Annotated in this window: 106 protein-coding genes, 2 pseudogenes and 1 riboswitch (1 of these 109 running past the window's edge); of the genes and pseudogenes, 55 read left to right on the forward strand and 53 right to left on the reverse strand. The window is 74.6% G+C overall.

Annotation, left to right across the window (positions count from 1 at the left end; translation table 11 throughout):
* Window positions 1–209 (forward strand): fasciclin domain-containing protein (locus ACFW6A_RS24895; RefSeq protein ID WP_386643054.1); only part of this gene is annotated, 209 nt, incomplete at its 5' end.
* Window positions 210–489: 280 nt separating this feature from the next.
* Here ACFW6A_RS24895 and ACFW6A_RS24900 read toward each other — a convergent pair.
* Both ACFW6A_RS24900 and ACFW6A_RS24905 read right to left on the reverse strand, forming a co-directional pair.
* Window positions 490–1794 (reverse strand): MFS transporter, encoded by a 1305-nt coding sequence (locus ACFW6A_RS24900; RefSeq protein ID WP_386643057.1) that lies wholly within the window; start codon window positions 1792–1794, stop codon window positions 490–492.
* Window positions 1779–3176, reverse strand: coding sequence for an NAD(P)-binding domain-containing protein (locus ACFW6A_RS24905; RefSeq protein WP_386643060.1), 1398 nt, complete (start codon window positions 3174–3176; stop codon window positions 1779–1781). The genes ACFW6A_RS24900 and ACFW6A_RS24905 overlap by 16 nt, the downstream gene beginning before the upstream one ends.
* Window positions 3177–3801: 625 nt before the next feature.
* On the opposite strand from ACFW6A_RS24905, the gene ACFW6A_RS24910 reads away from it, so the two are divergent.
* Window positions 3802–4170, forward strand: coding sequence for a metalloregulator ArsR/SmtB family transcription factor (locus ACFW6A_RS24910; protein ID WP_351849518.1), 369 nt, complete (start codon window positions 3802–3804; stop codon window positions 4168–4170).
* A gap of 401 nt (window positions 4171–4571) precedes the next feature.
* On the opposite strand, the gene ACFW6A_RS24915 is transcribed toward ACFW6A_RS24910, so the two are convergent.
* Both ACFW6A_RS24915 and ACFW6A_RS24920 read right to left on the reverse strand, forming a co-directional pair.
* A complete protein-coding gene (locus ACFW6A_RS24915) occupies window positions 4572–5777 on the reverse strand; it encodes a pyridoxal phosphate-dependent aminotransferase (RefSeq protein WP_386643063.1) in 1206 nt (401 codons plus the stop codon).
* Window positions 5778–5793: 16 nt separating this feature from the next.
* On the reverse strand, window positions 5794–5967 hold the full coding sequence (locus ACFW6A_RS24920) for a hypothetical protein (RefSeq protein ID WP_351849514.1): 174 nt from the start codon (window positions 5965–5967) through the stop codon (window positions 5794–5796).
* 141 nt (window positions 5968–6108) lie between these two features.
* On the opposite strand from ACFW6A_RS24920, the gene ACFW6A_RS24925 reads away from it, so the two are divergent.
* Window positions 6109–6474, forward strand: a complete 366-nt coding sequence (locus ACFW6A_RS24925; protein WP_386643066.1) for an ArsR/SmtB family transcription factor — start codon at window positions 6109–6111, stop codon at window positions 6472–6474.
* A 108-nt stretch (window positions 6475–6582) separates the two neighbouring features.
* Here the strand turns inward: ACFW6A_RS24925 and ACFW6A_RS24930 are convergent, their stop codons facing one another.
* The gene (locus ACFW6A_RS24930; protein ID WP_386643069.1) at window positions 6583–7641 is read right to left on the reverse strand and encodes a permease; all 1059 of its coding nucleotides are present in this window, start codon (window positions 7639–7641) and stop codon (window positions 6583–6585) included.
* Window positions 7642–7735: 94 nt separating this feature from the next.
* Here ACFW6A_RS24930 and ACFW6A_RS24935 point away from each other — a divergent pair, with 94 nt between their 5' ends.
* The 3 genes from ACFW6A_RS24935 (at window position 7736) to ACFW6A_RS24945 (ending at window position 10384) form a co-directional block, all read left to right on the forward strand.
* Window positions 7736–8110 (forward strand): helix-turn-helix transcriptional regulator, encoded by a 375-nt coding sequence (locus tag ACFW6A_RS24935; RefSeq protein WP_250736043.1) that lies wholly within the window; start codon window positions 7736–7738, stop codon window positions 8108–8110.
* A gap of 271 nt (window positions 8111–8381) precedes the next feature.
* Window positions 8382–8711 (forward strand): hypothetical protein, encoded by a 330-nt coding sequence (locus ACFW6A_RS24940; RefSeq protein ID WP_386643072.1) that lies wholly within the window; start codon window positions 8382–8384, stop codon window positions 8709–8711.
* Between the two features lie 77 nt (window positions 8712–8788).
* Window positions 8789–10384: a GNAT family N-acetyltransferase gene (locus ACFW6A_RS24945; RefSeq protein WP_351849508.1), complete on the forward strand. Its 1596-nt coding sequence runs from the start codon at window positions 8789–8791 to the stop codon at window positions 10382–10384.
* Between the two features lie 137 nt (window positions 10385–10521).
* On the opposite strand, the gene ACFW6A_RS24950 is transcribed toward ACFW6A_RS24945, so the two are convergent.
* The gene (locus ACFW6A_RS24950; protein ID WP_307866634.1) at window positions 10522–11493 is read right to left on the reverse strand and encodes a helix-turn-helix transcriptional regulator; all 972 of its coding nucleotides are present in this window, start codon (window positions 11491–11493) and stop codon (window positions 10522–10524) included.
* Between the two features lie 351 nt (window positions 11494–11844).
* Here ACFW6A_RS24950 and ACFW6A_RS24955 point away from each other — a divergent pair, with 351 nt between their 5' ends.
* From ACFW6A_RS24955 to ACFW6A_RS24975, 5 genes are read left to right on the forward strand one after another with little or no spacing between them, the layout of a single operon-like run.
* Window positions 11845–12354 (forward strand): hypothetical protein, encoded by a 510-nt coding sequence (locus ACFW6A_RS24955; RefSeq protein WP_351849506.1) that lies wholly within the window; start codon window positions 11845–11847, stop codon window positions 12352–12354.
* Between the two features lie 34 nt (window positions 12355–12388).
* On the forward strand, window positions 12389–13690 hold the full coding sequence (gene aroA, locus ACFW6A_RS24960) for a 3-phosphoshikimate 1-carboxyvinyltransferase (RefSeq protein ID WP_351849504.1): 1302 nt from the start codon (window positions 12389–12391) through the stop codon (window positions 13688–13690).
* Entirely contained in the window at window positions 13687–15219 is a 1533-nt protein-coding gene (gpmI, locus tag ACFW6A_RS24965; RefSeq protein ID WP_386643076.1) for a 2,3-bisphosphoglycerate-independent phosphoglycerate mutase, read from the forward strand. The genes aroA and gpmI overlap by 4 nt, the downstream gene beginning before the upstream one ends.
* Window positions 15216–15569 carry a hypothetical protein gene (locus tag ACFW6A_RS24970; protein WP_386643079.1) on the forward strand — a complete coding sequence of 118 codons (354 nt, stop codon included), beginning with the start codon at window positions 15216–15218 and terminating at the stop codon, window positions 15567–15569. The genes gpmI and ACFW6A_RS24970 overlap by 4 nt, the downstream gene beginning before the upstream one ends.
* On the forward strand, window positions 15566–16273 hold the full coding sequence (locus ACFW6A_RS24975; RefSeq protein WP_351849498.1) for a hypothetical protein: 708 nt from the start codon (window positions 15566–15568) through the stop codon (window positions 16271–16273). Before ACFW6A_RS24970 ends, ACFW6A_RS24975 begins: the two co-directional genes overlap by 4 nt.
* Window positions 16274–16297: 24 nt before the next feature.
* On the opposite strand, the gene ACFW6A_RS24980 is transcribed toward ACFW6A_RS24975, so the two are convergent.
* Entirely contained in the window at window positions 16298–16687 is a 390-nt protein-coding gene (locus ACFW6A_RS24980) for a metalloregulator ArsR/SmtB family transcription factor (protein WP_351849496.1), read from the reverse strand.
* 142 nt (window positions 16688–16829) lie between these two features.
* Here ACFW6A_RS24980 and ACFW6A_RS24985 point away from each other — a divergent pair, with 142 nt between their 5' ends.
* From ACFW6A_RS24985 to ACFW6A_RS24995, 3 genes are read left to right on the forward strand one after another with little or no spacing between them, the layout of a single operon-like run.
* On the forward strand, window positions 16830–17747 hold the full coding sequence (locus ACFW6A_RS24985; protein ID WP_351849494.1) for a phosphate ABC transporter substrate-binding protein: 918 nt from the start codon (window positions 16830–16832) through the stop codon (window positions 17745–17747).
* A 3-nt stretch (window positions 17748–17750) separates the two neighbouring features.
* Window positions 17751–19583, forward strand: a complete 1833-nt coding sequence (pstC, locus tag ACFW6A_RS24990) for a phosphate ABC transporter permease subunit PstC (protein WP_351849492.1) — start codon at window positions 17751–17753, stop codon at window positions 19581–19583.
* Window positions 19571–20281, forward strand: a complete 711-nt coding sequence (locus ACFW6A_RS24995; protein WP_351849490.1) for an ATP-binding cassette domain-containing protein — start codon at window positions 19571–19573, stop codon at window positions 20279–20281. The genes pstC and ACFW6A_RS24995 overlap by 13 nt, the downstream gene beginning before the upstream one ends.
* A 69-nt stretch (window positions 20282–20350) precedes the next feature.
* Here ACFW6A_RS24995 and trxB read toward each other — a convergent pair whose 3' ends face one another.
* Window positions 20351–21352 carry a thioredoxin-disulfide reductase gene (gene trxB, locus ACFW6A_RS25000; protein WP_386643084.1) on the reverse strand — a complete coding sequence of 334 codons (1002 nt, stop codon included), beginning with the start codon at window positions 21350–21352 and terminating at the stop codon, window positions 20351–20353.
* Window positions 21353–21359: 7 nt separating this feature from the next.
* Window positions 21360–21791, reverse strand: a complete 432-nt coding sequence (locus ACFW6A_RS25005; RefSeq protein ID WP_351849486.1) for an arsenate reductase ArsC — start codon at window positions 21789–21791, stop codon at window positions 21360–21362.
* 74 nt (window positions 21792–21865) lie between these two features.
* Here ACFW6A_RS25005 and ACFW6A_RS25010 point away from each other — a divergent pair, with 74 nt between their 5' ends.
* From ACFW6A_RS25010 to ACFW6A_RS25020, 3 genes are all read left to right on the forward strand, one after another.
* A complete protein-coding gene (locus ACFW6A_RS25010; protein ID WP_200423935.1) occupies window positions 21866–22174 on the forward strand; it encodes a helix-turn-helix transcriptional regulator in 309 nt (102 codons plus the stop codon).
* A complete protein-coding gene (gene arsB, locus ACFW6A_RS25015; protein WP_386484479.1) occupies window positions 22171–23256 on the forward strand; it encodes an ACR3 family arsenite efflux transporter in 1086 nt (361 codons plus the stop codon). The genes ACFW6A_RS25010 and arsB overlap by 4 nt, the downstream gene beginning before the upstream one ends.
* Window positions 23257–23339: 83 nt before the next feature.
* Window positions 23340–24401 carry an ArsO family NAD(P)H-dependent flavin-containing monooxygenase gene (locus tag ACFW6A_RS25020; RefSeq protein ID WP_351849482.1) on the forward strand — a complete coding sequence of 354 codons (1062 nt, stop codon included), beginning with the start codon at window positions 23340–23342 and terminating at the stop codon, window positions 24399–24401.
* On the opposite strand, the gene ACFW6A_RS25025 is transcribed toward ACFW6A_RS25020, so the two are convergent.
* Window positions 24398–24898: an N-acetyltransferase family protein gene (locus ACFW6A_RS25025; protein WP_351849480.1), complete on the reverse strand. Its 501-nt coding sequence runs from the start codon at window positions 24896–24898 to the stop codon at window positions 24398–24400. The two genes, ACFW6A_RS25020 and ACFW6A_RS25025, sit on opposite strands and share 4 nt — an antisense overlap.
* On the reverse strand, window positions 24888–25211 hold the full coding sequence (locus tag ACFW6A_RS25030) for a metalloregulator ArsR/SmtB family transcription factor (RefSeq protein ID WP_351849478.1): 324 nt from the start codon (window positions 25209–25211) through the stop codon (window positions 24888–24890). The genes ACFW6A_RS25025 and ACFW6A_RS25030 overlap by 11 nt, the downstream gene beginning before the upstream one ends.
* Before the next feature lie 68 nt (window positions 25212–25279).
* Here ACFW6A_RS25030 and ACFW6A_RS25035 point away from each other — a divergent pair, with 68 nt between their 5' ends.
* Entirely contained in the window at window positions 25280–25789 is a 510-nt protein-coding gene (locus ACFW6A_RS25035; RefSeq protein WP_351849476.1) for an N-acetyltransferase, read from the forward strand.
* Between the two features lie 104 nt (window positions 25790–25893).
* Here the strand turns inward: ACFW6A_RS25035 and ACFW6A_RS25040 are convergent, their stop codons facing one another.
* From ACFW6A_RS25040 to ACFW6A_RS25055, 4 genes are all read right to left on the reverse strand, one after another.
* Window positions 25894–26976, reverse strand: a complete 1083-nt coding sequence (locus tag ACFW6A_RS25040) for a ThiF family adenylyltransferase (protein ID WP_351849474.1) — start codon at window positions 26974–26976, stop codon at window positions 25894–25896.
* Window positions 26973–28274, reverse strand: coding sequence for an MFS transporter (locus tag ACFW6A_RS25045; protein WP_386484485.1), 1302 nt, complete (start codon window positions 28272–28274; stop codon window positions 26973–26975). The genes ACFW6A_RS25040 and ACFW6A_RS25045 overlap by 4 nt, the downstream gene beginning before the upstream one ends.
* Window positions 28275–28697: 423 nt before the next feature.
* Window positions 28698–29546: a hypothetical protein gene (locus ACFW6A_RS25050; RefSeq protein ID WP_386643089.1), complete on the reverse strand. Its 849-nt coding sequence runs from the start codon at window positions 29544–29546 to the stop codon at window positions 28698–28700.
* Window positions 29536–30159: a hypothetical protein gene (locus ACFW6A_RS25055; RefSeq protein WP_386643091.1), complete on the reverse strand. Its 624-nt coding sequence runs from the start codon at window positions 30157–30159 to the stop codon at window positions 29536–29538. The genes ACFW6A_RS25050 and ACFW6A_RS25055 overlap by 11 nt, the downstream gene beginning before the upstream one ends.
* 530 nt (window positions 30160–30689) lie before the next feature.
* Here ACFW6A_RS25055 and ACFW6A_RS25060 point away from each other — a divergent pair.
* A complete protein-coding gene (locus ACFW6A_RS25060) occupies window positions 30690–32645 on the forward strand; it encodes an amino acid transporter (RefSeq protein ID WP_386643094.1) in 1956 nt (651 codons plus the stop codon).
* Between the two features lie 6 nt (window positions 32646–32651).
* On the opposite strand, the pseudogene ACFW6A_RS25065 reads toward ACFW6A_RS25060, so the two are convergent.
* Window positions 32652–33069, reverse strand: a pseudogene (locus ACFW6A_RS25065) (amino acid permease); the annotation flags it as partial.
* A 201-nt stretch (window positions 33070–33270) separates the two neighbouring features.
* On the opposite strand from ACFW6A_RS25065, the gene ACFW6A_RS25070 reads away from it, so the two are divergent.
* Together ACFW6A_RS25070 and ACFW6A_RS25075 are read left to right on the forward strand one after the other, a co-directional pair.
* Entirely contained in the window at window positions 33271–33453 is a 183-nt protein-coding gene (locus tag ACFW6A_RS25070) for a hypothetical protein (protein WP_351849468.1), read from the forward strand.
* A gap of 281 nt (window positions 33454–33734) precedes the next feature.
* A complete protein-coding gene (locus tag ACFW6A_RS25075; protein WP_386643097.1) occupies window positions 33735–34145 on the forward strand; it encodes a BlaI/MecI/CopY family transcriptional regulator in 411 nt (136 codons plus the stop codon).
* 306 nt (window positions 34146–34451) lie between these two features.
* On the opposite strand, the gene ACFW6A_RS25080 is transcribed toward ACFW6A_RS25075, so the two are convergent.
* The 8 genes and pseudogenes from ACFW6A_RS25080 to ACFW6A_RS25115 all read right to left on the reverse strand — a co-directional run.
* Window positions 34452–34715, reverse strand: a complete 264-nt coding sequence (locus tag ACFW6A_RS25080) for a GlsB/YeaQ/YmgE family stress response membrane protein (RefSeq protein ID WP_351849464.1) — start codon at window positions 34713–34715, stop codon at window positions 34452–34454.
* Window positions 34716–34760: 45 nt separating this feature from the next.
* Window positions 34761–35216 carry a TerB family tellurite resistance protein gene (locus ACFW6A_RS25085; protein WP_351849461.1) on the reverse strand — a complete coding sequence of 152 codons (456 nt, stop codon included), beginning with the start codon at window positions 35214–35216 and terminating at the stop codon, window positions 34761–34763.
* A gap of 210 nt (window positions 35217–35426) precedes the next feature.
* Window positions 35427–36467 carry a sporulation protein gene (locus tag ACFW6A_RS25090; RefSeq protein ID WP_386643100.1) on the reverse strand — a complete coding sequence of 347 codons (1041 nt, stop codon included), beginning with the start codon at window positions 36465–36467 and terminating at the stop codon, window positions 35427–35429.
* 308 nt (window positions 36468–36775) lie between these two features.
* The gene (locus ACFW6A_RS25095) at window positions 36776–37000 is read right to left on the reverse strand and encodes a hypothetical protein (protein ID WP_386486400.1); all 225 of its coding nucleotides are present in this window, start codon (window positions 36998–37000) and stop codon (window positions 36776–36778) included.
* Between the two features lie 104 nt (window positions 37001–37104).
* Window positions 37105–37323 carry a hypothetical protein gene (locus ACFW6A_RS25100; protein WP_386486403.1) on the reverse strand — a complete coding sequence of 73 codons (219 nt, stop codon included), beginning with the start codon at window positions 37321–37323 and terminating at the stop codon, window positions 37105–37107.
* 213 nt (window positions 37324–37536) lie between these two features.
* Complete coding sequence (locus ACFW6A_RS25105) at window positions 37537–38556, reverse strand: hemolysin family protein (protein ID WP_386643103.1); 1020 nt, start codon at window positions 38554–38556, stop codon at window positions 37537–37539.
* A complete protein-coding gene (locus ACFW6A_RS25110) occupies window positions 38553–39872 on the reverse strand; it encodes a hemolysin family protein (protein ID WP_351849453.1) in 1320 nt (439 codons plus the stop codon). The genes ACFW6A_RS25105 and ACFW6A_RS25110 overlap by 4 nt, the downstream gene beginning before the upstream one ends.
* A 157-nt stretch (window positions 39873–40029) precedes the next feature.
* Window positions 40030–40320: pseudogene (locus ACFW6A_RS25115) on the reverse strand (hypothetical protein); the annotation flags it as partial.
* 589 nt (window positions 40321–40909) lie between these two features.
* Between ACFW6A_RS25115 and dhaK the strand changes: the two are divergent.
* The 7 genes from dhaK to ACFW6A_RS25150 all read left to right on the forward strand — a co-directional run bounded on the left by dhaK (window position 40910) and on the right by ACFW6A_RS25150 (window position 46101).
* Window positions 40910–41902 carry a dihydroxyacetone kinase subunit DhaK gene (gene dhaK, locus ACFW6A_RS25120; protein WP_351849452.1) on the forward strand — a complete coding sequence of 331 codons (993 nt, stop codon included), beginning with the start codon at window positions 40910–40912 and terminating at the stop codon, window positions 41900–41902.
* A gap of 7 nt (window positions 41903–41909) precedes the next feature.
* Window positions 41910–42521, forward strand: a complete 612-nt coding sequence (gene dhaL, locus ACFW6A_RS25125) for a dihydroxyacetone kinase subunit DhaL (protein ID WP_386643107.1) — start codon at window positions 41910–41912, stop codon at window positions 42519–42521.
* Entirely contained in the window at window positions 42518–42925 is a 408-nt protein-coding gene (locus ACFW6A_RS25130; protein ID WP_351849447.1) for a PTS fructose transporter subunit IIA, read from the forward strand. The genes dhaL and ACFW6A_RS25130 overlap by 4 nt, the downstream gene beginning before the upstream one ends.
* A gap of 275 nt (window positions 42926–43200) precedes the next feature.
* Window positions 43201–43423: riboswitch (cobalamin riboswitch) on the forward strand.
* Window positions 43424–43451: 28 nt separating this feature from the next.
* A complete protein-coding gene (locus ACFW6A_RS25135; RefSeq protein ID WP_351849444.1) occupies window positions 43452–44150 on the forward strand; it encodes an energy-coupling factor ABC transporter permease in 699 nt (232 codons plus the stop codon).
* Window positions 44147–44506, forward strand: a complete 360-nt coding sequence (locus ACFW6A_RS25140; RefSeq protein WP_351849441.1) for an energy-coupling factor ABC transporter substrate-binding protein — start codon at window positions 44147–44149, stop codon at window positions 44504–44506. Before ACFW6A_RS25135 ends, ACFW6A_RS25140 begins: the two co-directional genes overlap by 4 nt.
* Before the next feature lie 6 nt (window positions 44507–44512).
* Window positions 44513–45262, forward strand: a complete 750-nt coding sequence (gene cbiQ / locus ACFW6A_RS25145; protein ID WP_386643112.1) for a cobalt ECF transporter T component CbiQ — start codon at window positions 44513–44515, stop codon at window positions 45260–45262.
* Window positions 45259–46101: an ATP-binding cassette domain-containing protein gene (locus ACFW6A_RS25150; RefSeq protein ID WP_351849435.1), complete on the forward strand. Its 843-nt coding sequence runs from the start codon at window positions 45259–45261 to the stop codon at window positions 46099–46101. The genes cbiQ and ACFW6A_RS25150 overlap by 4 nt, the downstream gene beginning before the upstream one ends.
* Before the next feature lie 144 nt (window positions 46102–46245).
* On the opposite strand, the gene ACFW6A_RS25155 is transcribed toward ACFW6A_RS25150, so the two are convergent.
* A complete protein-coding gene (locus tag ACFW6A_RS25155; RefSeq protein ID WP_386643115.1) occupies window positions 46246–46386 on the reverse strand; it encodes a hypothetical protein in 141 nt (46 codons plus the stop codon).
* Between the two features lie 140 nt (window positions 46387–46526).
* Between ACFW6A_RS25155 and ACFW6A_RS25160 the strand changes: the two genes are divergently transcribed.
* From ACFW6A_RS25160 to ACFW6A_RS25175, 4 genes are all read left to right on the forward strand, one after another.
* Window positions 46527–48551 (forward strand): NADPH-dependent 2,4-dienoyl-CoA reductase, encoded by a 2025-nt coding sequence (locus ACFW6A_RS25160; RefSeq protein ID WP_351849431.1) that lies wholly within the window; start codon window positions 46527–46529, stop codon window positions 48549–48551.
* A gap of 29 nt (window positions 48552–48580) precedes the next feature.
* A complete protein-coding gene (locus ACFW6A_RS25165) occupies window positions 48581–49120 on the forward strand; it encodes a PadR family transcriptional regulator (RefSeq protein WP_351849428.1) in 540 nt (179 codons plus the stop codon).
* A gap of 126 nt (window positions 49121–49246) precedes the next feature.
* Window positions 49247–50638 carry an FAD-dependent monooxygenase gene (locus ACFW6A_RS25170; protein ID WP_351849424.1) on the forward strand — a complete coding sequence of 464 codons (1392 nt, stop codon included), beginning with the start codon at window positions 49247–49249 and terminating at the stop codon, window positions 50636–50638.
* Between the two features lie 83 nt (window positions 50639–50721).
* Window positions 50722–51543, forward strand: a complete 822-nt coding sequence (locus tag ACFW6A_RS25175) for an alpha/beta hydrolase-fold protein (RefSeq protein ID WP_351849421.1) — start codon at window positions 50722–50724, stop codon at window positions 51541–51543.
* Window positions 51544–51597: 54 nt separating this feature from the next.
* On the opposite strand, the gene ACFW6A_RS25180 is transcribed toward ACFW6A_RS25175, so the two are convergent.
* Complete coding sequence (locus ACFW6A_RS25180; protein ID WP_351849418.1) at window positions 51598–52938, reverse strand: DUF2252 domain-containing protein; 1341 nt, start codon at window positions 52936–52938, stop codon at window positions 51598–51600.
* Between the two features lie 182 nt (window positions 52939–53120).
* Here ACFW6A_RS25180 and ACFW6A_RS25185 point away from each other — a divergent pair, with 182 nt between their 5' ends.
* Window positions 53121–53921: a GntR family transcriptional regulator gene (locus tag ACFW6A_RS25185; protein ID WP_351849415.1), complete on the forward strand. Its 801-nt coding sequence runs from the start codon at window positions 53121–53123 to the stop codon at window positions 53919–53921.
* Between the two features lie 16 nt (window positions 53922–53937).
* On the opposite strand, the gene ACFW6A_RS25190 is transcribed toward ACFW6A_RS25185, so the two are convergent.
* Window positions 53938–55482 (reverse strand): amino acid permease, encoded by a 1545-nt coding sequence (locus tag ACFW6A_RS25190; protein ID WP_351849412.1) that lies wholly within the window; start codon window positions 55480–55482, stop codon window positions 53938–53940.
* A gap of 89 nt (window positions 55483–55571) precedes the next feature.
* Window positions 55572–56585 (reverse strand): hypothetical protein, encoded by a 1014-nt coding sequence (locus tag ACFW6A_RS25195; RefSeq protein ID WP_386643179.1) that lies wholly within the window; start codon window positions 56583–56585, stop codon window positions 55572–55574.
* Window positions 56586–57170: 585 nt separating this feature from the next.
* On the opposite strand from ACFW6A_RS25195, the gene ACFW6A_RS25200 reads away from it, so the two are divergent.
* The 4 genes from ACFW6A_RS25200 to ACFW6A_RS25215 all read left to right on the forward strand — a co-directional run bounded on the left by ACFW6A_RS25200 (window position 57171) and on the right by ACFW6A_RS25215 (window position 61684).
* Window positions 57171–58640: an FGGY family carbohydrate kinase gene (locus tag ACFW6A_RS25200; RefSeq protein ID WP_386643120.1), complete on the forward strand. Its 1470-nt coding sequence runs from the start codon at window positions 57171–57173 to the stop codon at window positions 58638–58640.
* Window positions 58637–60106, forward strand: coding sequence for an NAD(P)/FAD-dependent oxidoreductase (locus tag ACFW6A_RS25205; protein WP_351849408.1), 1470 nt, complete (start codon window positions 58637–58639; stop codon window positions 60104–60106). Before ACFW6A_RS25200 ends, ACFW6A_RS25205 begins: the two co-directional genes overlap by 4 nt.
* Window positions 60103–61110, forward strand: coding sequence for an FAD-dependent oxidoreductase (locus ACFW6A_RS25210; protein ID WP_351849404.1), 1008 nt, complete (start codon window positions 60103–60105; stop codon window positions 61108–61110). Before ACFW6A_RS25205 ends, ACFW6A_RS25210 begins: the two co-directional genes overlap by 4 nt.
* Window positions 61111–61411: 301 nt before the next feature.
* The gene (locus ACFW6A_RS25215; RefSeq protein WP_386486126.1) at window positions 61412–61684 is read left to right on the forward strand and encodes a hypothetical protein; all 273 of its coding nucleotides are present in this window, start codon (window positions 61412–61414) and stop codon (window positions 61682–61684) included.
* Between the two features lie 21 nt (window positions 61685–61705).
* Here ACFW6A_RS25215 and ACFW6A_RS25220 read toward each other — a convergent pair whose 3' ends face one another.
* The gene (locus ACFW6A_RS25220) at window positions 61706–62977 is read right to left on the reverse strand and encodes a cytochrome P450 (RefSeq protein WP_386486123.1); all 1272 of its coding nucleotides are present in this window, start codon (window positions 62975–62977) and stop codon (window positions 61706–61708) included.
* 257 nt (window positions 62978–63234) lie between these two features.
* Between ACFW6A_RS25220 and ACFW6A_RS25225 the strand changes: the two genes are divergently transcribed.
* The gene (locus tag ACFW6A_RS25225; protein ID WP_351849395.1) at window positions 63235–64488 is read left to right on the forward strand and encodes a serine hydrolase; all 1254 of its coding nucleotides are present in this window, start codon (window positions 63235–63237) and stop codon (window positions 64486–64488) included.
* Window positions 64489–64542: 54 nt separating this feature from the next.
* On the opposite strand, the gene ACFW6A_RS25230 is transcribed toward ACFW6A_RS25225, so the two are convergent.
* A complete protein-coding gene (locus ACFW6A_RS25230; RefSeq protein ID WP_351852523.1) occupies window positions 64543–64752 on the reverse strand; it encodes a DUF5133 domain-containing protein in 210 nt (69 codons plus the stop codon).
* Window positions 64753–64894: 142 nt separating this feature from the next.
* On the opposite strand from ACFW6A_RS25230, the gene ACFW6A_RS25235 reads away from it, so the two are divergent.
* Window positions 64895–65932 carry an NAD-dependent epimerase/dehydratase family protein gene (locus ACFW6A_RS25235; protein WP_351852520.1) on the forward strand — a complete coding sequence of 346 codons (1038 nt, stop codon included), beginning with the start codon at window positions 64895–64897 and terminating at the stop codon, window positions 65930–65932.
* Window positions 65933–65944: 12 nt separating this feature from the next.
* Here ACFW6A_RS25235 and ACFW6A_RS25240 read toward each other — a convergent pair whose 3' ends face one another.
* Complete coding sequence (locus tag ACFW6A_RS25240; protein ID WP_351852517.1) at window positions 65945–66829, reverse strand: glutathione S-transferase C-terminal domain-containing protein; 885 nt, start codon at window positions 66827–66829, stop codon at window positions 65945–65947.
* A gap of 537 nt (window positions 66830–67366) precedes the next feature.
* On the opposite strand from ACFW6A_RS25240, the gene ACFW6A_RS25245 reads away from it, so the two are divergent.
* The 4 genes from ACFW6A_RS25245 to ACFW6A_RS25260 all read left to right on the forward strand — a co-directional run bounded on the left by ACFW6A_RS25245 (window position 67367) and on the right by ACFW6A_RS25260 (window position 71350).
* Window positions 67367–67822 carry an Rrf2 family transcriptional regulator gene (locus ACFW6A_RS25245; RefSeq protein ID WP_351852514.1) on the forward strand — a complete coding sequence of 152 codons (456 nt, stop codon included), beginning with the start codon at window positions 67367–67369 and terminating at the stop codon, window positions 67820–67822.
* A gap of 182 nt (window positions 67823–68004) precedes the next feature.
* Window positions 68005–69279 (forward strand): acyl-CoA dehydrogenase family protein, encoded by a 1275-nt coding sequence (locus ACFW6A_RS25250; RefSeq protein WP_351852512.1) that lies wholly within the window; start codon window positions 68005–68007, stop codon window positions 69277–69279.
* Window positions 69280–69412: 133 nt separating this feature from the next.
* Complete coding sequence (locus ACFW6A_RS25255) at window positions 69413–70312, forward strand: universal stress protein (protein WP_351852509.1); 900 nt, start codon at window positions 69413–69415, stop codon at window positions 70310–70312.
* Window positions 70313–70621: 309 nt separating this feature from the next.
* On the forward strand, window positions 70622–71350 hold the full coding sequence (locus tag ACFW6A_RS25260) for a CAP domain-containing protein (RefSeq protein WP_351852506.1): 729 nt from the start codon (window positions 70622–70624) through the stop codon (window positions 71348–71350).
* Window positions 71351–71374: 24 nt separating this feature from the next.
* Here ACFW6A_RS25260 and ACFW6A_RS25265 read toward each other — a convergent pair whose 3' ends face one another.
* The 8 genes from ACFW6A_RS25265 to ACFW6A_RS25300 form a co-directional block, all read right to left on the reverse strand.
* Complete coding sequence (locus ACFW6A_RS25265) at window positions 71375–73042, reverse strand: sigma-70 family RNA polymerase sigma factor (protein ID WP_351852503.1); 1668 nt, start codon at window positions 73040–73042, stop codon at window positions 71375–71377.
* A 253-nt stretch (window positions 73043–73295) separates the two neighbouring features.
* Window positions 73296–73586: a hypothetical protein gene (locus ACFW6A_RS25270; protein ID WP_351852500.1), complete on the reverse strand. Its 291-nt coding sequence runs from the start codon at window positions 73584–73586 to the stop codon at window positions 73296–73298.
* Window positions 73587–73682: 96 nt separating this feature from the next.
* On the reverse strand, window positions 73683–75902 hold the full coding sequence (locus ACFW6A_RS25275) for an NADP-dependent isocitrate dehydrogenase (protein ID WP_351852498.1): 2220 nt from the start codon (window positions 75900–75902) through the stop codon (window positions 73683–73685).
* Between the two features lie 43 nt (window positions 75903–75945).
* Entirely contained in the window at window positions 75946–77016 is a 1071-nt protein-coding gene (locus ACFW6A_RS25280) for a phosphatase PAP2 family protein (RefSeq protein ID WP_351852496.1), read from the reverse strand.
* A 70-nt stretch (window positions 77017–77086) separates the two neighbouring features.
* Window positions 77087–77374, reverse strand: coding sequence for a hypothetical protein (locus ACFW6A_RS25285; RefSeq protein ID WP_351852494.1), 288 nt, complete (start codon window positions 77372–77374; stop codon window positions 77087–77089).
* A 108-nt stretch (window positions 77375–77482) separates the two neighbouring features.
* Window positions 77483–78517 carry a LacI family DNA-binding transcriptional regulator gene (locus ACFW6A_RS25290; protein WP_351852491.1) on the reverse strand — a complete coding sequence of 345 codons (1035 nt, stop codon included), beginning with the start codon at window positions 78515–78517 and terminating at the stop codon, window positions 77483–77485.
* A gap of 86 nt (window positions 78518–78603) precedes the next feature.
* Entirely contained in the window at window positions 78604–78933 is a 330-nt protein-coding gene (locus ACFW6A_RS25295; RefSeq protein ID WP_351852489.1) for a putative quinol monooxygenase, read from the reverse strand.
* 46 nt (window positions 78934–78979) lie between these two features.
* The gene (locus ACFW6A_RS25300) at window positions 78980–79783 is read right to left on the reverse strand and encodes an IclR family transcriptional regulator C-terminal domain-containing protein (protein ID WP_351852485.1); all 804 of its coding nucleotides are present in this window, start codon (window positions 79781–79783) and stop codon (window positions 78980–78982) included.
* 240 nt (window positions 79784–80023) lie between these two features.
* On the opposite strand from ACFW6A_RS25300, the gene ACFW6A_RS25305 reads away from it, so the two are divergent.
* The 3 genes from ACFW6A_RS25305 to ACFW6A_RS25315 all read left to right on the forward strand — a co-directional run bounded on the left by ACFW6A_RS25305 (window position 80024) and on the right by ACFW6A_RS25315 (window position 83355).
* A complete protein-coding gene (locus tag ACFW6A_RS25305; RefSeq protein WP_351852482.1) occupies window positions 80024–81763 on the forward strand; it encodes a VanW family protein in 1740 nt (579 codons plus the stop codon).
* A 108-nt stretch (window positions 81764–81871) separates the two neighbouring features.
* Complete coding sequence (locus ACFW6A_RS25310) at window positions 81872–82909, forward strand: serine hydrolase domain-containing protein (RefSeq protein ID WP_351852479.1); 1038 nt, start codon at window positions 81872–81874, stop codon at window positions 82907–82909.
* 38 nt (window positions 82910–82947) lie between these two features.
* Window positions 82948–83355, forward strand: a complete 408-nt coding sequence (locus tag ACFW6A_RS25315; RefSeq protein ID WP_351852477.1) for a hypothetical protein — start codon at window positions 82948–82950, stop codon at window positions 83353–83355.
* Here ACFW6A_RS25315 and ACFW6A_RS25320 read toward each other — a convergent pair.
* A complete protein-coding gene (locus ACFW6A_RS25320) occupies window positions 83300–84535 on the reverse strand; it encodes a cytochrome P450 (RefSeq protein ID WP_351852474.1) in 1236 nt (411 codons plus the stop codon). The two genes, ACFW6A_RS25315 and ACFW6A_RS25320, sit on opposite strands and share 56 nt — an antisense overlap.
* Window positions 84536–84762: 227 nt before the next feature.
* Here ACFW6A_RS25320 and ACFW6A_RS25325 point away from each other — a divergent pair, with 227 nt between their 5' ends.
* Entirely contained in the window at window positions 84763–86208 is a 1446-nt protein-coding gene (locus ACFW6A_RS25325) for a glyceraldehyde-3-phosphate dehydrogenase (protein WP_351852471.1), read from the forward strand.
* 75 nt (window positions 86209–86283) lie between these two features.
* Here the strand turns inward: ACFW6A_RS25325 and ACFW6A_RS25330 are convergent, their stop codons facing one another.
* The 10 genes from ACFW6A_RS25330 to ACFW6A_RS25375 form a co-directional block, all read right to left on the reverse strand.
* Window positions 86284–87000: a GntR family transcriptional regulator gene (locus ACFW6A_RS25330; RefSeq protein WP_351852468.1), complete on the reverse strand. Its 717-nt coding sequence runs from the start codon at window positions 86998–87000 to the stop codon at window positions 86284–86286.
* 50 nt (window positions 87001–87050) lie between these two features.
* Window positions 87051–87995, reverse strand: a complete 945-nt coding sequence (locus ACFW6A_RS25335) for an ornithine cyclodeaminase family protein (RefSeq protein ID WP_351852466.1) — start codon at window positions 87993–87995, stop codon at window positions 87051–87053.
* Entirely contained in the window at window positions 87992–89062 is a 1071-nt protein-coding gene (locus ACFW6A_RS25340; protein ID WP_351852526.1) for a proline racemase family protein, read from the reverse strand. The genes ACFW6A_RS25335 and ACFW6A_RS25340 overlap by 4 nt, the downstream gene beginning before the upstream one ends.
* Window positions 89050–90054: a proline racemase family protein gene (locus ACFW6A_RS25345; protein WP_351852464.1), complete on the reverse strand. Its 1005-nt coding sequence runs from the start codon at window positions 90052–90054 to the stop codon at window positions 89050–89052. The genes ACFW6A_RS25340 and ACFW6A_RS25345 overlap by 13 nt, the downstream gene beginning before the upstream one ends.
* A gap of 22 nt (window positions 90055–90076) precedes the next feature.
* Window positions 90077–90976 carry a dihydrodipicolinate synthase family protein gene (locus tag ACFW6A_RS25350; RefSeq protein WP_351852461.1) on the reverse strand — a complete coding sequence of 300 codons (900 nt, stop codon included), beginning with the start codon at window positions 90974–90976 and terminating at the stop codon, window positions 90077–90079.
* Window positions 90977–91057: 81 nt separating this feature from the next.
* Complete coding sequence (locus tag ACFW6A_RS25355; RefSeq protein ID WP_386643135.1) at window positions 91058–92455, reverse strand: NAD(P)/FAD-dependent oxidoreductase; 1398 nt, start codon at window positions 92453–92455, stop codon at window positions 91058–91060.
* Window positions 92436–92753: a (2Fe-2S)-binding protein gene (locus tag ACFW6A_RS25360; protein ID WP_351852456.1), complete on the reverse strand. Its 318-nt coding sequence runs from the start codon at window positions 92751–92753 to the stop codon at window positions 92436–92438. The genes ACFW6A_RS25355 and ACFW6A_RS25360 overlap by 20 nt, the downstream gene beginning before the upstream one ends.
* Entirely contained in the window at window positions 92750–93925 is a 1176-nt protein-coding gene (locus tag ACFW6A_RS25365; RefSeq protein ID WP_386643138.1) for an NAD(P)/FAD-dependent oxidoreductase, read from the reverse strand. The genes ACFW6A_RS25360 and ACFW6A_RS25365 overlap by 4 nt, the downstream gene beginning before the upstream one ends.
* Before the next feature lie 88 nt (window positions 93926–94013).
* Window positions 94014–96395, reverse strand: a complete 2382-nt coding sequence (locus tag ACFW6A_RS25370) for a collagenase (protein ID WP_386643141.1) — start codon at window positions 96393–96395, stop codon at window positions 94014–94016.
* 241 nt (window positions 96396–96636) lie between these two features.
* The gene (locus ACFW6A_RS25375) at window positions 96637–98097 is read right to left on the reverse strand and encodes a tetratricopeptide repeat protein (RefSeq protein WP_386484814.1); all 1461 of its coding nucleotides are present in this window, start codon (window positions 98095–98097) and stop codon (window positions 96637–96639) included.
* A gap of 280 nt (window positions 98098–98377) precedes the next feature.
* Here ACFW6A_RS25375 and ACFW6A_RS25380 point away from each other — a divergent pair, with 280 nt between their 5' ends.
* On the forward strand, window positions 98378–98848 hold the full coding sequence (locus tag ACFW6A_RS25380) for a GNAT family N-acetyltransferase (RefSeq protein ID WP_351852445.1): 471 nt from the start codon (window positions 98378–98380) through the stop codon (window positions 98846–98848).
* A 12-nt stretch (window positions 98849–98860) separates the two neighbouring features.
* Here the strand turns inward: ACFW6A_RS25380 and bla are convergent, their stop codons facing one another.
* Window positions 98861–99796 carry a class A beta-lactamase gene (gene bla, locus ACFW6A_RS25385; RefSeq protein WP_351852442.1) on the reverse strand — a complete coding sequence of 312 codons (936 nt, stop codon included), beginning with the start codon at window positions 99794–99796 and terminating at the stop codon, window positions 98861–98863.
* Between the two features lie 157 nt (window positions 99797–99953).
* On the opposite strand from bla, the gene ACFW6A_RS25390 reads away from it, so the two are divergent.
* The 6 genes from ACFW6A_RS25390 (at window position 99954) to ACFW6A_RS25415 (ending at window position 105015) form a co-directional block, all read left to right on the forward strand.
* Complete coding sequence (locus ACFW6A_RS25390) at window positions 99954–100742, forward strand: IclR family transcriptional regulator (RefSeq protein WP_386643144.1); 789 nt, start codon at window positions 99954–99956, stop codon at window positions 100740–100742.
* Window positions 100743–100997: 255 nt separating this feature from the next.
* Window positions 100998–102389, forward strand: a complete 1392-nt coding sequence (locus ACFW6A_RS25395; protein WP_386643147.1) for a rhodanese-like domain-containing protein — start codon at window positions 100998–101000, stop codon at window positions 102387–102389.
* A gap of 97 nt (window positions 102390–102486) precedes the next feature.
* Complete coding sequence (locus tag ACFW6A_RS25400; RefSeq protein WP_386484808.1) at window positions 102487–103062, forward strand: rhodanese-like domain-containing protein; 576 nt, start codon at window positions 102487–102489, stop codon at window positions 103060–103062.
* Entirely contained in the window at window positions 103059–103922 is an 864-nt protein-coding gene (locus ACFW6A_RS25405) for a sulfite exporter TauE/SafE family protein (protein WP_386643149.1), read from the forward strand. Before ACFW6A_RS25400 ends, ACFW6A_RS25405 begins: the two co-directional genes overlap by 4 nt.
* 98 nt (window positions 103923–104020) lie before the next feature.
* Window positions 104021–104266 (forward strand): metal-sensitive transcriptional regulator, encoded by a 246-nt coding sequence (locus ACFW6A_RS25410; RefSeq protein WP_351855548.1) that lies wholly within the window; start codon window positions 104021–104023, stop codon window positions 104264–104266.
* Between the two features lie 158 nt (window positions 104267–104424).
* The gene (locus tag ACFW6A_RS25415) at window positions 104425–105015 is read left to right on the forward strand and encodes a TetR/AcrR family transcriptional regulator (protein WP_351855503.1); all 591 of its coding nucleotides are present in this window, start codon (window positions 104425–104427) and stop codon (window positions 105013–105015) included.
* A gap of 13 nt (window positions 105016–105028) precedes the next feature.
* Here the strand turns inward: ACFW6A_RS25415 and ACFW6A_RS25420 are convergent, their stop codons facing one another.
* Complete coding sequence (locus tag ACFW6A_RS25420) at window positions 105029–106822, reverse strand: BCCT family transporter (RefSeq protein ID WP_386643151.1); 1794 nt, start codon at window positions 106820–106822, stop codon at window positions 105029–105031.
* 201 nt (window positions 106823–107023) lie between these two features.
* Window positions 107024–110650 (reverse strand): WGR and DUF4132 domain-containing protein, encoded by a 3627-nt coding sequence (locus ACFW6A_RS25425; RefSeq protein ID WP_386643154.1) that lies wholly within the window; start codon window positions 110648–110650, stop codon window positions 107024–107026.
* 156 nt (window positions 110651–110806) lie between these two features.
* On the opposite strand from ACFW6A_RS25425, the gene ACFW6A_RS25430 reads away from it, so the two are divergent.
* Window positions 110807–110852, forward strand: partial view of a DUF2470 domain-containing protein gene (locus ACFW6A_RS25430; RefSeq protein ID WP_386482894.1) — the start only. The gene runs 659 nt beyond the window's last position; the window shows 46 of its 705 coding nt (coding positions 1–46); its start codon is at window positions 110807–110809; its stop codon lies beyond the right edge, outside the window.

Here is a 110852-nt window from a genome sequence, read left to right on the forward strand (position 1 = left end):
AGGTCCTCACCTACCACGTCGTCGGCGAGAAGCTCACCCCGAAGCAGCTGGAGAACGGCACCTTCGAAACCCTCCAGAAGGGCACGATCACCACCCAGGGCTCCGGCGAGGACTACACCGTCAACGACACCTCCAAGGTCGTCTGCGGCAACGTCAAGACCTCCAACGCCAACGTCTACATCATCGACACCGTCCTCATGCCCAAGTAGGGCTGTCCGGCCCCGGGAGAAACATCCTCCTGCGCCGCATGATCCAGCGGCCCCCGCAGCCCGCTGGATCATGCGGCCCGAGAACTCGACCGCCTCGACGGCGTCCTCGTGAGATCCCCGGAACCGGCGAAGCCGAAGGGCGGCGCCTCAGGGACGAGGAACAGGCGCTCGCCGATGACTCCGCCTCCGAAGAGTTCCGGGCCGCCGGTGTTCGCTTCCACGACCCCGAAGCGGCCGCGACCGGACTCGTCGGGCCGGTGCGTTCCTCCGCCCTCCGGTGTCACCGGGCCCTGGTCCGGTTCACGACCCACGCTGACACGCTGGAGTACGACCGCCTGTGCGGAATCGTCGGCTCGTCTGCCGGGACCGACGCGCCGATGGCGACGACGGCGGCAACACCGGCCAGGGCCGCCAGGACCAGGAACAGCGCGGGGTGGCCCCCGAGGGAGGGGGCGAGGACGGCCGCCGCGAAGGGGGCCAGGGCGGAGGCGGTCATCACGGGGGCGCCCAGGAGGCCGGAGAGGCGACCGTAGTGGCGGGCGCCCCAGCGGTCGGTGACGGCGGTGGCCTGGAGGAGGGTGAGGTTGCCCCGGACCATGCCGGCAGCGACGGAGAGGGCGACCAGCAGGCCGTACGGGCCCGGGGCGAGGGCGAGAGCCGCGGTGGTCAGGCCGCCGAGGGCGATGAGGGTGACCGTGCGGGTGGTGGTGCCTGCGCGGCGGGCCAGCGGGGCGTAGAGGGTGCGGCCCAGGGTCTGGCCCGCACCGCCGAGACCCAGGACCCAGGCGGCCTCGGTGGTGGTGTAGCCGCGTTCGACGAGGAGGGGGACGGTGGTGACGACGACGGCGTACATCGCGAAGGCGGACAGGGTGAGGGCGAGCCCGAGGAGGAGGAACGGACGGCTGCGGACGATCGCCCCGGGTGGGGCGGCGGCCGTCTCCGGAGCGGGTGGTGCCGGCGGCCACGGCGCGCGGAGGGCGAGGGCGTGGGCGGGAATCGTGAGGGCGGCCAGGAGTGCGGCGAGCACGAGGTAGGTGGCGCGCCAGGTGAGGTGGTCCGCGAGGACGGCCGCGAGGGGGGCGAAGACGGTGGAGGCGAGGCCGCCCGCGAGGGTGACGGTGACGAGCGCGCGGACGTGGTCGGGGGCCCACCAGCGGGTGAGGGCCGCGAAGGCGGGCTGGTAGAAGGTGGCGGACATGGAGAGTCCGGCCAGGATCCAGCCGACGAAGAACACCGGCGGGTTCGGGGCGAGGGCCATGACGGCCAGGCCCAGCACGCCGGTCGTCGAGCCCGCCGTCATGATCGCGCGGGGACCGTGCCGGTCGATGATCCGGCCGACGCCGATGCCCGCGACGCCGGAGACGACGAGGGCGAGTGAGAACGCGGCCGTGGTCGTCGCCGCGGACCAGCCGGTGGCAGCGGTGATCTGCGGGTTCAGCACGGGGAAGGCGTAGTAGACGATGCCCCAGCCCGTGATCTGCGTGAGGCAGAGCGCGGGCAGGACGGCGCGGGGCCGCGACCGCTCCTTCGCGTCGGTCGCGGTCCCGTGCGGCGGGGTGTCGAGGCTGGTCACGAGCCGCAGCATCCACCCGTGGACGGCTCGGTGGCGAGGGGCAGGACGGCCGGAGCGCCGAGCTGGACGAGCTGGGGTGCCGGCGGAGCGCAGCAGCCGTCGGCGTCGCCCGACTGGGCGGCGGGGTCGTCGTAGAGGCCGGAGCCGCCGCAGACTCCGGTCTCGGGGAGGGTGAGTTCGACGCGGTCGGCGGAGTCGAGGTCGCCCGCGAGGGCGGCGGCCACGGAGCGGACCTGCTCGTAGCCGGTGAGGGCGAGGAAGGTCGGGGCCCGGCCGTAGGACTTCATGCCGACGAGGTACACGCCTTGCTCGGGGTGGGAGAGCTCGCGGTGGCCGTGGGGGTAGACGGTGCCGCAGGAGTGCTGGTTGGGGTCGATGAGCGGCGCGAGGGCCGTCGGCGCCTGGAGGCGGTCGTCCAGGCCGAGGCGGAGCTCGCCGAGGAAGGACAGGTCGGGACGCAGGCCGGTGAGGACGACGACCTCGTCGACGGGGTCGAGACGGCGGCCGTCCTCGGCGACCAGGACGAGACGCCCGTCGGTGTCCCGCTCGACGGCCTCGGTGCGGAAGCCGGTGACGGCGTCGGCGTGGCCCTCGTCGACGGCGGCCTTGGCGGCGAGGCCGAGGGCACCGCGGGCGGGGAGCTGGTCGGCGCTGCCACCGCCGAAGGTGGAGCCGGAAAGGCCCCGGCGGAGAACCCAGAGGGCCTTCGTGCCCGCCTCTTCACGGGCGAGCACGGCGAGGGAGGCGAGTGCGGTGAAGGCGGAGGCGCCCGAGCCGATGACGGCGGTGCGCCTGCCCGCGTACCGGGCGCGGACGGCCGGCTCGTCGAGGTCGGGGACGCGGTAGGAGATCCGGTCGGCGGCGGCGCGTTCGCCGAGGGCCGGGAGGCCGTCGGCACCGGCGGGGCTGGGCAGGGTCCACGTTCCGGAGGCGTCGACGACCGCGCGGGCGAGGATCCGCTCCTCGCGTCCGTCGGCGTACGCGACGTGGACGGCGAACGGCTGGGCGTGGCGGTCGGCGTCCACGATCCGGTCCCGGCCGGCGCGGGAGACGCCGGTGACGCGGGCGCCGGTGCGGACCTTGTCACCGAGGACGTCGGCGAGCGGCTGGAGGTAGCGGTCGGCCCAGTCGCCGCCGGTGGGGTACGTCGCCGGGTCCGGCTTCACCCAGCCGGCCGGGGCGAGCAGCTTCTCGGCCGCCGGGTCGGTGAGCTCGCTCCAGGTGGAGAAGAGCCGGACGTGCGCCCACTCGCGTACCGCCGCACCCGCCCGCGCGCCGGCCTCCAGGACCAGGGGCTCCAGACCGCGGTCGACGAGGTGGGCGGCGGCGGCCAGGCCCACGGGGCCGGCTCCGACGACCACGACGGGCAGGTGCTCGGTGGCGGTGGCGTTCATGACGAGTCCCCTTGTGTTTCGACGTCCGTCGATCTCTTGAGCTCTCAGCATGCATCGGATATCGATGGACGTCAACATAGACGTTTATCGAAATGTGGAGGCCTTCGCCGAACACGTCGATGCGGCCGCCATCGGAGCCCGGCGGTCGGGCCCCACCTCGGCGCACCATCCCCCGCGCGAAGGGCCGACCCCGGCGATCCGGAGGCTTCCGGCCGGGCGACCGGCCCGTGGCCGCGGCACCACGACGGCCTCACCCCGTTCTCGCCGGCCCGGTGCCGCTCGCTGCCGCCACCGCCCTTCGGGACGACCCGGACCGCCGTCCCCACCGGGACGAAGCGGTGGCCCGCCCGCTGCGGCGCGCCGAGCGCCTGGGCGCCGACCTGCCCACCGGACGGCGCGTGACCGCCGCCCGCACCGCCCGGACGGGGCTCCTTCACCGACACGGCGACGCACGTCCGGGAGTACCGCACCCCACCCCGTTCGCGGGGCGGCGGGTCGCGGCGGTGGGCACGGAGAACTCCGCGGCCACCGCCGCGACGCCCGGCGCGTCGCCGAGCGCCCGACGGGCGAACTGCGGCGCCCGCGATCCCGGTACCTTTGCTTTGACGTGTGTCAACATAGACATATGTCGAACGCGACCGCGAAGGTGTTGCCGCTGCTGGAGCCCACCGTCGAACCGTGCTGCCCGCCGCTCACCGAGCGTCCCCTGACGGCCGGGGAGGCCGAGCGGACCGCCCTGATGTTCAAGGCGCTGGGCGACCCGGTGCGTCTGCGACTCTTCTCCGCCGTGGCGTCCCACGAGGGCGGTGAGGCGTGCGTGTGCGACATCTCCGATGTCGGCGTCTCCCAGCCGACCGTCTCCCACCACCTGAAGAAGCTGAAGGAGGCCGGCCTGCTCACCTCCGAGCGGCGCGGGACCTGGGTGTACTACCGGGTGGAGCCGGGGGTGCTGGCGGCGATGGGGCGGCTCCTGAGCCCGGCGGCCACGAGCTGAGCGAAGCCGCTCCACGTCAGCGACCGGCCGCATCACGGCGGCAGGGCCGTCGAGGCCGAGGGGCGCGATCCGCGATCGCCAGGTTCCCGACGCCGACGAGGACGCGCTCGGCGTCGACCGGCCCCCTTCAAGGGCGTTCACCGGGGTGCCGACCCGTTTGCCGAAAGGTGCTTCGCGGGCCTCCGGAACCCCCGCAGCCCTGAGGACGGCCTGCCGGAACCCCCGCAGCCCTGAGGACGGCCTGCCGGAACCGCCGGAGCACGAGGCACCGAAGCGGCTTGCGGTCATCGGTGCGCTCGCACGCCGGGCGGACCCGGCGACCCTCGAGCGGCGAACACGGAAGGGGCGCCGACCGTCGCGGTCGGCGCCCCTTCGGGGTGGGGGGTGGTGGCCTTCGGGCGTCAGGCCAGCGTGCCCACGAATCCCGCCAGCCGTCCGAGCGCCTCGTCGAGCTGCTCGGGCGGGACCGTGTACGAGATGCGGACGTGGTCCGGGGCCGCGAAGTCCGCGCCGGGGACGACCGCCACCTGGGCCTCGGCCAAGAGGAGTTCGGCGAAGTCGGCGGCTGAGGCGATGGTGCGGCCTGCGCTTGTCCTGCCGTACAGGCCGGTGACGTCGGCGAGGAGGAAGAAGGCGCCCTCGGGATCGCCGTCGACCCGCAGGCCGGGGATGTCGCCGATCGCCTTGACGGTCGCGAGGCGGCGGGCGTCGAGCGCGGTGCGGCGGCGCTCCAGTTCGGTGCCGAGGTCGGCCGTCAGCGCGCCGAGGGCCGCCCGCTGGGCGACGGAGGACGGGGCCGAGGCGGTGTGGCTCTGGAGGGCCGTGACGGTGGAGGCCAGCTCGGCGGAGGCGGCGAGCCAGCCGATGCGCCAGCCGGTCATGGCGAAGGTCTTGGAGACGCCGCCGATGGTGACGGTGCGGGCGGCGATCTCGGTGCCCAGCGCCGCCACGGAGGCGAAGCGGGCGTCGCCGAAGACCCAGTGGTCGCAGATCTCGTCGCTGACGACGACGAGGTCGTGTTCCACGGCCACTTCGGCCAGGGCGGCCAGTTCACAGCGGCTGTGGACGACGCCGGAGGGGTTGGCGGGGCTGTTGAGGAGGAGGACCCGCGTGCGGTCGGTGACCGCTTCCCGCACCTGCTCGGGCGTGACCTTCAGGCCGGCGCCGGGGGCGGGGCGCACGGGGACCAGGGTTCCGCCGGCCAGGGCGATGAGGTGGGGGTAGCTGACCCAGTACGGGGCCGGCACGAGCACCTCGTCGCCCGGTTCGAGGAGGGCGGTGAAGGCGTAGTGGAGGGCCTGCTTGGCGCCCGCCGTCACGACGAGATGCGACGCCTGGTACGCGGTGCCGTGGCGGTTGAGGTGCGCGGCGACCGCCGTACGGAGTTCGGGGATGCCGGCGGCCGGGGTGTAGCGGGTGAAGTCCTCGGCGACGGCCCGTTCCGCCGCGCGTGCGGCGGGCTCGACGGTCGGGAACGCCGGCTCGCCGCTGGTCAGGTTGATGACGTCGGCGCCCGCGGCGACGAGCGCCTTGGCGTGGGCGTCGAGCGCGGCGGTGGCCGAGGGCGGAACGGCGGCGGCGCGCGCGGAGGGACGGAGGGGGTTCACGGGGTTCCCCACGGGGTCAGAGGCGGACGGCGAGGTGGGTGAGCGTGGCCTCGTGGCCGCGCCGGAGGGCCGCCGCGCGGGCGCCCCGGTCGACGACCTCCACGCAGCTGTCGCAGAACCGCACGTCGGCCGTGCGGGTGGGGCGGCGGGTGACGCGCAGGCGACGGAAGGAGGCGAGAAGGGACGACATGACGCGACCTCAATTCATAGACGCTTATCTATGAGATGAGTATGACCCAATCCATAGATGAGAGTCAATGGATTGGTCGTGGCGGCCCGGAGAGCGGTCGGCTCTGGACGTGACGCGTCGCCATCGGTCACATTGGGCCGCATGATCGAGCCCTTGACCACCGAGACGCCCTCCGGTTCCTGCTGCCCCGTCCCCATGACGCCGGATCAGGCGGAGGAGCTGTCGGTCGTGTTCAAGGCGCTGGCGGATCCGGTGCGCCTGCGGATCGCCAGCATCGTGGCCTGCTGCCCCGCGGGCGAGGTGTGCATGGGAGAGATCGCCGCCGAGTTCGACCTGACGGGACCGACCATCAGCCACCACCTGCGCAAGCTGCGCGAGGCCGGCATCCTCGCCTCGGAGCGGCGCGCGAACGAGGTCTACTACTTCGTCCGCCCGGACCGGATCGAGCACCTGATAGGCCCGCTGGCGGGCATGCGGAGCACGGCCCGCACGTCCCCGCGCTGCTGAGCACGCGAAGAAACGGCTGCGGCCCGCCCCCGAAGCCTGGGGGGCGGGCCGTTGCCGTCTTGCGCGGTGCCGGCGGCGCTCAGGGCGCCGGGAGCCGAACCTCCGGGGTCAGAGCCAGAGGGGGGCCAGGTAGCCGAGGGTGACCGCGCCGGTGAAGAGGATGCCGACGACCAGGGAGACCACGCGCCAGCGGGCGATGAGGAGCATGCCGCTGATGGCGCCGATGCTGGTGCCCGCACCGGTCACGAGGAAGGCGAGGGCCGCGCCGGGGCCCATGCCGCCCTGCATCAGGGTGGCGACGAGGGGGAGCGAGCCGTCGGAGTTCAGGTAGACCGGGATGCCGATGAGGGCGGCGACCGGGACGGAGAAGATGTTGCCGTCGCCGAGGAACTCGGTGAGGAAGCTGGTGGGGATCGAGTTGATGAGCAGGAAGCCGAGGGTGGCGAAGCCCAGGAAGTAGAGGGCGAGACGCTTGGCGTTGACCTTGAACTCCTCGCCGAACTCCTTCAGCTTCCAGCGCTCCACGACTCCGGCCGGGGCGGGTGCGGGCTTCGGCTCCACCGGGCGGGCGAGCAGGGCCGTACGGGCCAGGCCGCCGCCACCGGCGGGGACGCCGCCACCGGCCGTGACGCCACCACCGGAACCGCCCCCGGTCTCGCCCTCGTCACTGCAGCAGCTCTCGGACGCCTTCTCCTCCGCCTGGTTGGCACTGAGACGGGCCTGGCCATCCAGCCAGTCGGTCTTCTCGATCAGCCAGGTGACGAAACCGGCGAAGACGCCGAGGACCATCGCGGCCACGAAGAAGGTGGTGGCGAAGTCGAAGCCGAAGAGGCCGGTCGACAGCACGTACTCCTCGGGGCTGGTCAGGGGCGAGGCCACCATGAAGGTCACCACCGGGGCCCACGGGACGCTGGAGGCGAGCGCCCCGAGCACCACCGCGGTCGTGCCGCAGGAGCAGAAGGGGGTGAGGGTCGCCAGGACGATCGCGCCGAGCACCGCGACCGCGGTCTTGCGGCGCATCCACGCCGACAGGCGGTCCGCCCCGATGTAGACGGGGATGGCCGAGGCCAGCACCACGCTGATCAGCAGGAACGGCCAGTTGGCGGAGAGGGAGTGGCCGACGTCCTGGGCGGTGCGCCACAGAACGTCGAGGACGGTGTCGATCACGGAGGGCTCCAGCAACTCATAGACGGCTGTCGATGGGTCAGACTCTGCCGGAACTCATAGATGACTGTCAATGAGTCGCGGGAACAATTCATAGATGGCCATCGTTGAGTCCGGTATGCCCACGTCGATCTCGGAGCTGTGCTGCTCCCCCGTGCTCGCCGGCCCGCTCACGCCCGAGGCCGCCGACGATCTCGCGACCGCCCTGAAGGTGGTCGCCGACGCCACCCGCCTGCGCCTGCTCGGCCTGATCCGCTCCCAGCCGAGCGGCGAGGCGTGCACCTGCGACCTCACCGAGCCCCTGGGCCTCACCCAGCCGACCGTCACGCACCACCTGCGGGTGCTGTACGAGGCCGGGTTCCTGGAGCGCGAGAAGCGCGGACGCCAGACCTACTACCGGATCGCCCCGGAGAGCATGAGCGTGCTCTGCCAGGCGCTGGACCCCTCACCGCAGCTGCTCGCCGCAGGCTGACCCGCCTCGGCAACATCCCTTCCCCAAGGGCCGGTTCATGCCCGCGTCACACGCGGGGGACCGGCCCTTCGGCATCTTCAGGCAGGTGGATGCCGGACGCGTTTCCTGCCACCGGTGATCCCTTCCACACCCTGGGTGAGCTCGGACAGACTCATGAACACCGGAAGGGCGACGAGCCCCCGGGACACCGGGAAAGGCCCTCGAGGCCACCGGCCGCCGAAAAAACCACAGCCATCACCAGGGGAGAGCCATGCCTGTTTCGCGTACCTCGATGCGTCTTGCCACCGCCGCACTCGTCGCCGCGATCGGGCTCGGTGCCACCTCGACCCTGGGCGCCGGCACCTTCCCCGCCCTCGCCGGAGCGGGCTGGGACACGGCCCCCGCCACGCCCACCGACTCCACGGACGGGGCCGGCTGGGACGTGGCCCCCACCGTCGTCCTCGCCTCCCCCATCGACGGCGCGGGCTGGGACGTGGCCCCCGCCACGACCGACGGCGCCGGCTGGGACGTGGCCCCCGCCACGACGAACGACGGCTCCGACGGCGCCGGCTGGGACTCGGCCCCGACCGACCCCTCCACCGACGGCGCCGGCTGGGACTGACCAGCACCCCTCGCCCTTCCCGCCGGGCACCCCACCCCGTACCCCGCGCACCGCCGACCCCACGAGGAGAGCACCCCATGAGCACCACCTGCTGCAGCACCACCGCCGAGGAACCCTCCCCGGCCCTCCCGGTCGTCGAGACCGCCTCCACCGGCTGCTGCTCGACCCCCGAACCGGCCGAGAAGGCCGCCGAGGAGCAGGAGTCCTCCTGCTGCGGCAGCGAGACCGCCGAGCCCGAGCCCGTCGAGGCGTCCGACTGCTGCGACACCCCGGCCCCGGAGCCGGAGCCCGCCGCTGCGGGCTGCTGCGGCCCCGCGCAGCCCGAGCCGGTCACGGCCTCCGGATGCTGCGGCCCGCAGGAGGAGCAGGCCGACCCCGCCCAGGTGCGCGCCGGCCTCTCCCTCGACGACGCGATCGCGGCGCTCGGCGGCGGCATCCCGCAGGCCACCGACCCCACCCCGTACGCCCAGGTGGACTGGCTGGCGGCGACCGAGGAGAGCCTGCGGGGCGCCAAGGCGTGGCACACCGTCGCCGACCGCGGCGAGGGCGACATCGCCTTCCTCCCCGGGTACGTCTTCGACGCCGACCCGATCGTGGACGCCGACCCCCGTACGCTGCTCGGCTGGCAGCCGAAGGACGGCACCGCGGCCTGCTGCTCGGCCACCACCTCGTGCTGCGAGTCCGCCACCGACGCCGTCGAGGCCCTCGGCACCGACGCCTTCTTCCCGTCGCTGCTGCTGGGTTCGCCGCTCGGCTACCGCTCCGAGGCGGCCGCGTCCGTCGAGGACCCGCTGCTCGTCGCCGACCTGGTCGACCGCATCGTCCCGGCCGCGATCGAGGCCGGCATCCGCTCGATCACCGCCCCCTGGCTGCACGACAGCGCGTACAGCGACGTCCTCGCCCTGGCGCTCCAGGCATACGGCGGTGACATCGCCTTCCACGGCGAGAACAACCTCCTCGACCTCCAGCACGACAGCTACGACGCCTACCTCGCCTCGCTCCCCTCCCGGAAGCGGCGCCGGGTGAAGGAGGACCGCGAGCGCGCGGACGACTCCGGCACCCGCATCGAGCGCAAGGACCGCGAGGAGCTCCGCCCGCTGATCGGCCGGATCACCGAGCTCGTCACCCAGAACCGCCAGAAGTACGAGGGCGGCGAGGACGAGGCGCACATCGGCGCCCTGCTGACCGCGCTGGTCGACGGCGGGGCCGACATCCGCGCGTACCTCGTCCACAAGGACGAGAACGTGGTCGCGGCCTCGGTGACGGTCCGGCGGGGCAAGCGCCTCTTCGTGAAGTGGGCCGGCTTCGACTACGAGGCGCTGGGCGAGCGCAGCGGCGTCTACTTCGAGATCGCGCTCGACCGTCCGCTGCGCGACGCCTTCGCCGAGGGCATCACCGCGATCGAGGCGGGACCGGGCGCGGACGAGGCCAAGCGGCTGCGGGGCTTCCGGCCGGGGCGGATCCGCTCCGTCGTCCTGGTCACCGACGCCGCGCTGCGGCCCAAGGTCGCCGAGCTGCACGCCGCCTACGGCCAGGCCCGCCGCGAGACGCTCGGAGCGGCCGAGGAAGCGGCGCCGACGACGGCGATCGGCCGCCTGCGGGCGAAGCTGCTCGGTAGCACGGCGTACGAGCCGATCAAGCCCCTCCAGCCGGAGGGCGGCTGCTGCGGCTGACCCGCCGCCTCCACCTCCCGGACCCGCTCGTCGGATCCGCGCCGCACGACAACTTCACCATGCCCTGTTGAGCCGGTCCGGTGCCTCGCGCACCGGGCCGGCCGGCCGTTTCCCCCGGAGACGCGGCCTGCCGGCCGTCAGTCCGTCCAGCCCGCCTTGGCCGCGAGAACCCCGGCCTCGAAGCGGCTGCGTGCTCCGAGCCGTGCCATCAGCTCGGACATGATCCGGCGCTCCGTGCGCAGGCCGATGCCCAGCTTCTTCGCGGCGATCTCGTCGGTGGCCCCCTGCGTCAACTGGCGCAGGAGCTCCCGTTCCTGCGCGGTCAGGCCGGCCTCGTCCCGGTCACGGACGCTGCCGAGAGGAGCCGCGCGCTCCCAGACCTGCTCGAACAGGGCGACCAGAGCGGTCAGCACACCGGGGCCGGTGAGCTGGACGGCGCCCTTCTTGGTGTTGTCGGGGTCGACGGGAAGCAGGGCGACCTCCCGGTCGAAGAGCACCATCCGCAGCGGGAGGGCCGGGACGGTGCGCACCTCGCCGCCGTTGTCGTGCAGCCAGTGCGCGTACTCCACGGTGGGGGTGTCGTTGCGGACGCTGTCGAGGTAGGCGGTCAGGACGCGCACCCCCCGTCGCATCAACTGCTCGTCGAGGGGCCGGCTCGCCTCCAGGCTGGCCGCGGACTGGGCACCGCCGGGCATGAAGGACAGGCACTCGGTGGTGCTGCGGTGGGCCAGCTCCTCGAGCCGGGCCTGGATGGCGTCGATGCCCTGGAGGTACTCCACGCCGTGACGTTCACCGGTGCGGAGCTCGGCGTACTCGGCGAGCAGCGTGCTGATGGCCGCCTGCGATTCGGCGAACTGCTGCTGCTGTGCGAGGAGCTCCGCCTGCTGGCGCTGGAGCAGGAGCTGGAACCCCAGGTTGGGGCTGACGGGCCGCACGCCGCCGGGGGCCTGGAGCGAGCGGCGCAGGAGGTTGAGTTCGGCGAGCCGGTCCAGGGCCTCGCGTATGTCCGTCTCCGGACGGGCCAGATGGTTGGCGAGCTCTCCGACGCCCCAGTCCTGGTGCGTGAGCATCAGGCGGTAGACCGTCTCGGCGTCCGCATCCAGTCCCAAACTCGCCAGCACAGCGACCCCCCGGCCTACGTCTCAAGATGCGAGACATCTTCGTCAGTCCATTGGCGAGCGCCGATCTTTGCAGCTCAGGACGCTCGCAGACAAGACGTGTTCACCCTGTGATCAGGTCCGTCCACACCTTCCCCCACCCTCGCCCGGCGGCCTGAATTACCCCTCACAGGCAGGTGGTTGCCGGGAGCAGTTCATGCCAGGGGATATCTCTTCCGCCGGCCTCGACGGCTCAGCAGACTGGTGATCACAAAGGTTCGGCAGGCCGGCACGACGGATTCCGCGCCTCTCTTCCCGCCCTTTTCCACGGGGCATTCCATCCACCACACACGGAGGACAGCCATGTCCGCTGCGCGGAGTCTGCTGCGCCTGGCCAACAGGGCCGCCGCCGTCGCCCTGGGCTTCTCACCCGCCGGCGGGCACGGCTGCGGCCCCAAGTGCCGCCATGCCGAGCTGTACGGCGAGGTCGCTCCCGCCGAGGCCGACCAGCACGTGTGGTCCGTACCCGGGCTCGCCGCCCGACCGGGAGGGCCCGTGCTGATGGCCACCGCCACCCTCGTCGCCACCGACGCCGCCGCGCACCGGGACCTGGAGGCGGCGACGGTGACGGACATCGTCTGGGCGTCCGCGATGACCGAGGACGACCTTGAACATGTCCACGCCAGCTCCACCTCCGGCCGAATCGAGCTGACCTTCTTCCACCGCACGCGCAACCCCGCCGAGGCGATTTCCGCCGCGTGGGAAATCTGCCTGCGCGCGCTGAATTCCAGCCCTTCTCTGGCCCATTGGCGGATCACCTCCGCCCCGCGACTTCCCGACGCCCTCCCCGGCCCGGGCCCCCTTCCCGCGTGATCCAGATCACACACCCCTGCGAGGAGTACCACCCATGAGCGGCATCAACGACCCCCGTCTCAAGGCCGAAGAGCTCACCGTCGAGCCGCTGGCCGCCATCGACCACGACGTGAAGGTCCTCGGCTCGAAGAGCTACACCAACCGCCAGATCGCCGTCGCCGCCCTGTCCGGCAAGGAAGGCGTGATCGACGGCGCGCTCATCTCCGACGACACCGTCTTCTTCACCAAGGCCGTCGAGTCCTTCGGGCACGTCACCGCCGAGATCGACCACGAGGCCGCGCGCATCTCCTTCACCCCGACCGGCAAGCCGATGACGGCCCCGCAGGAGGAGATCTTCGTCGGCGGCGCCGGCACCCCGCTGCGCTTCCTCATCTCCATGGCGGGCCTCGCCGAGGGCACCACCACCATCACCGGCAACGCCCGGATGCAGGAGCGCCCGTTCGGCGACCTGCTCGCCGCCCTGCCCGGTCTCGGCGTCGAGGCCGTCGCCGTGCGCGGCAACGGCTCCCCGCCGATCCGCGTCACCGGCGGCGACTTCGCCGGCGGGAGGACGAAGATCTCCGGCGCCGTCTCCAGCCAGTACACCTCCTCGCTCCTCATCAGCTCCGTGCTGGCGAAGCAGGACACCGAGATCGAGATCGTCGACGAGCTGGTCTCCAAGCCGTACGTCGAGATGACCCTGGCGACCCTGGCCGAGCACGGCATCACCGTCGAGCGCGACGGCTACCGCTGGTTCAAGGTGCCCGCCGGCCAGTCCTTCAAGGGCGGCCACGCGATCGTCGAGCCGGACGCCTCGGGCCTGTCGTACTTCATCGCCGCCGCCGCGATCCTCGGCGGCCGGGTCACCATCCCCGGCATCGGCTCCACCTCCCACCAGGGCGACGTCGGCCTGGTCGAGGTCCTCGGCCGGATGGGCGCGCACACCGAGGTCGCCGAGAACTCGGTCACCGTCAAGGGCGGGCAGCTGCGCGGCATCGAGGTCGACATGGACGCCATGCCCGACGTCGTCCCCTCGCTCGCCGCCGTCGCCGCCTTCGCCGAGGGCCCGACCCACATCACCAACATCGCCAGCCTCCGCGTGAAGGAGTGCGACCGCATCGCGGCCGTCACCACCGAGCTGCGCAAGATGGGCGTCAAGGTCGACGAGTACGACGACGCCATGACCGTCCACGGTGGCCCCTCGCACGGCGCGGTCATCGACACCTACGACGACCACCGCATCGCCATGACCTTCGCGATCATGGGCCTGCGCACCCCCGGCGTCGTCATCAAGGACCCCGGCTGCGTCGCCAAGTCCTTCCCCGCCTTCTGGCAGACCCTGGACACCCTGCGATGACCGAGACCCCCGACACCCGTCCCGGCATCCTGCTCGTCCTCGACGGCTGGGGCCACGCCGAGCCGGGGCCCGGCAACGCCCTCGCGGTCGCGGACACTCCCGTCCTGGACGGCATCCGGGCCAAGTACCCCGCCACCCTCGTGGAGGCGTCCGGCGAGCACGTCGGCCTGCTGCCCGGCACGGTCGGCAACTCCGAGATCGGCCACATGGTCATCGGCGCCGGCCGCCCGCTGGACTACGACAGCGTGCTGGTCCAGGGGCAGATCGACTCCGGCGGCCTGCGCGACAACCCGCGCCTGACGGAGGCGCTCGACGCGCTCGCGGCCGGCGGCGGCGCCCTGCACCTGATCGGGCTGGCCTCCGACGGGCAGATCCACGCCCACGTCGACCACCTGCGCGAGCTGCTCTCCATCGCCGCCGCCCGGGGCGTCGAGCGGGTCTGGGTGCACGCGATCACCGACGGCCGGGACGTGGCCGACCGCACGGCCGGCCACTACCTCGGCCGGGTCGAGGAGTTCTTCGCGACGACCGGTGTCGGCCGCCTGGCCACGGTCTCCGGCCGTGGCTACGCCCTCGACAAGAGCGGCGACCTGGAGCTGACCGCCAAGGTCACCCAGGCGGTGGCGGACGGCCGCGGAGCCCTGGCCCGCGACCACGGCCAGGTCCTGGCGGGCGCCGGCGACGGCGACGTGTGGGTCGTCCCGACCGTCCTCACCGATGCCGCCGGCGAACCGCTGGCGACCGTGCGGGACGGGGACGCGGTCCTGTTCGCCAACTTCCGCAGCGACCGCATCCAGCAGCTCGCCGACGACCTGGTGAAGCACCTGGCCGAGAGCGACGTGCGGATCCTCTCCCTCACCCAGTACGACACCGAGGCGGACATCCCCGCCCTGGTCGGCCGCGCCGACGCCTCCGGCGGTCTCGCGGACCAGCTGGAGGCCCACGGCCTGCGTTCCGTGCGGGTCGCCGAGCAGGAGAAGTTCGAGCACGTCACCTACTACCTGAACGGGCGCGACGAGCGGCGCCGGGAGGTCGAGGAGCACGTCCGGATCACGTCGGACGAGGCGCCCGAGTACACCGCCCGGCCCGAGATGAACCTCGACCGGGTCGCCGACGCGGTGATCGAGGCCGCCGGCCGGACCGACGTCGCCCTCGTGGCGGCCAACCTCGCCAACATCGACGTCGTCGGCCACACCGGCGACCACGACGCCACCGTGAAGGCAGCCGAGTACACCGACGACCAGGTCGACCGGATCCTGACCGCCGCCGCGGCCACCGGCCGCTGGGTGGTCCTGGTCGGCGACCACGGGAACGCCGAACGGATGTCCAAGCCCGGCCCGGACGGCACCCCGCTCCCGTACGGCGGACACACCACCAACCCGGTCCCGGCGGTCGTCGTCCCGGCTCCCGGGCAGCTCCTGCCTGGTGCTCTGCGTGACGGCGGCAGCCTCGCCGACATCGCGCCCACCGTGCTCGCCCTGCTCGGCCGTCCGAGCGGTCCCGCCATGACCGGAAGGAGCCTGCTGTGACCCTCGCGCCCCCGCTCGCCCAGACCGCCACGCCGGGCGGCACCCGCTTCGCCGGCGCCTACGCCGACGGCGCCGTCCGCCACGAGCCGGACGCGGGCCCCGCGCTGGCCGCCGAGGTGCTCGTCAGCGCCGACGGCTCCGCCCACGTCCTGACCGTCACCAACCTCACCTCCGAGGTCCAGGACGTGCTTCCCGAGCCGCTGCTGCCGGCCGGCGAAGGACCGCTGCTGTTCCTCGGCGGCGCGTCCACCACCACCGAGCGCGACGGCCGCCTCGTCGCCCGCCTCGCCCCCCACGGGTTCGTCCGCCTCGGACGCGCCCTCGACACCGACCAGGAGCACGCCTCATGACCACCGTCACCGGACCGCGTCCGCGCGTGGCGCTGATCGGGGACCACGGCAAGTCCCCCGCCCACGCCCGCCTCGACGGCTTCCGCGCCGAGCTGGAGGTGGACACCGTGTGGGTGCCCACCGAGACGATCACCGGCCCGGAGTCGTTCGACGGCTTCGACGGCCTGTGGGTCGTGCCCGGCTCCCCGTACGAGAACAAGGACGGCGTCCTCGCCGCCGCCCGGCACGCCCGCGAGAACGGCGTCCCGTACCTGGGCACCTGCGGCGGCTTCCAGCACGCCCTGATCGAGTACGCCCGCAACGTCGCCGGCCTCACCGACGCCGACGACGTCCAGTACGACCCCGAGGCGGCCACCCCACTGATCGTGCCGCTCACCTGCTGCCTCGCGGGCGAGCAGGCACCCCTGCTGCTGACCGCCGGCAGCCGGCTCGCGGCGGTCTACGACGGGGCCGAGCGCTCGACGGAGACGTACCACTGCAAGTACGGCCTGAACGCGGAGTTCGTCGAGCTGCTGACCGGCGCGGGCGTGCTGTTCAGCGGCTGGGACGAGGAAGGCGCCCCGCGGGCCGCCGAGGTGCCGGGCCACCCGTTCTTCATCGGCACCCTGTTCCAGCCCGAGCTGGTCTCGGGCCCGGGCCGGATCCACCGGCTGATCACGGCCTTCACGGCCGAGGTGAGCGCCCGGGCGGCCGTCACCGTCTGAGGCGGTGCGCCCGGCCGGGGCGGCTCACGCCTCCGCCGGGCCCCCACCCCAGATCAGCGCGTCGAGAACGGCCCTGTGCTCGGGCCGGATCGCGTACCAGGCCCAGGTGCCGCGCTTCCTGCGGCTCACGAGGCCGGCGTCCACGAGGATCTTCATGTGGTAGCTGACGGTCGGCTGGGCGAGGTCCAGCAGCGGCGTCATGTCGCACACGCACGCCTCGCCCTCCGGAGCGGCCAGCAGCACGCTGAGGATCTGCAAGCGGGTCGGGTCGGCGATGCCCTTCACGTTCCGGGCCAGCGCCTCAGCCCGCTCCCGGGGCAGCGGTTCCACGTCGAGAGGCGGCCCGCAGGTCGGATCCTCGTCGACGAAGGGCAGCAACCCCGAGCGATGGTCGGTCGCTTGTTCTGCTGGCATGACGATCACCCTATGTCGGCCCGGTCGGCCGCCCGAGTCCCATCGAACGAGTTCACCCACTGTTCGCCTCTCATTCAACGGAAGTCCGAACAGCCCCCGCACGTCCCCCTCTTCCCTTTCCCACCACCGCGAAGGCACCGCCATGTCTGTCACCTCCACCGCACTTCGAAGCACCGCGACGGCCCTCTCCTCGCGCCGGATGCGCCAGGGAGCCGCCGCCTCCGCCGGCCTCCTCCTCGCCACCGTCCTCACCGGCTGCGCCGGTGCCGCGAAGGCCGAGACCGGGGCCCTCCAGGCCAGCGGCTCCACCACGGTCGCCCCGGTCGCCTCCGACGCCGCCGAGGCGCTCAAGGCCAAGGGCCTGAACATCACCGTCGCCACCCAGGGCGGCTCGGCCGGCGGCATCTCCCAGCTCGGCACCGGCCAGATCGAGATCGCGCTCAGCTCCAAGCCGCTGTCCGACAAGGACCACAAGGCGTACCCGAACGCCGACTTCGTCACCACGCAGATCGGCGCGGACGCGGTCGGCGTCATCATCACCAAGGAGGTCGCCGACGGCGGGGTCAAGAGCCTCTCCAAGGCGCAGGTGCAGGGCCTCTTCGAGGGGAAGATCACCAACTGGAAGGAGGTCGGCGGCCCCGACCTCCAGGTCTTCGTGTACGACAAGGAGCCCGGCCGCGGCACCCGTGAGGTGCTCGACAAGTTCGTCTACGGCAAGGGCGAGCCGCCGGCCCCGCCGCAGTCCGCCAACTACGCCGTCGTCGGCGGCAACACCGAGACCCGCAACAAGCTGAAGTCCACCCGCGGTTCCATCGCCCCGCTGTCGACCGGCTTCATCGACGGCCACCCCGACCTGGTCGCCGTGCCCCTGGACGGCATCGCCCCGACCCTGGAGAACGTGGCGTCCGGCAAGTACCCGATGACCCGCCCGCTGTACATGATCACCAACGGCCAGCCCAAGGGCCACGCCAAGCAGTACATCGACTACATCCTCTCCGCCGAGGGCCAGAAGCTGCTCCCGAAGCACGGCTACCTGACGCGCAAGCAGATGGGGCTCTGACCGATGAGCCTCACTCTGGAGCGCCCCGCCACGGCGCCCGGAACCACCGCGACGCGGCCGCCCGAGAAGGGCGGCCGCCCCGGCCGGGCGAGATGGGTCTGGGGCTGGGCCTACAGCGGCGTCCTGTCCGTCGCCCTCGCCCTCGTGGTCCTGATCGGCTACCTGGCCGACGGCATCGCGAGCGGCACGGTCGACTGGGGAGCCCTCCTCACCGACTCCGTCTGGAGCCCCGGGAACCTCGCCTTCGGCGGCCTGGCCATGATCTACGGGTCGGCGGTCGTCTGCGTCCTGGCCCTCGTGCTGGCCGTCCCCGTCGGCTGGGCGGCGGCCGTCGCCCTCTCCGAGTACCTGCCGCCCCGCCTCGCGAAGCCGCTGCGCCTGAGCATCGAACTCCTCGCGGCGGTCCCCTCCATCGTCTACGGACTCATCGGCATCATGGTGATCCGGCCGTTCGTCGCCGGCCTCGGCGACGTCCCGGGCGGCGACAGCATCCTCGCCGCCGGCATCGTCCTCGCCGTGATGATCATGCCGACGATCGTGGCGGTCAGCGTGGACGCCCTCGCCGCCGTACCCGGCCGCTACCGGGAGGCCGCGTACTCCCTCGGTCTCACCCGCCGGGAGGTCGTCCGCTCCGCCGTTCTGCCCCAGGCCCGTTCGGGCATGCGCGCCGGCGTCCTGCTCGGTCTGGCCAGGGCGCTCGGCGAGGCCATCGCGGTCTTCATGGTCATCGGCCGCGCCGACGGGCGCCTCCCGCAGTCGTTCGGCGACTTCTTCTCGTCGCTCGTCCGCCCCGGCCAGACCCTCACCACCAAGCTGGCCGGTCCCGAGCCGATGCTCGCGGGCACCTCCGGCCCGTACTTCGCGGCCCTGTGCGGACTCGGCATCATCCTGCTCGCCCTGGTCGCCGCCGCCACCGTGTGGGGCACCCGCGGCTCCTCGGCCCGGGTGCGGCGCGGACCGCGCGTCCGGCGGACCTCCGCGTGGATGCGCGGCCCCAAGGACCGGCTGACCACGGCCGTCCGCTACGGCGCCCTGCTGCTGCCGACCGCCCTCCTGCTCGGCATGCTCGGCATCCTGCTGGCCCGCGGCGGGGCGGCCCTCAACCCGGCCTTCTGGTTCACCCCGTCCGCCGGCGCGTCCGACGGAGGCATCCGCGACCAGATCGTCGGCACGCTCCTGCTCCTCGCGACCACCGCGCTGATCGCCCTGCCGCTCGGCTACGGGGCCGGCATCGTCATCGGCACCCACGCCTCGGCGAAGACCTCACGGATCCTGGAGACGCTGACCGTGGCGGTCGGCGGGACGCCCACCATCCTCCTCGGCCTCGCGGGTTACGTGCTGTTCTGCACCACCCTGGGCTGGGGCCGGTCCTGGCTGGCCGGCGCGGTGGTCCTGGTGCCCGTCGTGGTCCCGGTCGTCGCCCTCACCACCGCCGGCCGCGTCCGCGGCATGCCGGGCGAACTCACCGAGAGCGCCCTCGCACTGGGTCTGACCCGGGCCCAGTACATCCGCTCCGTGGTCATCCCCTACACCTGGCCGGCCACCCTCACGGGCCTCCTCCTCGGCCTGGCCCGCGCGGCGGGCGAGACGGCCCCCCTGATCTTCACCGCCACGGTGTTCTTCGGGGCCCCCGCCCTCCCGACCGGCATCGTCAACGCCCCGGTCCAGGCCCTGCCCACGCACATCTTCACCCTGTCGCAGGACTCCGGCGCCCCCGAGGCGATCGCCCAGGCGTGGGGCAGCGCCCTCGTCCTGGTCCTGATCACCGCCGGCCTGCTCACCCTGGCCGTCTTCCTGCGCAACCGATTCGAAGGAGCACGACGTTGGACAACGTGAAGGCGGGGAACGCCGACCCGCGCAACGTGATCGCCGTCCGCGACCTGCGGGTCCTGGACGGGAAGAAGACCCTGGTCGGCCCGGTCGACTTCGAGCTGCCCGCCGGCTCCACGACCGGCCTGTGCGGCCCGTCCGGCGCCGGCAAGTCGACGGTGCTGCGCGCCCTGGTCGATCTGCTGCCGCACGGCCTGCGGCGGGAGGGCGAGGTGCGGGTGCTGGGCGAGCCGGTCCGGTACGGCAAGGGCGACGCGGACCTGCGGAGCACCGTCGTCCTGGTGCCGCAGACGCCGGTGGTCTTCGGCGGAAGCATCATGGACAACGCCCTGTTCGGCCTGCGTCACCTGGTCCGGGCCTCCCGTACGGAGATGCGGGACCGGATGGAGAAGGCGCTGCGGGAGTCGGGCCTGTGGAACGAGGTCCAGAACCGGCTGGACACCCCGGCGCAGTCGCTCTCCAACGGTCAGCGCCAGCGCCTGTGCCTGGCCCGGGCCCTCGCCCTGGAGCCGGCGGCGCTCCTGCTCGACGAGCCGACCAGCGCCCTGGACGAGCGCAGCCGCGACACCGTCGAGGAGTCGGTGGCGGCGCTGCGCGGGAACCGTACGGTCCTTCTCGTGTCGCACGACCCGGGTCAGGTGGAACGGCTCTGCGACCGCACGGTCCGGCTGGAGCTCCCGGAGACGGCCGCTCTCGTCTCCTGACCCTCCGCCAGAGTGAACCGGGCCCGTTCCGTCGTGAGGCAAGCACGACGGAACGGGCCCGGCGCCTTTTCAGACCACGTCGACGAGCGCGGTCCCGGCGGCCGGCTCGGCGTCCCGGAGGGCCGCGAGGTACCGCTCGGCGTCGAGGGCGGCGGCGCAGCCGGAGCCCGCGGCCGTAATGGCCTGGCGGTAGGTGTGGTCGACGACGTCACCGGCGCCGAAGACGCCCGGCAGGCTCGTACGGGTCGAGGGGGCTTCGGTCTTCAGGTAGCCCTCGTCGTCGAGTGCGAGCTGGTCGGCGAAGAGCTCGGTGCGGGGGTCGTGACCGATGGCGATGAACAGGCCGGTCGCGTCCAGCTCCCGGGTCTGTCCCGAGATGGCGTCGCGCAGGACGACTCCGGACAGCATGCCGTTCGTCTCCTTGATCTCGGCGACCTCGCTGTCGAAGGCGAAGGAGATCTTGTCGTCGGCGAAGGCCCGGTTCTGCATGGTCTTGGACGCGCGCAGGGTGGAGCGGCGGTGGACGACGGTGACCGAGCGGGCGAAGCGGGTGAGGAAGGTGGCCTCCTCCATGGCGGTGTCTCCGCCGCCGACCACGACGATGTCGCGGTCGCGGAAGAAGAAGCCGTCGCAGGTGGCGCACCAGGAGACGCCCCGCCCGGACAGCTCGTCCTCCTTGGGCAGGCCGAGCTTGCGGTAGCCGGAGCCGGTGGCGATGATCACGGCCTTGGCGCGGTGGACGGTGCCGGCGGAGTCGGTGAGGAGCTTGATGTCACCGGTGAGGTCCACGGAGACGATGTCGTCGTCGATCATCTCGGCGCCGAACCGCTCGGCCTGGGCCCGCATGTCGTCCATGAGGTCGGGGCCGTTGATGCCGGTGGGGAAGCCGGGGAAGTTCTCGACCTCGGTGGTCGTGGTGAGCGAGCCGCCGACGAATATGGAGCTGCCGAACAGCAGCGGCTTCAGCTGGGCACGGGCGGTGTAGAGCGCGGCGGTGTACCCGGCGGGGCCGGAGCCGATGATGATGACCTCGCGGACGTCGTTCTCGGCGCCGGTCGTGGTGGTCGTCATGGTGAGGTCAGCTCTCCTGCTTCTCGGCGTTCGTGGAGTCGATCTCTGCGATGAGGCCCTCGATGAGCCCCTTGATCTCGTCCCGGATGGGACGGACGGCCTCGACCCCCTGGCCGGCCGGGTCCTCCAGGACCCAGTCGAGGTAGGTCTTGCCGGGGAAGTAGGGGCAGGCGTCGCCGCAGCCCATGGTGATGATGTAGTCCGACGCCTGGGCGGCCTCGACGGTGAGGACCTTCGGCTGCTGGTCGGAGATGTCGATGCCGAGTTCGGCCATGGCGGCCACCGCGGCCGGATTGACCTGGTCACCCGGGAGGGAGCCGGCGGACCGGACCTCCACACGGTCGCCCGCCAGGTGCCGGAGGAACCCGGCGGCCATCTGGGACCGCCCCGCGTTGTGGACGCAGACGAACAGCACGGACGCGAGCGGGGACTCGGACATCGGTTCTTCCTTCGTGACAGACGGGCATCAGCCCGGACTGGCATCACCCTTCACTGATGTGACAGTATCAGTCCATGCTGACGTCAGTCGACACTGAGCTGTTGAAGGTCCTCGCCGACCCGCTGCGGCTCCAGATCGTGACCCTGCTCGCCCGCGAGACCCTGTGCACCACGCACCTGGTCGAGGAGACCGGAGCCAGACAGACCAACCTCTCCAACCACCTCAAGGTCCTGCGCGAGGCGGGCGTGGTGGAGACGGAGCCGTGCGGCCGGTTCACGTACTACCGACTGCGGCCCGACGTCCTCGAAGCGCTCGCCGGCCAGTTCGCCGGTCTCGCCGCCACCGCCCGCGCCCACGCCGACTCCAAGAGGTCCTGCCCGTGACCCCCGCCGCCCCCGCGACCGCCGCCGAGGAGACCTCGGTCGTCGCGAAGCTGTCGACGCTCGACCGCTTCCTCGCCGTCTGGATCCTCCTGGCCATGGGCCTGGGCCTCGGTCTGGGGCGGCTCGTCCCCGGCATGGACGACGCGCTCGCGAAGGTCGAGATCGGCGGGATCTCCCTGCCGATCGCCGTCGGCCTGCTGATCATGATGTACCCGGTCCTCGCCAAGGTCCGCTACGACAAGCTCGACGCCGTCACCGGCGACAAGAAGCTCATGGTCTCGTCGCTGGTGATCAACTGGGTCCTCGGCCCGGCGGTGATGTTCGCGCTCGCCTGGATCTTCCTGCCGGACCTGCCCGAGTACCGCACCGGCCTGATCATCGTCGGCCTCGCCCGCTGCATCGCCATGGTGATCATCTGGAACGACCTCGCCTGCGGCGACCGCGAGGCGGCAGCCGTCCTGGTCGCCCTGAACTCGGTCTTCCAGGTCCTCGCGTTCGGCCTGCTCGGCTGGTTCTACCTCGACATCCTGCCGGGCTGGCTCGGTCTCGGAGAGGGCGAGACCCTCGACATCTCGATGGGGAAGATCGCGCTCAATGTGGTCATCTTCCTCGGAGTCCCGCTGCTGGCCGGCTTCCTGACCCGCCGCATCGGGGAGAAGAAGCTGGGCCGGGAGTCGTACGAGCGGAACTTCCTCCCGAAGATCGGCCCCTGGGCCCTCTACGGCCTGCTCTTCACGATCGTCATCCTCTTCGCCCTCCAGGGAAAGACGATCACCTCGCAGCCCCTCGACGTCGCCCGCATCGCGCTTCCCCTCCTCGTCTACTTCGCGATCATGTGGTTCGGCACCTTCGCGCTGGGCAAGGCGATCGGCCTGAACTACGACCGCACCGCCACCCTCGCCTTCACCGCCGCCGGCAACAACTTCGAGCTCGCCATCGCCGTCGCCATCGCCACCTTCGGCGTCACCAGCGGCCAGGCGCTCTCCGGAGTCGTCGGCCCGCTGATCGAGGTCCCGGTCCTCGTCGCCCTGGTCTACGTGTCGCTGGCCTGGCGCAGGAAGTTCGCCCCCGCCCAGCAGTAGGCACAGTCCCGCGTCACCACCGAGGTGCCCCGCCCCGCCACCGCGCGGGCCGGGGCACCGCCGCCGAGAAGGGAAACCCGGGCATGACCCAGCACCAGGCCGCCGACGTGGTCGTCATCGGCGGAGGACAGGCGGGCCTCGCCGCCGGCTACCACCTGCGCCGGGCCGGCCTGGACTTCGTCGTCCTGGACGCCGGAACCGCTCCGGGCGGCGCCTGGCAGCACACCTGGGACTCCCTGCACCTCTTCTCCCCCGCCGCGTACTCCTCCCTCCCAGGCCGGCTCATGCCCCCGCAACCGAGCGAGACGTACCCGGAGGCCGCCCACGTCGTCGCGTACCTCACCGACTACGAGCAGCGGTACGGCCTCCCCGTCCACCGGCCCGTCCGCGTGGCCGGCGTCCACCGGGACGGCGCCCGCCTGCGGGTCGAGACCGACTCCGGTACGTGGCGGGCCCGCGCGGTCGTCAGCGCCACCGGCACCTGGTCCCGCCCCTTCATCCCGGCCGTTCCCGGCCGGACGGAGTTCCAGGGCGTCCAGCTCCACACGGTCGAGTACCGGCGCCCGTCAGACTTCGCCGGCCGGAAGGTGATCGTGGTCGGGGGCGGCAACTCCGGCGCCCAGATCGCCGCCGACCTCGCGTACGGCTCCGACCTGACCTGGGTCACCCTCCGCGAGCCCCGCTACCTCCCCGACGACATCGACGGCCGCGCCCTCTTCGACCACGCCACCGCCCGCCGCCGCGCCCTCGACGAAGGCCGCACCGACACCGGCGGCGTCGCCTCCCTCGGCGACATCGTCGCCGTTCCCCCGGTCCGCGCCGCCCGCGACGCCGGACTCCTCAAGCCCCAGCCGATGTTCACCCGCCTCACCGACACCGGCGTGGAATGGCCCGACGGCACGAGGACGGAAGCCGACGCGGTCATCTGGTGCACGGGCTTCCGCCCCGCCCTCGCGCACCTCGCGCCGCTCGGCCTGCGCGGCCCCCGGGGCCACATCCCCACGGCCGGCACCCAGGCCCTCGCCGACCCCCGCCTCCACCTCCTCGGCTACGGCGACTGGACCGGCCCCGCCTCCGCCACCCTCATCGGCGTCGGCCGCCCGGCCCGCGACGCGGCCCGCGCGATCGCCGACCTCCTGCGCTAGCCGACGACCTGGCTGCGGCGCTCCAGCAGCACAGTGTCCCGCCACCGGCCGTGATGGCGTCCGACGCGCTCGCGCCTGCCGATCACGCGGAAGCCCACGCGCTTGTGCAAAGCGAGGCTCGCCGTGTTCTCCGGGAAGACCCCGGACTGGATCGTCCAGATCCCGGCCTGCTCGGTGGAGTCGACCAGGGCCCTCAGGAGCGCGCCGGCGACCCCGCGCCCACGGGCGTCGGGGTGGACGTACACCGAGTGCTCGACCACCCCCGCGTACACGCACCGGTCCGAGACGGCGGAGGCGGCGATCCAGCCGAGCACGCGGCCGGCTTCGCCGAGGGCGACGAAGCGGTGCTCGGGCAGCCTGGACGCGTCGAACACCTCCCACGTGGGGGCCGTGGTCTCGAAGGTGGCGTCGCCCTCCTCGATTCCGGCCTGGTAGATGGCCAGGACCTGCTCTGCGTGGTCGGCGGTCATCGGGGTGACGACGAACTCAGCAGCCATCGGGCGTCTCTTCTCCCATGATCGACCGGACCGCGCGCGGGAACACCGACAGGCAGGTGCGGTTCACGGCGTACAGGGTCGAGGTGCCCTGCTTCTCGGGCAGGACGAAGCGGACCTCGGCCAGGATCTTCAGATGGTGGGAGACGGTCGACTGGCCGACCTCCACCCGGTCCACCAGTTCGCCCACGGTCATCGGCCGGCCCGCGCCGGCAAGCAAGTGCAGGAGCCGTACGCGGGTGGGGTCCGCGAGCGCGCGGAACCATGTGGCGTACGTGTGGGCCTGCTCGTCGGTGATCGATCCGGTGCTCTTCATCGATCATCGACGATATTCGATGATCGAGAGCTTGGCCAGAGCTGCGTCGCCTGCGAGGATCGCCCGCCATGGACTACACCCTGCACCGCGTACGAGCGGAGGACTGGCCCGCGTACCGGGCGATACGCCTGGCGATGATCCGGGACACCCCGCTCGCCTACCTGGAGACGATCGACGACGCGCTCGGCCACCCGGACTCCGAGTGGCAGTTCCGGACGAAGCGCGCGGAAGGCCCCGGCAACATCGGCGTCGCGGCCGTCGGCCCCGAGGGCTCGTGGGTCGGGGTGATGAACGGCTTCCTGCCCGCGCCGGACACGGCCAAGCTCGTCGGCGTCTGGCTGCACCCGGACCACCGGGGCCCGGCCGGGGGCGTGGCGGCGCTCATGCTGGAGGAGATCGTGCGCTGGGCGCGCGAGGAGACCGCGGCCGAGCGCCTCGTCCTCCTCGTCCACGAGGAGAACCACCGGGCCATCGGCTTCTACCGGCGCAGCGGCTTCGTCGCGACGGGCCACGAGGAGCCGTACCCGCTGGACGAGAGCCGGCGGGAGCTGGAGATGGCGCTGCCCTTGCGTGGCTGATCCGGTCGGCGGTCGGTGAGCGGCGGCGCGATGCGAGGAAGCCGGGCGCGGGCGGGGTCTCCCCCGTCCGCGCCCGGCTTCCGTTCGTCCTGCGTGCGGCAGCTCTAGGCCACGCCGCTCAGGGCCTCCTCGCGCGCGCCCGTACCGCACGAGCCACAGGCGTCGTTCCTGGCGTACTCCTCCGTCTGGACGCCGTACTCGATGGAGTCGAGGAGCAGTTTGGAGCCGAGGGACCTGACCGGCAGGCCGAGGAGGAAGCGCAGCGTGTCGTTGACCGCGGCGGCGGAGACCATGGCGTTGAGGGGGCCGTAACTGGGGGCCTGATAGGACCGGTTGTACTCGGTGAAGTCGGTGGTCTCCAGGTCGCCGCCGTTGTACGAGGCCAGGCCGGTGTCGGCGAAGTGGCACTCCAGGCAGGCCGTGCGGCCGGGCACGACCAGGGGGCCGACGATGCCCATCGTGTCGAGGTAGCCGGCGCAGGTGTACGGGACGCCGGTCCGCACCGACGCCTCGTTCAGCCAGCGGTGGACGTCCTGCGGGGTGTCGGCGGAGAGGATGACGAGGTCGCAGTCGGCGAAGTGCCGGACGGCGAAGTCGGGGCCGTCGAAGACGTCGTTGACCACGTCGACGCGGACCTCGGCGTTGCGCTCGGCGACGCGGCGGGCCAGGGCCTCGACCTTGGGAGTGCCGACGTCGCCCTCGGTGTACAGGAACTGGCGGGTGAGGTTCGTGGTCTCCACGACGTCCGCGTCGGCGACGACCAGCCGGCCGACGCCCGCCGCGGCCAGCATCATCGCCACGTTGCTGCCGATGCCGCCCGTGCCGATGAGTCCGACGGTGCTGTTCCGGATGACCGCCATCGGATCGCCCTCGAAGCCCGCGACGCCGAAGTAGAGGCGGTGGCGGCTGTAGCGCTCCTCGCGGTCGACCCAGTGCGAGGTGAGGACGCCGGCGCAGCGGAGCTCGGAGAGGAGTTGCCCGGCCTCTTCGTCGTTCAGGTCGGAGTGGGCGGTGACGGTGGCGAGCGCCTGCTCCTCGGGGACGGGCCGGGAGAAGGCGGACAGGACGTGCCGCAGGTAGTCGGGGGCGTCCTCGATGGCCAGGGCCGCAGGCGGCATGAGGCCGATCATGAGGTCCTTGCCCGGCTGCAGGACGGACAGCCCCTGTCGCAGGTTGATCGATGTCATCGGGTGCCTCCGTGGGCCGCCACGGCGGCGGTCGTGTTCAGGGGATGCGAGGGGGACGGAGCAGTGGTTTCGGTCCGGGGGGCCAGCAGTCGGCCACCGCCGAGGACGAGGAGGGCCGCGGCGACCGAGAAGACGGTCAGGAAGACGGCCGCTCCGGGCGGTCCGGCGAGGGCGAGCACGGCGCTCACCACGGCGACGGACACCGGCTGGACGGCGGACTCCAGGGACTGCACGGCGGTCATCGTCTGCCCGAGGTGTTCCGTCGGGACGCGTTCCTGGATGAGGTTGGAGCGGGAGACCGCGTAGACCATGCCGCACAGGTTCACGACGAGCATCGCCGCCGCGGCGCCGAGCCACGAGGGGATGGCGAAGAGCGCGGAGCCGAGGGCCATCCAGAGGGCGGCCCGGCGCATCACGGGCTCCTTGGGCCGGTCGGCGAGGCGCTGGCAGATCAGGGTGCCGAGGAAGAGGCCGGCGCCTGCGGCGCTCGTCACGATGCCCGCTTCGGTGGGCCCGTCGCCGTACACGTCCCGTACGGCGAAGACGGCCAGGGTGCCGAGGGGCGCGTACACGACCGCCACGGCGGCGATCGAGCTCATGAACCGTCCGGCGCCCTCGGCCCTGCGGAACCAGGTGAGGCCGTCGAGGAGGCTCTTGCGCAGGGGCGCGGTGGAGGTGTTCCCCGGTGTGGTCGGGGCGCCGATGGTGAGGACGACGCCGGCGATGGCCAGGAAGGTGAGGCTGTCGAGCAGCATCAGCACGTCGGCGGAGGTGACCTGCAGCAGGAAGCCGCCGGCCGCGGGGCCGAGGACCGAGGCGGAGGTCCAGGCACTGGCGAAGGCCGCGTTCACCTTGCTGCGGCGGTCTCCGTACACGCGGGGGACGGTGACGAAGGTGGCCGTGCGGGCGAACAGGTCGATGGTGTTCATCGCGTACGCGATGAGGCCGATCAGCCAGACGGAGGCGACGGACGCGCCGGCGGCGAGCGGGATCGTCAGGACGAGGCCGGCCTGGAGGAGGTAGGCCCACAGCATCATCGCGCGGGGAGACCGGCGGTCGGCGAGCACGCCGACCAGGGGCCCGGGGAACGCCTTGGGCAATTGGGTGGCGAGGGCCACGCCGCCCATGGCGGCGAAGGAATGCGTCCGGTCGAAGACGAGAAGGGGAAGGACGATGTTGAAGACGCCGTTACCGAAGGCGTTGACCCACATTCCGGCGAAATGGCGGCGGAATCTTGAGTCACGCCAGATGGACTTCGCATCGGACGGTTCCGCGCTCTTCTTTTCCGTGTGCACCATGGGCCGTTCCGCCTCCGGACGAACTCTGGATCTGGGATGGAAGCTGGGGGGAGCTGGGGGAGCCGCTGCCGCGGGCCGGGAACCGGGGTCGTTCCCGGCCCGCGAGGCGACGACTGCTAGTTGAAGGCGCGACCGGAGACGGCCTTGGCGGTGACGACCTTGATGATCTTCAGCATGATTACTCCTGAGTGTTTTCGAGATTTCCCGGGATTCCCTCCCGGAGCCGCCTCCGTTTGTTGGCGACGAGTTAATGATGTCCTGTCCCCAGGACCCCCGGAAGCCCTTACGAGTGGCATCAATTGCACCCGGCAGGAAGCTGCCGGGAGGTGAAATGGAAAGTCACCGGAAAAGAAGTCCGGGAACGCGAAAGCCCCCCGGGCGAGGGGCTCGGGGGGCCGGCGGAGGACGCGTGCGGCGCTCTGTTCAGCGCTTCCGGAAGGCACGGAGCAAACGTGCTGTGTGCCTCTCGGCGCCGGGGTCGAGGACGAACAGCGGCAGGGCGTGGACGGAGTGGTGCCAGAAGGAGATGCCCATCGTCGCCTTGATGGACGCGTGGAAGGCCAGGGAGGACAGACCCACCGCGCGGGGATGCTTCCGCAGGGCGATCTGCGCGGCCGGGAAGAGGAGTTCGAAGGCGAGGGTGGCGGCGCTGGCGGCCGCTGCCACCGTCACGGGCCGCCGGCTGAGCCACTTGCCGGCCCGGTTGCCCAGCTCGGCCCAGCTCCCGCGCAGAGTTCGGCCGTCGGCCCAGGCCGGCCCGCTCAACAACACCTTGGAGAGGCCGGACTGGAAGTAGAGGCAGCCGTAGTACAGCCGCATGGCGAGGAGCACGGCGGTGGCCACCTCGGACGACGGTCCGTCGCCCTCCGCCCCCTCCCCGGCGGCTTCGGCGAGGCTGCCGCGCGAGTCGGTCAGGGAGAGCAGGAGCAGGTAGACGTTGAGGTTGGAGTTGTAGTTCCACGCCCTCTCGTCGAACTGCGCCACGTGCCGCTGTACGGCGGCGAAGGCGGCGTTGGCCGCGAACTTGAGGGCCTTGCTCTCGGCACCCAGCGTCCAGGCGGCCGTCGACACGAACGCGAGCCGCCGCAGGGCCTCGTACTGCTCGGCGCTCAGTCGCCCGGGGCGCGGGTCCTCCCCGTCCTCCTTCCGGCTCCACTCGTCGACGAGGGCGTCCCCGGGCGGCAGGTGCCAGAGCGTGTTCAGGATCGCCAGGCCGGTGGTGAGCCGGGCCAGTGCGAGGCGCTGACGCGCCCCGGTGGTCTCAAGCGGCATGTCCCGCCTCCTCCTTCTCCTCGGTCTCCTCGGTCTCCTCGGCCTCCTCGGCGAAGGGCACGGCGAACCGCCACAGCTCCGCCTCCGGCTGCTCGGCGACGACCCCCTCGGGGTCGTACCGGTGGACCAGCTCGGCCGAGGTGACCGAGGTCCGGTCGAAGGGCGAGCAGGTCCGGAAGTCGACCTCGACGAAGTACAGCTCCATCGCGACGAACCGCCGTCCGGGTCCGGCCGAGAACGACGCCTTCACCTCGTCCCAGGCCCGCCATCCGCGCCGGTTCAGCCGCTCCAGCGCCTGCCGGCAGAACCGGTCCCGGACCTCGACGTCGTCCTGCGCGTGGAAGACCCGCTCCAGGACGGACACCACCCGGAAGAACTCCAGCGGCAGCAGCGACCAGGGATCGGTGGGCCCGACGGTCCCTCCGTCGTCGGTGACGAGCCGGACGCGCATCTGCAGCGCCTGGTCCCGCTTGTGGTACGCGAACATGTTGAAGGTGCAGAACGGCCACCGGTTGGTGTTGAGGACCGTGTGCACCACCTGGCCGGCGAGATAGACGGACGTCCCCGCGAGGATCGCCCGGCTGAGCAGCTTGGCCCGGGGTGTTGGGGACACGTGCGCTCTCTTTCGATGGGACGCGTACGCCGCCCATGCCGGCGCACACTGCGGTCACCGTCGAGTCTCGGCACCCCTGCGCGCGGGCGGAACCCGCAACCCCTGGCATCAACCGCTCCTGGCACCGTCCTGCCGACCGTTCGGGCCCCGGCCCGGCTCACACCGAACTCCTCGCGGCAGGTGGTGGCCGAGCCTCCCAGGTCGCGGGCGACACCGGGCCGTGCCTCCGGCGGCGGTGCGCAGGACGGCCGCCTCGGCGTCAGCCCGCCAGGAAGGGGGCGAGGACCGGGACCGCCACGGCGGTCACGTCCCGGAACGGCATGCGCATCGTCGGCCTCCTCGAAGGCCTCCCCATGTCGGGGACGCCTCAGGGCTGCGCCCGGTGTGAGGAAGCCGACGCCCGACCCGCGGATCTTGACGCTTCCCTGACGCGCTCGACGGACGGACCGTCTCACCCGCTGCTTACGCTGGCTCGGCCGCGCGACCAGCGGCCGGAATCCCTTCGCCGAGCAGACCCCAGGAGCACCCCCATGCCCACCACGGACGAGACGCGCGGCAGCAGGCTGCGCGCGTGGATGCTGGAGGGCCTGTCCGACATGGGCAAGGGGAAACCCTCGCGCCCGAAGGAGACGGCCCCGGACGCCGGGCACCAGGGGCAGCCCTGGTGGCGGGTGATGTGCCTGACCGGCGTCGACTACTTCTCGACCCTCGGCTACCAGCCCGGCATCGCCGCGCTCGCCGCGGGCCTGCTCTCCCCCGTCGCCACCGTCGTGCTGGTGCTCGTCACCCTGGCGGGCGCGCTGCCGGTCTACCGGCGGGTGGCCGAGGAGTCCCCGCACGGCGAGGGCTCGATCGCGATGCTGTCGCGGCTGCTGTCCTTCTGGAAGGGCAAGCTCTTCGTCCTCACCCTGCTCGGCTTCGCCGCCACCGACTTCCTCATCACCATCACCCTGTCCGCCGCCGACGCCTCCACCCACCTGGTGGAGAACCCGCACCTGGAATCGGCGCTCCACGACAAGCAGGTGATCATCACCCTGGTCCTGATCGCGCTGCTCGGCGCGGTCTTCCTCAAGGGCTTCCTGGAGGCCATCGGCGTCGCCGTCGCCCTCGTCGGGATCTATCTCGCGCTCAACGCCGTCGTCGTCGTGACCGGCCTGTGGCAGGTGATCACCGAGGGGCACGTCGTCACCGACTGGACGGCGGCCCTGACGCAGGAGCACGGCAACGTCTTCGTCATGATCGGCGTCGCGCTGATCGTCTTCCCCAAGCTCGCCCTCGGCCTGTCCGGCTTCGAGACCGGCGTCGCGGTCATGCCCCACGTCAAGGGCGCCCCCGACGACACCGAGGCGCGGCCCGCCGGCCGGATCAGCGACACCAAGAAGCTCCTGACCACCGCCGCGCTCATCATGAGCGTCTTCCTCATCTGCACCAGCTTCATCACCACCGTCCTCATCCCGCACGAGGAGTTCGAGTCCGGCGGCAAGGCCAACGGACGCGCGCTCGCCTACCTCGCCCACGAGTACCTGGGCAACGCCTTCGGCACCGTCTACGACGTGTCCACGATCGCGATCCTGTGGTTCGCGGGCGCCTCCGCGATGGCCGGACTGCTCAACCTCATGCCCCGCTACCTCCCCCGGTACGGCATGGCCCCGCACTGGGCGCGGGCCGTGCGCCCCATGGTCATCGTCTTCACCCTGATCGCCTTCCTGGTGACCTGGATCTTCGACGCCGACGTCGACGCCCAGGGCGGCGCCTACGCCACCGGCGTCCTCGTCCTGATCTGCTCGGCCGCCATCGCCGTCACCATCGCCGCCCGCAAGGCCGGCCAGCGCGGCTGGACGATCGGCTTCGGGATCATCGCCGCGGTCTTCCTGTACACCACCGTCCTCAACGTCATCGAGCGCCCGGACGGCGTGAAGATCGGCGCCTGCTTCATCGCCGGCATCATCCTCGTCTCCCTCCTCTCCCGTCTCGGCCGCGCCTTCGAGCTGCGCGTCACCCACGTCGAACTCGACGACCTGGCGGAACGCTTCATCAGGGACATCTCCCACCGCACCCCCCGCTTCATCGCCAACGAACCCGGTGCGCGGGACGTCGACGAGTACCGCGACAAGACCGAGCAGATCCGCGCCGACAACGAGCTGCCCGCCACCGACGACTTCGTCTTCGTGGAGGTGACCGTCACCGACCCGTCCGAGTTCGAGGCCGGGCTGACGGTCAGGGGCGAGGTCCTGCACGGCCGCTACCGGGTCCTCACCGTCGAGTCCTCCTCCGTCCCCAACGCGCTCGCCGCCCTCCTCCTGCACTCCCGCGACCTCACCGGCACCCGCCCGCACATCTACTTCGAGTGGACCGAGGGCAACCCCTTCGCCAACTTCTTCCGCTTCTTCCTCCTCGGGCGGGGCGAGGTCGCCCCCACCACCCGCGAGGTGCTGCGCGAGGCGGAACCCGACCGGGACCGCCGCCCCCGCGTGCACGTCGGCTGACCGGGCGGCCGTCAGCAGCGCCGCCACGCCCGCCGTCACGGCCACGGTCACGTTCGGCACGTGGCCGAGGACCAGCGAAGCCCGCAGCAACCAGGCTCGTCCGCCGGCCCGGGTACGCCTTCGCCACGGCACAGGAACCGCCGCCCTCCGGGAACGCCGCGATGACCTGCCGGTACGAGGAGGCCACCGGCACCGCCAGCAGACCCGCGACGGCCAGCGGCACCGGCACGGTGAACCCGAGCCCGTGCCCGCCGGGCGCCGCCGGCACCAGCACGATCGCCTCGGGGCCGTACGCCACCGACGCCATCGCGTCCAGCGACAGGGCCGCCGGCCCGGTGACGACCGTCAGCTTGTGCCGCGCCCCGGTATCGGGAGGCTCCTGGGCAGCGGGTACGGCGTGCTTCTCGGCGGTCGCGGCGGTCATGCGGGGGGGCTCCTTCGGATCTGACTCCGCCCAGCGTCCGCTCCCGCCCCGGACACGTCTCCCTTTCCTGGCGCGTTCCTGACACCACGTGGGCCGCCCCTGACACCTCCTTGACAGACCCGACCGGGTCGGACGTCAGAGACACGTGAAGACTTCCCGGGCCGGCGGCCGATCGACAGGGGCACGCCCTACAGTCGGCCCATGAGCCGTCCCGAGGGCCGCCTGGCCTCCGACCGCCGCGTGCGGCGCCGCTCGGTCACGCTCGTCGGCGGCGCCTTCCTCGCGAGTTCCTCCGGGCTGGCCCTCGACAGCATGTGGCTGCTCGGCGCCGGGGCGTGGCTCCTCATCGCGGCCGTCCTCCTGGAACTGGTCTACCGCCCCTGACCGGCCCCGGCGCCCCCGAGCGCGGACCGGTTGCCCGCGGCCGGTCCGCCGTGCCGGAACAACTGTGGTTCGGCAGGGTGGAGCGGTGACGGGAGGAGGGGGTGCGGAAGGTGGCGCCGGGCCGGCCGCTCGCCGCGACACCGGTCCCGACGGGGCCGGTAACGCGCTCTCGCGGTCGCCGTGGCCCGGCTCCTCCGTGGACGGTGGGGAACGGGAGGCGGTCAGTACGATGAACCGCGCTCGCGGAGGCAGGCGGCGCCTGGACGTGGGAGGCCGAGGGGATGACGGACCGCAGGGGCGCCGGCGGGGCGGCTCCGCGCAGGCGGGGGCAGGGGGAGCTGGAGACGCAGGTGCTGGCCGCGTTGCGCGCGGCGCCGGGGGCGGTGGCCGCGGGGTGGGTGCGGGAGCGGCTCGGCGGCGATCTCGCCTATACGACGGTGGTGACCATCCTGACCCGGCTTCACGTCAAGGGGGCGGTGACGCGGGAGCGGTCGGGGCGTTCGTTCCGGTGGACGGCCGTCGCGGACGAGGCGGGTCTGGCCGCGCTGCGGATGCGCCGGGTGCTCGACTCCGAGTCCGATCGCGAGGCCGTGCTCACGAGTTTCGTGAGCACGCTGTCCCCGGGCGACGAGCGGTTGTTGCGTGCGCTGCTGGACGCCGCGGAGGAATCGGAGGAGGAGGAGGAAGGCTAGGGCCATGGGGCGGTCTTCGTCTTCCTGCCGCCGGTACCGCCGTCGACGGCCCGGCCCGCTTCGCCGACGCCGCCGGGCCGGTGCCGCGCCGGGTGACGGCCCTGCTCCGGCCCGCTCCTTCTCCCCGGATCCGGCCACCCGCTTTCACCGCCGTCGGACCGGCCGCCCGGGGCGCGACCGCGGGACGACCGTCTCGGCGCCGTCCTCGGCGAACTTGGCGGTGACGCTCTCTTCTTCGTCCTGCACGCCGCCGCAGCCATGGGAGAGGAGGGGTACCGCCCCGTCAGGGCGGCGCCCCTTCCCGCCTCATGCGCGTGCCCTGAACCTCTCCAGGGCGGCGACGCCCGCCGCCGCCAGGCCGATCTGGATGATCCATTCGATCCAGTCGACGCCCTTGGTGTCCGCGACGCCCAGGCCGGCCGCGAGGGCGGTGCCGACGAGGGCGGCGGCGATGCCGACGGCGATGGTCCACAGCACCCCGATCCGCTGACGGCCGGGCAGGACGAGCCGCCCGAGGGTTCCGACGACGACGCCGACGACGATCGCGCTGATGATGCCCGAGATCTCCATGCCTGCTCTTTCCGGTGGGGCGTACGGCGGCGGTTCCGGCGCCGGTTACAGGTCGAACTCGTGCGGCGGCAGGTCGAGCGTGAAGCACGCCTCCCGCACGACGGCCTGCTCGGTCTTGTCGAAGTCGCCGTCGGCGCCGCCGATGACGATGCCGATCTGGATCACGGCGCGGGCCTCGGCCGGCTTCTTCTTCGCCTTGGCGATCTCCTGGAGCACGCTGACCTTGCCGAAGTCGAAGTCGGCGGTCAGCTTGTCCAGGTTGCCGTCGAACCGGCGCTGGAGATCCGCCGCGTCGAAGTTCTGCAGCACCTCGTTGGTCGCGATGAGCTGGGCGACCCGCCGGCGCTCCGACGGGTCGATGCTGCCGTCGGCGGCGGCCACCAGGGCGCACATCGCCATGGACGCGTCGCGGAAGGCTCCGGACTTGAGGTCGTTCTTCTTCGCCGTCAGCTGCGTCTGCATCGTCGACGCGGACTCCTTGATGCGGTCCCACAGGGCCACCGGGAACTCCCTCACGCTTGGAGGGCCGCCCGGGCCGGGTGGGGGGTGTGGCCCGGGCGAACCCAACTTCTACATTACTGTAGAAGTTATCAGGTGTGGGTGGAGACGAGTCGGCGGACCGGCGGGGCGGCCTCCTTCGCGAGCCGCTCCTCCGGCCCGGCGCCCCCGCGGCGAAGCGCGTCCCCACCGGAGCGCCGGACCGGGGGCAATTCAGCCCTCGTCGCCCTCGCCCTCCCCCTCGTCGTCGCCCTCGAAGAAGTCGCCCACCTCGTCGACGACTTCGGCGGCCACCATGCCGCCGACCACGCCGACGGCCAGGCCCGCGGCGCCGGCGGCGACCGCCGTCCCCACGCCCGGGCCGGAGTGGCGACCGTCACCGTGGTGGCCGCCGTGACCGTACGCGTCCTTGTGACCGTGGCCGCCGTGACCGCCCTGGGCGAAGAGCGCGCCGCCCGCCTGGCCGTGCGCACCGTGCGGGGCGCGGTGCTCGACGAGCCGGCGGATCCAGCCGTCGACCTCCGCGTTCCAGTCCGTGCGGTCGACGTCGTGGTGGCCGACGGCGTGGCGGTTCAGGGCGTCGTGGCCCTCGGAGAGGAAGCCGCCGCGCTTGTCGGCCTCCAGGACCACCTCCAGGACGGCGGGGCCCGCGAGGAAGGTCACCTCGATCTCGTCGACCTGGTGGGCGTACCGCGGCGCCGGGGTCAGTTCGATCTCCTGGTAGAAGGGGAGCTGCTGGCCCGTCCCGCCGATGCGGCCGAGTTCCAGGTCGGCGGACTTGAAGCCGAAGCCGAGCTGCCCGAGCGCCTCCAGGACCGCCTCCTGGGCGGGCAGGGGGCGGACGGCGAGCGGGTCGAGGTCGCCCTTGTCCTTGGCGCCGGCGACGCCGAGTTCGGTACGGACGCCGAGCACGATGCCCAGGTCCTGCCCGTACAGCTCGGTGATCGGCGTCTCCCACGGCAGCGCGAAGGAGAACGGCACGCTGCGGCGCTCACCCTCGGCCAGACGGAAGCCGCCCGCGACGACGTGCTGGTGGAAGGCGACCACGCCCTCCGCCTCGCCTTCGTCGTACTCGGCCTCCACGCGGGCGACGAGCTCCAGGGTGATGTGCTCGATCGCGAAGTCGGCGTTGCCGCCCTGGAGGTGGACCTGTCCGGCGACGGTGCCGCCGGGTGCAACCGCGCCCGGGTCGAGCACGGTGTCCACCGAGGGGCCCCCTACGCCGAGCGAGCCGAGCAGACGCTTGAACACCATCGGGCGTTCACTCCTTCATGTCGCTTGTGTGGTCGAGCAGTTCGGCCGATGCACCCACCCACCGACCGTCTACATTCGTGTAGAAGCATAGGGGTGCGGCGGCCGGCCCGGCGCCGCTCGACGCACGCCGGCCCCGTACCGCCCCACGCCGGACCGTGGCACCGGGCGAAGGGGATACGAGCAGGTGAACGCGACGGGAACCGACGGCCCCGCAGGCGGCCCCGGGGACACGTCCGCCGAGGGGACGGACGCCGTCGCCGGCATCCGGCGGGCGGCGGAGCGGCTCTCCGCGCGGCGGGGGCCGTCGGTCAGGGAGCGGCCGGGTCGTAGCCGTACCGGAGTTCCCCGGACGAGCGGCCGTCGCGGCGGTAGACGTGGACGGCCGCCACCCGCATGCCGTCCCCGGCCCCCTCCACCTCGCAGGGGTACGTCACCTGGAGGAGACCGGGCCGGCCCCGGAGCCGTACGCGCACCCCGTCGGCCGGGCCTCCGGAGAGCAGGGCCGATTCCCGGTCCGGCGTGTCGTACGCCATGTGCGGTCACCTCGGATGTGTGAGTGGGTCGAGCGGGGACGAGGGGAACGACGACGGCGTCCGGCGCCCTTGCGAGCCGAGGGCGCCGGACGCGAGGAGAGCGGCTACCCGGCGGCGTTCAGGGCGGCGAGCGCCTGGGCCCAGCGCGCGTACTTCAGCTCCGCCAGGTCGGCGACGGTCTTGACGCCGAACGCCTCCTCCAGGAGCTCGCCGTCCCGGTCGGAGACGCCCTTCAGGGCGGCCACCGGCGCGGCCAGGATCTCCGCCAGCCCCTTGTCCACCCACGCCGAGTCCAGCACCTTGTCGAGATCGATCGAAGCCATGTCCAACCCTCCGGGACGAGAAGGCGCGACCACCGCACCTTCTACAAGGATGTAGAAAATACGAGCTCCGCCTTCCCTCTCAAGGGCCTGATCGAGTCTTCGCCAAGAACGGCTGAAAGTGCCGCCTCGCGCGGCCCGCTCCGCTCCCGGCGGCGCGGACACGCCCTGGTGTGTCCGCGCCGCCCGCGGGTGGGTACGGGGCCGCCCGGGCCGTCAGGCCGTCTGCGGCCCCATGATCCGGACCAGGAGGTCGTCCAGGCTGACCAGGCCGGTGAGCCGGCCCTCGGCGTCGCGGACGAGGGCGAGGAAGGCACGGCGCCGGCGGAGGTGCTCGATGGCCTCGGAGACCGTGTCGGTGCCGGCCAGCTCCGGTACGGGGCGGGCGAGGGCCCCGGCGGTCAGCTCCCGGCCCCGGGTGCGGGCGACGAGGACGTCGCGCGCGTGCACCGAGCCGAGGACGCGGTCGCCGTCCCGGACGAGGAGGCGGGAGCGGTCGGCCTCGGACGCCCGGGCGAGGACCGCGTCGAGTCCGGCACCCGCGTCGACGGCGACGATGTCGGCGGCCGGGGTCTGGAGTGCGGCGACGGGGGTCTGCGGCTCGGTGAGGGAGCGGGTGATGAGCTGCGAGTCGGTCCTGTTGATCAGGCCGAGGCGCTCGGACTCCTCCACCAGGTGGGCGAGCTGCTCGCGGTTGTGGACGGCGGCCAGCTCGTCCCGGGGCTGGACGCGGCACATCCGTACCAGCGCGTTGCTGACCTTGTTGAGCAGCCAGATCAGCGGGCGCACAACCCTGACCACGGCCCGGAACGGCGGGGCGAGCAGCATGGCGGAGCGCTCGGGGCGGGCGATGGCCCAGGACTTGGGGGCCATCTCGCCGAGGACCATGTGGAGGAAGACCACGACGACCATGGCGACGGCGAACGCGATGCCGTAGCTGAGCGCTTCCGGCAGCCCCAGCTCGACGAGCAGCGGGTCGAGTTCGTGGGAGATGGCGGGTTTGGAGATGGCGCCGAGGCCCAGCGTGCAGAGGGTGATGCCGAGCTGGGCGCCGGCGAGCATCAGGGACAGCTCCCGCATGCCGGCGAGGGCGGCCCTGGCACCGCGCCGGCCGTCGGCGACGGCCTTCTCGATGCGGTGGCGCTTGGCGGCGACGAGCGCGAACTCGGCGGCGACGAAGAAACCGCTGCCGACGAGGAGCAGGACGGTGATGAACAGGGCCATGGGGAAGCTCATGCCTGGGTCTCCTCAGTGGGCCGGGAGTCGGTCTTCTCGATGCGCACGCGTCCGGGGACGTGACGGTCGAGACTGAGGACCTCGATGCGGACGCCGTCGACGGTGAGTCCGTCGCCGATGGTCGGGAAGCGGCCGAGGCGGTCGATGACCAGGCCGGCGACGGTGTCGTAGTCGTCGTCCTCGGGCAGGGCGATGCCGGTCGCGTCCTCGACCTCGTCGAGACGGCGGCCCGCGTCGACGCGCCAGCCGTCGCCGTCCGGGACGGCGAGCGCGACGACCGTGTCGCTCTCGTCGGCGATGTCGCCGACCAGTTCCTCGGCGATGTCCTCGTAGGTGACGACGCCGGCGACGCCGCCGTGTTCGTCCAGGACGACGGCGAACTCGTCGTCCGCCTCCCGCATCCGCGCCACCGCCTGCGGCAGCGGCAGCGTGTCGGGCAGCAGCAGCGGCGACCTGTCGGCCTCGCCCGCCGTGAGGCCGTCGAACCGGGCGACGGGCAGCCGGGCGAGGTCGCGCACGCCGAGGACGCCGGCGACGTCGTCCGGGTGGTCGCCGAGGACGGGGTAGTTGGAGTGGCCGTGCCGCGCGATGAGCTCGACCGCCTCGGTGAGCGTGGCGTCCTTGCGGACGAAGACGGCGTCGGCGCGCGGCACCATCACCTCGTCCAGGGTCCGCTCGGAGAACTCCAGGGCGTGGTCGAGCAGCTCGGCGGTGTCGGCCGGGAGCTGCCCCTGTTCGTGGGACTCGCCGATGAGGTGGCTGAGCTCCTCCAGGGTGGCGCCGTGGTGCAGCTCCTCGACCGGCTCGATGCCGACCTTGCGCAGCAGCTTGTTCGCGGCGCCGTCGAAGACGCGGACGACCGGCCCGACGACCTTGAGGTAGAGGAGGGTGGAGGAGGCCAGGGACTTGGCGAGCCGTTCGGGAACGGCGAGCGCCAGGTTCTTCGGCGCGAGCTCGCCCAGGACCATCTGGAGGACGGTGGCGATGACGAAGGCGAGGACGACGGAGATCGCCGACACCGCCCCGGCCGACAGGCCCGTCCCGTCCAGCGCGGGCTCGAGCAGGGCGGAGACGGACGGCTCGGCGAGGAAACCGACGACCAGGCCGGTGACGGTGATGCCGAGCTGGGCGCCGGACAGCATGAAGGAGAGGCGTTCGAGGACCTTCAGGGCGCGGGCCGCGCGCCTGTCGCCGGCCTCGGCCTCACGGGCGAGGGCGATCCGGTCGGCGGCGACGTACGAGAACTCCTGGGCCACGAAGTAGCCGGTGCCGGCGGTCAGGACGAGGACGGCCAGCAGGCCGAGAGCGGCGTTCATCGGCGGCCGCGTCCCTTCGCACAGGCGGAATGCGTCGTTCTGGCGTACAAGCGGGGTCTCCTCGGTGGTGCGGGGGTGGGTGGGCGGGTGGAGAGGGGTGTGCGGCGGACGGCGTGGGCTCGCCCACTCGGGCCGGGGGCGGCGGGGGTCACACGGTGGCAGCGGCCCGGTGGCTGCCGGCGGCGCGCAGGGCGGTGCGGGCGTCGTCGAGCGGGGTGCCGGTCCGGACCCGGGTGACGGAGTGGAGGGCGGTGCGGGGGAAGGGCCGGTCGCGGTCGGCGACGCCGAGAGGGTCCTTGACGCGTATGGAGCCGAGGACGGCCCCGGCGGGGCCGGTGACCGGGAAGCGGGAGCAGCCGGCGCGGGCCGCCGTCCGTTCCGGCCCGGCCGGGGCGATCCGGTGGCCCACGGCGACCATCCGCGCGGCGGGGACGCCCCTCTCGCCGATCAGCATGTGCGCGTACGTCGCCGGGGTCGGGGCGAGCGCGAGAAGGAGCACCTCGGTCACCGTGCCACCCCCGCCCCCGGCTCGACGCGTCAGGACAGGCGGTGGCACGGCTCGTACTGGGAGGCTCACCCATTGCGGGTCGCTCGCTCCTTCTCGTCCTGGGTGGGGATCCGGGCGGGATCGGGCCGGCGGAGACACGGCCTTCTACAACACTGTAAAGGAAAGGCAATCCCCGGATCGAGAGCGAACAGGCCGCCGCCGCGGAAAGCGACGCGGGACACCTGCCCCGGGCCGTGGAGTGCCGCCGGCCGCCGGCCCGGGGCAGGCCCCCGGGCCCCCTCCGCCGCCACCCGGCGGGTTCACCCCTTGCCGGACGCCGGCATTTCCCCGTGCCGCACCCCCGCAAAGCCCACCTGCCCGGCATCGGACTGATCTATCGTCAGGAAGGTCGGCGCCGACTCGGCGGCAGTACCGCGCGGCACCACCCCTCCACACCGGCGACCGTAAAGATCCACAATCCGCCTTACCCATCCTGACCTGCGAAGACCCTGCCCAGCAGCTTGGCTGCCAGTCCCACCAGGAGGTACCCGTGAGGATGCTGATCAACGTGCCCGAGACCGTCGTCGCCGACGGGTTGCGGGGGCTCGCCGCCGCTCATCCCGAGTTGGTCGTGGACGTGGAGCGGCGGGTGGTGGTGCGGCGGGACGCGCCGGTGGCGGGGAAGGTGGCGCTGGTCTCGGGGGGCGGGTCCGGGCACGAGCCGCTGCACGCCGGGTTCGTGGGGCCGGGGATGCTCGACGGGGCGTGCCCCGGGGAGGTCTTCACGTCGCCCGTGCCCGATCAGGTGGTGCGGGCCGCTGCCGCCGTGGACAGCGGGGCGGGGGTGCTGTTCGTGGTGAAGAACTACACGGGGGACGTGCTGAACTTCGAGATGGCGGCCGAGCTCGCCGAGGACGAGGGCATCCAGGTCGCCAAGGTGCTCGTCGACGACGACGTGGCCGTGACGGACAGCCTGTACACGGCGGGGCGGCGCGGGACCGGGGCCACGCTCTTCGTGGAGAAGCTGGCCGGGGCGGCGGCGGACGAGGGCGCGCCGCTGGAGCGGGTGGAGGCGCTGGCGCGGCGGGTGGTCGCGCGGTCGCGGTCGTTCGGCGTGGCGCTGAGCGCCTGCTCCACGCCGGCGAAGGGCGGTCCGACCTTCGACCTGCCGCCGGGCCAGCTGGAGCTGGGCATCGGGATCCACGGCGAGCCGGGGCGGGAGCGGCGCGGGATGATGACCGCCGGGGAGATCGCCGAGGTCGCCGTCGACGCCGTCCTGGACGACCTGCGGCCGTCGGACCCGGTGCTGCTGCTGGTGAACGGGATGGGCGGGACGCCGCTCCTGGAGCTGTACGGCTTCAACGCGGAGGTGCGGCGCGTGCTGGACGCCCGGCGGGTGCCGGTGGCGCGCACGCTGGTCGGGAACTACGTGACCTCGCTCGACATGGCGGGCTGCTCGGTGACCGTGTGCGCGGCCGACGAGGAACTGCTGCGGCTGTGGGACGCGCCGGTGGCGACCCCCGCCCTGCGCTGGGGCCGGTGAGCGGGCGATGACGGGGACGGCGTACGGGGCCGCCTTCGCGGTCCGGTGGATGGAGACGGTGGCGGCGGCGGTCGCGCGGGAGGCCGACCGGCTCACCGAGCTGGACTCCGCGATCGGCGACGCGGACCACGGGGCCAATCTCAAGCGCGGGTTCGCCGCCGTGGCCGAGGCCCTGGCGAAGGAGCCGCCCGCGACGCCGGGCGCGGTCCTCGTGACCGCCGGACGGCTGCTGATCTCGACCGTGGGCGGTGCCTCCGGGCCGCTGTACGGGACGCTGCTGCGGCGGGCCGGGAAGGCGCTCGGGGAGGCCGGGGAGGTCTCGCGGGCGGAGCTGGCGGACGCGCTGGCCGCCGGGGTCGCGGCGGTCGGGCAGCTCGGCGGGGCGGTGCCGGGCGACAAGACGATGCTGGACGCGCTGACGCCGGCGGTGGAGGCGCTGCGCGAGTCCTTCGCCGCCGCGCGGTCCGCGGCGGAGGCCGGCGCGCTCGCGACCGTGCCGCTGCGGGCCCGCAAGGGCCGGGCCAGCTACCTCGGCGAGCGGTCGGTGGGGCACCAGGACCCGGGGGCGACGTCCTCGGCACTGCTGTTCGCCGCCCTGGAGGAGGTGGCGGCCGGATGAGCGGCGGCAGGGTCGGGATCGTCCTGGTCTCGCACAGCGCGGCCGTCGCCGGCGCCGTCGCGGAGCTGGCCCGCGGGCTCGCGGGCGGCGGGGACCTCGCGCCGGTCGCGGCGGCCGGCGGCGCCCCCGACGGCGGTCTCGGTACGAGCTCCGAGCTGATCGCCGCGGCGGCGGAGGCCGTCGACGCGGGCGCCGGGGTGGCCCTCCTGGTGGACCTGGGCAGCGCGGTCCTCACCGTGAAGGCGCTCCTCGCCGAGGGCGACGAACTCCCGGAGGGGGCGCGGCTCGTGGACGCCCCCTTCGTGGAGGGCGCGGTGGCCGCCCTGGTGACGGCGAGCGCCGGCGGCGACCTCGACGCGGTCGCCGCCGCGGCCTCGGAGGCGTACGACTACCGCAAGGTCTGAGCCTCCCGGTCCCGGGGCGTACGACTGCCGCACGGCCTCAGCCTCCTCCACCTGGAGGCATGCGGTCACCGCACGATCCGACCTTCCCGGCTCCGGAGACGTGCGGCCACCGCACGGCCTGGCCCTCCCGGCCCCGGGGGCGTACGACCGCCGGGAGATCCGGTCTCCGTCCCGTCCCGTCCCGTCCGTCCCGTCACGTGCCCACCGGAGCGGGGGCGTGGCGGCGGTGGCGGCCCGCCGGGGCCGGCGGCGCTCCGGAGCGCGAGTGACCGACCCCGCATTGTGATGAAGCAGGTCAACCCACTAATGTCACAGGGCCTTGGTGTTCGGGAAACCGGTGCAGTACCGGTGCGGCCCTCGCCACTGTGATCGGGAGGTCAGGCTCCGTCCCTCCGGGGAAGCCACTGCTCCGCCGCGGGAGACCGTCGTGGGGTGGGAAGGCGGAGTCGGACGTCACTACCGTCAGCCAGGAGACCGGCCAGGGCGCGTTGTCCATCCACGAGGTGCTGGAGAGGGTCTCCCGATCATGCATATAGCCGAGGGGTATCTGCCCCCCGTCCATGCGGCCGCCTGGGGCGTCGCATCGGCTCCGTTCGTCGTCCACGGCGTCCGCGCGCTCACCCGCGAGGTGCGCGCCAACCCCGAGTCCACCCTGCTGCTCGGCGCCTCCGGCGCCTTCACGTTCGTCCTCTCCGCGCTCAAACTGCCGTCGGTGACCGGGAGTTGCTCCCACCCGACGGGCACGGGGCTGGGTGCCATCCTGTTCCGGCCGCCGGTCATGGCGGTGCTCGGCACGATCACCCTGCTGTTCCAGGCGCTGCTCCTCGCCCACGGCGGGCTGACCACACTGGGCGCGAACGCCTTCTCGATGGCGATCGTCGGCCCCTGGGCGGGGTACGGGACGTACCTGCTGTTCCGGCGGTCCGGGGCGCCGCTCATGGTCGGCGTCTTCTTCGGCGCGTTCGTCGCCGACCTCTCCACCTACTGCGTGACCAGCGTCCAGCTGGCCCTCGCGTTCCCCGACCCGGGCAGCGGGGTGGCGGGCTCGCTCGCGAAGTTCGGCGGGATCTTCGCGGTGACGCAGATCCCGCTCGCGGTCAGCGAGGGCCTGCTGACGGTCCTGGTGATGCGGCTGCTCACGCAGTCCAGCAAGGGGGAGCTGCTGCGGCTGGGCGTGCTCGCCCGGCCGAAGGCGGCCGAGCGGCGCGAGGAGGCGGCGGCGTGACCAGCCGGAACGCGAAGATCAACGGCCTGCTGCTCCTGCTGGTGGCCGCGCTGGCCGTGCTGCCGCTGGCGCTCGGTCTCGGCGACCACAAGGAGGAGCCGTTCACCGGTGCCGACGGGGAGGCCGAGACCGCGATCACCGAGATCGAGCCGGACTACGAGCCCTGGTTCTCGCCCCTGTACGAGCCGCCGTCCGGCGAGATCGAGTCGGCGCTGTTCTCGCTCCAGGCGGCGCTCGGGGCCGGCTTCCTCGCCTACTACTTCGGGCTGCGGCGCGGCCGGCGGCAGGGCGAGGAGCGGGCCGCGGCCCGTGTGGAGGGCGGCGCGGCCGCCCCGGACGCGGACAAGGACGCGTAGCCGCCGATGCTGCCGATCGACGCGGCGGCGCACAGCAGTCGCTGGCGCCGCCGCCATCCGGCGGAGAAGGCCGTGCTCGGTTTCGGCCTGACGCTGTGCGCGGTGTGCCTGCCGCCGTGGCCGGGGGCGCTCCTGGTCGCCGCGGCGACCCTCGCCGTGCTGCTCGGTCCGGCCGGCGTGCCCGGCCGGCAGCTGTGGCGGGCCTTCCGGATCCCGCTGGGCTTCTGCGTCACGGGGGCCGTTCCGCTGCTCTTCGCGGTGGGCGGGTCCGGCGGTGCCGTGGCCTGGGCGCCGGACGGTCCGGTCCACGCCGGGGAGCTGCTGCTGCGGACGGCGTCGGCCTCGCTGGGCGTGCTGCTGTTCGCCTTCACCACGCCGGTGTCGGACGTGCTGCCGCGGCTGGTGCGGGCCGGGGTGCCGGCGCCGGTGGTGGACGTGGCCCTGGTGATGTACCGGATCGTGTTCCTGCTGCTCGACGCGCAGGGCAAGGTGCGGCAGGCGCAGGCGGCGCGGCTCGGGGCGACGACCCGGGCCGCGGTGTGGCGCTCGATGGCCGGCCTCGGCGCGACCTCGTTCGTGCGGGCCTTCGACCGGGCGCAGCGGCTCCAGACCGGACTCGCCGGGCGCGGTTACGACGGCACCCTGCGGGTCCTGCTGCCCGAGGCGCCCGTCTCCCGCCCCTTCCTCGCGGCGACGGGCGGCCTCCTCGCGGGGCTCGTCGCCCTCACCCTCGTACTGGAAAGGCTTCTGCCATGACGACCCCCCACCCGGTCGTGGAGCTGGTCGGCGCGGGTTTCGCGTACGAGGACGGGCCCGCCGTCCTCACGGACGTCTCCTTCGCCGTGCGCGAAGGGCGGGCGGTCGCGCTGCTCGGGCGCAACGGCGGCGGGAAGACGACCCTGCTGCGGCTGCTGAGCGGCGGGCTGCGGTGCGCCGGCGGGGCGCTGCTCCTGGACGGGACGGAGGTGGCGTACGACCGGAAGGGGCTGACCCGGCTGCGGACCTCGGTGCAGCTGGTGGTGCAGGACCCGGACGACCAGCTGTTCGCCGCCTCGGTGGCGCAGGACGTGTCCTTCGGGCCGATGAACCTGGGGCTGCCGGAGGACGAGGTGCGGCTCCGGGTGGCGGAGGCGCTGGCGGCGCTGGACATCACGGCGCTGGCGGACCGGCCGACGCACCTGCTGTCCTACGGGCAGCGCAAGCGGGCGGCGATCGCGGGGGCGGTGGCGATGCGCCCCCGGGTCCTGATCATGGACGAGCCGACGGCGGGCCTCGACCCGCACGGGCAGGAGCGGCTCCTGGAGACCCTGGACGGGCTGCGGGCCGCGGGGACGACGGTGGTCATGGCCACGCACGACGTGGACCTGGCGCTGCGCTGGGCCGACGAGGCCGCCGTCCTCTCCCCCGACGGGCTGCGCACCGGCCCTGCGGCCGAGCTGCTGGCGGACGACGCCCTGCTCGACGCGGCGCGGCTGCGCAGGCCGTGGGCGGTGTCGGTCGGGCGGCTGCTGCACGCGCGGGGGCTGCTGCCGGAGGGCGTGCCGGGGCCGCGGACGGCGGAGGACCTGGACGCGCTGCTGGACCGGGTGGGCTGAGCGGGCGGGCCGCCGACGGCGGCGGCGTTCAGTCGGCGGCGGCGGCGTTCAGTCGGCGGCGGCGGCGTTCAGTCGGCGGCGGCGGCGGCGTTCAGTCGTCGTCGGCGGCGGCGGCGTTCAGTCGGCGGCGGCGGACGGCGGCGTTCAGTCGGCGGCGGCGGACGGGGCGGGGAGGCGGAAGCGTTCGACGTCGGGCCGGCGGAAGGCGTGCGCGTACGGCTCGGCGAAGGCGACGTGCCGGAAGTCCACGAAGGCGCCGGACCCGTGCGTGAGCGTCTCTTTCACGCCTCTCGGCGCGGGCACGCCGCACCCCCGCTTCTACCGAGTAGTAACCATCACACCCCGATCCTTCTGCAACTAGTTGCATAAGGGTGCTCGGGTCGCCTACAACAGGATCCGACGATCCCTGCGCGAGGAGGCGCCCCGTGACCGCCACGACCCCGTACCCGCACCTGCTCAGCCCGCTCGACCTGGGCTTCACCACCCTGCCCAACCGGGTGGTCATGGGCTCGATGCACGTCGGCCTGGAGGAGACCGAGCACGGCTTCGAGCGGATGGCCGCCTTCTACGCCGAGCGGGCGCGCGGCGGCGCGGGCCTCATCGTCACCGGCGGCATCGCGCCCAACGAGGCCGGCCGGCCGTGGGACGGCGGCGCCAAGCTGACCACCGCCGAGGAGGCCGCCGAGCACCGGCTGATCACCGACGCCGTGCACGCCGAGGGCGGCCGGATCGCGATGCAGATCCTGCACTTCGGGCGGTACGCCTACCACCCCGCGCTGGTGGCGCCGAGCGCGATCCAGGCGCCCATCAGCCCCTTCGTGCCCAACGAGCTGACCGACGCCGAGGTCGAGCAGACCGTCGAGGACTACGCCCGCTGCGCCGAACTCGCCCGCGAGGCCGGCTACGACGGCGTCGAGGTGATGGGCTCCGAGGGCTACCTCATCAACGAGTTCATCGCCGCCGCCACCAACCACCGCACCGACCGCTGGGGCGGCTCCTACGAGAACCGGGTCCGCTTCCCGCTGGAGATCGTCCGCCGGATCCGCGAGCGGGTCGGCACCGACTTCATCATCGTCTACCGGCTCTCCATGCTGGACCTCGTCCCCGGCGGCTCCACCCTGGAGGAGGTCGTCGCGCTCGCCAAGGAGATCGAGGCGGCCGGCGCCACGATCATCAACACCGGCATCGGCTGGCACGAGGCCCGCATCCCCACCATCGCCACCTCCGTGCCGCGCGGCGCCTACACCTGGGTGACGAAGAAGCTGATGGGCGCGGTGTCCGTGCCGCTCGTCACCAGCAACCGCATCAACACCCCCGAGGTCGCCGAGGAGATCCTGGCCGACGGCCGCGCCGACCTCGTCTCGCTCGCCCGGCCCTTCCTCGCCGACCCCGCCTTCGTGAACAAGGCCGCAGCCGGCCGCTCCGAGACCATCAACACCTGCATCGGCTGCAACCAGGCCTGCCTGGACCACACCTTCAACCTCAAGATCACCTCCTGCCTGGTCAACCCCCGGGCCTGCCACGAGACCGAGCTGGTCCTCTCCCCCACCCGGCTCGCCAAGCGGATCGCCGTCGTCGGCGCCGGACCCGCCGGCCTCTCCTGCGCCGTCTCCGCGGCCGAACGCGGCCACACCGTCACCCTCTTCGACGCCGCCTCCGAGATCGGCGGCCAGCTGAACGTCGCCAAGCGGGTGCCGGGCAAGGAGGAGTTCGACGAGACGCTGCGCTACTTCCGCGTCCAGCTCGCCGAGCACGGCATCGACGTCCGCCTCGACACGCACGTCTCCGCCGCCGACCTGGACGGCTACGACGAGGTCGTCGTCGCCACCGGCGTCACCCCCCGCGACCCCGGCATCGAGGGCCAGGACCACCCGAGCGTGCTCAGCTACCTCGACGTGCTCCGCGACGGCGCCCCCGTCGGCGAGCGGGTCGCGATCATCGGCGCCGGCGGCATCGGCTTCGACGTCGCCGAGTTCCTCACCGACGGCGGCGAGGGCGCGAGCCGGGACCCGGAGACGTACTTCCGCCAGTGGGGCGTCGACACCTCCTACGAGAACCGGGGCGGACTGCGCACGCCCGAGCGGAACGCGCCCCCGCGCCAGGTCCACCTGCTCCAGCGCAAGGCCGCCAAGGTCGGCGCCGGACTCGGCAAGACCACCGGCTGGATCCACCGCACCGAACTCAAGCACCGCGGCGTCGCCATGGTCGCGGGCGTCACCTACGACCGGATCGACGACGAGGGCCTGCACCTCACCGTCGCCGGCGAGCCGCGGGTGCTGCCGGTCGACACCGTCGTCCTCTGCTCCGGCCAGGAACCCCGCCGGGACCTGTACGAGGAGCTGGTCGCCGCCGGCCGCACGGCCCACCTCATCGGCGGGGCCGACGTCGCCGCCGAACTGGACGCCAAGCGGGCGATCGACCAGGGCACCCGGCTCGCCGCCACCCTGTGAGCACGGCGGACCCGGCCTAGGATGCGCGCATGTCCCTCCCGCACGCGATCCTGACCGCGCTGCTCGAGAAGCCGTCCTCCGGCCTCGAACTGACGCGCCGCTTCGACAAGTCGATCGGGTACTTCTGGTCGGCCACGCACCAGCAGATCTACCGCGAGCTGGGACGGCTCGAAGAGGCGGGGCAGATCCGCGCCCTGCCCTCCCCCGGGCCGGTCCGCGGGCAGCGCAAGGAGTACGAAGTGCTGCCCGCGGGGCGGGAGTTCCTGCGGGAGTGGGTCGGCGCGGCCGAGGACCCGAAACCGCTGCGGTCCGCGCTGCTGCTGCGGATGCGGGCCGCGGCGGTCGTCGGCCCGGCCGGGCTCCGGGCCGAGCTGGCACGGCACCTCGCCCTCCACCGGGCCCAGCTCGACGAGTACCTCGCCATCGAGGAGCGCGACTTCCCCGCCGAGCGGCGCGGCGCCGAGCCCGACCGGCTGCGCCACCTCGTGCTGCGCGGCGGCATCGACCTGGAGCGCTTCTGGGTGGAGTGGCTGACCGCCGCCCTGGAGGAACTGGGGCCCGGGGACTAGCCCTCCGCCGTGCCGCGCGCCCGTTCCGCGCCCCTCCGCCCCCGGCGCGCGCGGGGCCGCCGCACCCGCTCCGTGGATACTGGTCGGCATCGGGTCATGGTCCACGACAGACAGGAAAGGGCGGGTATGGCCGACGACTTGGGGCGCCGCGGGACACGTCACGCGGTGGTCATCGGGGGAAGTCTCGCCGGACTGCTGGCGGCGCGGGTGCTCGCGGAACACGCGGAGCGGGTCACGGTCGTCGAGCGCGACCGGCTGCCGGAGGGGCCGGACGCCCGGCCCGGGGTGCCGCAGGGCCGGCACCTGCACGTGCTCATCGAGGGCGGCCAGCAGGCGCTCGACGCGCTGCTGCCCGGCTTCATGGACGAGCTGCGGGAGCTGGGCTCGCCGAAGGTGGCCATGCCGACGGACATGGTGCAGTGGCAGTCCGGCCAGTGGTTCACCCGGCTGCCCGCCTCCGCGCACTTCTACAGCGGCCCCCGGCCCCAGCTGGAGTGGCTGGTGCGGCAGCGGGTGCTCGCCGACCCGCGGATCGAACTCGTCGAGGGCACCGACACGGTGGGGCTGACCGGCACCGCCGCGCGGGTGACGGGCGTGCGGCTGCGGGAGCGCGGCGCGGGCGCCGGGCGGGAGGCCCGTACCCTCGCCGCCGACCTGGTGGTGGACGCCTCCGGGCGGTCGACGAAGGCGGCCGACTGGCTGGCCGCGATCGGCGCCGAGGCGCCGCACGAGGAGACCCTCGACACGGGCCTCGCCTACGCCTCGCGGGTGTACAAGGCGACGGACGCGGTGCCCGACACCGACGCGCAGGGCTACTACATCGTGCCCGGCCCCCGGCAGACCTACGGCGGCGTGATCGTGCCGCTCGGCGACGGCCACCACATCGTCACCCTCTCGGGCCTGCGCGGCGACGAACCGCCCACGGAGGACGGGGCGTTCGAGGAGTACGCGAAGCGGCTGCCGCATCCGGTGGTGAGCGAGTGGGTGGCCGCGGCCGAGCCGGTCACGCCGGTGCACGGCTTCCGGCGGACCGCCAACATCCGCCGCCGGTACGACCGTCCGGGACGCCGCCCGGCCGGCTTCCTCGCCACCGGCGACGCGCTGTGCGCCTTCAACCCGATCTACGGCCAGGGCATGGCGACGGCGGCGCTCGCCGCGGTGGCCCTGCGCCGGGCGCTCGCGGACACCCGGCGGGTGCCGACGACCCGGCGGGTGCAGCGGGCACTGCTCGACGCGACCCGGCAGGCCTGGGACATCTCGGCGGGCGCGGACAAGAAGATGCCGGGCGCCACGGGCGACGCGGCCCGGCCCCAGCCGCTCGACAAGGTGACCGGCTGGTACCTGGCCCGCGTCCAGGAACGCGCGGCGGGCGACCCGGCGGTCGGGGTGCCCTTCCGTGCCGTCCTCACCCTCAAGGCCCCGCTCACCAGCCTCTTCGCCCCCTCGATGGTCCGGGCCGCGCTCTTCTCCCCGGTCCCCGAGACCCCGGCGGCGCCCCCGCTCCGCAGGGACGCCTGACGCTCCGAAATTCCCTTGCCCTCCCGGGCGGAAAAACGATCATCGAGAGGGAGCACGGACGCGCGACCACCCGGGAGGGACCCATGAACGACCACGCCCTGCACCTCGTCGAGGACAGCTTCGCATCGGCTTCGGCCGGTCGCGACGTCGACTACCGGGTCCTGCTGCCGGCCGACCGGGCGCGGGGCGAGCGGCTTCCGCTCGTCCTCCACCTCCACGGCGCGATGTCGTCCGCGGAGTCGCTGGACCGCGCGCGCCCGCTGTACGAGGACCTCTACCGGCAGGGGGCGTTCCCCCGCGCGGTGGTCGCGTGCGTGAGCACCCCCACCCTCGACGGGTTCTACCTCGACCGGCCCGGCGGGGCCGCGTGGGAGACGCTGGTCACCGACGAGTTCCCCGCGCACCTGGCGTCGGTTCACGGGCCGCTCGGCGCGACCGCCCTCCTCGGGGCGTCGATGGGCGGCTACGGCGTCCTCAAGGCGGCCTTCCGCGCCCCGGAGCGCTTCGCGGCCGTCGCGGCGCTCTCGCCCGCCGTCTTCCCCGGCGAGACGCCCGGGGAGGTGCCCGCGGCGAACCTCCCCTCCGTCCTGGGCGAGCTCCACCGGGCGATGGGGCACGGCTCGGACGACGCCGCCGCGTACGCCGGGAACTCCGTCCAGGGGCGGGCGCGCCGGCACGCCGCGGCGATCCGCGGGGCCGGCCTGCCGGTGCTGGTGGACTGCGGCGCCGCCGACGAGTTCCTGCTCCACGAGGGCGCGGCCCATCTGCACGGCGTCCTCGCCGAGCTCGGCATCGCCCACACGTTCCGCCTGGTCGACGGCGCGGGGCACCTGGGTCCCGAGGCCGAGGTGCGGACCGGGGAGGCGATCCGGTTCGTCGGCGCCGCGCTCGGGGCCCGCCCGTAGACCGGCCCGTAGACCAGTTCGGGGCCGTCCCGTTTCCCCGGTTCCCGGGGCCGGTCAGACGCCCGGGGCCGCCGTGATCATGCCCGCGGCGATGCCCGCGCCGAGGCTCGCGTAGTCGTCGGCGTTCTGGCCGGCGTAGGTGAGGGAGAAGTCGGCCACGGCGCGGTCGAAGACGTCGGAGGAGCCGAGGTAGGCGGCGATGGCGATGCGGTCGCCGGAGCGGGCGTGGGCGCGGGCCAGGGCGCGGCCGCACAGGCGGGCGTAGTCCCGCAGCAGGGCCGGGGTCATCGTCTCGACCTCGGCCGAGCCCTTCATGTCGCGCAACTGACGCCAGTAGAAGTGGCGTTGCTCCGGGCCCGTCATCCAGCCGAGGAAGATGTCGCTGGCGGCCTGGGTGAGGCGCTGGCCGCAGACGACGCGCCGGCCCTGGTGGGGGTAGGCGGTGGGCGCCAGGTACGCCTCCAGGACCGAGCGGCCGGCCTCCTTGATCTGGAGGATGAGCGGGTCCCCCTCGTCGCGGCCCTCGAGGAGGACGACGAAGCAGCGGGTGCCGACGCTGCCGACGCCGACGACCTTCCGGGCGGCGTCGCGGAAGGTGTAGCGGTCGAGGAGGAGGCGGCGCTCCTCGGAGAGCGAGCTGCGGTAGTCGCTGAAGATCTTGCCGAGGTGGACCCGGTCGGCGTCGGGGACGCGCTCCAGGAGCGGCGGGTCCTCCGCGATGCGGCGGCCGCCGTCGCCGTCCGGGGCGGTGAGCTTGGAGAGGGCCTGGAGGCTGGTGCGGCGGCGGGCCTTGGCGAGGTTGCGGGAGAGCCGTTCGCGTTCGCGGGGGCGGGCGAGGGCGGAGAGCGCGTCGGCGTCGATCCGCTCGTACCAGACGTCCAGCTCCCCGAGGCCGGCGAGGCGGCGCATGGTCGTGCGGTACGCCTCGGTGGCGACGAGCGCGGCGCGGTGGGCCTTGGCGCGCGGGCTGCCGTTCTGCAGGGCGGCGACGGTGACGCTGGCGGCGAGCCGCTTGACGTCCCACTCGAAGGGGCCGGGCAGGGTCTCGTCGAAGTCGTTGACGTCGAAGAGGAGCGTCCGTTCGGGGGACGCGTAGACGCCGAAGTTCAGCAGGTGGGCGTCGCCGCAGAGCTGGACGGTGAGTCCGGTGTTGCGGGTGGCGCCGAGGTCGGCGGCCATGACGGCGGCGGCGCCGCGCAGGAACGCGAAGGGGGAGGCGGCCATCCGCCCGTACCGCACGGGGACGAGGTCGGGCAGCCGGTCGGCGGCCTGCCGCTCCAGGACCGTCAGCGGGTCCGGCCGCTGGGAGCTGGGTATCCACCGTCCGTGCGAGGAACGCGGGACGCGCTTGCGGGCGGCGCGACCCCGCGCGGAGCGCTCCGAGGGCGTCGTCATCCGGCCTCACCCCTCTTCCACCACCGGCCCGGGCCGGTCCTGTCGCCTGGTCCCCATTACAGGGTGCGGCGCGGGTTTCGGCCACTCTGCACGGTCGCCCTAGCGAAATGGTTTAGACCAATGATAGAAATTGATCACCCATACGGCCCATGCGGTGACGCTGAGCGAAGAAGGGGTTGATCATGGCCGTACCCGATTCCGAACCCCCCGGCGACGGACTCCCGAGGCCCGGACGGCCTCCCGGGGAGGAGGTCCCCCGCTACCTGCGGGTCGCCGCCGCGCTGCGGGACGACCTCGTCCGCCACGCCCCCGGCGGCCGGCTCCCCTCGGAGCGCTCCCTGGCGCAGCGGTACCACGTCAACCGGCAGACCGTCCGCAGCGCGCTCCAACTGCTGCGCGAGGAACGGCTGGTGGTGACCGACCGGCGCGGCACCTTCGCCGCGGACGGGCCCGAGGCCCACGGGAGCCCGCCCCCGCCGCCGCGGGCGGCACCGTCCGCCGCGCGGCCGGTCTTCCCGGGCGGGCCGCGCGCGGCGGAGGCCCTGGTGCGGGCCACGCTCGGCTGGGAGCCGCCGCCGACGGCGCTGGCCCCCCGGCTGCACCTGGCGCCGGGCGAGCCGACGCTGGTGCACCGCCACCGGGTGCTGGCCCCGCAGGGACCCGAACTCCAGCGGGCGGTCTCCTGGTTCTCCCGGGCCGCGCTGGACGAGATCCCGCAGCTGGCCCGCTACCGGCGGACCCGCTCCTGCGTGCACCAGCCGGACCTGCGGCTGCTGTACCACTGGATGCGCCAGGCGGGCCTGCGGGCCACCCACCGGGAGTCGGTGCGGGTCCCGCCGGGCGCGCCGGGGACCACGGCCGGCGGCACGGCCCGGCTGAGCGTCCACCGGGTGGTGAGCGACCAGCACGGGCACGTCCTGGAGGTCACGGACATCGACTTCTCGGCCCGGGAGGCGGCCTGGACGTACGAGTACAGCCCCTGACGCCGCGCGTCCGGGGTCAGACGAGGCCCTCCGTGATCTCCGCCTCCTCCCGGGCGCTGCCGCCGTACGCGGTCGGCGTGCCGTACGAGCGGCGCGCGGCGTACCACCAGACGGTCGCCAGGAGCAGGACGACGGCGAGGGCGACCACCGCGTAGTTCATGGTGTCGACGGTCACCGGGCTCTTCTGGGGCAGGCAGAAGAGGACGGTCACCACCGCGACCCAGCCGACGGCGGTCCAGCCGACCGGCCTGCTCCAGCGGCCGAGGCTCCACGGGCCGGGCGTGAAGGCGCGCCCGGCCCGCAGCCGCAGCAGGATCGGGATGGCGTAGGCGGGCGTGATGCCGATGACGTTGATGGCGGTGACCGCGCCGTAGGCCGTCGGCGAGTACAGCGAGGGCAGCGCGAGCACGGCGGCGGCGCCGACGGAGAGCCAGACGGCCGGCACCGGGGTGCGGGTGCGGCGGCTGACCTTCCGCCAGGTCGCCGAGCCGGGCAGGGCGTTGTCGCGGCTGAAGGCGAAGACCATGCGGCTGGCGGCGGCCACCTCGGCGTTGCCGCAGAAGAGCTGGGCGACGATGACGACGAGGAGCAGGGCGGTGGCGCCGCCGGTGCCGAGCGCGTCGAGGAGGATCTGGGCGGGCGGGACGCCGGTCTCGCTGCCCACCGTGCCCGCGTAGTCCTGGATGGCGAAGGTGAGTCCGGCGAGGAGGACGAAGCCGGCGATCCAGGAGACCCAGATGGCGCGGACGATGCCCTTGGCCGCCGTGACGGAGGCGTGGGCGGTCTCCTCGGAGAGGTGGGCGGAGGCGTCGTATCCGGAGAAGGTGTACTGGGCGAGGAGCAGCCCGATCGCGGCGACGTAGAACGGGTTGGCCCAGCCGGTGTCGTTGACGAACTCGGTGAAGACGAAGGAGGCCGGCTGGTGGCGGTCGGGGACGATCGCGAGGGCGCCGACGATCACGGCGACGCCCGCGAGGTGCCACCAGACGCTGATCGAGTTGAGCACGCTGACGAGGCGGACGCCGAAGAGGTTGAGGCAGGCGTGGAGCAGCAGGATCGCCAGGAAGATCAGGAAGGTGGAGCCGGGGGTGGGGACGAAGCCCCACTGGAGGTTGAGGAAGGCGCCGGTGAAGAGGGCCGCGCCGTAGTCGATGCCGGCGATGGCGCCGAGCAGGCCGAGCAGGTTGAGCCAGCCGGTGTACCAGCCCCAGCGGCGGCCGCCGAGCCGGTCGGCCATGTAGTAGAGCGCCCCGGAGGTGGGGTAGGCGCTGGTGACCTCGGCGAGGGCGAGGCCGACGCAGAGGACGAAGAGCCCGACGCCCACCCAGCCCCAGAGCATCACGGCGGGCCCTCCGGTGCCGAGCCCGAAGCCGTACAGGGTCATGCAGCCGGAGAGGACGGAGATGACCGAGAAGCTGATGGCGAAGTTGCCGAAGCCGTCCATCCGCCGGGCGAGGACCGGCTGGTAGCCCAGCTCGCGCAGCCGGGCCTCCTCGTCCGGCAGGGCGACGGGCTCTGCGGGCCGCTCGTGCGACGCGTCCGCGGGGACGGTGCGGGACATGGGGGGAACCTCCGGGCGGGGACGGTGGGGAGCGGGGACTGTGGGGAGCGGAAAGCCGTGGGGGCGGAAAAGCCGTGGGGGGCGACCGTTCAGCCGGTGAGACAGCGGGCGCGGGCGCGCAGGAAGACCTCCTCGGCGAGGGCCCGGTCGGCCGGGCGCGGGGTGCGGTGGGCCCAGGGCACGGCGGTGTAGTACGGGCCGAGGGCCTCGAAGACGCGCACCGCGTCGGTGAAGAGCAGGGCGCCGGAGAGGGCGTGCGCCAGGTGGTTGAGGTCCAGCTGGGAGGCCTCGGGCACCGCACAGAAGAGGAACCAGGCGTCCATCGCCCGCCGGGCCTCGCGCACCGCGTCCCGGGCGACCCAGTGCAGGTCCAGGGCCTGCTCGTGACCCCGGTCGCGCCGGTAGCGCTCGACCCGGACGTAGAGCGGCAGGGCGTGCAGGGCGGAGCCGCGCGGGGCGGTGGAGGACGCCCAGTGGGCGTAGGCGACGGCCTCGGGGAGCGGTCCCTCGCCGCGCGCGTACAGGAACTGGAGCATGCGGTGGTACGCCTCGCGGTTGTACCGGTCGCGCTTGTCGGCCTCGGCGAGCAGCCCCCAGGGGCCCGACGGCAGCCCCGGCGCGGGCGGCGGGGCGTCGTGCTCGTGCCCGGCGGGGTGTCCGGCGAGGTCTCCGGCGGGGCGGGGGCGGGCTTCGAGCGCGGTGAGGGCGAGCAGGCCGACCCAGGGCACCGGGTCGGCGGGGACGCGTGCGGCGGCCTCCCGGCAGGCGGTCCGCGCCTCCCGCAGGAGGGCCGGGGCGTGGGGATGGCCGGCGCGGTGGGCGCGCAGCGCGCGCTCGACGGCGACCCGGCCGTGCATCACGGCGGCGGCGGCGCTTTCGGGCCGTTCGGCGCGCCAGGCGCGGACGACGTCGGTCCCGGCGGCGACGGTGGCGAGGATCTGGGTGCGGCGGGTCCAGCCGTCCCAGCGGCCGGTGTCGGCCGTCTCCTGGAGGAGCCGCGCCATCTCGCCCCAGCGGCCGGTGCGCAGGTCCTGGAGCGCGTGGCGCAGGGCGTGGTCGTGGCCCGCCGGGTGGAAGAGGGGCCGGAAGCCGTGTCCGGACATCAGCGGGCGGGTCGGCACGCGGGCCGGACGGGACGGGCCGTCGGCCCGGGCACGGTGCCGGCGACCGGCGGGGACAGGGTCCCGGCGACCGGCGGCGCCACGACCCCGGCAACCGGCGGGGACAGGGCCCTGTGCGCGGTCCCGGCGGCCGGTGCGGGTACGGCCCGGGGCGCGGGCACGGAAGCCGGCGCGGGTAAGGCCCCGGCGGCCGGGGCGGGCAAGGCCCCGGAGGGGGCCTTGGCGGCCGGTGAGGACAGGGTCCCTGGCGCGGGCACGGCGGCCGGCGGGGATGCGGCCCCGGGTGCGGGCCTGGCGGTGGGCGTGGTCATCGGTCCTCGGTCGGGCGCGGTCGGTCGGCGAGCGGCGCGCCTTCGGTCGGCGAGCGGCGCTCACTATAGGCGCGACCGAAGGTGATCGTCCGGGCCATTCCGGTGACCGCAACTATCAAGCCACTGACAGGATGTGAACTACCGTCAGGTAGCCGAAGGCGACCTGACAGGCTCCGCCGGGCGGGATTGACGGCCCGCCGTCCGCCCGCCAGCCTGACCCCCTTCCACCGGTGCGCACCACGACGGGAGCAGGCACATGACGGGCGGCCCGGTACTCGCCGTCGACCAAGGCACGTCCGGCACCAAGGCGCTCGTCCTGTGCCCGGACCGGGGCGTCCTGGGCACGGGCACGGCGCCGGTCACCCCCCGCCACCTGCCCGGCGGGCGGGTGGAGGCGGACCCCGCCGAGCTGTACGCCTCCGTGGTCGCGGCGGGTCGCGCCGCGCTCGCCGAGGCGGGCGTCCCGGTGGTCGCCGCGGGCCTCGCCAACCAGGGCGAGACGGTCCTCGCCTGGGACCCCGCCACCGGCGACCCGCTCACCGACGCGCTCGTCTGGCAGGACCGCAGGGCGGCCGGGATCTGCGAAGAACTCGGCCCCCACCACGACGTGTTGACGGAGCTGACGGGCCTCCCCGTCGACCCCTACTTCGCCGCGCCCAAGATGGCCTGGATCCGTCGGCACGCCACCGGCGCCGGCGTGGTGACGACGAGCGACGCCTGGCTGGTGCACCGGCTGACCGGCGCGTACGTCACCGACGCGGCGACCGCGGGCCGCACCGGCCTCCTCGACCCGGCCTCGGTCGCCTGGTCCGCGCCCGCCCTCGACCTCTACGGGCTCGGCGGCGAACGGCTGCCCCGGATCGTCGACTGCGACCGGCCGGTCGGCACCACCACCGCGTTCGGGCCGCCGCTCCCGCTCACCGGCCTCCTCGTCGACCAGCAGGCCGCCCTCCTCGCGCAGAGCGCGACCGCGCCGGCCGCCGCCAAGTGCACCTACGGCACCGGGGCGTTCCTCCTCGCCCGCACCGGCCCGCTCCCCCGCCGCTCCGCCACCGGACTGGTCGGCTGCGTGGCCTGGCGGCTGCGGGGGCGCACCGAGCACTGCCTCGACGGGCAGGTGTACACCGTGGCGTCCGCCGTCCGCTGGCTCACCGACCTCGGGGTCGTCTCCGGCGCGCGGGACCTGGACGCCGTCGGCGGCTCGGTGCCCGACAGCGGCGGCGTCGCCTTCGTGCCCGCGCTCGCCGGGCTCGCCGCGCCCTGGTGGCGCGGCGAGGCCCGCGGCACCCTCACCGGTCTCGGCCTCGACACCGGCCGGGGCCACCTGGTGCGGGCCCTCGTCGAGGGCATCGCCGCGCAGGTCGCCGAACTCGCCGGGGCGGCGGCCGCCGACCGGGGCGCGCCCCTGGACGCCCTGCGCGCCGACGGCGGCCTGACCCGCTCGGCGCTGCTTATGCAGACCCAGGCCGACCTGCTCCAGCTGCCGGTGGAGGTGTCCGCGCTGCCCGACGCGACGGCCCTCGGCGTCGGCGCGGCGGCCCTCCTCGGCCACGACCCGGACCTCGCCGTGCCGGAGGCCGTACCGCCGTGGAAGCCCTCCGCCGTCTACGAGCCCGCGATCTCGGCGGACGAGGCGGCCGACCGGCTCGGCCGGTTCCGGGCCGAGGTGGCGGCGCTCCTGGAGCGGGGCCCGGACGGCGGTGCGGGCACCGGGGCGGCGGGGTGAGCGTCAGCAGGCGCGGGCCGCTGCCGGGCGGGCGGGACGCCGCGTACGACGTCGTCGTGGTCGGCGCCGGAGTGGTGGGGTGCGCCATCGCCCGCGCCCTGGCCCGCCACCGGCTGCGGGTCGCGCTCGTCGACGCGGCGGACGACGTCGGCGAGGGCAGCTCCAAGGCCAACACCGCGATCCTCCACACCGGTTTCGACGCCGTGCCCGGCACCCTGGAGGCCGGGCTCGTCCGGGCGGGCCACCGGCTCCTCACCGCCTACGCCGCCGAGACCGGCATCCCCGTCGAGCCGGTCGGCGCGCTCCTCGTCGCCTGGGACGAGGAGCAGCGGGCCGCGCTGCCCGGGCTCGCCGCGAAGGCCGCCCGCAACGGCCACCACACCACCCGGCTCCTCGGCGCGGCCGAACTCCGCCGCCGCGAGCCCCACCTCGGCCCCGGCGCGCTCGGCGCGCTGGCCGTGCCGGGCGAGTCGGTCGTCTGCCCGTGGAGCACCACCCTCGCCTACGCCACCCAGGCGGTGCTCTCCGGCGTGGACCTGCTGCTCGGGTGCCGGGTGACGGGGGTCGTACCGGCGACGGGCGCGGCCACCGGGACGGGCTCCGCGGCGGGGGGCCGCGGCGGCGCGCCGCACCGGCTGGCCACCACGCGCGGCCCGCTGACCGCCCGGTTCCTGGTCAACGCCTGCGGCCTGTACGCCGACCGCTTCGACGCGCTGCTCGGCGTCCGGGACTTCACGGTCACGCCCCGCCGGGGCCAGCTGCTCGTCTACGACGCCTTCGCCCGCCCGCTGGTGCGGCACATCCTGCTGCCCGTGCCCGGCCCGCTCGGCAAGGGCGTCCTCGTCGCGCCCACCGTGTACGGCAACGTGCTGCTCGGCCCCACCGCCGAGGACCTCGGCGACCGGACCGCCACCGGCACCACCGCCGGGGGCCTCGCAGGACTGCGGGCCCAGGGCGCCCGGATCGTGCCCGCGCTCGTGGAGGAGGAGGTGACCGCCGCGTACGCGGGGCTGCGCGCCGCCACCGGCCGGGAGGACTACCGGTGCACGGCCCGCCCGGCGCTGCGGTACGTCACCGTCGGCGGGATCCGCTCCACCGGCCTGTCCGCCTCCCTCGCCCTGGCCGGACACGTCCTCGGCCTGCTCGCCGAGTGCGGCCTGCGGACCGGCCCGGAACGGCCCCTCGCGCCGGTCCGGATGCCGAACCTCGGCGAGGCGTTCCCCCGGCCGTACCGGGACGCGGCGGCCGTCGCCCGGGACCCCGCCCTCGGCACGGTCGTCTGCCACTGCGCGCACGTCACGCTCGGCGAGGTGCGCGCCGCGCTCCGCTCGGCCGTCCCCCCGGCGGCCCTCGACGGCCTGCGCCGCCGCACCCGGGCCGGGTCCGGCCGCTGCCAGGGCAGCCACTGCCGGCCCGCGCTGCGCGCCCTGCTGGAGGAGTACGGGAAGGGGGCCGGGGCCCGGTGAGCCGGCGGCCGGACGGGGAACGGGCGGCCCGCGCCGTCGACGTGCTGGTCGTCGGCGCGGGCCCGGCGGGGCTCGCCGCGGCGACCCTGCTCGCGGCGGCGGGCGCCGGACGCGTCGAGGTCCTGGAGCGGGAGCCCTGGCCCGGCGGCGAGCCCCGGCTCTGCGCCCACCCCGGCTTCGGCGCGGACCCGCGGGGACGCGCCCTGGACGGCCCCGGGTACGCGCGGCGCGCCGTGCGCGCGGCGGTCCGGGCCGGCGCCGTGCTGCGCAGCGGCGTGTCGGCCACCGGCTGGGCGGGCCCGCCGGCGCTGGAGGCGACCGCGCCGACCGGCCTGGAGACCATCGGGGCACGGGCGGTGGTCCTGGCGACCGGGGCGCGCGAACGGGCCCGCCCGGCCCGGCTGCTCCCCGGCTCCCGGCCCGAGGGAATCCTCACGACCGGCGAACTGCACCGGACCGTGGCCCTCTTCGGCCCGCGCGCCGACCGGATCGGCCGGCGCGCCGTGGTCGTCGGCGGCGACCGGACGGCCGCGCTCGCCGTCGGGCTGCTGCGCCGCGCGGGCGTCGCGGTCGCGGCGGTGGTCTGCGAGGGCCCGCGTGCGGCGGCCGGCGCCGCGGGCGTCCCGGTGCTGGCGGAGACCGTGGTCACGGAGCTGACCGGCCGGGGGCGGCTGGCCGGGGTGGCCGTGCGGTCCCGGGACGGGCGGGTGCGGACCCTCGGGTGCGACACGCTCGTCCTCACCGGCGACTGGGTCCCGGAGCACGCGCTGGCCCGCGCGGGCGGCCTGCCCCTCGCGCCCGGCACCCGCGGCCCCCTGGTGGACGCCGCCCTGCGGACCGGCCTCCCCGGGGTCTTCGCGGCGGGCGGCCTGCTGCACGGCGGCGTCCCCGCGCTCCGGGCCGCGGCCGAGGGCCGGCGGGCCGCCCGGGCCGTCCTGGCGCACCTCGCCGGCCGGGACGCGCCGGCGGCGGGCGGAGGCGGACGGCCCCTCGAACCCCACTGACCCACCGGACCCCTCGGACCGCACTGACCCCGCGCACCCCCACTGACCCACCGGACCCCGCGGACCCCACTGGCCCCACTGACCCACCGGGCCCCGCGGACCTCGGCCGAACCGGCGGCACGGCGGTGTGACGGCACGGCGGCACGGCGATCGCGCGGAGCGTGGGGCCGCCCGTCGCGGGGCGGCGGGTCCTCCCTGAGCCGGAGCGCCTTGTCACGCGGGTGCACGGGCGGGCCTGAGGTCCGTTGTCAGACCCGTGCGAGAAGGTGGGGTGCGTCAAGCCGTCGAGAGGGAGCCCGCCATGACCACCATCACCGCCACCGAGCGCGCCGCGGCCCAGGCGTACCTGCGCCTCCTCGAATCCACCCAGGCCGTGCTGACGGATCCGCGCCTCGCCCCGTACGCGGGGGTGATGCTGACGAACCCCATGGCGGAGGCCGACGAGGCGCTGCGCGCGGCGGGCCTCGCGGGGAACGAGGACCGGCTGCTGCGGCTCGTCTCCACGCTCCGGGCCTCCCCCGTGCCCCCCGCCGGCCCGCCGGCCCCCGCCCCGGACCGGGGCCGGCGCTCCTGAGCGGTGCGCCGGCCGGGCGGACTACCGTGCGGGGCGGCCGAGCCGGACCGGCAGGGCGCGCACGCTGTTGCCGACGAAGCCGGCGTGGCGGGTCAGCCCGGCCTCGGGGACGGCCAGGTCGAGCTCGGGGAAGCGGGTGAAGAGGGCTTCGAGGGCGACGGCCGCCTCCATGCGGGCGAGCGGGGCGCCCAGGCAGTAGTGGGGGCCGTGGCCGAGGGACAGGTGCTTGGCCGGCCCGGTCCTGGTGAGGTCGAAGCGGTCGGCGTCGGGGCCGTGCGCGTCGGTGTCGCGGCCCGCCGCCGAGTACCCGGCGAGGACGGGGGTGCCCCGGGGGATCGAGGTGCCCCCGACCGTCAGGTCGCGGGTGGGGTAGCGGAACGGGAAGTAGCTGACGGGGCTGTCCCAGCGCAGGGTCTCCTCTACGGCGTCGGCCCAGGTCGCCCCGCCGCCGGTGACGAGGGCGAGCTGCTCGCGGTGGGCGCACAGGGCCCGGACGGCGTTGGTGACGAGGTTGAGGGTGGTCTCGTGGCCCGCGATGATCATGAGCATCAGGGTGCCGATGAGCTCGGGCTGGGCGAGCCGGTCGCCGCCCTCGTCGCGGGCGGCGATCAGGGCGCTGGTGAGGTCGTCGCCGGGGGTCTCCGCCTTGGCTTCGGCGATGGCACCGAGCAGTCCGGCCAGTTCGCGGTTGGCGGCGACGGCTTCCGCGGGCTCGGTGTCGGTGGCCACGACCAGGCTGGAGAGGCGGTGCAGCCGTTCCTGGTGGACGGGGTCGACGCCGAAGAGCTCGCAGATGACGCCGAGCGGCAGCGGGAGGGCGTAGTGCCGGCGCAGGTCGGCCACGCCGCCGCCGGACGCGGCGGCCCCGGCGAGGCCGTCGAGCAGCCCCTCCGTCACCGCCTCGACGCGGGGGCGCAGCTCCTCGACGCGGCGGGCGGTGAAGGCGCTGCTGACGAGGGTCCGCAGCCGGCGGTGGTCGGCGCCGTCGGCGGTGGTCATGCCGGGCACGGTGGCGAAGGTGCGCAGCGGCCACCCCTCGGGTACGCGTCCCTCGGCGAGGGCGGTGAAGTGCTGGGGCCCCTTGGCGACGTCGGGGTGGGAGAGGAGGTCCCGGAGGGCGTCGTGACCGAGGACGACCATGCCCTCGATGCCGCCGGGCAGCGTCACGGGGGCGACGGCCCCGTGGGCGCGCAGCCGCGCGTTGACGGCGTGCGGGCAGCCGCCGGCCGGGTCGAGCCGGTACGGCTCCGGGGCCGCGGCGCGGTCCTCGGCAGCTCCGGGGCGTGCGTCCATGTCCACTCCTGACGACGGGCGGGGCCGTCGGACGGGCGACGGACGGCCGCCCGCATCCTAGGGTCAACGCACACGTGTTCGTGACGAGTTGCCGAGGTCGGTCCCGCCGCCCCGGAGGGTCCTCACCCGCACGGCAGAACGGCGGTGCGCCACGACCACCCGGCCGGCGGCACGACGCGCCGCCCGGCGCCGCGTTCTCTAGGCCGGGTGGCGCACTCCGCCCTGCGGGCTCCCCACCCCCTTCCTACGGTGGCTGAATGATCGTCACGTCAGCTCTTCGCCATGCCGCCGCGGGCTCCGCCGCGATGCTGCTCGTGCTCTCCGCCCCCGTGGCCGCCGCCGCCCCGCCGCTCGCCCGGACGGCCGCCCCCGCCCTCGGACCGGGCTCCGCCACCGAACCGACCCCTCCCGCACGGCGGTTCGTGGACCCGGCACGGCTCGACCGACCGGGGACGCAGGTGCAGCCGCTGGCCGGCGCGCCGGCCGTGCCCACGCCATCGGCGCTGTCCTGGGTGGTGGCCGACGCCGGGACGGGCGAGGTGCTCGCCGCCCGTGCCGCGCACCGGAAGCTGCCGCCGGCCAGCACGCTCAAGACCCTCTTCGCGCTGACGGCGCTCCCGCACCACGAGGCGTCCGAGCAGCACACGGTGGCCGACGAGGAGCTGACGGGGATCGGCGAGGGCAGCAGCCTGGTCGGGGTGAAGGAGGGGTACACGTACCGGGTCTCCGACCTGTGGAACGGCGTCTTCCTCAGCTCGGGCAACGACGCCGTGCACGTCCTCGCGTCGATGAGCGGCGGCTGGGAGTCGATGGCCCGTCAGATGCAGGAGAAGGCCCGGTCGCTGGGGGCCCGCGACACCCACGTGGTCTCCCCGGACGGCTACGACGCGCCGGGCCAGGTGTCGTCCGCGTACGACCTGGCGGTCTTCGGCCGGGCGGGCGTCCAGGACCCGGAGTTCACCCGCTACTGCTCGACCGCGTACGCGGACTTCCCGGCGGGCTCGTGGTCGTACGGCATCGCCAACACCAACCGGCTCCTCACCGGCGCCGACGGCGTGGGCCGCTACCCCGGCCTCATCGGCATCAAGAACGGCTACACCAGCAACGCGGGCAACACCCTGGTCGCCGCCGCCCGGCGCGGCGACCGCACCCTGGTCGTGTCGGTGATGAACCCGCAGTCGGGCGGCGGGCTGGCCGTGTACGAGGAGGCCCGCTCGCTGCTCGACTGGGGCTTCGAGGCGGCGGGCAAGGTCCGGCCGGTCGGCTCGCTGCTGCCCCCGAAGTCCCCGGACTCCCCCGAGGACGGGCGGACGGAGGGGCGCGCCGTGTCCGTGCGCGGCGGGGCCGGCGCTCCGGCCGCCGCCCTGGGCGCCTCGGCGGACCGGCCCGGCGCCACCGCCGGGGCCGCCGGCCCGGGCCCGTCGGTGGCGCTCCCGCTCTCCCTCGTGGGCTCGGCCTGCGCCGCGGCCCTCGCCCTGTGGGCCTGGCGGCGGCGCGCGGCGCGCGGCTGACCCGCGCCGGAGGCGGCCCCGGCCCGGACGCGCGGTCCGGGCCGGGGCCGCCGGTCACAGCGAGGCCCGGGGCGCGACGTACCGTTCGGCGGCCCGGAGGGCCTCGGCGGTCGAGCGGACGCCCATGAGCACGCACAGCGTGTACGCGGTGTCCTCGAAGCGGCGGCGGACGGACAGGTCGCAGGGGCCGGCGAGGACGCTCTGCTCCTGGGTTCGGTAGTGCCGGAGGAGCCGTTCGACGGTGTTCCGGTCGGGCAGCAGCATGGGTTCCTCCGTAACGGCCCCGTCTCGTGCGTCGCTCCATGGTGCTCGCGACCGGCCACGCGCGCGACCCGCACGCTCACCCTCCGTGACGAAGCGTCGCGCCGAGGTGCGGGGGCCGCCCGGAGGGCGGAGGGTCGGAGACATGAACGCGCGTACACGACTGAGGGTGGTCGTCACCGGCGCCACCGGGAACGTGGGCACCAGCGTGGTGCGGGCCCTGGCCCGCGACCCGGGGGTCGAGTCGGTGCTGGGCCTGGCCCGTCGGCGGCCCGGTCTCGACCTGCCGGGCGTCGACTGGGCCGAGGTGGACCTGTCCCTGGACGGCGACGAGCCCCGGCTCGCCCGGCACGTCTCCGACGCCGACGCGGTGGTGCACCTCGCCTGGCGCTTCAACCCGACGCACGACCCCGTGACGACCTGGCGGACCAATGTGCTGGGCTCCCTGCGGGTCTGCGACGCGGTCGCGACGGCCCGGGTGCCCGCGCTGGTGTTCGCCTCATCGGTGGGGGCCTACTCCCCCGGGCCCGGGGGCGGCGCGCCCGTCTCCGAGGCGTGGCCGACGCACGGCTGGCCGGGCGCGGCCTACAGCCGGGAGAAGGCCTATCTGGAGCGGGTCCTGGACACCTTCGAGCGCGACCACCCCCAGACCCGGGTGGTACGGATGAGGCCGGCGTTCCTGTTCAAGGAGGAGGCGGCGAGCGAGCAGCGCCGGATCTTCGCCGGCCGGTTCCTGCCCGGCCAGCTCGTCCGGCCCGACCTGCTGCCCCTGCTGCCGGAGCCGAAGGGCCTCCGCTTCCAGGTCCTGCACACCGACGACGCCGCCGACGCCTACGTCCGGGCGGTGCTGCGGGACGTGCGGGGCGCGTTCAACCTGGCGGCGGACCCGGTGGTGGACGCGGCGCTGCTCGGCGAGATGTTCGGGGCGCGGCCGGTGAGGGTCCCGGCGGGCGCCGTCCGGGGCGCCCTCGCGGCGGCCTGGCACCTGCGCCTCGCGCCCGCCTCCCCCGGCCTCTTCGACCTCCTGCGCCACATCCCGGTGATGTCCACCGAGCGGGCCCGCGCGGAACTGGACTGGCGGCCCGAGGCCACCTCGGTGGAGGCCCTGGAGGCGTTCCTGCGCGGGGTGCGCTCCGGCGCGGGCGACGACACGGCGCCCCTGGCCGGGCGCCGCGCCGCCTGAGTCCGCGCCCCGTCAGCGGCCGGCGACGCCGGCCGCGCCCCAGTCGACGATCCGGATCGCCGCGCCCGCCGCCTCCCGGCCCCGGCAGTGCGCGCGGTGGCGGCGCAGGACCGCCTCCACGTCGAGGTGGCGGGCGAACGCCGGGTGTGCGGCGAGCCGTTGGGCGTAGGCCCACAGGGCGCGGTGGGAGGCGACGCGGTCCAGGGCGGCGGCGTCCAGGTGCCAGCGGTGGACGGTGTCCAGCTGCACCAGGGCGCCCCACACGTGCACGTCGGCGAGGGTCGGGGCGTCCCCGAGGACGTACGGCCGGCCGGTGAGCCGCGCGTCGAGGGCGCCGAGCGCCGCGAAGAGCGCGCCGAGCGCCTCCCCGGCCTCCCGGCGGGCACCGGCCTCCGGGTCGAGGCCGAGTTCCCCGGCGCGCTGCGCGGCCCGGTGGACGCCGTCGGCGCAGAGCGCGGCGAGGGCGTCGATCTCCTCGCGGTGCTCCTCCGGCAGGAGGTCCGGTCCGTCGCCCCGGAAGCGGAGGGCGAGGTCGCGGAGGATGTCGGGGACGTGGGTGCTGACGATCCGCCCGGTCCAGGCGTCGCCGAGGACGGGCGCGGCGGCGGCGCCGGTGTAGAGGTGGGCGCTGGCCTCGTAGAGCGGGCGGAGCGCGGTGTACGAGCCGTCCGGGCCGTCGGGCACCTCGGGGAGGATCCGCAGCGGCAGCGTGGCGTCGAGGCCGAGCAGTCCGTGGGTGACGGCGATGCTCAGACAGTCGGGGTCGGCCGGGGCGACGTGGAGACGGTAGCGGTGCGGCACGGCGTAGTGGCCGCTGTCGGCGTCGCGGCCGATCCGGCCCCGGAAGGCGGGCGCGGCGGAGGCGGGCAGCAGCGAGGACGGGACGACGACGGACATGGTGCTCCCAGGGTGGCTCGGTGCTGGGTCCGGGCGGGCGGCTCCCCGGCGTGCGGGAACGCCCGTGCGGCGGCAGCGGAGTGACGGGAAGGCGGGACGGGGGCCGGACCGTGTCCCGCCGGGCCGCGTCCCGGCGGAGCGGGGCGCGGCGGGGCGGGCCGGACGGGCGGACGAGAGGACCGGAGGGCCGGGAGGGCGGGCGCGGTCAGACCGCGCTGCACACCCGCAGCAGGTCGATGTGGCGGCGCGAGGTGAGGGGCAGGGAGCGGGGCAGGGGGCGGGCCGGGTGCCCGTCGAGCCCGTCGCCGTGTCGCATGGTTCCCTACCCGTCCGCTCGGATTCCCTGACCCGAGTGTCGGGCGGGCGGGGGACGCCGTCAAGGGCCCGGACAGGACGCCCGGCGGCCGTTTCGCGCCGGGCCGGTGACCCGGCTCCCGACGCCGGGCACGGCGCCCCGCGGCGCCCCGCACCCCCGCCGGGGCGACCCGGGCTTCCGGTGTCCGGCGGCCCTCGGAGTCGTACGGAATAATGCGCCGCATGCGCATTTCAGCCAGGGCCGACTACGCCGTGCGGGCCGCCCTCCAGCTCGCGGCCGCCCGGGACGCGGGGCCGTTGAAGGCGGAGGCGATCGCCGAGGGGCAGGGCATCTCCCACAAGTTCCTGGAGGGGATCCTGGGCGACATGCGCAAGGGCGGACTGGTGGAGAGCCAGCGCGGTGGGCGCGGCGGCTACTGGCTCGCGCGGCCCGCCGAGACGATCTCGGTCGCGGACGTCATCCGCTGCGTGGACGGCCCGCTGGTCTCGGTGCGCGGCGAGCGTCCGCCGGACCTGGCGTACACCGGCCCCGCCGAGTCGCTGCTGCCGCTGTGGATCGCGCTGCGGGCCAGCGTCCGCGAGGTGCTGGGCGTCTCGCTCGCGGAAGTGGCGTCGGCGGAGCTGCCGGCGGGGATCGCGGCGCGGGCGGACGACCCGGAGGCGTGGACCAACCCCTGACGGCGCAATCCCTCCCCCAGCCCCCTCCGGACCTCGATCCACCCTCACCTGCGGCGATGTGACAAGGTATCGTCGGCCGAAACACCCCCATCCACATGCCGGACACCCCTTGGGGCCTCCGGCCCCCCTCTGCCACTATCCCTAGTGATCCAGTGGGATTACGGGAGGACAGGTGGGGTGGGATGAGCACACAGCAGACGACGCCCAGGGACGACACGCTCTGGCGGCGGGTCGTCCGGGAACTCGCCGACGACCTGGCCGTCGACGCGCACGCCCGCGACCGGGCCGGCAAGACCCCCTGTGACGAGGTCGAACGGCTCCAGGAGGCGGGGCTCCCCGCCTTCCTCACCGCCGCCGACCCCGCCCTCGGCGGCGGACACGGCGCCGACCTGCGCACCGCGTGTTCGGCCGTACGGGAGCTGTCCGCCGCCGACAGCTCGGTCGGCGAACTCCTCGCCCACCACTACGCCCTGTCGTGGACCAGCCGCTTCCTCTCCGGCCCGCCGGGCAGCCGGTCCGCCGAGACCTTTCCCCGCCTCGACGCCCGCACGGCGGCCGAGGGCTGGCTGCTCGCCGGGGCGACCGAACCCCCGCCGCCCGGCACCGCGGGGACCCCCGGCCTCACCCTCACCCGCGCCGACAGGGGCGGCTGGCTGCTCGACGGCCGGCGCGCCTTCGACTCCGCCGTGGCCGTCGCCGACCGCCTCGTGGTCGCCGCCCGGCCGGCCGGCACCGGCGACCTGCTCGTGGTGCTGGTGGACCCGGCCCACCCGGGGGTCTTCGCCGAGGCGGCGACGGACCGGGTCGGGCAGCGGCTGACCGGGGCCGGCACGGTCGTCTTCGACCACGTGCCCGTCCCCCGGACGCGGGTCCTCGGCACCCTGCCCGCCGACGAGCACGCGGTGGCCCCCTTCACCGCGCTCGCCCCGCTGGTGCTCCGCCTGCTGCTGGTGCACGTGGCCCTCGGCATCGCGGAGGGCGCGCTCGCCGAGGCCCGGGACGTCAACCGCGCCGTCGTCCCGGACACGCCGCCCGTACCCGCCCACGGCCTGCCGGACCGGGCGGACGACCCGTACCTGCTGCTCTCCTACGGCGAACTGGCGACCGCCGCGCACACCGCCGCCGCCGTCGCCGAGCGCGCCACCGACGCCCTCACCCGCGGCCTGCGCGCCGGCTGGACCCTCGGCTTCGAGGAGCGCGCCGACCTCGCCGTCCTGGTCGCCGCCGCCGAGACCGTCACCGGCCCGGCGGCGGTCCGGCTGACCACCCGGATCCTGGAACTCGTCGAGGGCGCCCCGCCCGCCGCCCCGGGCGCCGGGGGCGGCGGCCCCGGCTTCGACCGCTTCTGGCGCAACGCCCGCGCCCTCACCGCCCGCACCCGTCCCTCCCACCGCCTCCGCGACATCGGCGACCACTACCTCAACAACACCCACACCCGCCTGGCCCGCAGCGCTTGATCCCGGGGACGGACGGTCCGGCATGTCGGGACCTCCGGCCCTCTCCGGGAGCGGCCCAAGGGCCCAAGCTGGGGGGTGAGGAGGGGCCGGCGTCCGGGCCGGCCCCGTCGGGTGGTGTCCGGGAGGACGTCGGATGAGTCGCGAGGCCGAGGAGTTCCAGGTCGGGACCGAGATCGTGGCCGGGGTGGACGGGTCGCCGGAGAGCCTGGCCGCCGCGGAGTGGGCGGCGCGGGAGGCGGAGCACCGGAAGGTCCCGCTGCGGCTCGTGCACGCGTGGCGGTGGGAGCCGCTCGACCTGCCGCTCGTACAGGACAAGGACGCGCAGGAGCGGGCCGCAGAGGAGGTGCTGCGGGCGGCGGAGGCGGAGATCGCGGGACGGCACCCGGACGTGGCCCTCACCGCCGAGGTCCTGACGGACACGCCGGTCCCGGCGCTGCTCCACGCACAGCACGGCGCCGGGATGCTGGTCATCGGCTCGCGCGGGCACGGAGCGGTGGCCGGCTTCCTGCTCGGCTCGTACGGCATGCAGCTCATCGCCGCCGCGAGCCGGCCGGTCGTCGCGGTCCGCGCCCACGACGACCGGGCCGTCGAACCGCCCACCGGCGAGATCCTGGTGGGCCAGCAGGGCACCCCGGAGGACAGCGAGGCCATGCTGCGGTTCGCCTTCGAGACCGCCCACGCCCGGGGCGCCGCCATCCGCGCGGTGCGCGCCTGGAGCCTGCCGTCGCTCTACGCGTTCAGCCCCGCCTCGATGCGGCTCGCCGACGACGCCGGCGGACTCCTGCCCTTCGAGGAGAAGGCGCTCCGCGCCGCCCTCGCCCCCTGGCGCGAGCGGTACCCGCACGTGCCGGTGACCGAGCACGTCGAACTGGGCAGCGCCGGACAGGTCCTGCTCACCACCTCCGGCGCCGCGCAGCTCCTCGTGGTGGGCCGCCGGGCCAAGCGCGGCGCCCTCGGGCAGCGGATCGGCTCGGTGGCGCACGCGGCACTGCACCTCGCGCCGTGCCCGGTGGCGGTGATCCCGCAGGGCTGAGCCGGAGGACGGGGCGGGGGAAGGCGGGGCCGGGGACGGAGAGCGGGCCTTGCGCCTGGGTCCTGCAGGCTGGGGGCCGAGGGCGGTTCCGGAGACCGCGGAGCCGCTCCGGAGGGCCGGCCCGGCGAGGGCCCGTGCGCCCGTCCGGCCGCCGCGTCAAGCCGAGGCGGCGGTTTGACGCGCGGATGTGACCCTCCGGGTTGACACGGGGTGTCGGAGCGGCGGCGCGCGGAAAGCCTTGACCCCGTCGCCCCGGGGCTCGCCCGAGCCCCGGACCGGACGGCGGCGCAGGCGAGAGAGCGGAGCTCCATGCGGTACGACGGTCCCCCCGGTCCCGGCCCTTCCGACCCCCTCGGCCACCCCCGCCCCGGCGGCCCCCAGGCCGGCCGGCACCGCCGCGGCGGCCCGGTCCGCCGCCGCGCGTTCCCCCGGCCCGGCTTCTCCGCGGCCGTCCTCGCCGCGGGGACGACCGCCGCCGTCGTCACCGTCCTCCTCGGCCTGTACGCGGCCGTCCCGCCCGCCGCCGCTCCCGGCCCCCGCGCCGCCGGGACCCCCGCCGCCCCGTCCCCGGCCCGCCCCGCCCCGGCGGCCGACGGGCTCGCGCCGCAGACCGGGGCCGTCCGCGCCGCCCCGGTGACGGCCCCGGCCCGCGCCTCCCGCTACGTCCGGGACGTCATCGCCCTCGCCAACGCCGAACGGGACCGGGCGGGGTGCGGCCCGTTGCGCTCCGAGGCCCGTCTCGGCAGGGCCGCCCAGGGCCACGCCGACGACATGGCGGCCCGCGACTACTACGCCCACGACAGCCCCGAGGGGCGGGACGGCGGCGACCGGATCAGCGCCACCGGCTACAGCTGGTCGGCGTGGGGCGAGAACATCCACAAGGGCCCCAAGACCCCCGCGCGGGCGATGGAAGACTGGATGGAGAGCCCGGCGCACCGGGCGAACATCCTCAACTGCTCGTTCCGCGACGTCGGGGTCGGCGTGGCCCTCACCGCCGACGGACCGTGGTGGGTGCAGGACTTCGGCACCAAGGGCTGACCCGGCCGCCCGGCCGGCGCGCGGTCAGTTCGCGGGTGCCGCCAGCTTCTGCACCCAGACGGTGCCGCGCGGGCCGGGGACGGCGGCGACGCCGGTGTCCCGGTAGGCGCAGTCGAGCAGGTTGCGCCGGTGGCCCGCGTCGGACCGCCAGCCGTCGACGACGGAGGCCGGGTCCCGCTGCCCCTCGGCCAGGTTCTCCGCCCAGGCCGACCAGCGGTAACCGGCTCTGGTCATCCGGGTGTCCGCGTACTCGCCCTCGGGGCTGGCGTGGCCGTAGTAGTCGCGGTCCGTCATGTCCCGGGCGTAGGCGCGGGCGGCGGCGGTCAGCCGGGGGTCGGTGCGCAGCGGGGCGCAACCGGCCTCCGCCCGGAGCCGGTTGACCAGTTCCGTCACCCGCTCCCCCGGGTCGGCCGGGGGCGGCGGGGTGGTCCGGGCCGGGGTGGGCGCGGCGGTGGCCGGCGTGCGGGTGGGCGCGGGGCGGGTGGCCGCCGCGGTGACGGTGCTCGGCGCGGGGGCGGGCGTGGGCGTCGGTGTCGGGGCGGAGGTGGTCGCGGGCGGCGCGGCGGCGGGCCTCCGGGGCTCGGACGGGGTGCCGCGCTGCTCGGGGAGCGTGAGCACGAGCGCCCCGAGGACGGCGACGGCCGCGACCCCGGCGGCCCCGGCACGGCGGCCGGACGACCAGTACGGGGCGGCGTGGGCGCCCGGCGGGGTGGCGCCGGGCGGGGACACCGGGACGGTGGGGGCGGGGGCGACCGGGGCGGGGGCCGCCGGGGCCACGGGGAACGCCGGATCGGGGAGCCCCGCCGCGTCCATCGGATCCGGGCCCGCCGGATCCGGGCCGGGCGTGCCCGGGCCGGACGGTGCCGTCAGACCCGCCGGCTCCGCCGCGAGGGCCGGGGACCCACCGGCTTCGAGGAGGGCGGCGGTGACCGGCGGGACCAGGCCGATGCCGACGAGCAGGCCCTCGACGGGGGCGAGGCCCCGGCGGGCGCGGCCGGTCGCGCAGGTGCGGCAGTCGCGCAGGTGGCGGGCCACCCGTTTGCGCCACAGCGGGGAGGGGTGGCCGTCCCAGGGGGCGAGGACGTCGGCGAGGCCGGGGCAGCGGGGCTCGGCGTCGAGGGCGCCGATGACGGCGCGGCCGGTCTCCAGGCGTTCCCTCATCCGCTGGACGCGGACGGCGGTGTGGGCCGGGGACAGGCCGAGGGCCTCGGCGAGTTCGGCGCGGGTGAGTTCGCCCGCGGCCTCCAGCCACCACAGGGAGAGGAGTCCGCGGTCGTCCTCGTCGAGCCAGCGGGTGGCGCGGGCCACGTCGCGGCGCTGCCCGGTCAGGCCGAGGCGGAGGATCGTGAGGTCGGTGAAGTCGCCGGCCGGATCGGCGAGGTCGACGGCCCGGTCGAGGCCGGGCACGGGTGCCTGGAGGCGCTCGCGCCAGCGGCGGCGCACCCCGTTCATGGCGATGGCGACCAGCCAGGACCGGAAGCGCTCGGGGTCCCGCAGCCCGGGCAGCCCGTCGAGGGCGCGGACCAGCGTCTCCTGCACGATGTCGTCGGTGTCGGCGTGCCCGTCGAGGGCGCGCCCCACCACGTTGTGGACGAGCGGCAGGAAGGCGCGCACCAGTTCGTCCCTGGCGTGCGGATCGCCCGCGCGCGCCGCCTCCACCAGGGCGGTGGTGCGCTGCTCGTCGCTGTGCATGGATGGTGCTCCCTTGTCCCCGGTCCGAGTCCCCGTGCTTCCGGAGACCCGTGGGGCCGGTCAGGGATAACACTTTTCCGCGACGGTCGGACCGACCGTCGGACCGACCGTCGGACCGGCGGTGGAACCGGCCGGCGAACCGAAGGTCGAACCGGCCGCCCACCCGATCGGCGAACCGGCAGCCGGCACGGCCCCGGTCCGGCCCCGTGACCGTACCGGGGCCGCCCGAAGCCGCCCGAGGCCGCCCGGCGGGCTAGCCGGTCGGGTGGGGCAAGCGGGGGACCGTGGCCCCGGCACCTTCTCTCACGGCCTCCACGACGGCGTCGTGGAGTTCACGGCTCTCCTCCTCGGAAGCGCAGGGGACGGGACTTCCCGACATGGTGAACCAGTCGGAGGCGCCGCTGTACTGCACGGCCACGCGTGCCTCACCGTCGACGAAGGTCGTGTGCACGGTCAGATCGCCCGTGACGATTCCGCCCTCGACGGTCAGCACCCCACCACGCCCGGTGTAGACACCGGCGGTCGTCCAAGATGCCCAGCTCATGCCCTCCAGGGTCACACCCGGATGGCGTACGCGCCACCGACGCGACCGCCCCGGCCGGGATCGTTCCGGCCGGGGCGGTACGCGTCGGGTGCCGGATCAGACGAGGGACGCGACGGCCTCGTTGAACGTGGCGGACGGGCGCATCACGGCCGCGGCCTTGGCCGGGTCGGGCTGGTAGTAGCCGCCGATGTCGGCCGGGGAGCCCTGGACGGCGTTCAGCTCGTCGACGATCTTCTGCTCGTTCGCCGCGAGGGTCTCGGCGAGCGGGGCGAAGGCCTTGGCGAGCTCGGCGTCCTCGGTCTGCGCGGCCAGCTCCTGGGCCCAGTACAGGGCCAGGAAGAAGTGGCTGCCGCGGTTGTCGATGCCGCCGAGGCGGCGGGTCGGCGACTTGTCCTCGTTGAGGAAGGTGCCGGTGGCGCGGTCCAGGGTGTCCGCGAGGACCTGGGCGCGGGCGTTGCCCGTGGTGGTGGCCAGGTGCTCGAAGGAGGCGGCCAGCGCGAAGAACTCGCCGAGCGAGTCCCAGCGGAGGTAGTTCTCCTTGACGAGCTGCTGGACGTGCTTCGGGGCGGAGCCGCCGGCGCCGGTCTCGAAGAGGCCGCCGCCCGCCATCAGCGGGACGACCGACAGCATCTTGGCGCTGGTGCCCAGCTCCAGGATGGGGAAGAGGTCGGTCAGGTAGTCGCGCAGCACGTTGCCGGTGACGGAGATGGTGTCCTCGCCGCGGCGGATGCGCTCCAGGGAGAACTTCGTCGCCTCGACCGGGGAGAGGATCTTGATCTCCAGGCCCTCGGTGTCGTGCTCCGGGAGGTACTGCTTCACCTTGGCGATGAGCTGCGCGTCGTGGGCGCGGTTCTCGTCCAGCCAGAAGACGGCCGGGGCGCCGGTGGCGCGGGCGCGGGTGACGGCGAGCTTGACCCAGTCCTGGATCGGGAGGTCCTTGGTCTGGCAGGCGCGGAAGATGTCGCCCTCGGCGACCTCCTGCTCCAGCAGGACGTTGCCCTCGGAGTCGATCAGGCGGACGGTGCCGGCCTGGGCGATCTCGAAGGTCTTGTCGTGGGAGCCGTACTCCTCGGCCTTCTGCGCCATGAGGCCGACGTTCGGGACGGAGCCCATGGTGGCCGGGTCGAAGGCGCCGTTGGCCTTGCAGTCCTCGATGACGGCCTGGTAGACGCCCGAGTAGCTGTGGTCCGGGAGGACCGCGAGGGTGTCGGCCTCCTGGCCGTCCGGGCCCCACATGTGGCCGGAGGTGCGGATCATCGCCGGCATCGAGGCGTCGACGATGACGTCGGACGGCACGTGCAGGTTGGTGATGCCCTTGTCGGAGTCGACCATGGCGAGGGCCGGGCCCTCGGCGAGCTCGGCGTCGAAGGACGCCTTGATCTCGTCGCCGTTCGGGAGGGCGGCGAGGCCGTTCAGGACCGTGCCGAGGCCGTCGTTGGCGGACAGGCCGGCGGCGGCGAGGTCCGCGCCGAAGCGGTCGAAGGTCTTCGGGAAGAAGGCGCGCACGACGTGGCCGAAGACGATCGGGTCGGAGACCTTCATCATCGTGGCCTTGAGGTGCACGGAGAAGAGGACGCCCTCGGCCTTGGCGCGGGCGACCTGCTCGGAGAGGAAGGTGCGCAGGGCGGCGGCGCGCATGACGGCGGCGTCGACGACCTCGCCGGCGATGACCTTGAGCGGCTCGCGCAGCTCGGAGGTGGTGCCGTCGGCGGCGGTGAACTCGAAGCGGAGGGTGTCGTCCTGGCCGATGACGACGGACTTCTCCGTGGACGCGAAGTCGTTCTCGCCCATGGTGGCGACGTTCGTCTTCGACTCGGCGGTCCAGGCACCCATGCGGTGCGGGTGGTTCTTGGCGTAGTTCTTGACCGAGCCGGGGGCGCGGCGGTCCGAGTTGCCCTCGCGCAGGACCGGGTTGACGGCCGAGCCCTTGATCTTGTCGTAGCGGGCGCGGACGTCCTTGTCCTGGTCCGTCTTCGGGTCGTCCGGGTAGTCCGGGAGGGCGTAGCCCTGCGCCTGGAGCTCGGCGATCGCGGCCTTCAGCTGCGGGATCGAGGCCGAGACGTTCGGCAGCTTGATGATGTTGGCCTCGGGGGTCTTGGCCAGCTCGCCCAGCTCGGCGAGGGCGTCGCCGATGCGCTGGCCCTCCTCCAGGAACTCGGGGAAGACCGCGATGATGCGGCCCGCGAGCGAGATGTCACGCGTCTCGACCGTGACGCCGGCCGTGGAGGCATACGCCTGGATCACGGGCAGGAACGAGTACGTCGCCAGTGCCGGCGCCTCGTCGGTGTGGGTGTAGATGATGGTCGAGTCAGTCACCAGGTGCTCCGCTCCACGTCTGCGTATGCGAGATTGCTCGACATCAAGATATCTCGTGATCGCGGTTCTCCGTAAAGGGGCCCACGAGCTCTCCTTGGTCGGGGGCCCCGGAGTCCTCCACGAAGGGGCCTCCGAGCCGGTACGAGGCGGGGCCGCCGTCCAGGTCGACGTGGCGGACCAGGGCGAGCAGGACGAGTCCGGCGGCCGCGCCGACGCCGGCGGCGAGGGCCTGGCCGCAGCGGTGGGCGAGGCGCAGCTCGTCGGGGTCGTACGGGGCGGCGGCGGGCAGGCCGAGGGTGTCGCCGAGGAGCAGGAAGCCGGCCGCGAGCCCTCCGGCGGCGAGCAGCGCGAGCGGCAGGGTCGCCGGGAGGCCGCGCAGGGCGGTGCCGCGCCGGGTGCCGGGGCGGACCTTGCCGCGGCGGGCGAGCAGGGCGATCAGGCCGCACTGGACGGCGAGGGCGAGCAGGGCGGCGGCGATCACGTCGCCCGGGCGGTGGTCGCCGGCGGCGATCGCGTAGGCGCCGAGGACGACGGCCCACAGGGTGGCGGCGCCGACGGCGAGCTCCCGGGAGCGCCGGGGCACGACCAGCACGAGGCCCAGGGCGACGCCGAAGGCGAGGGTGGCGGTGGCGCTGGGGAAGCCGCTGGGCACGAGTGCCCCGGCGCCGTCGGCAGGCCGGGGGCGGGGGGCGTAGCGCTGGAGGAGTCCGGCGGCGGCGAGGGAGACGGCGACGGCTCCGGCGGCGGCGCCGGTGAGGGCGTACCGCTTGCGCAGCAGGCCGAGGCCGACGAGGAGGACGCAGGCGAGGACGAGGGAGAGGGTGACGGCCCCGTCCAGGGAGGGGTGGTCGCGCAGGAAGGCGGCGACGCGGGTGTCGGCGCGGCGGCCGGTGACGGCGGCGTCGCCCCAGCGGCGGCCGGTGGCGGTGAGCACGAGCCCGGCGTAGGCGAGCGTGAGCAGCAGGACGGCCCCGAGGCAGGCACGCCGGGTCCGGGTGCGGACGCGGGTGCTGAAGGAGTCAGCGGCCTCGCCGGCCACGGCGGCGTACCACCAGGTGTCACCGGCCTTCGGCGGCCTCGGGGAGCCGCCTGTGCGCCTGTCGTAGGAAGCCATGCCCCGATTCGAACCCACGCGCGGCCGGGCCGCCCGCTGGGATCACCCGAACGACACGCCGGGCACGGATTCAGTCGCGGCCGGTGCCGAGTTGGGCGACGAGCAGGAGGACCAGGCCGGCGAGCAGGGCGAGGACGGAGACGAGGCCGAGGGCGGTGCCCGCGGCGGGCTCGCCGGCGAAGCCGCCGGCGCTCTGGAGGGCGAAGGATCCGGCCATGGTCAGCTGGGCCCAGCCGTAGAGGGCGACCCGCCGGACCTTGTGGCGCAGCCACGGCAGGACGAAGCCGGTGCGCAGGGTGGCGCCGCCGCTGACGGCGAGCAGGAGCGCGAACGCCCCGGGTATCAGGTACCAGTCCATGGCGTTCCCCCGGTCGTCGCCGGCCCGGTGCCGACGGTGACGCGATCATGCCACGGCCGGGCGGGCCGGGCGGGGGCCCCGGAGGGGGTGTCCGCGGCCGGGCGGAGCTCAGGAGGAGGCGCGGACGACCAGCTCGGTGGGGAGCATCCGGCGGGGCTGGTCGTCGGGCTCGCTCGGGCAGGCGATCTCGGCCAGGAGCATGCGGGCCATGCTGCGGCCCATCTCCTCGATGGGCTGGCGGACGCTGGTGAGCGGCGGGTCCATGAGGCGGGCGACGGCGGAGTCGTCGACGCCGACGAGGGCGACGTCCTCGGGGACCCGGCGGCCCGCCTCGCGCAGCACGGCGCGGGCGCCGGCCGCCATCACGTCGGAGGCGGCGAAGACGGCGTCCAGGTCCGGGGCGCGCTCCAGGAGTTCGCGCATGGCGCGGCGGCCGCCCTCCTCGGTGAAGTCGCCGCCGGCGACGAGCGCCTCGTCGGCGGCGAGACCGGCCTCGGCCAGGCCCTCGCGGTAGCCGTCGAGGCGGCAGCGGGCGCCGTACATGTCGAGGGGGCCGGTGATGGTGGCGATGCGCCGCCGACCGCCCGCGGCGAGGTGGGCGACGGCGGTGCGGCCCGCGCCGGTGTTGTCGGAGTCGACGAAGGCGACGGGCTCGTCCGCGCGGCGGCGGCCGTTGAGCACGGCGGGCAGGCCGAGGGCGCGGACCTGGTCGGGCAGCGGGTCGTCGGCGTGCACGGAGACGAGCAGGACGCCGTCGACGCGCTGGGCCCCGAGGTACTGCTCGAAGCGCTGCCGCTCCTGGTCGCTGCGGATCAGGGTGAGCAGCAACTGCTTGTCGGCGTCCGCGAGTTCACCGCTGACGCCGCGGATGATGTCGAGGAAGTACGGCTCGGCGAAGAGCCGGGCCTCGGTCTCGGGGACGACGAGGGCGATGGCGTCGGTGCGGCTGCCGGCCAGCGCGCGGGCGGCCCGGTTGGGGACGTAGCCGAGTTCGGCGACGGCCTTCTCGACGGCCGCCTTGGCCTGTTCGCTCACCTTCGGGGAGCCGTTGATGACCCGGGAGACCGTGCCGCGGCCGACTCCGGCCCTGGCCGCGACCTCCTCCAGGGTGGGCCTGCCGGTCTGCCGCCCGCTCACCGCCATGTGCCGCTTCTCCCCTCGGCCCCGGGACGCCGCCCGCCCGTACTGTGCGGCGAACCTATCAGGCGGGCGGGCGGCGTCCGGCGCGATCAGGCGCCGGCGGGCGCGAGCTCCGCCATCGGGCCCCAGCCCGGCTGCTCCGTCCGGACGTTGATGATCTCGGGAGTGGCGGAGACGGCCCCGGCCATGGCGGCCAGTCCGGCGGCGAAGTGGTCGGAGGCGACGTGGGCGGCGCCGGCCTCGTCGTCGGCGAAGCCCTCCAGGAGGGTGTAGACGTTCGGGTCGTCGACGGAGCGCGACCAGTCGAAGAAGAGGTTGCCCGGCTCCGCGCGGGTGGCGCGGGTGAAGTCGGCGACCAGGTCGAGCCACCGGTCGGCCAGCTCGGGACGGACGGGGAAGCGGACGGCGATGAAGATCATGCCGTCAGGCTGCGCCGGACGGGCGGGCCGGGGCCAGGCGGCCGGTTCAGGATTCCGGCAGGGCCGGAAAGTCCGGCACCGCGCGGACGAGGGCGGCCCGGACGGCGCCCTGGCGGCGGGCGAGTTCGGCGGTGGGCAGGGAGACCGAGAGGGCGTGCACGATGCCGTCGCCGCGGTCGGGCAGGGCGACGGCGAGGCAGGAGTGGGCGAGGTCCGCCTCGCCCACGGAGACCGCGTACCCCTGGCTCCGGACGGTGGCCATCTCGGCCTCGAAGCGCTCGGCGCCGGTGATGGTCCGCTCGGTGAGGCGGGCCATGCCGTGCTCGGCGAGGTAGCGGCGGCGCCGGGCGCGCGGCAGCGTGGCGAGCAGCGCCTTGCCGTGCGCGGTGGCGTGCGCGCGGGCCTCCGGGCCGGGGGCGAAGGGGTGGGCGGTGTCGGTGACGGGGGCGGTGGTGTCGACGACGGTGATCAGGCCGTCGCGGTAGGCCGTGTGGTACGCCTCCGCGCCGGTCGCCCGGCGCAGCCGCCCGAGCAGCTCGCCGGTGGGGGCGCCGAGCCCGTGGTGGCGGAGGTGGGCGCGGTGCAGCGCCGGGACCCGGGGGCCGGGGGCGTACCCCTCGGCGGTCCGCACCAGGTGGCCGCGCGCGAGGAGCGGGCCGGTCAGGTGGTAGACGGTCGACAGGGCGCAGCCGAGCGCCCGCGCGAGCGCCTTGGCCCCCACCGGCCGGCCGGCGTCCGCGACGAGGTCCAGCAGGTCGAGGGCCCGCTCCACCGACCGCGGCCCGCCGGCCGCCGCCCGGTGTGGGTCGGGGAGGGGCTCGGGGCGCGGGATCCGGTCGTCGGCGGGCATCCGCCCAGGGTACGGCGGGCCCTCCGGGCGGGTGCCGGGGCGGGTCCGGGGCGGGTCCGGGGCGGGCCTCCCGGTGGCGCCGGGGTGACGCGCGCCACCCCGCGAAGGGGGTCCGCACCCTGGGTGGCCGGGCGGTTTCGTGCGGTATTACCGCAGGTCAGACATGCTTTATGTGCATTTGACACTCTTTCGACGTACCGTCGTGAGGATCCCTTGTCCCCGACGCACCCGGGAGAGCGTGTGCCCCGCCCCAGGACCGACCATGCCCCGACGCCCGCTGCCGGGCACCGCCCACGGTGGCGGACGGCCGCGATCGCGACGGGCGTCGTCGCCGTCGCGGCGGGCGGGCTCTACGTGGCCGGTCTGGTGGCCACCGGCGACGACATATCCGCCGGCACCCGGGCGGGCGGCATCGACATAGGCGGCCTGAGCAAGGCCGAGGCCGCCGAGCGGCTGCGGGCGCAGGCCCCGGCCTCCTGGACCGCGCCGATCGCGGTGAAGGTCGGCGAGCGCACGGAGCGGGTGACGCCCGCCACCGCCGGTCTGACGGTCGACGCGGAGGCGACGGCCGAGCGGGCCGCCGACCCCTCGCGCGACCCGCTCACCGTCATCGGCCGCCTCTTCTCCTCCGGCGACCGCGAGATCGAGCCGGTCCTCGCCCACGACGCCGCCAAGACCGACGCGGCCGTCGCCGCGCTGGCGAAGGAGAACGACCGGGCCGTCAAGGAGGGCTCGGTCTCCTTCCGGGACGGCGAGGCCGTCGCCACCCGGCCCGTCGCCGGGCAGAAGCTGGACACCGCCAAGGCCGCCGAGGCCCTGCGGGCCGCCTACCCCTCCGCGCCCGGCGCCGCCGCCGTCGCCCTGCCGGTGTCCGTGACCCAGCCGAAGCTGGCCGGCTCCGAGCTGAGCCGCTTCCTCGACACGTACGCGAAGCCCGCCGTCTCCGGCCCGGTGACGCTCGACGTCGGCGGCCAGCGGCTGACCATCTCCCCCGAGACCCTGGGCGACCACCTCACGGTGAAGAACGAGGACGGCCGGCTGACCGGCTCCCTCGACTCCACCGCCCTGCTGCGCGACCCGGACGTGGCCCGCCCGCTCGCCGCCATGACGGGCGCCCCCGTCGAGGGGACCCTCGGCGTGCGGGACGGCAGGGTCGTCGTCGTGAAGGAGGGCCGCGAGGGCCGCGAGGTGACCGCGAAGTCGCTCGGCGCCGCCGTGAACCCGCTGCTCACCCGCACCGGACAGGCGGCCCGTACCGCGACCGTGGCGACCAAGGTCACCCAGCCGCAGGTGAGCACCGCGAACCTCGCCGCCCTCGGCATCCAGGAACAGATGTCGACCTTCACCGTGAACTTCCCCACCGCCCCCTACCGGACCACCAACATCGGCCGGGCCGCCGAGCTGATCAACGGCTCGCTCGTGCAGCCCGGCGAGGTGTGGTCCTTCAACGAGACGGTCGGCGAGCGCACCGAGGAGAACGGCTTCGTCGACGGCACGATGATCCTCGACGGCCGCTACCAGGAGGCGCCCGGCGGCGGGGTGTCCGCGGTGGCGACCACCGTCTTCAACGCGGTCTTCTTCGCCGGCGTGCAGCCCGTCGAGTACGGCGCCCACTCCTTCTACATCGAGCGCTACCCGGCCGGCCGCGAGGCGACCGTCGCCTGGGGCAGCCTGGACCAGAAGTTCCGCAACGACTCGGGCAAGCCCATCTACATCGCCGCGAGCGCCACGGACCACTCGGTGACCATCACCTTCTACGGCACGAAGAAGTACGACTCCGTGGAGGCCGTGGCCGGGCCGCGCACCAACGTCACCGAGCCCGGCAAGCGCGAGGCCACCGGCACGTCGTGCGTGCCCCAGGAGCCCCTGGAGGGCTTCGACATCGCGGTCGACCGGGTCTTCAAGAACGGCGGCGAGGAGGTCAAGCGGCAGACCTTCAAGACCCATTACACCCCGCGCGACGAGGTCGTCTGCAACTGACCCCGCCGCCGGCGCCCCGCCCGGAAGGGTGTCCCCGGGGACGCGGCCGGGCATGCATGCCTGGGTGCGGCCGGTCCGGGCCGCAGCGACCCCTGCCGGAGGCGTGCCGTGGCGGAGCGCAGCGAGGTCCCTCCCTACGCCCGGCTGCTGGCCGGCGCGGTCCGCGGCGGCGTGTGCCCGGGAGCCGTCTGGGCGGTCGGCGACCGGTCCGGCACCCGCTCGGCCGGGGCGGTCGGCGTCCTCGACCCGGCCCGGCCCGAGGAGCCGGTCCGCCCGGACACCCTCTACGACGTGGCGAGTCTCACCAAGATCCTCACGGTGTGGGCGGTGACCGGCACCCTGGTCGACGCCGGGAAGCTGGACCCGGCGGCGCCGCTCGGCTCCTTCTGGCCCGCGGCGGCGGGGCGTCCGGTCGGCGCGGTCACCGCGCACCACCTGCTCACCCACACCGCCGGGATGCCGCTCCGGGCCAACCTGCGCTTCCTGTACGGCTCCGACCCGCAGGACGTGCGGGACGGGGTGCTCGCCGAGCCGCTGCGGCACCCGCCGGGCGCGGCCGTCGCGTACACCGACCGGGCGGCGCTGGTCCTCGGCTGGCTCGCCGAGCACCTGACGGGCCGGCCGCTGGCCGAGCTGGCGCGGGAGCGCGTCTGGACGCCGCTCGCCATGCGCGAGACCCGCTGGGGCCCGCTGCCGCCCGAGGCCGCGGCCCGCTGCGCCCCCACCGAGTACGACGAGGAGACGGCCCGTCACCTGAAGGGCACGGTGCACGACTTCTCGGCCCGGCTCCTCGGCGGGGCCTGTGGCATCGCCGGCGTCTTCACCACGGCGGGCGACACCGGACGCTTCCTGCGCGGGGTCCTGTCCCCGCCGCCCGGCACCTTCTCCCCCGCCTGGGCGGCCGCCTCCCTCCGCGTCGCCACCGGCGCGCTCGACCCGCCGCGCGGGCTGCTGTGGCACCCCGCCCCCGGCACCGCCCCCGCCGACGACGTGTGGGCCCACTTCGGCTTCACCGGCACCGCGATGTGGGTCTCCCCGGGCCGCGCCCGCTGGGCGGTCCTCCTCACCAACCGGCTGTACGTGACCCGGGACCCGGCTCCGCTGGCCCGGATCCGCGAGACGTTCCGGGCGTACGCCTTCGCCTGAACGCGGCCGTCGTCGGTGCCCGCCCCCGCGATGCTGCCGTGGCCGACTCCTCTACGACCCTGTGGACCGACGACCCGTGCCGGAGCCGGAGCGCTCCGGGGAGGAGGGCGCCGAGCTCCACGACCGACGACCACGCCAAGTTCCTGTACTGGCGACTGAAGACCGGCTTCGTGTCGGAGGTGCTGCTCGGCCCGCCCGGCTCCCCCCTCTCCTTCGACACGGCGGTCCCCGGCGAGCTGCTGGAGCGGCCGGCCTTCGCCTCCCGCCGGGGCGAGCGGACCCTCGGGCACGTGGAGGACGGAAGGCCGACCCGCTCGGCCGGCCTCCAGGGGATCTACCGGCCGGCCCCCGCGTCCGCCGCCGAGCCGCGCCGGCTGGTCGCGGGGCGGTTCAGCGGGCCTCCGGGCCGAGGAGCACCGGCAGCGTCCGGTGGCCGTTCGAGATGAGGGACGGGGTGCGGGCCAGTTCCGCGGCGGGGACGGCGAGCGCCAGTCCGGGAAAGCGGGTGAAGAGGGCGCTCAGGGCGGTGGCGACCTCCAGGCGGGCGAGGGGCGCGCCGAGGCAGAAGTGGACGCCGTGGCCGAAGGCCAGGTGGTCCTTGGAGGCGCGGGTGAGGTCGAAGGCGTCGGCGGTGGGGCCGTGCCAGTCGGGGTGGCGGTTGGCGGCGGCGTAGGAGGCGAGGATGGCCTCGCCCCGGGCGATGACCCGTCCGTCGGGAAGCGGGATGTCGGTGACGGCGTAGCGCAGCGGCAGGTGCTTGACGGCGGGTTCGAGGCGGAGGGTCTCCTCGACGACGTCGTCCCAGCCGACGCGCCCGGAGCGGACGTGGGCGAGCTGGCCGGGGTGGGTGAGCAGGGCGGTGACGGCCTGGTCGATGACGTTGACGGTGGTCTCGTAGCCGGCGCTGACCATGAGGAGGAGGGTGTCGGCGAGTTCCTGCTCGCTCAGGCGGGAGCCGTCGCCCTCCTCGTCGCGGGCGGCGAGGAGCAGGGAGGTCATGTCGTCGCCGGGGTCGGCGCGCCGGGCGGCGATGAAGGCGTGGAAGAGGGCGTAGAGGCGTTCCGCGTTGAGCCGGGCGGCCTCGGCGTCGAGGGTGGTGTCGAAGACGGCGTCGACGAGGGCGCGGAAGCGCTCGCGGTCCTGCTCGGGGACGCCGAGGAGCCGGCCGATGACCGCGATCGGCAGCGGGTGGGCGAGGCGCTCGCGCAGGTCGACGACGGTTCCGGCGGGGAGGGCGGCGAGGTCGTCGAGGAGTCCGGTGACGATCGCCTCCACGTCCCCGCGCAGGGCGGCGACCCGGCGGGCGGAGAAGGCGGGGGCGACGATGCGGCGGAGCCGGGCGTGGTCGGAGCCGTAGGCGGTGAACATGTTGCGGACGGCGACCCACAGGGCCAGCGGCCAGTCGGCGACGGCCTCCTCGAAGCCGGGCCAGTGGCGGCGGCCGTCCTTGGAGACGTCGGCGCCGGTGAGGAGCCGCTTGAGGAGGACGGGGTCGGAGACGGACCAGGCGCGGACGCCGAGGACGTCGACGGGGGTGACGGAGCCGCGGGCGCGCAGCAGGGCGTGCTCGGCGTGGGGGTCGGTCCCGGCGGGGTCGAGGACGAGCGGTTCGTCGGGGTGCGGCACGGCGGTTCCCTTTCTTCGGCGTTCGTCGGCGTTCGTCGGCGTTCGTCGGCGTCGGGACCCAGCGTGGGGGCGACCGGCGCGGCGGCGACAGGGCGATGTCCGGCCTGTTGGCCGAGAACCGGTGGTCCGGGGGTGTGAGTTCGCGGACAGCTGTTCGGGCCCCCTTGTCGGGCCCGAGGAGCCGCGGGTTACCATATGAGCGCCGTCTAGCTCGAAAGATAAATCTTGTGACTGTCAATGATGACTCGTTCACCAGCTGGAAGAACCGTGAGGAGATCGCGGAGTCGATGATCCCGATCATCGGGAAGCTGCACCGTGAGCAGGACGTCACCGTCCTCGTTCACAGCCGCTCCCTGGTGAACAAGTCGGTCGTCAGCATCCTCAAGACGCACCGCTTCGCCCGCCAGATCGCCGGCGAGGAGCTCTCGGTCACCGAGACGCTGCCTTTCCTGCAGACGCTCACCACGCTCGACCTCGGCCCCTCGCAGATCGACATCGGCATGCTCGCCGCCGAGTACAAGGCCGACTCGCGCGGCCTGACGGTCGAGGAGTTCACCGCGGAGGCCGTCGCCGGCGCCACGGGTGCGAACAAGATCGAGCGCCGTGACGGCCGGGACGTCGTCCTCTACGGCTTCGGCCGCATCGGCCGCCTGGTCGCCCGCCTCCTCATCGAGAAGGCCGGTTCGGGCAACGGCCTGCGCCTGCGCGCCATCGTCGTGCGCGGCGGCGGCGAGGCCGACCTCGTCAAGCGCGCCTCCCTGCTGCGCCGGGACTCGATCCACGGCCAGTTCCAGGGCACCATCACGGTCGACGAGGCGAACAGCTCCATCGTCGCCAACGGCAACACGATCAAGGTCATCTACGCCAACGACCCCTCCGAGGTCGACTACACGGCGTACGGCATCGAGAACGCCATCCTGATCGACAACACGGGCAAGTGGCGGGACCGCGAGGGCCTCTCCAAGCACCTGCGCCCCGGCATCGACAAGGTCGTCCTGACCGCGCCCGGCAAGGGCGACGTGCCGAACATCGTGCACGGCGTCAACCACGACACGATCAAGCCGGACGAGCAGATCCTCTCCTGCGCCTCCTGCACCACCAACGCCATCGTCCCCCCGCTCAAGGCGATGGACGACGAGTACGGCGTGCTGCGCGGTCACGTGGAGACCGTCCACTCGTTCACGAACGACCAGAACCTGCTGGACAACTACCACAAGGCCGACCGCCGCGGCCGGTCCGCGCCGCTCAACATGGTGATCACCGAGACCGGTGCCGCCTCGGCCGTCGCCAAGGCGCTGCCGGAGCTCAAGGCCCCGATCACGGGCAGCTCGATCCGCGTCCCCGTCCCGGACGTCTCGATCGCCATCCTCAGCCTGCGCCTGGGCCGCGAGACCACCCGCGACGAGGTCCTGGAGTACCTGCGCGACGTCTCGCTGCACTCGCCGCTGAAGCGCCAGATCGACTTCACCACGGCTCCCGACGCCGTCTCGATGGACTTCGTCGGCTCGCGCCACGCCTCCATCGTGGACGCCGGCGCGACCAAGGTCGACGGCGACAACGCGATCCTGTACCTGTGGTACGACAACGAGTTCGGCTACTCCTGCCAGGTCATCCGCGTCGTCCAGCACGTCTCGGGCGTCGAGTACCCGACCTTCCCGGCCCCGGCGGTCTGATCCCGCCCGCGCCCGCACGCGAACGGCGCGCCGCGCTCCCCGAGGGGAGGGCGGCGCGCCGTTCGCGTCGCGCGGTCAGTTCTTGCGCACCGGGCGCAGCGCGCCGGCGGCCGGCTCGACCGGCTCGTCCCGCGCCTCGGCCCAGAGCGAGCGGACGTGGCCGAGGTGGCGCATCATGCACGCCTCGGCGCCCGCCCGGTCCCGGGCGATCATGAGGTCGAGGAGTTCGACGTGCTCCTCGGCGGAGCTGACCAGCTTGCCCGCCTCGTCGAGGCCCGTCAGACCGTAGAGCCGGGACCGCTTGCGCAGGTCGCCCACCGTCTCCACCAGCCGGTCGTTCCCGGACAGCCCGAGGAGGGTGAGGTGGAACTGCCGGTCCGCCTCCAGGTAGCCGATCAGGTTGTGCGCGCGGGCGTTGACGACGATCTCCTCCGCCAGCGGGCGCAGCGCCTCCAGCTGCTCGGCCGTCGCGGTCTCGGTGACCCGGCCGACCGTGGGCACCTCGATGAGCATGCGCAGCTCGGTGCACTGGTCGAGTTCGCGCTCGCTGACCTCGGTGATCCGGAAGCCCTTGTTGCGGACCGGCTCGACGAGGCCCTCGCGGGCCAGGTCGAGCATGGCCTCGCGGACCGGGGTGGCCGACACGCCGAGTTCGGCCGCGAGGCCGGGCGCCGAGTAGACCGTGCCGGGCTTCAGCTCACCGGCCGTGAGGGCCGCGCGCAGCGCGTGGCCCACCTGGTCGCGAAGCCGCTCCTGGGCCTTGATGAGACTGTGCTGCTTCAGGTCACCCACGCCGAATCCTCCGAGATCTCGCAGGCGCCCAGCGTACAATGTCACGTTGCTCAGCCGGTGGCCGCCCGGTGGACCGCGACGGCCACGGCGAGATCCTGCCAGGCCATCCCCACGCTCTTGAAGAGGCGCGGAGCGGGTCCCGGCGGCGGCAGGGCCGGGCCCCGGACGAGATCGGCGAGCGTGCCGGTGAGGTGACCGGGACCGATCGCCCCCTCCGCCTCGGGGATCAGCAGGTCGCCGGCCTCCCGCAGGGCCGCCGTCCGCGCCTCGACCCAGACCTCGGAGCGGCGCACCAGCGCGGTGTCGGTCTCGCGGGCGTCCGGCTCGTGGGAGCCGACGGCGACGACGACCGTCCCGGGCGCCACCCGCCGTCCGTCGAAGAGGGGGGTGCGGGCGGTGGTGCAGCACACCACCAGGTCCTCCTCCGCCACCTCCCCGGCGGTGCCGGTGCGGGTCTCGGGGACGCCGGCCCCCCGGGCGTACCCGGCCAGGGCGGCGGCCCGCCCGGGGTCGCGGGCCACGACGGTGACGGAGGCGAGCTTCCGCACCGCGAGGAGCGCGTCCACGTGGCCGTACGCCTGTGGCCCCGAGCCGAACAACACCACCCGCAACGGCCGCTCGCCCGAGGTGAGGTGACGGACCGCCAGGGCGGAGACGGCGGGGGTGCGCAGCGCGGTGAGCGCGGCGCCGTCGAGCAGGGCGCGGGGCATCAGGGTGGTCCCGTCGAGGAGGAGGTAGCCGCCGGTGATGCGGGGCAGCCCCCGGGCGGCGTTGCCGGGCGCCACCCCGGCGATCTTCACCCCGGCCCAGCCGCCGGCGGCGGCGGGCATGAGCAGCAGCTCGCCGGCCGGGACGGGGACGGCGGAGCGCGGCGGGCAGGCCTCGGGGTCGAGCCCTTCGCGCAGGACCTCCGCGAGGGCCTCGACGGCCGCCGCCGGGGCGAGCAGCCGGGTGACGGCGGCGGCGTCGAGGTACGGAACGGGCGGGGCGCTCACAGCAGGAACCCCGCTCCGAGGGTGTCGTCCGGGTCGAGCGTGAAGTGCGCCGTGCCGGTGCGGTGGGCGGTGCCGGTGACCTCGGTGACGAGCCCTTCGGCGGGGTCGCCGCCGGGGACGGCGCGGCCGGTGAAGACCGTGCCGGCGACGGACTCGTGGGTGAGGACCTGCCCCTCCTTCAGCCGGCCCTCGTCGACGAGGAGGGCGAGCCGGGCGGAGGTGCCGGAGCCGCACGGGGAGCGGTCGACCTGGCCGTCGGCGAAGACGGTGACGTTCCGCTGGCGCGGTCCTTCGGGGGTGTCGGGCAGGTCCTCGTGGAGGATCACGCCGTACACCCCCGAGAGCAGCGGCCCGTCGGGGTGCCAGGTGGCGGGGTGGCCGGCCAGCGCGGTGCGGATCTCCCGTCCCACCCGGGTGAGTTCGGGCAGGGACGCCCCGTCCACGGCGAGGCCGAGCTCGCGGGCGGGGACGGAGGCGTAGCAGGCGCCGGCGTGGGCGAGGTCGACCTCGACGATGCCGAGGCCGGTGGCGACCGGCACCTTCCGGGCGGTGACCCGGGCGGGCACGTTCCGGAAGGTGACGCCGGTGGTGCGGCCGGCGGACCGGTGGACGGTGGCGGTGACCCGGCCGGAGGGCACGTCGACGCGGACCGGGACGTCCCGGTCGCCGTCGCCGGCCGGGACGAGGCCGCTGTCGACGGCCCACGCGGCGAGCGCGATGGTGCCGTGCCCGCAGGCGGTGGAGAAGCCGTCCTTGTGCCAGAAGAGGACGCCGAGGTGGGCGCCGTCGTCGTCGGGCGGGACGACGAACCCGCCGTACATGCCCGCGTGGCCGCGCGGTTCCTGGACGAGGAAGCGGCGCAGCGCGTCCAGGGGGCCGGGGCGGGGGGCGGTGCCGGAGCCGCCGGAGCCGATGGCGGTGGCGCACCGCTCGGCGACGGTGTCGCCGGGGGCGGGCGGCAGGCCGTCGGCGACGATCCGGAAGGGTTCGCCGGCGGTGTGGTAGTCGGTGACGCGGATCCCGTCCGGTCCGGGGACGTCCCGGGCTTCGGCGCTCACAGCAGGAATCCGGCGGGGAAGGGGTCGGTGGGGTCGAGGAAGTACTGGGCGGTGCCGGTGATCCAGGCCCGTCCGGTGACGGTCGGGACGACGGCGGGACGGCCGCCGACGGTGGTCTCGGCGACGAGCCGTCCGGTGAACTCGGTGCCGATGAAGGACTCGTTGACGAAGTCGGTGTCCAGGGCGAGCCGTCCGCGGGCGTGCAGCTGCGCCATCCGGGCGCTGGTGCCGGTGCCGCACGGGGAGCGGTCGAACCAGCCGGGGTGGATGGCCATGGCGTGCCGGGAGCGGGTGGCGTCGGAGCCGGGGGCGGCGAGGTAGACGTGCTTGACGCCCGCGACGGCCGGGTCCTCGGGGTGGACGGGACGGTCGTCGCCCGCGTTGATCGCGTCCATGATGGCGAGCCCGGCGGTGATCAGTTCCTGCTTGTGGGCGCGGTCGAAGGGGAGGCCGAGGGCGTCGAGTTCGACGAAGGCGTAGAAGTTGCCGCCGTAGGCGAGGTCGTAGGTGACGGTGCCGAGGCCGGGGACCTCGGTCTTGAGGTCGAGTCCGACGCTGAAGGCGGGGACGTTGGTGAGGGTGACGGAGCGGGCGGCGCCGTCCTCGACGCGGACGTCGGCGGAGACGAGGCCGGCCGGGGTGTCGAGGCGGACGGTGGTGACCGGTTCGGTCACCGGGACCATGCCGGTCTCGACGAGGACGGTGGCCACGCCGATGGTGCCGTGGCCGCACATCGGGAGCAGGCCGGAGACCTCGACGAAGAGGACGCCGTAGTCGGCGTCGGGGCGGGTGGCGGGCTGGAGGATCGCGCCGCTCATGGCGGCGTGGCCGCGGGGTTCGTACATGAGCAGGGTGCGCAGGGAGTCGCGGTGCTCGATGAAGTGCAGCCGCTTCTCGGCCATGGTGGCGCCGGGGATCACCCCCACTCCTCCGGTGACGACCCGGGTGGGCATGCCCTCGGTGTGGGAGTCCACCGCGTGGTAGACGTGTCGGGTGCGCATGGGCTGTCCTTCTCCCCTCGGATCAGCGGAGACCCTCGGCCAGGGCCTTCTCGGTGGCGGCGCGGACGGCGGCCTCGACGGCGCCGGTGAGCGGCAGGCGCGGGGCGCGGGTGGGGCCGCCGGGGCGGCCGGCGAGGTCCATGGAGAGCTTGATGGCCTGGACGAACTCGGTCTTGGAGTCCCAGCGGTAGAGGCTGTGCAGGGACTTGTAGAGCGGCAGCGCGGTGGCGAGGTCGCCGGCGACGGCGGCGCGGTAGAGGGTGGCCGCGGACTCGGGCAGGGCGTTGGGGTAGCCGGCGATCCAGCCGACGGCACCGGCGATGGCCAGTTCCAGGAGGACGTCGTCGGCGCCGATCAGGAGGTCGAGCCCGGGGGCGAGCTCCGCGATCTCGTAGGCGCGGCGGACGTCGCCGCTGAACTCCTTGACGGCGACGATGTTCCCGTCGGCGTGGAGGCGGGCGAGGAGGGCCGGGGTGAGGTCGACCTTGGTGTCGATGGGGTTGTTGTAGGCGACGACCGGCAGTCCCGCCCGGGCGACTTCGGCGTAGTGGGCGCGGACGGCCTCCTCGTCGGCGCGGTAGGCGTTGGGCGGCAGGAGGAGGACGGAGCCGGCGCCGGCCTCGGCGGCCTGCTCGGCCCAGCGGCGGGACTCGGCGGAGCCGTAGGCGGCGACGCCGGCCATGACGCGGGAGCCGTCGCCCGCGGCGGCGACGGCGGTGTGGACGACCGCGGCGCGTTCGGCGTCGGTGAGGGTCTGGTACTCGCCCAGCGAGCCGTTGGGGACGACGCCGTCGCAGCCGTTGGCGAGGAGCCAGCGGACGTGCTCGGCGTAGGCGTCGAGGTCGACGGAGAGGTCCTCGCGCAGCGGCAGGGTGGTGGCGACCATGATGCCGTGCCAGGGGCGGGTGCGGGTGTCGGTCATCGTGACGTACTCCTTTGTAGTGTGTGACATTTTACTAGGGGGTGTGCGGCGGCCACAAGGGTGTGACCGCCGGGAAAAGGGCTAGTCGGCGGGGAGTTCCGCGAGCTGCCCGAGGCGTACGGGGCAGGCCAGCGGGCGGCGGTCGGCGACGGCCCCGCCACCGGCGAGCGCGGCGACGGCCGGACCGCACATGCGGCCCTGGCACCAGCCCATCCCGGCCCGGGTCAGCAGCTTGACGGTGCGGGCGTCGGTGGCTCCCAGCTCCTCGACCGCCTCGCGGACCCGCGCGGCGGGCACTTCCTCGCAGCGGCAGACCGCCGTCTCCTCGCGCAGCCAGCCGGTCCAGCCGGCGCCGGGGCGGTGGGCGGCGCCCATCGCGTCGGCGAAGGCCCGCAGCCGGTCCCGGCGCCGGGCGAGACCGGTGGGGACGGTCCGGCCGGCCACCGCGTGGGCGGCGATCTCCCCCTCGGTCAGGGCGAGTCGGGCTCCTCCGACGCCCCCGGTCTCGCCCGCCGCCCAGACGCCGGGCACCGAGGTGCGCAGGCCCGGGGTGAGGACGAGGGCGGCGGTCCCGTCGGCGGCGGTGCGGGTGGCACAGCCGAGGGCAGTGGCGAGGGAGAGCTCGGGGACCAGGCCGTGGCCGACGGCGAGCGCGTCGCAGGGGATACGGCGGCCGGTGCCGGGCACGGGCCGCCAGTCGCGGTCGAGCCGGGCGACGGTGACCGCCTCGACCCGGTCGGTGCCGTGCGCCTCCACGACGGCGTGCCGGAGCAGCGGGCGGACCCGGTGGCGGAGCAGCGCCCCGCCGTACAGGGCGCCTTCGGCGAGCTTGGCCGGGTTGCGCAGCAGGGTGCCGGTGTGGCGGGCGTAGGCGCCGTACCCGGCGGCCTCGACGACGGCGGGCACCCGGGCCCCGGCGGCGGCCAGCGAGCCGGCGACCGCGAGCAGCAGGGGTCCGCTGCCCGCGACGACGACGCGGCGGCCGGGCAGCACCAGCCCGCTCTTGAGCATGGCCTGGGCTCCCCCGGCGCCGACGACGCCGGGCAGGGTCCAGCCGGGGAAGGGGAGCTGGCGCTCGTACGCCCCCGTGGCGAGCAGCACGGCGCGGGCCCGGACGGGCTCCCCGGCGGCGTCTTCGGTCCGGGCGCGCACCGTCCAGTCGGTACCGGAGCCGGTGACGCTCCATACCTGATGCTCCGCCAGGTACCGTACGCGGCCCGCGCGTTCGTGGGCGCGCAGCTCGGCCTCGCGGCCGGCGAAGGCGGCCCAGTCGTGGTGCAGGGCCTGCGGGCGGGTGGCGCCGAGGGCGGGGTCGGGGTGGCGGTAGTACTGGCCGCCGGGGCGGACGCCCGCGTCGAGCAGGGTGACTGTCAGGCCGAACGAGGCGGCCGTGACGGCGGCGGCGAGTCCGGCCGGGCCCGCGCCGACGACCGCGAGGTCGGCGGGGGCGGTCCGGGGGTCAGACGGCGAGGTCGTCATGGCCGGTTCCCTCCTGGCTGGTGACGAGGCCGCCGGGGCGGGCGGGGACGAGGCAGGCGCGGCGGTTGGGGGTGCCGTCGACGGTGACCAGGCAGTCGAAGCACTGGCCGATCCCGCAGAAGGCGCCGCGGGGTTCTCCGCCGTGCCGGGTGGTGCGCCAGGCGAGGACGCCGGCGCCCCACAGGGCGGCGGCGACCGTCTGCCCGGCGGCGGCCGGGACGTCCCGCCCGTCGAAGCGGAAGGTGAAGGTCTCCTGGGGCGCGCCGCCGACGAGGGCGCGCGGGGTGCGGCGGCTCAACTCTGCTGCTCCTGGGTCAAGGCGTCCGCGGGCCCGTAGTCGCGCTCGGGGCGGAACGGTGCGGGATCGAGCGGGGGTTCGGCGCCGGTGAGGGCGGCGGCGACGAGGGCGCCGGTGGCGGGGGCGAGGCCGATGCCCGCCCCTTCGTGGCCGCAGGCGTGGTGGAGGCCGGGGACGCGCGGGTCGGGGCCGATCGCCGGCAGGTGGTCGGGGAGGTAGGGGCGGAAGCCGTGGTAGGCGCGGAGCACCTGGACGCCGGCGAGGACCGGGAAGAGCCGGGCGGCCTGGGCGGCGAGCCGGCGCAGGGCCTCGGTGGAGAGCGAGCGGTCGAAGCCGACGCGCTCGCGGGTGGCGCCGACGAGGACCGGGCCCGCGGGGGTGCCCTCGACGACGGCGGAGGACTGGAGGGCGGCGGAGCCGCTGGCCACGTCGGCGATGTAGTCGGCGGCGTAGACCTTGTGCCGGACGATCCGCGGCAGGGGTTCGGTGACGAGGACGAAGCCCCGGCGGGGCAGGACCGGCAGGGGGACGCCGGCGAGGCGGGCGACCTCGCCGCCCCAGGTGCCGGCGGCGTTGACGACGGCGGGGGCGAGGAGTTCGCGCCGCGCGGTGCGCACGCCCCGGACGGCTCCGGCCGGGCCGCGGAGGACCGCGGTGACCTCCTCGCCGAGGTGGAGCGCGGCGCCGGAGGCGGCGAGCAGCCGGGCGGCGGCCTGCGCGGGCTGGACCTGGGCGTCCTGCGGGTAGTGGAAGCCGCCGGCCAGGCCGGGGGCGAGGTGGGGTTCGAGGTCGGCGAGCCGGTCGGCGGGGATCTCCGCGGCGGTGACGCCGGCTGCCCGCTGGCCCTCCGCGAAGGAGCGGAGGGCCGTGAGGGCGGACTCGTCGGGCGCCACGACGAGCCCGCCCTTGGGCTCGTACTCGGTCTCCGGCGGGAGTGTGGCGGAGAGGTCGCGCCAGAGTCTCGTGGACAGCAGCGCGAGGTCGAGCTCGGGGCCCGCCTCCTTGTCGGAGACGAGCAGGTTGCCTTCCCCGGCGCCGGTGGTGCCGCCCGCGACGGGACCGCGGTCGACCACGGCGACGGTGAGTCCGGAGCGGGCCGCGTAGTAGGCGCAGGCGGCTCCGACGACGCCGGCGCCGATGATCACGACGTCCGGGGAGTGTCTCTTGGGCACGGCAGTAATATGTCACATTCTTCAAGCGCTGCCCAGCCCCTTCCGGGGCCGGGCGGCGGGTGGTTCACCGGACGGGGCGGACGGGCCGTCAGCTGCGCAGCGGACCCTCGCAGCGGAAGCCGGAGGTGCCCGCCACGCGGTTGCTCCAGATGTCCACGGGGCCGAAGGAACAGTTCATGTCGGCCAGGTTGTTGGAGGCGGCGCCGGCCCGGTCGAGGAGGAAGTAGTCGACCGTCTCCGACATGTCCTTGAAGACCCTGTCGGGGTTGCCCGCGTCCGCCAGGTTGGCCGTGATCCGGCCGGTGCAGACGAAGCGCCGCTTGCCCGGCTCCCCCGCCTCCGCGCAGTCGGGGGTGTTCTGGGTGGCGGCGGCGAAGGAGGCGCGGACGGCGGCCACGTCCCAGTCCTTCAGGTGGCCGTTGGCGGTGTAGGTGGTGTTCGGCACGAAGAGCTGGTCGACCCGGGCGATCTGGGCGTCCAGGAAGCGGTCGTACGCCTGCTGGAGGCCGGGGTCCGCGCTGAGCCGCTCGCGCCAGGCGTCGTAGCCGGCCACGTCGTCGCCCCGCAGGTGGGTGTACATCTCGCGGATCAGGCCCGGGCGCTCGGTCCACAGGAACTCGAAGAAGGTGCCCGCGTAGTTGTAGAAGCGGAAGCCGTCGCCGTCGTAGGTGGCGTGCAGGATCTGGCGGAGGTTCATCCGGGGACCGCCGCCCGCGGTGTCGTTGATGATCCCCCGGACCAGCGACTTGCGCACGGCGATGCCGTCGTCCCGGGTGGCGCCGTCGAAGAACTCGGCGGTGCCCTCGTCCATGAAGGTCGTCCGGTCGCCCTGGTACCAGGGACCCTGACCGAAGAAGCCGGGGACGGCGAAGCGCCCGTTGAGGTAGTGGGTGTACTCGTGGCGGAACAGCTCCTCCAGGGTGAGGGAGGAGTCCTGCGGGACGCGGCGCTGGTAGGTGTAGAAGGTGGCGCCGTTCTCGATGTAGATGCCGCCGTTGTTCGTGTCGTACCCGGTGAGGATCGGGTGGTAGTTCTCGTAGTCGGCGCGCGAGCCGTACAGCACGATGTTCAGGGTGGTGTTGGGGTCGCCGGCCAGCGGCTGCTCGCTGCCGACCACCCGGTGGAACTGTGCCTTGACCTGCTTGCTCGCGTAGTAGAGCTGGTCGACGGTGGCCCGGTCGAGGCCGGTGCGGACCTTGAGGGCGGCGCCGGTGCCGGTGTCGTAGGTGTAGGTGTAGGGGAAGATCCGGGCCTCGATGTCGGCCTTGCAGACGCCGTACGGGGCACAGGCGCCGTAGTAGTTCAGCCAGGAGACGACCTTGGCCCAGGGCTGGCTGCCGCTGCCCCAGGCGGACTCGACCGTGCCGAGCATCGCGCCGAGGTCGGTGACGATGCCGGACCGCAGACCGGAGACCTCGCCGAAGCGGCCGTACTCGCTCAGCGCGTCGCGGACGACCCAGGCGTTGGCGGTGCCCTTGAGGTGGGTGTGGCCGGCGAACGCCTTGAAGGCGGCGCGGTAGGCCGGGTCGGCGGCGACGGCGGCGTGGAAGGCGGTGTCCCGGTTGCCGGGGTAGACGCCCAGGTAGTTGACGGAGAGCGCGGCGAGGGCGGCGCCCGCCCAGGTCGGGTCCAGGTTCGTCGCGGTGTGCGACGGGTCCATGGTGGCGAGCACCTTGGTGATGAGGCCGAGCTGGTGCTGGCGCAGGCCGGGGGCGCTGCCGGCGTTGAGGGCCTCGCGCAGCGTGCGGGCGTTGGAGGCGGTGACGTCGAAGGTGCGGGCGGCGGAGCCGAAGGCGGCGATGGCGCGGCGCATGGCGTCGACGGTCGGGGCGTCGGTGACGTCGATCTCGGTGCGCGAGAAGTCGTGGTAGGCGACCGCGTGCAGGTAGGTGAACATCTCCTCCAGGTGGGAGGAGTTGCGGCCGTCGTGGGAGGCGGCCAGGCCGGATATCCGGTGGGCGACGGCCTGGACGTGGGCGTCGGACATGACGGGGGCGAGGCGGGCGTCCCAGGTCCAGATCAGGCCGTTGAGACAGCCCTCGGCGGTGACGGCGGGGTCGGCGAGGAAGTCGGCGAAGGCCGCCGGGGAGAGACCGGTGACGCCGTCGAGGGTGCAGGGGACGCCCGCGAGGGTGGCGGAGGGCCCCGCCCAGAGCCCGCTCCGCTCGGCCGTCGCCTTGGCGTCGGCCTTCTTGGCCTGGCCGGGGACGCGGCCCCGGGTGTCGCCCGTGCCGCCGGGGGCGGGGGCCGGGGAGGGCGTGGCCGTACGGGCCTTGGCGAATCGTTCCACCTCGTCGAAGGGGTTCGGCTGGGCGGCGGTGGGCGCGAAGGGTCCGGGGACGGCGGCGGCCTCAGTGCGAGGGGCGGGGGCCTCGGCCGCCCGGGTCGCGGCCTGACCGGCGGAGGCCACGAGGGTCACCGCGATGGCGGTGGCGAGGAGGGAGGAGCGCACGACTCTGTGCTGGGACACGAGGTCTCCTGATGAGGATGGGGATGCGGGGGGTGCGGGGTCGATCACGGGAAGCCGAACGGGAGTTGACGGAGAGGCATCCGTCCGCCGCACGAGCTGTAACATAGTAATGTGAAATTGCACTGACAACCCCTGTGTGCGGGTCAGTTGCGACGACGGGCGTCCGCCTCCGTGACGGGGAACGGGGGGAGGCGGACGCCCGGCCCTCCCCCGGCCGCCCGCCTCCCTCCTCCGGCGCAGGTCAGAGCGGTGGCGGCGGTACGGGACCGAGCCCCGGCGCCGTCGGCCGCGGCCCCTTCACCGCGTCCGCCGCCCGCTGCCGGGCCACCGCCGCGAGGGCCGCGTCACCGATCGCGTCCGCCAGCCGGGCCCTCCCCAGCCAGTTGTACGGACTGTCCGGGCGCAGCCCGTCCCGCTCGCTCAGCAGCAGCCGGGCCCGGTCGTGCTCCCCGGCGGCGAGCGCCGACTCCAGCAGCGTCCGCTGCACGGCGTCCCGTTGGGCGTGGCTGCCGCCGAAGACCTGGAGCCGGCGCCGCACCGGCCACAGCAGCTCCACCACGGCGGCGTGGTCGCCGCGCCCGTGGGCCACCAGCGCCTCGCAGACCGGCAGCCCGACCTCGGCCGTCATCGCGTGGTTGGACAGGGTCCGCCGCGCGCCGTCCCCCTCGCCCTCCGCCAGCCACCGCCGCCGGTCGGCCACCAGCGCCTCGGCCCGCCCGATCCGGCCCGCCCCCACGTACGCCATCACCGCGTGGGCGTCGTTGAAGGCGTAGAACGGCGGATCCGCCCGCCCGGCCCACGCGTCGGCGAGCCGCGCCCAGCGCTCCGGCTCCTCGCGGCCGGCGAGCCGCAGCCGCCACAACAGCGCGGCGGCGTCGAGGAGTTCCATGGCGAGCCCCGCCGACTCCTCGTGGTGGACGGCCGCGTCGTAGACGCGCAGCGCCGTCTCCTCGGCGCCCGCCTCCAGGGCGTACAGCGCGTAGTGCCACCAGTTGTGCACGGTCAGGTAGTTGCCGCGCGCCCAGTCCCCCGCCCTCCCGTCGAGGAAGGCGACCCCCTCGGCGACCCGGCCCTGCATCTCGTACGTGTGGGTCACCGCGTGCACGGCCCACACGTCCCCCGGGTGCCGCTCGACCGCCGCCAGGCCCGCCTCCTCCGCACGCCGGTAGTGCCCGGACTCCTCCAGGCCGAAGGCGTACATGCCGAGCAGCGGCCCCCGGTGCTCGTCGGCCCTCCCCCACGCCGACAGGGCGCCGCCGATCCGGTCCCGCAGCCGCACCGCGTCCCCGGTGAGGAAGTCCAGCTGGTGCCCGGCGAAGAGCGCGAGCGCGTCCCTCGGGTGGGCGAGGCTCAGCTCCTCCAGGAGGTCGCCCGCCCCGTGCAGGTCCCCGGCGAGGCACGCCCCCGCCGCCGCCACGTGGAGCCGCTCGCGCGCGGGCAGGGCCGTGGCGTCGCGGCCGGCCAGCCAGCGCTCGAAGCGCGTCCGGGCCGCCGCGGCGCCGGTGTGTTCGGTGCCGAGCACCCCCAGATAGGCGGCGAAGGCCTGGGCGTCGGGCGACTCCGGACTCGCCGCGAGGGCGTCTTCGACGGCCGGGGCCACCTCGGGCCGGAAGAAGAGCAGGGCCTCGACGGCCCGGTCCAGATGGGCCGCGCCCTCGGGGGTGCAGTCGTGCAGGGTGTTGCCGTAGCGGTCGGTCGCCAACGCGGGTCCTCACCTCGGTTCCTCGTACTGCCCGGGCCCGGACGGGCCGCCGCCGGGCCGCACAGGCGGCGCCCGCGCGGCCGTCCGGGAGCGCGCCGGGCCGGGCGGCGCCCCTCCCGGCAGCACCGGGAGCGTGCCCCGTCCGCCCCCGCCCCACTCCGCCCGCGCCCCGCGGGCACCGGCGGCGCCGGACGGCACGGCCTCCCCGAAGGGCCGGACCGGCGGCATGATCCACTGGCTCGTGCACCGCAGGGCGCGGTGCACGAGGAGAGTGAACACGATGTCCGTCGCCGACACCGCCGCCGTCCGGGTCCGTCCCGTCCGGAAGGAGGACTTCGACCAGTGGCGCGCCCTCTACCGGGGCTACGCCGAGTTCTACCGGGTCGAGCAGACCGAGGAGGCCGCCCGCCTCGTCTGGTCCTGGATCCACGACCCGGCGCACGAGGTGGAGGGACTGGTGGCCGAGGGCACCGGGGGGCGGCTCGTCGGACTGGCGCACTTCCGGCCCTTCGCGCGCCCCCTGTCCGCGACCGTGGGCGGCTGGCTCGACGACCTCTTCGTCGACCCGGCGAGCCGGGGCACCGGCGCGGCCGACCTGCTGCTGGCCGCGCTGCGCGGGATCGGCGCGGAGCGCGGCTGGAGCGTCGTCCGCTGGATCACGGCCGACGACAACCACCGCGCCCGCTCCAAGTACGACCAGGTGGCCACGCGCACGATGTGGATCACGTACGACATGGCCCCCGAGGCCTGATCCGCCGCTCCGCTAGCGGAGTTCCTCCGCCACGACCGCCGCGGCGGCCGCCACCAGTTCGTCCACGCCCCCGGCCTCCGGTTCGGAGCGGGTGGTGAGGACGGAGAGGAGGATCGGGCCGCCGTCCGGCGGCCAGGTGACGCCGACGTCGTTGTTGCCGCCGTACTTGCCGCCGCCGGTCTTGTCCGCGACGGTCCAGTCCGCCGGGAGGCCCTTGCGGAAGCGGGTGGTGCTGGTCGTGTTCCGGAGCAGCCAGTCGGTGAGGAGGGCGCGGTCGGCCGGTTCCAGGACGCGGCCGAGGACGAGCCTGCCGTAGGTCCGGGCGATGGCGCGCGGGGTGGTGGTGTCGGTGGTCCGCCACGGTTCGGCGGAGTTCAGCTCGGGCTCCCAGCGGTCGAGCCGGGTGACCGGGTCCCCGGTCGAGCGGGCGAAGCGGGTGATCGCGGTGGGGCCGCCCAGCTCGCGCAGGAGCAGGTTGCCGGCGGTGTTGTCGCTGAAGCGGATGGTCGCGTCGCAGAGTTCGGCGACGGTCATGCCCCGGGCGATGTTCTCGGGCGACTCGGTCACCGGGGACCAGCCGGAGCGCTCGACGTAGGCGGCCGTGTAGGAGACGCGGCGGGCCAGGAAGCTTCCGTCGTGGTCGAGGTCGCGCAGGACCGCGGCGACGGCGAGGGTCTTGAAGACCGAGCACATCGGGAAGCGTTCGCGGTCCCGGTGGGCGAGGGTGCGGCCGGTGCGCACGTCGTGGGCGTACACGCCGAGACGGGCGTCGTGCCGCTCCTCCAGGGCGCGGAGGCGGGCGGCGGCGCGCTCCCCGGCGCGGCCGGCCGGCGCGGTTAAGGCCCGGGCGGGGCCGGCGGCGGCGAGGCCGAGGGCCGCGGTGAGCGCCGTGCCGGCGCCGAGGGCGAGGGCGGTCCGGCGGGAGGCGCCGGGGTGCTGGGGGTACACGGACGTCCTTTCGAAGGTGATCGTTTCCGCAGGGGACCACGCGGGACGCCCGCGGGCGGTTGCGACACCCCCGGTTACCTGACGGTATGTGTTTCGGTGTTCACTGTCCGATCATGGACCTGGAGCACAGTGCTCCGCGCGTTTCGAGAGGACACGGATGTCATTTCGTGAGGGGGAAAGCGGCTCGGCCCCGACCCTGATCCAGTCGGTGCGCCGGGCCGTACGACTGCTGGACGAGCTGGAGCGGCGCGGCGGCACGGGAAGCGCCAAGCAACTGGCCCGCGAGGCGCTGCTGCCGCTGCCGACGGCGTACCACCTGCTGCGGACGCTGGTCCACGAGGGACTCGTCCGCAACGACAACGGCGCCTACCGGCTCGTCTCGCCGCTGCGCAGGGGCACCGGCACCGCCGCCCACGAGCCCGCGCTCGGGATCCGGGCCTGGGTGGACGCCCTGAGCCTGGAGCTGGACGCGGCCGTCTACTTCGTCCAGTACCGCGACGGGGAGGTGGAGCTCGGGGCCGTGTCGGACAACCCGGCGCGGCCGCCGGTCCAGGAGTGGGCCGCCTTCAAGGCCACGGCCCACGCCCACGCCGCCGGCCAGAGCCTGCTGCTCCAGCTGGAGCCGGAGCAGCGCCGCGAGCACCTGAGCCGCCACCCGGTGGCGGAGCTCACCGCGCACACGGTCGCGACGCGGCGCGACTTCGAGCGGCGGCTCGCGGCGCTGCCGCGGCGGCTGCCGGTCCTGGAGCACCAGGAGTACGCGCTCGGGGCGGCCTGCGCGGCGGTGCCGATCACCGTGGGCGCGGAGACGGCCGCGGTGGCCCTGTCGATCCCCGCCGCCGAGGGCGCGCGGCTCCGGGGGCTCGCGGACCGGCTCCAGCGGCGGGCGGAGCAGGTGCTGATCTCCCAGACCTTCGCGGTGGCCGCGCAGGGACACGAGCCTTGACCGGGCGTCCGCGGGACAGGGGGGTCCGGCGGAGGTGAGGGCAGCGGGGCGGAAGCAGGGGCGTCGCCGAGGAATCGGCGACGCCCCTTTCGCATGCCCGCCGCACGTCAGGATACCCCCACCCGTATATGGGCACCCCTTCGGCGACTGTGACGCCTGATACCCAGGGGGGTATTTGACGAGACGCGGCGGGGCCCCGTACGGTCAGAGCCATCAATACCCAGGGGGGTATCCGACACTCACGGGAGGCCCGTTGTGTTCTTCGCCCAGTACTACCTCGACTGCCTGTCCCACGCCTCGTACCTGATCGCCGACGAGGGCACGGGGCAGGCGGTGGTGGTCGACCCGCGCCGGGACGTCTCCGAGTACCTCGCGGACGCCTCCGCGCACGGCCTCACCGTCGTCGGGGTGATCAACACCCACTTCCACGCCGACTTCGTCGCCGGCCACCTGGAACTGGCCGACCGGACCGGCGCCTGGATCGGCTACGGCCGGCGGGCGGAGACCGAGTACCCGATCCGCGCGCTCCGGGACGGCGAGCGGATCACCCTCGGCGACGTCGTCCTGGAGATCATGGAGACCCCCGGCCACACCCCGGAGTCGGTCAGCGTCCTGGTGTACGAGCACGCCGACGACACCGTCCCGTACGGGGTGCTGACCGGCGACGCGCTGTTCATCGGCGACGTCGGCCGGCCCGACCTCCTCGCCTCCGTCGGCGTGACCGCCGAGGAGCTGGGCGCGATGCTGCACGACAGCGTCCAGAACAAGCTGATGGGCCTGCCCGACGAGGTCCGGGTCTTCCCCGCGCACGGCGCCGGCTCGTCCTGCGGCAAGAGCCTCTCCACCGAGAAGTCCTCCACCATCGGGGAGCAGCGGGCCACCAACTACGCCTGCGCCCCCATGGACCGGGACGCCTTCGTCGCCCTGGTGACCGCCGGGCAGTCCACCGCCCCGGGCTACTTCGCCTACGACGCCGACCTCAACCGCAGGGACCGGCGGCTCTACGACTCCGCCACCGCCGCGCGGGCCCTGACGACCGCCGAGTTCACGGCCCTGCGGGCCGCCGGCGCGGTCGTGGTCGACGCCCGCGACCCGCAGGAGTTCGCGGCCGGGCACCTGCGCGGGGCGGTGAACGTGCCGGCCGACGGGCGGTTCGCCGAGCAGGCGGGCACCGTCCTCGACCCGGCCGACCGGCTCGTCGTCATCGCGCCGGAGCAGCGCGAGGAGGAGGTCGTCACCCGCCTCGCCCGCGTCGGCTTCGACCGCGCCGAGGGCTACCTCCCCGACCCGGAGACCGCCATGGAGGCCCTCGCCGACGAGGTCGCCCCGGCGAGCCGGGTCACCGCCGCCCGGCTGCGGGCCGCGCTCGCCGGCGAGCGGCCGCCGCTCGTCATGGACGTGCGCACCTGCGGCGAGCGCGAGGCGAACGGCTTCATCGACGCGGCCCTGCACATCCCGCTGAACGAACTCCCCTCCCGCACCGGCGAACTCCCCGCCGACCGGCCGCTCGTCGTGCACTGCGCCGGCGGCCACCGCTCCTCCATCGCCGCCAGCCTGCTCCGCCGGCGCGGCTTCCGGGACGTCTCCGACGTCCTCGGCGGCTACGCGGCCTGGGCGCTGACCGCGCCGGACCGCCCCGCCGCCTGACGGCACCCGCGCCGCACGCGTGCGCGCACGCGCCCACCCGCATTCCGCGCACCTCCTCACCCTTCACCCCCTCCCTCACGAACGGAGCCGCCTCGCCATGAGCGCCACCCCCGCCTCCCTCGCCCCCGCCGTCCTGCACCGCCTCGTCCAGGAGGGCAGGGCCCCGCGGCTGCTCGACGTGCGCACCCCGGGCGAGTTCCGCACCGTCCACATCCCGGGCTCGTACAACGTCCCCCTGCACACCCTGCGCGAGCACCGCGCGGAGCTGCTCTCGCACCTGGACGAGGAGGTCGTGCTCGTCTGCCGCTCCGGCCAGCGGGCCCGCGAGGCGGAGCAGGCCCTCGCCCAGGCAGGACTGCCGAACCTCCGCGTCCTGGACGGCGGCATGAACGCCTGGGAAGCGGCCGGGGCGCCGGTCGAACGCGGCCCCGAGCGATGGGACATGGAACGCCAGGTCCGCCTCGTCGCCGGCTCCATCGTCCTCGTCACCGGACTCGTCGGCATCGCCGTCCCCGGCGCCCACCTCGTCGGCACCGCGATCGGCGCCGGCCTCACGTACGCCGCCCTCAGCAACTCCTGCGCCATGGGCGTGCTGCTGTCCAAGCTCCCCTACAACCGAGGCCCCCGCACCGACATCCGCACCGTCGTCGCGGAGCTGCGGAGCGCGTCGTGACCGCCCTCATCGTCGCGGCCTCCCTGCTCATCGGCGTCAGCCTCGGCGTCCTCGGCGGCGGAGGCTCCATCCTCACCGTCCCGATCCTGGTCTACCTCGCCGGACAGGACACCAAGGAGGCCATCGCCACCTCCCTGTTCGTGGTCGGCGTCACCAGCCTCGCCGCCCTCGTCCCGCACGCGCGGGCCCACCGGGTGCGGTGGCGGACCGGCCTGTTCTTCGGCGCGTTCAGCATGGCCGGCGCCTACGGCGGCGGACGCCTCGCCGAATACATCCCCGGCACCGCCCTGCTCATCGCCTTCGCGCTGATGATGCTCGCCACCGCCTACGCGATGCTCCGCCGGCCCCGCCCCGCCGGCGAGCCCAAGGCCCGGCGGGGCGACCTCCCGCTCAAGCACATCGCCGTCGAGGGCCTGCTCGTCGGCGCCGTCACCGGCCTGGTCGGCTCCGGCGGAGGCTTCCTCGTCGTCCCCGCCCTCGCCCTCCTCGGCGGCCTGCCCATGGGCATCGCCGTCGGCACCTCGCTCCTCGTCATCGCGATGAATTCCTTCGCCGGACTCGCCGGACACCTCTCCGGCGTGACGATCGACTGGGGCCTCGCCCTGACCGTCACCACGGCAGCCGTCCTCGGCAGCCTGATCGGCGCCCGCCTCACCGGGCGCGTCCCGCAGCAGGTCCTGCGCAGGGCCTTCGGCTGGTTCGTCGTCGCCATGGGCGTCTTCGTCCTCACCCGGCAGCTCGACTCCGGCCTCTGGACCCACCCCGCCACCTGGGCGGTCCTGGGCGCGGCGGGAACGGCGACGGCGGCGGCCGGGGCCGTCCGGCGGGCCAGGAGCCGTACCGTGGCGACCCGCGAGTAGCTCCTACCGATACCGTCCGATTTAATACCCTAGGGGGTATCCTGGGGCAGGGGGGTGACACACGAAGGAGGACTGCCGTGCAGGTCGACGAAGAGGCGATGGCGCCGGTGCTCAACCGGCTGCGGCGCGCCCAGGGTCAGCTGGCCGGGGTGATCGCGATGGTCGAGGCGGGCCGCGACTGCAAGGACGTGGTGACCCAGCTGGCCGCCGTCTCCAAGGCCCTGGACCGGGCCGGGTTCAAGATCGTCGCCAGCGGGATGCGGCAGTGCCTGTCCGACGCGTCGGCCGACACCCCGCCGATGACCGAGGCGGAGCTGGAGAAGCTCTTCCTCGCCCTGGCCTGAACCCCGCCGCGCCGACCCGGCGACCCGGGCCCCCGTGCGCCGACCCGGCGGCTCCGGGCCCGCGCACGGGGGTCCGGCGGGGGCCGCGCCTCCTATGCTGACCTGGTACGGAAACACCAGGCCACGGATGGCACGCGATCAAAGGGGCACCCCGCTCGATGAGCCCGAAGCAGCAGCGCGGAGAAGTCACCGTCGAGCGCGTCCTCGACGCCGCGCTCGACCTCTACGCGCGCGAGGGGGAGGCGGGTCTCACCGTCGCCGCCCTGACCCGGCTGAGCGGGGTCAGCACCGGCAGCGTCTACCACCACTTCGGCAACCTCCACGGAGTGATCAGCGCCCTCGCCCTGCGCTGGCTCGGCCGCCTGGTCGGCGAACTCGCCACCGCCCTGACCGCCCACCAGGACGCCCGCTCCGGCATCGAGGCCGTCGTCCACGCCTATCTGGGCTTCGTCCGCACCCAGCCGGCCGCCGCCCGCCTCCTGCACTCCCCCTTCGCGGACCAGGAGGGCACCGCGCGCGCCGCCGAGATCCGGGACAACCAGGAGGCCCGGCTCACCCCGATCGAGCACTGGCTCGACGGCCACCGCAAGGCGGGCGAGCTGGCCGACCTCCCGACCCCGGTCATCGAGACCCTCGTCCTCGGCCCGGTCATCGGCCTGGCCCGCCGCTGGCTCACCCTCGGCGACGTCGACCTCGAAGAGGCCACCCGCCTGCTCCCCGACCGGATCTGGCGCTCCGTCAGCCCCTGACCGGAGACGCGCCCTACGGGCCCGGCGGGACCGCCGGGCCGCCCGGCGGGACCGGGGCGGCGCCGTCCGCGACTCCGCCGGCCGTGCCGTCGGCGGTGCCCGGGCCGATGCGCAGCTCGAAGTCGCCGTCGTACTTCTCGTGTCCTGCGATCACCGCGACCCCGACAACCTCCTCCCCGACCCGGCCCCGCACGATCAGCGGGTCCTCGCGCAGGTCCCGCATGAGCGCCACGCACATCCCGATCATCACGAGCACGAACGGGGCGGCGACCAGGATCGTCAGGTTCTGCAGGCCCGCCAGGGCGTCGCCCTGGCCGTCGCCGATGAGCAGCATGATCGCGGCGACGGCTCCGGTGACCACGCCCCAGAAGACCACCACCGGGCGGGTCGGCTCCATCGCGCCGCGCTGCGACAGGGTGCCCATGACGATGGAGGCCGCGTCCGCGCCGGAGACGAAGAAGATGCCGACGAGGACCATCACGAGCAGGCTCATCACCCCCGTCAGCGGGAACTCCTGGAGCAGTCCGAAGAGCTGCCCCTCCGGGGTCGTCTCGCCCCCGAGCTCGCCCTGCTCGCTCAGCCGCATCGCCGTCCCGCCGAAGATCGCGAACCAGACCAGGCTGACCGCGCTCGGCACCAGGATGACGCCGCCGATGAACTGGCGGATCGTCCGGCCCCGGCTGATGCGGGCGATGAACATGCCGACGAAGGGCGTCCACGAGATCCACCACGCCCAGTAGAAGACGGTCCAGCTGCCGAGCCAGCCGTGGATGTCGTCCCCGCTGGTGGCCTCGGTGCGGCCGGCCAGCTGGGGCAGGTCGCCGACGTAGGCGGCGATGGAGGTCGGCAGCAGGTCGAGGACGATGATCGTGGGGCCCGCGACGAAGACGAAGACGGCCAGCAGCAGCGCCAGCACCATGTTGGTGTTGGAGAGCCACTGGATGCCCTTCTCCACGCCGGAGACGGCCGACAGCACGAAGGCCACCGTGAGGACGGCGATGATGCCGACGAGCAGGCCGGTGCCGGTCTTCTCCATCCAGCCCAGCTCCTCCACGCCGCTGCCGATCTGGAGCGCGCCGAGGCCCAGCGAGGCCGCCGAGCCGAAGAGGGTGGCGAAGATGGCGAGGATGTCGATGACCCGGCCGGGGCTGCCGAACGCCCGGCGCTCGCCCATCAGCGGCACGAAGACGGCGCTGATGGTCTGCCGCCGCCGCCGGCGGAAGGTCGAGTAGGCGATGGCCAGGCCGACCACGGCGTAGATCGCCCACGGGTGGAGCGTCCAGTGGAACAGCGTGGTGGCCATCGCCGTCTCCATCCGCTCGGCCGAGTCCACCGGGGACGTGCCGGGAGGCGGGGTGCCGTAGTGGGCGAGCGGTTCGCTCACGCCGTAGAACATCAGGCCGATGCCCATGCCGGCGCTGAACATCATGGCGATCCAGGAGACCGTGCGGAACTCCGGGCCCTCGCCCTCCTGGCCGAGGGTGATCCGGCCGTACCGGCTGATCGCCAGCCACAGCGCGAAGACGACGAACCCCGAGGCGGCCAGCATGAACGCCCAGCCGCCGTCCCGGATCAGCCCGTCGAGCAGGCTGCTGGAGACCGACTCCAGGCTGTCCGTGGCCGTCGCGCCCCAGACGACGAACGCCAGGGTGAGCACGGCGGTGACGCCGAAGACGACCGGGTCGGTCCGGGCGGGGTGGCGGTGGCCGTGATCGGGCAGGTCCGCCGTCACCCGCAGGGCGCCCCGCCCGGTCCCGCCCCCGCCACCCTGCCGACCGCCGTCCGGCTCCTGTCCGTCTTGAGCCATCTAGAGCCCCTTTCCCCGGCAAACGGGACAAATCACACATGTCCCCCAAGGCAGTACCACAGGCGGGGGCGAACCCGGCGGACCAACAGGCCCCGGAGCCCAGGTCGGCGCCGCGGGATCGGTTCCGTGGGGTCGGCTCGGCGGGGAGGCCCCGTGGGCGTGGCTCCGCAGGCACAGCTCCGCAGGCTCAGCTCCGTGAGGTCAGCTCCGTGAGGTCAGCTCCGTGAGGTCGGCGAGGAGTTCGGAGACGGTCACCGGGTCGAGGTCGGCGAAGCGCAGCGGATAGGTGCGGCTCGGCCAGTGGTCGCCGGGATGGGCGTCGAGCCAGACGGTGTCGAGGGTCTGCTCGGGGGCCTCGTCGGGCATGCCGACGGCGATGCCGGGTTCGAGCTGGACGACGAGGTGGCGCTCGGGGGCGAGGCGCCGGTGGAACCAGCGCTCGACGCCGGCGTCCTGCGGGACGCCCCGCTCCCAGCCCCGCTTCTGGAGGCCGAGGAGCCGGCCGACGGGGACGGTGACGCCCTCGAAGCGGGTGAGCCGGGCACCCGCCGCCTCCTCTTCGGTGGCGGCGTGGATACGCCGGCCGAGCTGCGGGAAGGGCTGGGCGATCCCGTGGTCGGCGAGGACCTCGGACCAGGCGTCGATCCGGCCGGGGAAGCGCAGGGGGTGCGGGAGGGTGACGGTGGCGTCGTCGGCGACGGTCACGAGGCCGCCGCGGACGTCGACGCAGGCGCGGTCCCCGGAGATCCGGAAGGCGGTGGCGGTGCCGTCCCGTTCGGCGCTCCAGACGAGGCGGCGGGCGAGGTGCCGGACCAGGGGGTGCTCGACGAACAGCCGCCGGAACTCGGCGCCGGTCCAGGAGCGGCCGTCGACCATGGCGGCCTCCAGACGGCGGACCTGGTCGGCGGCGAGGGCGCGGACCTCCTTCTTGAGGGCGAGGTACCGCTTGCGCTCGGCCGTGGCCAGTTCCGTCTCGTCACGGGCGCCGGGCTTGGGGAGGTCCTTGAGGCGGCGGCCCTCGGCGTCGAGGACGTACGGCCCGAGGCCCTCGTCGAAGCCGACGGTGAACAGGCGGGTGCCGTAGTCGATCACGGTGCTGCCGTCGGCGTCGAGGCCGAGGTCGGGCACGAGCCGGTCGGCGAGCTGCTCGCCGGTGAGGCCGAGGCCCTCGGCCACCTCGGCGATCTTCTCCTGGGCGCGCTGCCTGAGCGCCTTGAACCGGACGCGCTGGGAGATGCCGTGGAGGTGGAGGAGCGCGGTGTCGGTGCCGATGGCGGCGAGCACGTCGAGCCCTTCGACGGCCCGCTGGTGGGCGCCCTCGCCGGGCCAGGCCCGGATGACGGGGGTGAGGGCGCGGACGGTGTCGTCGTCGCCGAACCAGCCGAGGGCGTGCAGCGTCCACGCCTCCTTGGGAGGCATGCCGACGACCCGCCACTCCTCGAACAGGCCCCAGGCGAAGCCCGCGAGCGACTCCGGCGTGCACAGCTCCCGGACCTCGGCGAGGCCGGGGTAGGGGGCGCCCGGCTTGGAGACGGCCAGCATGGTGAGCAGGTGGGCGACGGCGGTCACCGGCAGGGTGGCTCCGGTCCGCAGCCGGATCCGGGGCAGCACGCGGGGCTCGCACCACGCGGGGGCCTGCGGCATCCGGGCCGGCAGCGCGCTCACCAGCGGGTCGGTGGCGAGCAGTTCCCCGACGGCCAGGGCGGCCTCCTCGCCGTACTCCGCGGCGGCGGCGCGGACGCCGTCGGGGCCCTGGGCGGCGACGAGGGCCCGGAGGGCGCCCTCGGCGGCGGTCCGTTCGGGTCCCGCCGCGCCGACGGCGTCGGGGACGAGCAGCCGGGCCGCGTCGGTCCCGTGGCGGAGCAGCCAGGTGCGGGCGGTGCGGCCGGCGGTCTTGAGGCGGAGCAGCCAGTTCGCCATCAGCCGGGCGACCCGCACGTCGAGGTACGGCAGCAGCACCTCGGCCATGGCGGCGGGGTGGTGCGCGGCCATGCGGAGCACCGGCGGCAGGGCGGCGGCCTCGTGGGCGGCGACGAGCGGCTTGAAGACCTCGGCGCCGTCGTAGCAGTGGTCCGCGCCGTCCCAGTCGGCGAGGAAGGGGCGGACGCGGTCGGCGGGGCCGTTCACGAGGACGCCGACGGTGTGCCAGCCGTGCAGGCTCCCGTCGAGGAGCTTGTCGACCAGCGTGTCCAGGGGCTCGTACGGCTGCCAGCCGGTCACCCAGGACTCGGCGGTGGCCCACGCCCGCCGCTCCCCCTCGCGCCAGACGACCCGGGTGCCGGACGGCGCGACGGGGCCGGTGACGATCCGGGGGGCGACGGCCGCGTGCCGGACGGTCCACGGGGGCGCGGTGAGGAGGGCGGGGAGGTCGGCCGGGGCGGCGTCGTCCGCGGTGTCCTGGGCGCGGGTCAGCGGTTCGACGATCTCGGCGGCCTCCGCGGGCAGTTCGGGCAGCACGGCGAGGGCGAGCGCGCGGTGGGCGGCCACGTGCCCGGCGAGCATCCGGCGGACCAGCGGGGCCTCGGCCGTGTCCGCGCGGGCGGCGAGGGCGAGCAGCCGGAGGGCCCGGACCGGGAAGCGGCGGGCGGCCGCGGCCAGTTCGCCCCGGACGTGCTTGTCGCCGGCCCGGTCGAGGAGGGCCTGGAACGCCTCGTCGGAGGGGAGTTCGGCGAGGGCTGCGGCGAGCACCTTGAGGTCGTCGGTGCCGAGGTACGGGCGGTCGGTCTCGGCGATGAGGAAGGGCGCCATCGCGGTGCCGGCGCCGTCCGCGACGGTGGCGATGACGGCGGGGGTCCAGCCGCGCCAGCCGAGGTCGGCGCGGCCGCCGTAAGCGGCGGTCTGGCCGGCGGTGACGGAGCGGACGAGCAGGGTGCGCACCTCGTTCTGGAGGTGCTCGCGGGTCTCGGCGCGGGCCAGGCACTCGTCGGTCCAGGCGTGTTCGGTGGGCACCAGGTAGGAGACGGCGACGCGGCGGCGGGGCGTGGTCCGGTGGCGGGCGAGGGCGGCGACGGCGGCGGCGTAGGTGGCGTCGTCGGTGACGGCGAGGAGGTCGCGGACCCGGTCGAGGGCGGTGAGGGACGCCCCGCCCTCCCAGTTCCGGTGGGTCTCGACGGCACGGTCGATGCCGACGACCTCGCTGCGGTGCCCGTGGCGCGCCCAGACGCGGCGGCACTCCACGAGTTCGACGGCGGCGACGGCGGCGAAGGGCAGTCCGTGCGCGAGGGTCCAGGCATCGACGACGGCGTCCCGCTCGGCCTCCGGGGGCAGCAGGGCGGCGAGGACGGCGGCGCCGACGGGGTCGGGGCTGCCGGCGTCGTGGGCGCGGGCGGCGGAGACGAGGTCGGCGTCGCTGCGCGGGGCGTCGAGGGGGCGGTCCACCTCGGCGGCGAAGCGGGAGCGCCATGCGGCGAGCCGGGCGGGTGCCCCCGCGTCGGGCCCGGCGACCGGGACGGGGGTGCCGCCGCGGCGCGGGCGGAGATTCCGCTTCCACGCCTCGGGCAGCACGAAGGCGGACTCGTCGGGACGCGCCGCGGGAGCCTCGCTCACCTGTTCCAGGGGGACTCGGGCGGCGGCCGCGCCCGCGGGGACGGGCACGGCGGGCGCCGGGGCGGCGGCGGTGGCGGCGCCGGTGGCGACGTACCCCTTGCGCTCCTTCTCGCCGACCGCCTTCACCAGGTACGCCTCGGCCTGCCCGGGGGTGTCGAACTCCTTGACGCGGGTCTGGCCGACGGTGCCGGTCCGCCCGAACCGGACGGTCACCGAGGCGCCTTCGGCTCCGGCCTCCCAGAACTTGCCCGCGCCGTCCCCGGCGTGCTCCCAGCGGCGCACGGCCCCTCCCGCATGTACTCGTCCGATTCGGTGCTCCGCACAGTAGCGGGGGCCGCCGACACCTCCCGAAATCCCTCCGTTTCCGGGGGTCCTGGACACCGGCCGCGCGGCCTGGTTAGGTTAGCCTTACCTAAAATTCGATCGAGGAGTGTCCCCGTGAGCGCCGCCCCCTCCCCCGCCCTGCCCCAGCAGACCGCCGCGG

Origin of the sequence: Streptomyces sp. NPDC058758 (genome assembly GCF_042746075.1) — a bacterium.
Taxonomy (GTDB): domain Bacteria; phylum Actinomycetota; class Actinomycetes; order Streptomycetales; family Streptomycetaceae; genus Streptomyces.

Coding starts and splice junctions, on each gene's coding strand:
- ACFW6A_RS25255 (WP_351852509.1), top strand. CDS start 69,413: ATGAGTCGCGAGGCCGAGGAGTTCCAGGTCGGGACCGAGATCGTGGCC.
- ACFW6A_RS25265 (WP_351852503.1), bottom strand. CDS start 73,042: ATGCACAGCGACGAGCAGCGCACCACCGCCCTGGTGGAGGCGGCGCGC.
- ACFW6A_RS25295 (WP_351852489.1), bottom strand. CDS start 78,933: ATGATCTTCATCGCCGTCCGCTTCCCCGTCCGTCCCGAGCTGGCCGAC.
- ACFW6A_RS25035 (WP_351849476.1), top strand. CDS start 25,280: ATGGACTACACCCTGCACCGCGTACGAGCGGAGGACTGGCCCGCGTAC.
- ACFW6A_RS25050 (WP_386643089.1), bottom strand. CDS start 29,546: ATGCCGCTTGAGACCACCGGGGCGCGTCAGCGCCTCGCACTGGCCCGG.
- ACFW6A_RS25415 (WP_351855503.1), top strand. CDS start 104,425: ATGAGCCCGAAGCAGCAGCGCGGAGAAGTCACCGTCGAGCGCGTCCTC.
- ACFW6A_RS25390 (WP_386643144.1), top strand. CDS start 99,954: ATGTCATTTCGTGAGGGGGAAAGCGGCTCGGCCCCGACCCTGATCCAG.
- ACFW6A_RS25095 (WP_386486400.1), bottom strand. CDS start 37,000: ATGGCGTACGACACGCCGGACCGGGAATCGGCCCTGCTCTCCGGAGGC.
- ACFW6A_RS24940 (WP_386643072.1), top strand. CDS start 8,382: ATGCGTCTTGCCACCGCCGCACTCGTCGCCGCGATCGGGCTCGGTGCC.
- ACFW6A_RS25005 (WP_351849486.1), bottom strand. CDS start 21,791: ATGTCCGAGTCCCCGCTCGCGTCCGTGCTGTTCGTCTGCGTCCACAAC.
- ACFW6A_RS25270 (WP_351852500.1), bottom strand. CDS start 73,586: ATGAGCTGGGCATCTTGGACGACCGCCGGTGTCTACACCGGGCGTGGT.
- ACFW6A_RS24905 (WP_386643060.1), bottom strand. CDS start 3,176: ATGAACGCCACCGCCACCGAGCACCTGCCCGTCGTGGTCGTCGGAGCC.
- cbiQ (WP_386643112.1), top strand. CDS start 44,513: ATGCTGCCGATCGACGCGGCGGCGCACAGCAGTCGCTGGCGCCGCCGC.
- ACFW6A_RS25235 (WP_351852520.1), top strand. CDS start 64,895: ATGAACGCGCGTACACGACTGAGGGTGGTCGTCACCGGCGCCACCGGG.
- gpmI (WP_386643076.1), top strand. CDS start 13,687: ATGACCGAGACCCCCGACACCCGTCCCGGCATCCTGCTCGTCCTCGAC.
- ACFW6A_RS25010 (WP_200423935.1), top strand. CDS start 21,866: ATGCTGACGTCAGTCGACACTGAGCTGTTGAAGGTCCTCGCCGACCCG.
- ACFW6A_RS25030 (WP_351849478.1), bottom strand. CDS start 25,211: ATGAAGAGCACCGGATCGATCACCGACGAGCAGGCCCACACGTACGCC.
- ACFW6A_RS25175 (WP_351849421.1), top strand. CDS start 50,722: ATGAACGACCACGCCCTGCACCTCGTCGAGGACAGCTTCGCATCGGCT.
- ACFW6A_RS24925 (WP_386643066.1), top strand. CDS start 6,109: ATGATCGAGCCCTTGACCACCGAGACGCCCTCCGGTTCCTGCTGCCCC.
- ACFW6A_RS25280 (WP_351852496.1), bottom strand. CDS start 77,016: ATGGCTTCCTACGACAGGCGCACAGGCGGCTCCCCGAGGCCGCCGAAG.
- ACFW6A_RS25355 (WP_386643135.1), bottom strand. CDS start 92,455: ATGACGACCTCGCCGTCTGACCCCCGGACCGCCCCCGCCGACCTCGCG.
- ACFW6A_RS25100 (WP_386486403.1), bottom strand. CDS start 37,323: ATGGCTTCGATCGATCTCGACAAGGTGCTGGACTCGGCGTGGGTGGAC.
- pstC (WP_351849492.1), top strand. CDS start 17,751: ATGAGCCTCACTCTGGAGCGCCCCGCCACGGCGCCCGGAACCACCGCG.
- ACFW6A_RS24955 (WP_351849506.1), top strand. CDS start 11,845: ATGTCCGCTGCGCGGAGTCTGCTGCGCCTGGCCAACAGGGCCGCCGCC.
- ACFW6A_RS25070 (WP_351849468.1), top strand. CDS start 33,271: ATGAGCCGTCCCGAGGGCCGCCTGGCCTCCGACCGCCGCGTGCGGCGC.
- ACFW6A_RS25245 (WP_351852514.1), top strand. CDS start 67,367: ATGCGCATTTCAGCCAGGGCCGACTACGCCGTGCGGGCCGCCCTCCAG.
- ACFW6A_RS25105 (WP_386643103.1), bottom strand. CDS start 38,556: ATGAGCTTCCCCATGGCCCTGTTCATCACCGTCCTGCTCCTCGTCGGC.
- ACFW6A_RS24920 (WP_351849514.1), bottom strand. CDS start 5,967: ATGTCGTCCCTTCTCGCCTCCTTCCGTCGCCTGCGCGTCACCCGCCGC.
- ACFW6A_RS25110 (WP_351849453.1), bottom strand. CDS start 39,872: ATGAACGCCGCTCTCGGCCTGCTGGCCGTCCTCGTCCTGACCGCCGGC.
- ACFW6A_RS25350 (WP_351852461.1), bottom strand. CDS start 90,976: ATGACCGACACCCGCACCCGCCCCTGGCACGGCATCATGGTCGCCACC.
- ACFW6A_RS25090 (WP_386643100.1), bottom strand. CDS start 36,467: ATGGTGTTCAAGCGTCTGCTCGGCTCGCTCGGCGTAGGGGGCCCCTCG.
- ACFW6A_RS25260 (WP_351852506.1), top strand. CDS start 70,622: ATGCGGTACGACGGTCCCCCCGGTCCCGGCCCTTCCGACCCCCTCGGC.
- ACFW6A_RS25380 (WP_351852445.1), top strand. CDS start 98,378: ATGTCCGTCGCCGACACCGCCGCCGTCCGGGTCCGTCCCGTCCGGAAG.
- ACFW6A_RS25410 (WP_351855548.1), top strand. CDS start 104,021: ATGGCGCCGGTGCTCAACCGGCTGCGGCGCGCCCAGGGTCAGCTGGCC.
- ACFW6A_RS25345 (WP_351852464.1), bottom strand. CDS start 90,054: ATGCGCACCCGACACGTCTACCACGCGGTGGACTCCCACACCGAGGGC.
- ACFW6A_RS25060 (WP_386643094.1), top strand. CDS start 30,690: ATGCCCACCACGGACGAGACGCGCGGCAGCAGGCTGCGCGCGTGGATG.
- ACFW6A_RS24975 (WP_351849498.1), top strand. CDS start 15,566: ATGACCACCGTCACCGGACCGCGTCCGCGCGTGGCGCTGATCGGGGAC.
- ACFW6A_RS25025 (WP_351849480.1), bottom strand. CDS start 24,898: ATGGCTGCTGAGTTCGTCGTCACCCCGATGACCGCCGACCACGCAGAG.
- ACFW6A_RS25230 (WP_351852523.1), bottom strand. CDS start 64,752: ATGCTGCTGCCCGACCGGAACACCGTCGAACGGCTCCTCCGGCACTAC.
- ACFW6A_RS25285 (WP_351852494.1), bottom strand. CDS start 77,374: ATGGACTGGTACCTGATACCCGGGGCGTTCGCGCTCCTGCTCGCCGTC.
- ACFW6A_RS25215 (WP_386486126.1), top strand. CDS start 61,412: ATGACCACCATCACCGCCACCGAGCGCGCCGCGGCCCAGGCGTACCTG.
- dhaL (WP_386643107.1), top strand. CDS start 41,910: ATGACGGGGACGGCGTACGGGGCCGCCTTCGCGGTCCGGTGGATGGAG.
- ACFW6A_RS25180 (WP_351849418.1), bottom strand. CDS start 52,938: ATGACGACGCCCTCGGAGCGCTCCGCGCGGGGTCGCGCCGCCCGCAAG.
- ACFW6A_RS24900 (WP_386643057.1), bottom strand. CDS start 1,794: ATGCTGCGGCTCGTGACCAGCCTCGACACCCCGCCGCACGGGACCGCG.
- ACFW6A_RS25200 (WP_386643120.1), top strand. CDS start 57,171: ATGACGGGCGGCCCGGTACTCGCCGTCGACCAAGGCACGTCCGGCACC.
- ACFW6A_RS25290 (WP_351852491.1), bottom strand. CDS start 78,517: ATGGCGGTGAGCGGGCGGCAGACCGGCAGGCCCACCCTGGAGGAGGTC.
- ACFW6A_RS24985 (WP_351849494.1), top strand. CDS start 16,830: ATGTCTGTCACCTCCACCGCACTTCGAAGCACCGCGACGGCCCTCTCC.
- ACFW6A_RS24910 (WP_351849518.1), top strand. CDS start 3,802: ATGTCGAACGCGACCGCGAAGGTGTTGCCGCTGCTGGAGCCCACCGTC.
- aroA (WP_351849504.1), top strand. CDS start 12,389: ATGAGCGGCATCAACGACCCCCGTCTCAAGGCCGAAGAGCTCACCGTC.
- trxB (WP_386643084.1), bottom strand. CDS start 21,352: ATGACGACCACCACGACCGGCGCCGAGAACGACGTCCGCGAGGTCATC.
- ACFW6A_RS25250 (WP_351852512.1), top strand. CDS start 68,005: ATGAGCACACAGCAGACGACGCCCAGGGACGACACGCTCTGGCGGCGG.
- ACFW6A_RS25045 (WP_386484485.1), bottom strand. CDS start 28,274: ATGGTGCACACGGAAAAGAAGAGCGCGGAACCGTCCGATGCGAAGTCC.
- ACFW6A_RS25240 (WP_351852517.1), bottom strand. CDS start 66,829: ATGTCCGTCGTCGTCCCGTCCTCGCTGCTGCCCGCCTCCGCCGCGCCC.
- ACFW6A_RS25165 (WP_351849428.1), top strand. CDS start 48,581: ATGTCCCTCCCGCACGCGATCCTGACCGCGCTGCTCGAGAAGCCGTCC.
- ACFW6A_RS25225 (WP_351849395.1), top strand. CDS start 63,235: ATGATCGTCACGTCAGCTCTTCGCCATGCCGCCGCGGGCTCCGCCGCG.
- ACFW6A_RS25420 (WP_386643151.1), bottom strand. CDS start 106,822: ATGGCTCAAGACGGACAGGAGCCGGACGGCGGTCGGCAGGGTGGCGGG.
- ACFW6A_RS25195 (WP_386643179.1), bottom strand. CDS start 56,585: ATGTCCGGACACGGCTTCCGGCCCCTCTTCCACCCGGCGGGCCACGAC.
- ACFW6A_RS24945 (WP_351849508.1), top strand. CDS start 8,789: ATGAGCACCACCTGCTGCAGCACCACCGCCGAGGAACCCTCCCCGGCC.
- ACFW6A_RS25040 (WP_351849474.1), bottom strand. CDS start 26,976: ATGACATCGATCAACCTGCGACAGGGGCTGTCCGTCCTGCAGCCGGGC.
- ACFW6A_RS25190 (WP_351849412.1), bottom strand. CDS start 55,482: ATGTCCCGCACCGTCCCCGCGGACGCGTCGCACGAGCGGCCCGCAGAG.
- ACFW6A_RS25150 (WP_351849435.1), top strand. CDS start 45,259: ATGACGACCCCCCACCCGGTCGTGGAGCTGGTCGGCGCGGGTTTCGCG.
- ACFW6A_RS24935 (WP_250736043.1), top strand. CDS start 7,736: ATGGCCATCGTTGAGTCCGGTATGCCCACGTCGATCTCGGAGCTGTGC.
- ACFW6A_RS25220 (WP_386486123.1), bottom strand. CDS start 62,977: ATGGACGCACGCCCCGGAGCTGCCGAGGACCGCGCCGCGGCCCCGGAG.
- ACFW6A_RS25185 (WP_351849415.1), top strand. CDS start 53,121: ATGGCCGTACCCGATTCCGAACCCCCCGGCGACGGACTCCCGAGGCCC.
- ACFW6A_RS25135 (WP_351849444.1), top strand. CDS start 43,452: ATGCATATAGCCGAGGGGTATCTGCCCCCCGTCCATGCGGCCGCCTGG.
- ACFW6A_RS25170 (WP_351849424.1), top strand. CDS start 49,247: ATGGCCGACGACTTGGGGCGCCGCGGGACACGTCACGCGGTGGTCATC.
- ACFW6A_RS24980 (WP_351849496.1), bottom strand. CDS start 16,687: ATGCCAGCAGAACAAGCGACCGACCATCGCTCGGGGTTGCTGCCCTTC.
- ACFW6A_RS25080 (WP_351849464.1), bottom strand. CDS start 34,715: ATGGAGATCTCGGGCATCATCAGCGCGATCGTCGTCGGCGTCGTCGTC.
- ACFW6A_RS25130 (WP_351849447.1), top strand. CDS start 42,518: ATGAGCGGCGGCAGGGTCGGGATCGTCCTGGTCTCGCACAGCGCGGCC.
- ACFW6A_RS25400 (WP_386484808.1), top strand. CDS start 102,487: ATGAGCGCCACCCCCGCCTCCCTCGCCCCCGCCGTCCTGCACCGCCTC.
- ACFW6A_RS25300 (WP_351852485.1), bottom strand. CDS start 79,783: ATGCCCGCCGACGACCGGATCCCGCGCCCCGAGCCCCTCCCCGACCCA.
- ACFW6A_RS25020 (WP_351849482.1), top strand. CDS start 23,340: ATGACCCAGCACCAGGCCGCCGACGTGGTCGTCATCGGCGGAGGACAG.
- ACFW6A_RS25075 (WP_386643097.1), top strand. CDS start 33,735: ATGACGGACCGCAGGGGCGCCGGCGGGGCGGCTCCGCGCAGGCGGGGG.